This window comes from Erwinia sp. S43 (genome assembly GCF_016624745.1).
Taxonomy (GTDB): Bacteria; Pseudomonadota; Gammaproteobacteria; order Enterobacterales; family Enterobacteriaceae; genus Erwinia; species Erwinia coffeiphila.
Genome location: NZ_JACVTX010000019.1, coordinates 1 through 97,404, shown reverse-complemented (window position 1 = coordinate 97,404; position 97,404 = coordinate 1). Strand labels below are relative to the sequence as shown.

79 protein-coding genes are annotated in these 97,404 nt (G+C 56.1%); 42 read left to right on the top strand and 37 right to left on the bottom strand.

Annotation, left to right across the window (positions count from 1 at the left end; translation table 11 throughout):
- Together IBT47_RS19425 and IBT47_RS19420 are read right to left on the bottom strand one after the other, a co-directional pair.
- Positions 1-695 (bottom strand): BapA prefix-like domain-containing protein (locus IBT47_RS19425; RefSeq protein WP_200562275.1); only part of this gene is annotated, 695 nt, incomplete at its 3' end.
- A gap of 1,759 nt (positions 696-2,454) precedes the next feature.
- The gene (locus tag IBT47_RS19420) at positions 2,455-3,024 is read right to left on the bottom strand and encodes a DedA family protein (RefSeq protein WP_200562273.1); all 570 of its coding nucleotides are present in this window, start codon (positions 3,022-3,024) and stop codon (positions 2,455-2,457) included.
- A gap of 220 nt (positions 3,025-3,244) precedes the next feature.
- Between IBT47_RS19420 and IBT47_RS19415 the strand changes: the two genes are divergently transcribed.
- Both IBT47_RS19415 and pbpG read left to right on the top strand, forming a co-directional pair.
- Positions 3,245-3,832: a Yip1 family protein gene (locus IBT47_RS19415; RefSeq protein WP_200545689.1), complete on the top strand. Its 588-nt coding sequence runs from the start codon at positions 3,245-3,247 to the stop codon at positions 3,830-3,832.
- Between the two features lie 179 nt (positions 3,833-4,011).
- On the top strand, positions 4,012-4,962 hold the full coding sequence (gene pbpG, locus IBT47_RS19410; protein ID WP_200545690.1) for a D-alanyl-D-alanine endopeptidase: 951 nt from the start codon (positions 4,012-4,014) through the stop codon (positions 4,960-4,962).
- Positions 4,963-4,986: 24 nt separating this feature from the next.
- Here pbpG and IBT47_RS19405 read toward each other — a convergent pair whose 3' ends face one another.
- Complete coding sequence (locus IBT47_RS19405; RefSeq protein WP_200562271.1) at positions 4,987-5,532, bottom strand: GNAT family N-acetyltransferase; 546 nt, start codon at positions 5,530-5,532, stop codon at positions 4,987-4,989.
- A gap of 194 nt (positions 5,533-5,726) precedes the next feature.
- Between IBT47_RS19405 and IBT47_RS19400 the strand changes: the two genes are divergently transcribed.
- Entirely contained in the window at positions 5,727-8,159 is a 2,433-nt protein-coding gene (locus IBT47_RS19400) for a DUF3772 domain-containing protein (RefSeq protein ID WP_200562270.1), read from the top strand.
- A 45-nt stretch (positions 8,160-8,204) separates the two neighbouring features.
- Here the strand turns inward: IBT47_RS19400 and murF are convergent, their stop codons facing one another.
- Both murF and dld read right to left on the bottom strand, forming a co-directional pair.
- Positions 8,205-9,656 carry a UDP-N-acetylmuramoyl-tripeptide--D-alanyl-D-alanine ligase gene (murF, locus tag IBT47_RS19395; protein WP_200562268.1) on the bottom strand — a complete coding sequence of 484 codons (1,452 nt, stop codon included), beginning with the start codon at positions 9,654-9,656 and terminating at the stop codon, positions 8,205-8,207.
- A 166-nt stretch (positions 9,657-9,822) separates the two neighbouring features.
- Positions 9,823-11,544: a D-lactate dehydrogenase gene (gene dld, locus IBT47_RS19390; protein WP_200562266.1), complete on the bottom strand. Its 1,722-nt coding sequence runs from the start codon at positions 11,542-11,544 to the stop codon at positions 9,823-9,825.
- A 187-nt stretch (positions 11,545-11,731) separates the two neighbouring features.
- Here dld and bglX point away from each other — a divergent pair, with 187 nt between their 5' ends.
- The 4 genes from bglX to idi all read left to right on the top strand — a co-directional run bounded on the left by bglX (position 11,732) and on the right by idi (position 16,840).
- On the top strand, positions 11,732-14,029 hold the full coding sequence (bglX, locus tag IBT47_RS19385; RefSeq protein WP_200562264.1) for a beta-glucosidase BglX: 2,298 nt from the start codon (positions 11,732-11,734) through the stop codon (positions 14,027-14,029).
- Between the two features lie 44 nt (positions 14,030-14,073).
- Entirely contained in the window at positions 14,074-14,940 is an 867-nt protein-coding gene (locus IBT47_RS19380) for an oxygenase MpaB family protein (protein ID WP_200562262.1), read from the top strand.
- Between the two features lie 105 nt (positions 14,941-15,045).
- Complete coding sequence (locus IBT47_RS19375) at positions 15,046-16,155, top strand: suppressor of fused domain protein (RefSeq protein WP_200562260.1); 1,110 nt, start codon at positions 15,046-15,048, stop codon at positions 16,153-16,155.
- Between the two features lie 127 nt (positions 16,156-16,282).
- Entirely contained in the window at positions 16,283-16,840 is a 558-nt protein-coding gene (idi, locus tag IBT47_RS19370; RefSeq protein ID WP_105593542.1) for an isopentenyl-diphosphate Delta-isomerase, read from the top strand.
- An 83-nt stretch (positions 16,841-16,923) separates the two neighbouring features.
- Here the strand turns inward: idi and IBT47_RS19365 are convergent, their stop codons facing one another.
- From IBT47_RS19365 to IBT47_RS19355, 3 genes are all read right to left on the bottom strand, one after another.
- Positions 16,924-18,405: an MFS transporter gene (locus IBT47_RS19365; RefSeq protein WP_105593541.1), complete on the bottom strand. Its 1,482-nt coding sequence runs from the start codon at positions 18,403-18,405 to the stop codon at positions 16,924-16,926.
- A 149-nt stretch (positions 18,406-18,554) separates the two neighbouring features.
- A complete protein-coding gene (locus tag IBT47_RS19360; RefSeq protein WP_105593540.1) occupies positions 18,555-18,659 on the bottom strand; it encodes a protein YohO in 105 nt (34 codons plus the stop codon).
- 55 nt (positions 18,660-18,714) lie between these two features.
- Complete coding sequence (locus IBT47_RS19355; protein ID WP_200562258.1) at positions 18,715-19,485, bottom strand: MerR family transcriptional regulator; 771 nt, start codon at positions 19,483-19,485, stop codon at positions 18,715-18,717.
- Between the two features lie 146 nt (positions 19,486-19,631).
- Here IBT47_RS19355 and IBT47_RS19350 point away from each other — a divergent pair, with 146 nt between their 5' ends.
- The 4 genes from IBT47_RS19350 to ybiB all read left to right on the top strand — a co-directional run bounded on the left by IBT47_RS19350 (position 19,632) and on the right by ybiB (position 23,995).
- Positions 19,632-20,195, top strand: coding sequence for a helix-turn-helix domain-containing protein (locus IBT47_RS19350; protein ID WP_200562256.1), 564 nt, complete (start codon positions 19,632-19,634; stop codon positions 20,193-20,195).
- Positions 20,192-20,710 carry an N-acetyltransferase gene (locus IBT47_RS19345; RefSeq protein WP_200562254.1) on the top strand — a complete coding sequence of 173 codons (519 nt, stop codon included), beginning with the start codon at positions 20,192-20,194 and terminating at the stop codon, positions 20,708-20,710. Before IBT47_RS19350 ends, IBT47_RS19345 begins: the two co-directional genes overlap by 4 nt.
- Before the next feature lie 129 nt (positions 20,711-20,839).
- Positions 20,840-23,002, top strand: a complete 2,163-nt coding sequence (gene dinG, locus IBT47_RS19340) for an ATP-dependent DNA helicase DinG (protein ID WP_200562252.1) — start codon at positions 20,840-20,842, stop codon at positions 23,000-23,002.
- A gap of 21 nt (positions 23,003-23,023) precedes the next feature.
- Positions 23,024-23,995: a DNA-binding protein YbiB gene (gene ybiB, locus IBT47_RS19335; protein ID WP_200562250.1), complete on the top strand. Its 972-nt coding sequence runs from the start codon at positions 23,024-23,026 to the stop codon at positions 23,993-23,995.
- A gap of 243 nt (positions 23,996-24,238) precedes the next feature.
- Here ybiB and IBT47_RS19330 read toward each other — a convergent pair whose 3' ends face one another.
- Positions 24,239-24,496 carry a hypothetical protein gene (locus IBT47_RS19330; RefSeq protein ID WP_200545703.1) on the bottom strand — a complete coding sequence of 86 codons (258 nt, stop codon included), beginning with the start codon at positions 24,494-24,496 and terminating at the stop codon, positions 24,239-24,241.
- A gap of 271 nt (positions 24,497-24,767) precedes the next feature.
- Between IBT47_RS19330 and blc the strand changes: the two genes are divergently transcribed.
- A complete protein-coding gene (gene blc, locus IBT47_RS19325; protein ID WP_200562248.1) occupies positions 24,768-25,295 on the top strand; it encodes an outer membrane lipoprotein Blc in 528 nt (175 codons plus the stop codon).
- Positions 25,296-25,515: 220 nt separating this feature from the next.
- Here blc and IBT47_RS19320 read toward each other — a convergent pair whose 3' ends face one another.
- From IBT47_RS19320 to hutH, 3 genes are all read right to left on the bottom strand, one after another.
- The gene (locus tag IBT47_RS19320) at positions 25,516-26,673 is read right to left on the bottom strand and encodes a M20 aminoacylase family protein (protein WP_200562246.1); all 1,158 of its coding nucleotides are present in this window, start codon (positions 26,671-26,673) and stop codon (positions 25,516-25,518) included.
- A 113-nt stretch (positions 26,674-26,786) separates the two neighbouring features.
- Positions 26,787-28,472: a urocanate hydratase gene (gene hutU / locus IBT47_RS19315; RefSeq protein WP_105593531.1), complete on the bottom strand. Its 1,686-nt coding sequence runs from the start codon at positions 28,470-28,472 to the stop codon at positions 26,787-26,789.
- A gap of 28 nt (positions 28,473-28,500) precedes the next feature.
- Positions 28,501-30,045, bottom strand: a complete 1,545-nt coding sequence (gene hutH, locus IBT47_RS19310; RefSeq protein ID WP_105593530.1) for a histidine ammonia-lyase — start codon at positions 30,043-30,045, stop codon at positions 28,501-28,503.
- 277 nt (positions 30,046-30,322) lie between these two features.
- Between hutH and hutC the strand changes: the two genes are divergently transcribed.
- Positions 30,323-31,078 (top strand): histidine utilization repressor, encoded by a 756-nt coding sequence (gene hutC / locus IBT47_RS19305; protein ID WP_105593529.1) that lies wholly within the window; start codon positions 30,323-30,325, stop codon positions 31,076-31,078.
- Here the strand turns inward: hutC and IBT47_RS19300 are convergent.
- Entirely contained in the window at positions 31,062-31,622 is a 561-nt protein-coding gene (locus IBT47_RS19300; RefSeq protein WP_200562244.1) for a HutD family protein, read from the bottom strand. The two genes, hutC and IBT47_RS19300, sit on opposite strands and share 17 nt — an antisense overlap.
- Positions 31,619-32,974 (bottom strand): formimidoylglutamate deiminase, encoded by a 1,356-nt coding sequence (locus IBT47_RS19295; RefSeq protein WP_200562242.1) that lies wholly within the window; start codon positions 32,972-32,974, stop codon positions 31,619-31,621. Before IBT47_RS19295 ends, IBT47_RS19300 begins: the two co-directional genes overlap by 4 nt.
- 82 nt (positions 32,975-33,056) lie before the next feature.
- On the opposite strand from IBT47_RS19295, the gene hutI reads away from it, so the two are divergent.
- Positions 33,057-34,274 carry an imidazolonepropionase gene (gene hutI / locus IBT47_RS19290; protein WP_200562240.1) on the top strand — a complete coding sequence of 406 codons (1,218 nt, stop codon included), beginning with the start codon at positions 33,057-33,059 and terminating at the stop codon, positions 34,272-34,274.
- On the top strand, positions 34,271-35,059 hold the full coding sequence (hutG, locus tag IBT47_RS19285) for an N-formylglutamate deformylase (RefSeq protein WP_200545716.1): 789 nt from the start codon (positions 34,271-34,273) through the stop codon (positions 35,057-35,059). Before hutI ends, hutG begins: the two co-directional genes overlap by 4 nt.
- Before the next feature lie 171 nt (positions 35,060-35,230).
- On the opposite strand, the gene IBT47_RS19280 is transcribed toward hutG, so the two are convergent.
- Positions 35,231-35,752 (bottom strand): 5'-3'-deoxyribonucleotidase, encoded by a 522-nt coding sequence (locus tag IBT47_RS19280; protein ID WP_105593524.1) that lies wholly within the window; start codon positions 35,750-35,752, stop codon positions 35,231-35,233.
- 483 nt (positions 35,753-36,235) lie between these two features.
- Between IBT47_RS19280 and IBT47_RS19275 the strand changes: the two genes are divergently transcribed.
- Positions 36,236-38,533, top strand: coding sequence for a TonB-dependent siderophore receptor (locus IBT47_RS19275; protein WP_200562238.1), 2,298 nt, complete (start codon positions 36,236-36,238; stop codon positions 38,531-38,533).
- Positions 38,534-39,554: 1,021 nt separating this feature from the next.
- Here the strand turns inward: IBT47_RS19275 and IBT47_RS19270 are convergent.
- The 5 genes from IBT47_RS19270 to IBT47_RS19250 all read right to left on the bottom strand — a co-directional run bounded on the left by IBT47_RS19270 (position 39,555) and on the right by IBT47_RS19250 (position 46,858).
- The gene (locus IBT47_RS19270; protein ID WP_200562283.1) at positions 39,555-40,922 is read right to left on the bottom strand and encodes an efflux transporter outer membrane subunit; all 1,368 of its coding nucleotides are present in this window, start codon (positions 40,920-40,922) and stop codon (positions 39,555-39,557) included.
- Positions 40,922-44,029 (bottom strand): efflux RND transporter permease subunit, encoded by a 3,108-nt coding sequence (locus tag IBT47_RS19265; RefSeq protein WP_200562236.1) that lies wholly within the window; start codon positions 44,027-44,029, stop codon positions 40,922-40,924. The genes IBT47_RS19270 and IBT47_RS19265 overlap by 1 nt, the downstream gene beginning before the upstream one ends.
- The gene (locus IBT47_RS19260; RefSeq protein ID WP_200562234.1) at positions 44,029-45,150 is read right to left on the bottom strand and encodes an efflux RND transporter periplasmic adaptor subunit; all 1,122 of its coding nucleotides are present in this window, start codon (positions 45,148-45,150) and stop codon (positions 44,029-44,031) included. Before IBT47_RS19260 ends, IBT47_RS19265 begins: the two co-directional genes overlap by 1 nt.
- A gap of 421 nt (positions 45,151-45,571) precedes the next feature.
- Positions 45,572-46,111 carry a PadR family transcriptional regulator gene (locus tag IBT47_RS19255; RefSeq protein ID WP_234471991.1) on the bottom strand — a complete coding sequence of 180 codons (540 nt, stop codon included), beginning with the start codon at positions 46,109-46,111 and terminating at the stop codon, positions 45,572-45,574.
- A gap of 114 nt (positions 46,112-46,225) precedes the next feature.
- Positions 46,226-46,858 (bottom strand): flavin reductase family protein, encoded by a 633-nt coding sequence (locus IBT47_RS19250; protein WP_200562232.1) that lies wholly within the window; start codon positions 46,856-46,858, stop codon positions 46,226-46,228.
- Between the two features lie 92 nt (positions 46,859-46,950).
- Between IBT47_RS19250 and rlmF the strand changes: the two genes are divergently transcribed.
- Entirely contained in the window at positions 46,951-47,880 is a 930-nt protein-coding gene (rlmF, locus tag IBT47_RS19245) for a 23S rRNA (adenine(1618)-N(6))-methyltransferase RlmF (RefSeq protein ID WP_200562230.1), read from the top strand.
- Between the two features lie 120 nt (positions 47,881-48,000).
- Here rlmF and ybiO read toward each other — a convergent pair whose 3' ends face one another.
- The 6 genes from ybiO to rhtA form a co-directional block, all read right to left on the bottom strand.
- Positions 48,001-50,280 carry a mechanosensitive channel protein gene (ybiO, locus tag IBT47_RS19240; protein WP_200562228.1) on the bottom strand — a complete coding sequence of 760 codons (2,280 nt, stop codon included), beginning with the start codon at positions 50,278-50,280 and terminating at the stop codon, positions 48,001-48,003.
- A gap of 131 nt (positions 50,281-50,411) precedes the next feature.
- On the bottom strand, positions 50,412-51,134 hold the full coding sequence (gene glnQ / locus IBT47_RS19235; protein WP_105593516.1) for a glutamine ABC transporter ATP-binding protein GlnQ: 723 nt from the start codon (positions 51,132-51,134) through the stop codon (positions 50,412-50,414).
- Positions 51,131-51,790: a glutamine ABC transporter permease GlnP gene (gene glnP, locus IBT47_RS19230; protein ID WP_200562226.1), complete on the bottom strand. Its 660-nt coding sequence runs from the start codon at positions 51,788-51,790 to the stop codon at positions 51,131-51,133. Before glnP ends, glnQ begins: the two co-directional genes overlap by 4 nt.
- Positions 51,791-51,882: 92 nt before the next feature.
- Positions 51,883-52,629: a glutamine ABC transporter substrate-binding protein GlnH gene (gene glnH / locus IBT47_RS19225; protein WP_200545816.1), complete on the bottom strand. Its 747-nt coding sequence runs from the start codon at positions 52,627-52,629 to the stop codon at positions 51,883-51,885.
- Positions 52,630-53,025: 396 nt separating this feature from the next.
- Positions 53,026-53,529 (bottom strand): DNA starvation/stationary phase protection protein Dps, encoded by a 504-nt coding sequence (gene dps / locus IBT47_RS19220; RefSeq protein WP_105593513.1) that lies wholly within the window; start codon positions 53,527-53,529, stop codon positions 53,026-53,028.
- Positions 53,530-53,880: 351 nt separating this feature from the next.
- Entirely contained in the window at positions 53,881-54,777 is an 897-nt protein-coding gene (rhtA, locus tag IBT47_RS19215; RefSeq protein ID WP_200545725.1) for a threonine/homoserine exporter RhtA, read from the bottom strand.
- A gap of 371 nt (positions 54,778-55,148) precedes the next feature.
- Here rhtA and ompX point away from each other — a divergent pair, with 371 nt between their 5' ends.
- Complete coding sequence (gene ompX / locus IBT47_RS19210) at positions 55,149-55,658, top strand: outer membrane protein OmpX (protein ID WP_200562224.1); 510 nt, start codon at positions 55,149-55,151, stop codon at positions 55,656-55,658.
- Positions 55,659-55,732: 74 nt separating this feature from the next.
- Here the strand turns inward: ompX and IBT47_RS19205 are convergent, their stop codons facing one another.
- A complete protein-coding gene (locus tag IBT47_RS19205; protein WP_200562222.1) occupies positions 55,733-57,313 on the bottom strand; it encodes a phosphoethanolamine transferase in 1,581 nt (526 codons plus the stop codon).
- A gap of 517 nt (positions 57,314-57,830) precedes the next feature.
- Between IBT47_RS19205 and mntR the strand changes: the two genes are divergently transcribed.
- The 7 genes from mntR to IBT47_RS19170 all read left to right on the top strand — a co-directional run bounded on the left by mntR (position 57,831) and on the right by IBT47_RS19170 (position 67,565).
- Complete coding sequence (mntR, locus tag IBT47_RS19200; RefSeq protein ID WP_105593509.1) at positions 57,831-58,283, top strand: manganese-binding transcriptional regulator MntR; 453 nt, start codon at positions 57,831-57,833, stop codon at positions 58,281-58,283.
- Positions 58,284-58,307: 24 nt separating this feature from the next.
- A complete protein-coding gene (locus IBT47_RS19195; RefSeq protein WP_200562220.1) occupies positions 58,308-59,423 on the top strand; it encodes an SLC13 family permease in 1,116 nt (371 codons plus the stop codon).
- A 110-nt stretch (positions 59,424-59,533) separates the two neighbouring features.
- Complete coding sequence (locus IBT47_RS19190; RefSeq protein WP_105593507.1) at positions 59,534-60,673, top strand: HlyD family secretion protein; 1,140 nt, start codon at positions 59,534-59,536, stop codon at positions 60,671-60,673.
- The gene (locus tag IBT47_RS19185) at positions 60,670-62,238 is read left to right on the top strand and encodes a DHA2 family efflux MFS transporter permease subunit (protein ID WP_200562218.1); all 1,569 of its coding nucleotides are present in this window, start codon (positions 60,670-60,672) and stop codon (positions 62,236-62,238) included. The genes IBT47_RS19190 and IBT47_RS19185 overlap by 4 nt, the downstream gene beginning before the upstream one ends.
- Positions 62,239-62,278: 40 nt before the next feature.
- A complete protein-coding gene (locus tag IBT47_RS19180; protein ID WP_370569918.1) occupies positions 62,279-63,790 on the top strand; it encodes an efflux transporter outer membrane subunit in 1,512 nt (503 codons plus the stop codon).
- A gap of 556 nt (positions 63,791-64,346) precedes the next feature.
- Positions 64,347-65,837 (top strand): sugar porter family MFS transporter, encoded by a 1,491-nt coding sequence (locus tag IBT47_RS19175; RefSeq protein WP_200562214.1) that lies wholly within the window; start codon positions 64,347-64,349, stop codon positions 65,835-65,837.
- A gap of 135 nt (positions 65,838-65,972) precedes the next feature.
- The gene (locus tag IBT47_RS19170; protein WP_105593503.1) at positions 65,973-67,565 is read left to right on the top strand and encodes an ABC-F family ATPase; all 1,593 of its coding nucleotides are present in this window, start codon (positions 65,973-65,975) and stop codon (positions 67,563-67,565) included.
- Positions 67,566-67,608: 43 nt separating this feature from the next.
- On the opposite strand, the gene IBT47_RS19165 is transcribed toward IBT47_RS19170, so the two are convergent.
- From IBT47_RS19165 to moeA, 3 genes are all read right to left on the bottom strand, one after another.
- Positions 67,609-69,153, bottom strand: coding sequence for a sensor domain-containing diguanylate cyclase (locus tag IBT47_RS19165; RefSeq protein ID WP_200562212.1), 1,545 nt, complete (start codon positions 69,151-69,153; stop codon positions 67,609-67,611).
- Between the two features lie 97 nt (positions 69,154-69,250).
- The gene (gene moeB / locus IBT47_RS19160; RefSeq protein WP_200562210.1) at positions 69,251-70,015 is read right to left on the bottom strand and encodes a molybdopterin-synthase adenylyltransferase MoeB; all 765 of its coding nucleotides are present in this window, start codon (positions 70,013-70,015) and stop codon (positions 69,251-69,253) included.
- A 1-nt stretch (position 70,016) separates the two neighbouring features.
- Positions 70,017-71,252 carry a molybdopterin molybdotransferase MoeA gene (gene moeA, locus IBT47_RS19155; protein WP_200562208.1) on the bottom strand — a complete coding sequence of 412 codons (1,236 nt, stop codon included), beginning with the start codon at positions 71,250-71,252 and terminating at the stop codon, positions 70,017-70,019.
- A gap of 265 nt (positions 71,253-71,517) precedes the next feature.
- On the opposite strand from moeA, the gene IBT47_RS19150 reads away from it, so the two are divergent.
- From IBT47_RS19150 to gsiD, 5 genes are read left to right on the top strand one after another with little or no spacing between them, the layout of a single operon-like run.
- Positions 71,518-72,474, top strand: coding sequence for an isoaspartyl peptidase/L-asparaginase (locus IBT47_RS19150; protein ID WP_105593499.1), 957 nt, complete (start codon positions 71,518-71,520; stop codon positions 72,472-72,474).
- On the top strand, positions 72,474-74,324 hold the full coding sequence (gene gsiA, locus IBT47_RS19145) for a glutathione ABC transporter ATP-binding protein GsiA (protein WP_200562206.1): 1,851 nt from the start codon (positions 72,474-72,476) through the stop codon (positions 74,322-74,324). Before IBT47_RS19150 ends, gsiA begins: the two co-directional genes overlap by 1 nt.
- 36 nt (positions 74,325-74,360) lie before the next feature.
- Positions 74,361-75,899: a glutathione ABC transporter substrate-binding protein GsiB gene (gsiB, locus tag IBT47_RS19140; protein WP_200562204.1), complete on the top strand. Its 1,539-nt coding sequence runs from the start codon at positions 74,361-74,363 to the stop codon at positions 75,897-75,899.
- 47 nt (positions 75,900-75,946) lie between these two features.
- Positions 75,947-76,867, top strand: coding sequence for a glutathione ABC transporter permease GsiC (gsiC, locus tag IBT47_RS19135; protein WP_105593496.1), 921 nt, complete (start codon positions 75,947-75,949; stop codon positions 76,865-76,867).
- 9 nt (positions 76,868-76,876) lie between these two features.
- Positions 76,877-77,782, top strand: coding sequence for a glutathione ABC transporter permease GsiD (gene gsiD, locus IBT47_RS19130; RefSeq protein WP_200562202.1), 906 nt, complete (start codon positions 76,877-76,879; stop codon positions 77,780-77,782).
- Between the two features lie 202 nt (positions 77,783-77,984).
- On the opposite strand, the gene IBT47_RS19125 is transcribed toward gsiD, so the two are convergent.
- Positions 77,985-78,851, bottom strand: a complete 867-nt coding sequence (locus tag IBT47_RS19125; protein ID WP_200562200.1) for a permease — start codon at positions 78,849-78,851, stop codon at positions 77,985-77,987.
- 205 nt (positions 78,852-79,056) lie between these two features.
- Between IBT47_RS19125 and IBT47_RS19120 the strand changes: the two genes are divergently transcribed.
- Complete coding sequence (locus tag IBT47_RS19120) at positions 79,057-79,725, top strand: DUF3313 domain-containing protein (protein WP_234471990.1); 669 nt, start codon at positions 79,057-79,059, stop codon at positions 79,723-79,725.
- Positions 79,726-80,517: 792 nt separating this feature from the next.
- Positions 80,518-81,630 carry a PQQ-dependent sugar dehydrogenase gene (locus IBT47_RS19115; RefSeq protein ID WP_200562197.1) on the top strand — a complete coding sequence of 371 codons (1,113 nt, stop codon included), beginning with the start codon at positions 80,518-80,520 and terminating at the stop codon, positions 81,628-81,630.
- A 9-nt stretch (positions 81,631-81,639) separates the two neighbouring features.
- Here the strand turns inward: IBT47_RS19115 and IBT47_RS19110 are convergent, their stop codons facing one another.
- Positions 81,640-82,296 (bottom strand): HAD family phosphatase, encoded by a 657-nt coding sequence (locus tag IBT47_RS19110; RefSeq protein WP_200562195.1) that lies wholly within the window; start codon positions 82,294-82,296, stop codon positions 81,640-81,642.
- Between the two features lie 275 nt (positions 82,297-82,571).
- On the opposite strand from IBT47_RS19110, the gene IBT47_RS19105 reads away from it, so the two are divergent.
- The gene (locus IBT47_RS19105) at positions 82,572-83,762 is read left to right on the top strand and encodes a serine hydrolase (RefSeq protein WP_200545741.1); all 1,191 of its coding nucleotides are present in this window, start codon (positions 82,572-82,574) and stop codon (positions 83,760-83,762) included.
- A gap of 67 nt (positions 83,763-83,829) precedes the next feature.
- Here the strand turns inward: IBT47_RS19105 and IBT47_RS19100 are convergent, their stop codons facing one another.
- From IBT47_RS19100 to IBT47_RS19085, 4 genes are all read right to left on the bottom strand, one after another.
- Positions 83,830-85,113 (bottom strand): HAAAP family serine/threonine permease, encoded by a 1,284-nt coding sequence (locus IBT47_RS19100; RefSeq protein WP_105593490.1) that lies wholly within the window; start codon positions 85,111-85,113, stop codon positions 83,830-83,832.
- Between the two features lie 517 nt (positions 85,114-85,630).
- Positions 85,631-86,236 (bottom strand): undecaprenyl-diphosphate phosphatase, encoded by a 606-nt coding sequence (gene ybjG, locus IBT47_RS19095; protein ID WP_200545818.1) that lies wholly within the window; start codon positions 86,234-86,236, stop codon positions 85,631-85,633.
- Between the two features lie 8 nt (positions 86,237-86,244).
- Positions 86,245-86,973, bottom strand: coding sequence for a phosphatase PAP2 family protein (locus tag IBT47_RS19090; RefSeq protein ID WP_234471989.1), 729 nt, complete (start codon positions 86,971-86,973; stop codon positions 86,245-86,247).
- 235 nt (positions 86,974-87,208) lie between these two features.
- The gene (locus tag IBT47_RS19085) at positions 87,209-88,894 is read right to left on the bottom strand and encodes an aspartate:alanine antiporter (RefSeq protein ID WP_200562193.1); all 1,686 of its coding nucleotides are present in this window, start codon (positions 88,892-88,894) and stop codon (positions 87,209-87,211) included.
- 295 nt (positions 88,895-89,189) lie between these two features.
- Here IBT47_RS19085 and ybjM point away from each other — a divergent pair, with 295 nt between their 5' ends.
- Positions 89,190-89,567 (top strand): inner membrane protein YbjM, encoded by a 378-nt coding sequence (gene ybjM / locus IBT47_RS19080; RefSeq protein WP_105593487.1) that lies wholly within the window; start codon positions 89,190-89,192, stop codon positions 89,565-89,567.
- A 65-nt stretch (positions 89,568-89,632) separates the two neighbouring features.
- Here ybjM and IBT47_RS19075 read toward each other — a convergent pair whose 3' ends face one another.
- Positions 89,633-89,899, bottom strand: a complete 267-nt coding sequence (locus IBT47_RS19075) for a GrxA family glutaredoxin (protein WP_105593486.1) — start codon at positions 89,897-89,899, stop codon at positions 89,633-89,635.
- Between the two features lie 225 nt (positions 89,900-90,124).
- Here IBT47_RS19075 and IBT47_RS19070 point away from each other — a divergent pair, with 225 nt between their 5' ends.
- From IBT47_RS19070 to potI, 8 genes are all read left to right on the top strand, one after another.
- Positions 90,125-90,409, top strand: coding sequence for a YbjC family protein (locus IBT47_RS19070; RefSeq protein ID WP_200562192.1), 285 nt, complete (start codon positions 90,125-90,127; stop codon positions 90,407-90,409).
- Entirely contained in the window at positions 90,393-91,115 is a 723-nt protein-coding gene (nfsA, locus tag IBT47_RS19065) for an oxygen-insensitive NADPH nitroreductase (RefSeq protein ID WP_200562191.1), read from the top strand. Before IBT47_RS19070 ends, nfsA begins: the two co-directional genes overlap by 17 nt.
- A 24-nt stretch (positions 91,116-91,139) precedes the next feature.
- Complete coding sequence (gene rimK, locus IBT47_RS19060) at positions 91,140-92,042, top strand: 30S ribosomal protein S6--L-glutamate ligase (protein WP_105593483.1); 903 nt, start codon at positions 91,140-91,142, stop codon at positions 92,040-92,042.
- Positions 92,043-92,128: 86 nt separating this feature from the next.
- Positions 92,129-92,608 carry a YbjN domain-containing protein gene (locus IBT47_RS19055; protein ID WP_105593482.1) on the top strand — a complete coding sequence of 160 codons (480 nt, stop codon included), beginning with the start codon at positions 92,129-92,131 and terminating at the stop codon, positions 92,606-92,608.
- A 503-nt stretch (positions 92,609-93,111) separates the two neighbouring features.
- The gene (gene potF / locus IBT47_RS19050) at positions 93,112-94,221 is read left to right on the top strand and encodes a spermidine/putrescine ABC transporter substrate-binding protein PotF (RefSeq protein ID WP_105593481.1); all 1,110 of its coding nucleotides are present in this window, start codon (positions 93,112-93,114) and stop codon (positions 94,219-94,221) included.
- A gap of 119 nt (positions 94,222-94,340) precedes the next feature.
- Positions 94,341-95,474, top strand: coding sequence for a putrescine ABC transporter ATP-binding subunit PotG (gene potG / locus IBT47_RS19045; protein ID WP_200545819.1), 1,134 nt, complete (start codon positions 94,341-94,343; stop codon positions 95,472-95,474).
- A gap of 12 nt (positions 95,475-95,486) precedes the next feature.
- Positions 95,487-96,446 carry a putrescine ABC transporter permease PotH gene (potH, locus tag IBT47_RS19040; protein WP_105593479.1) on the top strand — a complete coding sequence of 320 codons (960 nt, stop codon included), beginning with the start codon at positions 95,487-95,489 and terminating at the stop codon, positions 96,444-96,446.
- Positions 96,443-97,288: a putrescine ABC transporter permease PotI gene (gene potI, locus IBT47_RS19035; protein WP_200562189.1), complete on the top strand. Its 846-nt coding sequence runs from the start codon at positions 96,443-96,445 to the stop codon at positions 97,286-97,288. Before potH ends, potI begins: the two co-directional genes overlap by 4 nt.
- The last annotated feature ends 116 nt before the right edge of the window (positions 97,289-97,404 follow it).

Sequence of the window (97,404 nt, the reverse complement as noted above, 5' to 3'; positions counted from 1 at the left end):
TCAGCATCAGCATCAGCATCAGCATCAGCATCAGCATCAGCATCAGCATCGGCATCGGCATCGGCATCAGCATCCGCGTCAGCATCGGAGTCGCTGTCGGAATCAGAGTCACTGTCGGAATCGGAGTCACTGTCGGAATCAGAGTCACTGTCGGAATCAGAGTCACTGTCGGAATCGGAGTCACTGTCGGAATCGGAGTCACTGTCGGAATCAGAGTCGCTGTCGGAATCAGAGTCACTGTCGGAATCTGAATCGCTGTCGTCGCTATTGTTCTTATCGTCGTCGCTTTCGCCCAGGAACATTGCTCCTAAGCCAAGCAGGCCGGCGCCAGCAAATGCCAGCCCGGCCGCATAGTTAGATTCCGCACCGCCCAGCAGTAAGCCGTCGATATCGGCAATAGATTCAAAATGGAAACCGGTGGCGGGATCTTGCACCCACCACAGAGCACCATGACTATCTTCCAGGACTAAATCACTGGTGTGGCCCTGTGCATCAGCCACAAAGAAATTCTGGAGTACGACTTTTTCGCCAGAATGGAGCGTAACGATCAAATCATTCCCGGAGCGTGTTGTTGCAGCGATTTCGCTGCGCTCCAGTTGTAGCTTTACTACGCTAGGCGCGGTCAGATTAACCTGCTCAGCTGATACGCTGGAGGTTGCTCCGCCGTCCTTTACGGTTACAGCTATGTTATTCATAAACTTGCACTCCCATGAGGATTGAGCATTTGGCAGGCCCCAGAGCCTTGCCAAATCGTTTACTAATTTGATACGTACTAAATAGAAGTTATAGCAAGCACCTTTGGAGCTTATTCCCTTCTTATTTCAACTGCTTACTGCTTCTGGCGCGGAAGTTTTATGCGGACCTTACTGGAAATACATTTTCAGCGGGGCAGGCCTGATACCTAACTATCGAATTGTTTTTCTTGTTCTTGTGCTTTACGCATTTAATTAGCCATAAAACCACTAATAAACAATGATTAATCCGATAAACGGGCAAGGCGATGCCCCCCCGAATAAGGGGCATAAAAATAGTTTTATTATCCAGTCGATTACCCTGGATTATTATTTTCAGAGGTGACTTTCTGATAGTGATATATTTCATATCATTATCAGCTGAGTACCTCATGATGGCAGGGTGGAGATCTCCCCCCTACAAAACTGGATTGCCCGATTCATTCAAGAAACGCAGCCCTTATTATTCAGCGGGTATTCATTAACCCATATTCAAATTAGGGGAGTGGAAAATAGTTTGCGGAAGCTCACATAATTTCCGGGTGTCCTGAAATACATATTGCCGGACTTCACATATTTACTAACCGTAGTGCTGGACGCTGCTAACCAACAATATCCGATGCGTAAGAAGAACCTGAGATGATGAATGCTAAGCAGAACCTGTGATGCAGATTCAATACATTCGATCTGGCAAATACGCTTTACAGATTGAAAGGGTAAGCAAACCGTCAGTGTGGTGCTCTGCGCGGAAGAGAGAGGACAGTTTTGATCGACAGGATCGATCCCTGAGCCAATGAAGGAGGGTGAAATAAGAGTATCTGCTGAGCTTTTACGGGTAAGTAGTGAACCTGCCATAGCATGAGTGAGGCCAGGGACTAACCGATAGTCAACACGATGTACTTTCATACTGCAGTCCTTTAACACCATCAATAGGTTAAAGCTCTTCATCATTAGCTGCGAGTTACTCAATTTGAAATCATCTCCGCGACCTGAGAACACCGATCTCTAACTGAATTGGAGCTTAGTGTGTTAATTCAGTTAATTGAAATTGGTTTGAATACACGACGGAGTGACTTTCGATAGGTTTTTTCTATTAAATGGTTTCACATGGTAACAACTGACTATCTAAAATTAAGATAAGTCTCACTTAATGGCATTACCAGTGACGGAGTATTGTCACATTTTGATAACATCATGAATTGAAATGATTTTTTTTGATTAAGAAAATTTATGCGTTTCAGGGTCAGGAAGTCGGGACTACGAAAATTCCTGGTCTGAAGGTTATTGATAAGGGTTTCTGTTGTTTTAAAATGTAATTATTGATTTCTTTTTATACTTCGAGGCCATAAAAAGTGTGATTTATTCGTAAAATCATTAAAAAACTTATCGTTTTTTTTATTTGAAAGTGTGATCTGCATCACAATAAATTACCATTTATTGTAAAATTGCTGAAAAATCAACGCTAATTTGGCGGATTACAGTTATTACCCATTAGTTTGCATAGACTATCTTTGTAAAAGTTAAGAAATATTTTTTCATTATTTCTATGCTTTTTTATGTGGCTGATTCTACGAGATTGCAAATGGTCATCAGATAACGTTAACAATGAGCGGTAGTAGTTTTATCAATGAGATAGAAGGTGTGGGGCAGCCAGATGTCACGGGCTGCCTGTCACTAATGGGTAAGGTAGGTAAGGGGAGCGGGTTAAATCATCCCGGGGATATCATTTGCTGTGTTTATAACGGCGGAAGGCAAAGCGGGCACCCCAGACTAAGGCGATCGCCAGCACCAGCCAGAACAGCTGTTTAATATGATGGTCCACCGCGTGCAGCCATGGCGCAATCACCTGGCCTCCCAGATAGCCCAGTGAGACAAACAGCGTCGCCCACAGCAGTGCGCCAATCACGTTAAGCATCAGAAAAGTGGCAGGACGCAGGCGGCTGGCACCGATGATGATCGGCCCGACAATGCGCAGGCCATACATAAAACGTACGCCGATAACAAAAAGCACGGGTCGTTTGCGGATCAGCTGATTCGCTGAGGTTATTTTGTCCTCATGCTTTTTAAAGCGTTTCAGAATGCTGGTGCCGTAGTATCGGCCCAGGAAAAATAGCGCGGTATCGCCCAGAATGCCGCCGCAGGCCGTAACCAGCAGTACCCAGCCGTAGTGCAAAAGTCCTTCATGAGCGGCAACGCCGCCCAGCAGAGTGAAGGTTTCTCCTTCCGCCAGGCAGCCTATAAACAGTGCCCAATAGCCGTATTCCGTAATCAGCGCATTCACATCAGCAGGCAAAATAGATCTCCTTAAAGTGTTTCCTCCTTATTAGTCTAGCGTTTTGTGATCGATCCCGCAGCCTGCAGAAAATCCGCGCATTTATTTTTGAAGTAAAAATAGGGCGTTAGCCGATCGGCGTTGCCGGGTGAAAAGCAAACAATTCAGTGGCGCATATACTGATAGTGTTGCCGCTCCAGACAGAAACCACGGGCGGCCAGACGTTGTGAGGAGTGAAGATATGAACCACGTATGGGGACTTCTTGCGCATCCTGACCGTGAGATGCGGGATATCAAACGGGAGAACGAAACGCTCTCTCATCATTACACTCATCATGTTTTACTGATGGCGTTGATCCCGGTGGTCTGCGCCTTTATTGGTACCACTCAAATTGGCTGGGATATCGGCGTGGGTCAGACCATTCCGCTGTCGTTGTTCAGTGCCTTCGCGCTGGCGATTGTGTTTTATGCCGTGATCCTTGGCGGGGTAGCGGTGATGGGGCGGGTAATCTGGTGGATGGCGCGTGATTATCCGCAGCGGCCACAGTTGAACAGCTGTATGGTTTTCGCCGGCTATATCGCCACGCCGCTGTTCCTTAGCGGGCTGGTTGCGCTTTACCCGCTGGTCTGGCTGTGCGTACTGGTTGGCGCTCTGGCACTGGTCTATACCGGCTATCTGCTTTACGTCGGCATTCCCCTGTTCTTGAACATTGATCGCGAAGAGAGCCTGCGAATTTCGGGTTCTACGCTGGCGATTGGTATCCTGGTACTGGAAGTGTTGCTGGCGATCACGGTCCTGATGTGGGGCTATGGTTATCGCCTGTTTTAAGTGCCTTCGCCACCGGGAAACCGGTGGCGATCTGGAAACGCCTGGAAACGAATAATCGGTAGGAAAATACCCGGTTTACAGCGTATTATGCGCGAGCCAGCCCTCGCATATTCTCCGTTTCAGCGGGTGGCGGCGTGTGGTTACCACACCTGAATCACTAGCCGTTAAGTTCTGAACTGATGCCTGCAAAAATCCGTTTATCTCTTTTGAGTTTGGCCCTGCTGTTTTCCGGCCCGCTACTCGTTACTCAGGCCAATGCCCGTACTCCACAATCTGAAACCACGCGTGCGGCGCAGCCGGAAATTGCCTCCGGCAGTGCGATGATTGTCGATATGGATACGAATAAAGTTATCTACGCTAATCACCCTGACCTGGTGCGCCCGATTGCCTCAATCACCAAACTGATGACGGTGATGGTGGTGCTGGATGCGCATCTGCCGATGGATGAGATCCTCAGCGTGGATATCAGTCAGACTCCGGAAATGCGCGGGATCTATTCGCGCGTGCGGCTCAACAGCGAAATCAGCCGTAAGAATATGATGCTGCTGGCGCTGATGTCCTCGGAAAACCGCGCGGCGGCAAGCCTGGCGCATCATTATCCGGGCGGTTACGATGCCTTCATTCGGGCGATGAACGCCAAGGCGCGCTCGCTGGGGATGACGAATACCCGCTACGTTGAACCAACCGGGCTATCTATTCATAACGTATCAACCGCCCGCGATCTGACCAAACTGCTGATCGCCAGTAAGCGCTACCCGCTGCTGGGCGAGTTGAGTACCACCCGCGAAGATATGGCCACTTTTAGCCATCCGAATTACACGCTGCCGTTCCGCAACACCAACCATCTGGTGTATCGCCCGGACTGGAATATTCAGTTGACCAAAACCGGTTTCACCAATCAGGCCGGGCACTGCCTGGTCATGCGTACGGTGATCAATAAGCGCCCGGTGTCGCTGGTCGTGCTGGATGCCTTCGGGAAGTACACGCATTTCGCCGATGCCAACCGCCTGCGCAGCTGGATTGAAACCGGTAAGATCTCCCCGGTTCCTGCCGCCGCGCTCAGCTATAAAAAGCAGAAGGCCGCTCAGGTCGCCAGTAACGGTGTTGCCGACGACAGCGCGGTAGAGTAACCCGCTTACAGCGTGCCGGAGGGGCTAACTTTCCGGCACTTCTGGCGCGTCCGGCTGTAGTGCCAGCTGCATCAGCAGCGTATCCCGCCATTCACCGTGCTTAAATCCCACGTTGCGGAAATTGCCCACCGTTTCGAAGCCCATTTTTTTATGCAGGTTCAGCGAACCGGCATTGCGTGCGCCGTTGCCGACAATCGCCAGCATTTGCCGCCACTCTCCCTGCTGGCAGCGGGCGATCAGCGCCGCCATCAGCACGCTGCCAATGCCTTTGCCGCCCGCATCGGGTGCCAGATAAATGGAGTCTTCAATGGTGTAACGGTAGGCGGGGCGAGGGCGATACTGCGTGGCGTAGCAGTAGCCGACCACTTCATTATTAATCAGCGCAACCAGCCAGGGCAGGCCAAAGGAGCGAACTTTGCGGAAACGCTCGGTCATTTCATGCACATCCGGTGGTGTTTCTTCGAATGAGCCACAGCCGTGCAGGACATGCCAGCCATAGATGCGGGTGATGATATCGAAATCGGCTTCTTCTGCGTCGCGGATGCAGACGGCAGATGCAGGGTTAACCATGACGAGTCCTTGTGTTTTTTCTTTCTAATTTGCCACGCAGCTCACGATGAAACACCATAGATTCTTCTTATGGCTGAGACTTTTTTTTTCTATCGCAAATCTTATAGTGCGGCCCACGGCAAAGGCATAAACTATGCCGCGATATTCATCCGGCACCGACCGGTGCCCTCTCTTTTTTATCAGGAACTTCGTTCATGTCAGGCATGTTAACTTTTCTTCGGGTGTGTCTGCTGGCACTGGTGGCGCTGTCGCCGCAGTGGGTGCAGGCGGCAGACAGCGACAGCGCTCAGCAAAATGGTGATGCGCCGATCAAGGTCAATGCTGCCGTTGAGCTGCCTAAGATGCAGAAGGTGCTCGACAAAATAAAGCAGCAGGTATCCGGCGAAACCAACGATACCCGCCTGAATGCGCTTAATGACCTTGCGCTGGAGCTGTCCGGTGATGCCGATGCCCTGATTCAGGGGCTGGTTCCGCAGCGCGCGCAGCTGCAGGCGCAGCTGGCGGTACTTGGCCCTGCGCCAGCGGCGGACAGCGGAGTAAAGGAAACCAGCGAAGTCACGACCAAACGCAGCAAGCTGGAAAGCCAGAAAAGTAAAACCGACGACCAAATCAAGCAGGCCGAGACAATCAAAGCCAGTTCGATCAATCTTTCTGCCCAGATTGTTAATCTACGCCGCGATGCGTTGAAAACCCAGCTGGCGCTGAACGCAGGCAGTATTTTCGGTCCGCGCTTCTGGGCACCGCTGACCAACAACCAGAGCGACGACAGTGAAAAGATCGGTGACTTTATTGATGAGTTGAAAACCGCCGCGTCGCTCTCTTTTGAACCGGGCTGGGTGTTTGGCACGATAAGCTGGATCCTGGCTGCCGGTCTGGTGGCAACGCTGGGCCGCCGCTACCTGGAACAGTTCCTCGCCTGGGTGGGGATCAACCATTTGCCGGAAGGGCGCCTGCGCCGCAGCTTCCTTGCCGCCGCCACGGCGTTAACCACGCTCGGCGCGGTGGTGCTGGCGTTTAACTTCCTCGATCTGGCGTTTACCCGTCATGATGAGGTTGTGGATGACGTTCGCGTCTTCGCCGATAAACTGGTCGGGCTGAGTATTTTCTGCGGTCTGATCGCCGGCCTGGGGCGTGCTTTCCTCTCCACTCGCCGCCCATCATGGCGCCTGCCGCAAATCTCCAATGAAGTGGCGATGTCCCTGAAGCCGTATCCGCCGCTGACCGCCGCGCTGGTGTTTATTTTTCAGACGGTTGAAAACTTTAACAGCAGCGCGAATACCAGCGTGGCGACGACGATTTTTGCCAACGGTATGACCGCGTTACTGATTGGGGCAACCGCGCTATCGATCAGCATTCGTACCAACCGCGTACGTCGCAGAATGATTCAGGAAGGCCATCAGCCGGAAGCGCGGTCAACGCTGGTCGGGCTGATTCAGATGGCGCTGACGCTGATCGGTTTTGCCATCATGGTTGCGCTGGTCATTGGTTACATTACCCTGGCGCGATTCCTTGCTTATGAGCTGATCTGGATGGGCATTGTGTTTGGCCTGTTCTACATCTTCAGCCAGCTGGTGACCGATGCCAGCGAGAGCCTGTTCTCCACTAATAATGCCTCGGGCAAGCGCATCCAGGCCTCGTTAAACATCGACGCGCGCCATCTTGGTCAGGTTGCGGCCCTGCTGGGTGCGATTGGTAAAACGCTGCTGCTGCTGGCGGCGGCGATGGCATTACTGAACGGCACTTTCGGCAGCGCAACGCCGATAGAACTGGTGCAGAAAGCCATTGAGTTCTGGGGCGGTAAAGGCCTGGAGTCGATGAATATCGTTCCGGCGCATGTGGTGAACGCGCTGGCGTGCCTGGCGGTGGGTATCTGGGTACTGCGCTCGGTGAAACGCTGGCTGGAAAACGAATTCCTGCCTAAAACCACCATGGATAAGGGGATGCGCGTTTCGCTGATCACCCTGTTCAGCAACATCGGCTTTGTGCTGGTGATCCTGATGACACTGTCGATTATGGGCGTGCAGTGGAACAAGCTGGCCTGGATCGTCAGCGCCCTGTCGGTTGGTATCGGTTTCGGTTTACAGGAGATTGTGAAGAACTTTATCTCCGGTCTGATCCTGTTAACCGAGCGTCCGGTAAAAGTCGGTGACCTGGTCAGTATCAGCGGTATTGAAGGCGATATCCGTCGCATTAACGTGCGTGCCACTGAGATCCAGCTCAGCGATAAGTCCACGGTCATTGTGCCGAACTCGCAGCTAATTTCGCAGAACGTGCGTAACGCCACCATGGGTAATGCGCAGGGGGTAGCGACTATTACGCTGACCTTCCCGCTGGATATCGATCCGCAGCAGGTGCGCCAGCTGCTGCTGGATGTCTATAACGATAATGAACGTATTCTGGAAACCCCGGAGCCGTCGGTGTCGTTTAAAGATCTCACCTCGACCGGTATTGTACTGGCCGTTACCGGCAACGTTGCCAGCCCGCGCCAGGTGAGCGGAGCGAAAAGCGATCTGCTGTTCGATATTCTGACCCGACTGCGCAAGGAAGGCGTGGCGCTGTCTGCACCGCAGACGATGATTATTGAGCGTAAAGATGGGAAGGTAGTTTTACAGGATGCCGCGGAGTAAACGCGTAATGGCCGCCGGTGGCAACCCCACCGGCAGCCTGATGGCTTAGCCTGCTTTATCCTGCATCTGGTCTATCCAACTCACCAACTGATGAACTTTGGTGCTGTTTGAGCCCTTCAACAGCACCGTATCATTGGTCTGTAGCGCCTCCAGCAGCAGCGGTTTCAGGTCGTCCGGCGCATCGACCCACGCCCCTTTTTTCCCTTCATCCAGCTGTTCCCAGCAGTGTTTATAGCTCGATCCTGCCAGGAAGATCTGGTCGATCTGGCTGGCGTTCAGCAGCGGTGCCAGTTCGGTATGATAGCTTTCCGAGCCGGGACCCAGCTCGGCCATTTCACCCAGTACGGCAATTCGGCGCCCGCTACAGCTCTGGCCGCTCAGGCGCTCAATGGCTGCCTGCATCGAGCCTGGATTGGCGTTATAGGCATCATCGATCAGGGTCAGCGGCAGGCCGTTAACGGTGACCTGTTTTTCCTCACCGCGCCCGGCCAGAGCGGCAAATTGCGCGATCTTCTCAATGGCCGGTTCCAGCGGATAGCCCAGCGCTTCCACTGCGGCCAGCGTCGCCAGGCTGTTCAGTGCCATATGCTTTCCGCCCGCCGCCAGCGTGTAGTGCAGGGTGCGGTCGCCAATCTGCGCGGTAACCTGCTGCTTCTGCGCGTCATATTCAACCAGACGGTACTGACAGTCGGGATGCGTACCGTAGTTAACAATATTCTGCTGCTTCGCTTCGGCCGCCTGGCTGACCGTTTCCCACTCCAGCATATCGCGGTTTAAAATCGCCACACCGCCGGGAGCCATGCCGACAAATATGGCGCTTTTGGTCAGGGCAACATCGTGGACGGTGGTGTTTTCACCGAGGTGTGCGGGCTGAATATTAGTAAAAATTGCGACTTCCGGGCGTACCATACGCGAGCTGACCGCCATTCTGCCAATGGCCATTTCCAGCACGATATGGGCGCTGTCCCACGGCATGGAGGCGATATTCCACGCCACGCCGCGCGGCAGGTTAGCGTTATTATTACTCTTGCAGGTTGGCCCCCAGGCGGAAAGCGCATCGGCGACCATGGCCACACAGGTGGTTTTACCGGCGCTGCCGGTGATGCCCAGCACCCGGCCCTTCATCTTATCGCGGGCGTAGCGGCCCATAGCAAGGACAGCATCGGTATTATCAGCAACCTTAAGCAATGGGATACTGTCCGACAGAATTTTTTCCGGTTCGGTGGTGATCAGGCAGGAGGGCGGAGGAGAAAGTCGTAAAGCCACGCTGGCCAACAGGCCGGTTTTATCATCTTCGGTGCGGATAATTGCCATATTTCCGGGCTGCAAAGCGGGAGCGAAAATAGAGACGCCGGTTGCGGTCCAGCCTTCTGCCGGGGGAATAACCCAGCTGCCCTTCGTGGCTTTTTCTACATCTTGCACGGTCCAGTAATTTTTATTGCTGGTAAGGCTATTATTATTTGAAGCAGTAATGTTTTCTTCTGCTACTACGCCCATATTTCCTCCGCCAGTCAGTTGGCATGATTACAGTTATCACAGGATACAATTGACTATTAGCGCAAAAGTGGAAAAAAACAATGTTTCGGGGCGTATCGGGAAGGGTAAATAACATTAATATGAGCGAGCGCACCGGGGCGAAATAATTCCGCCCCGGAAACGCGGGTTATTTCTGACAGTCGCAGCTGCCCCAGTGTTTTTCTCTCGTTGTTTTACCGATACCCGGGTTGAAGGTATTGGTCGGATCGAGCTGCTGATAAAACGCTTTCAGCTGGGGTTTCGCTTTATAAAGATGGCCTACGTTATGCTCTGCCGGATATTCCGCGCCGCGCTCGGCCAGCAGTGCCAGCATTTTTTCCTTCAGCGCGTGGGTATCCACTCCTTTTTTCACAATATAGTCCTGATGGAACACATGGCAAAGGAAGTGGCCGTAGTAGAGACGGTGAGTCAGCGCATCGTCAAATTCGGCAGGCAGCCGTTCAAACCACTCACGGTCGTTGCGGCGCAGCGCGATATCCAGCGCCAGAATATCTTCCACCTCATCGTGATGCACGGCGTGATAGCGCACGGCGGCACCGGCAGCGGCAAAGCGATGCAGAAACGCGTGTGCACCCTCTTTGCCTTCACATTCGAAGAATGCACCTTCAGCCTGGTGGAAAAATTCCTGCAGGTAAGCGCGGGCTTCTGCCACCCCGTCGCCGGACATTTTCAGCATCAGATGATGCTCATAGCGTTCGCGATACTGCTTCATACGGGCAGGCAAATGGGAGGGCAGCAGGGCGGTCAGCTTCTGTAATACGCGGTCGGTAAAGTGGGGCTTAAACCACTTGATGCGCGACAGCCAGGCATCAACGCGGCCTTTCATCGTAAAGAACATCGGCATTTTATCTGTGCCGAGTTTGTCGATCATCACAAAGGTGTCTTTACCGTACACTTCAGCAATATCGAAAATGTCGCGGTGCATATATTCACCGGCAACCGGCAGATTGCTGAAGTTGGCCAGCATATGGCGGCGCAGCTGGTCCAGCACGTCGGTATTATTGGTGCCGATATAGAACACCTGCTGGGCAGTTTCGCTGGCAAAGGTATCCAGACGGACGGCAAACAGCGCCAGCTTGCCCGCACAGCCGGAAGCTTCGAACAGGCGACGTGCGTCGGCATTAAAGCGCGAAGGGGTGTCGGCTTCCACGTCGCGGACTCGTTCGGCGTATTCGTGATCCGAGGCGTGGCGCTGATCGTGCAGGACGTCGCCCTGCTGCCAGGTATCATCATCCAGACGGGTGAGGATCTGCTCCGGCGTGGTGCCGAGGTTAATGCCGAGGTGGTTAACCAGGCGCAGCACGCCGTCGGCATCAATCTGCGCGTACAGCGCCATTTCGGTATAGGCCGGGCCGCGTTTCACCAGCGAACCGCCGGAGTTATTACAAATCCCCCCCAGCACCGACGCGCCAATACAGGAGGAACCAATCACCGAGTGGGGTTCGCGCCCCAGCGGCTTTAATTCTTTTTCCAGCTGATACAGCGTACTGCCGGGGAACGCCAGTACCTGTTTTCCCTCGTCCAGCAGGCGGATTTTGTCCATACGCAGCGTGCTGATAATCACGATATCGCGGGGATAATCGTTGCCGTTGGGGGTGGAGCCTTCGGTCAGGCCGGTATTGGCCGCCTGCATCAGAATAATGGCATCTGCCGCCACGCAGGCCTGCAGTATCCGCCACTGTTCAAGCAGCGAACCCGGGAAGACCACCGCCAGCGCCTCGCCTTCGCCGGAGCGAAAGCCTTTACGGTAGCGCTCGGTTTGCGCGGGATCGGTAAGAAGATGGTTGCGGCCGACGATGCGACCCAGTTCAGAAATCAGTTTTTGTCCTGCCGGAAGAGAAGTGTGCATGTCATATCCTTGTCAGAATCACCCCCCTACTTTAGCACCGCTGCGGATGCAATAAAGCTGTTGTTATCACGCGACATTCGTCGATACCTCACTAGCTGCTATCCTCAAGGTATGACAAACTGAATCAACTTGTTACCTGTCCGTCATGAAACTCATACGCCTTAGTCACTTGAGAGATGATCATCTGATGAAATGGATTTGTTCCGTCAGCTTTGCTGCCGCTCTGGCGATTCAGCCAGCCCTTGCCGATGACCTGTTTGGTCCACATGAACTGACACCTGCCGCGCGCGATGCGTTCGTCACCGATCTACTGAAAAAGATGACCCTTGACGAAAAAATCGGCCAGCTGCGCCTGATAAGCGTAGGGCCGGATAACCCGAAAGAAGCGATCCGCGACATGATCCAGCACGGGCAGGTGGGGGCGATTTTCAATACCGTAACCCGGCATGATATCCGCCAGATGCAGGATCAGGTGATGCAGCTCAGCCGTCTGAAGATCCCGCTGTTTTTCGCCTATGACGTGATCCACGGCCAGCGGACTCAGTTCCCGATCCCACTGGCGTTGGCTTCCAGCTGGGATACTGACGCAGTGGCGAAGGTGGGGCGAATTTCTGCTTATGAAGCCGCCGATGACGGTCTGAATATGACCTGGGCTCCGATGGTGGATGTGACCCGCGAACCTCGCTGGGGGCGCGGCTCGGAAGGCTTCGGTGAAGATACGTATCTGACAGCGGAAATGGGCCGCGTGCTGGTCACCGCCATGCAGGGTAAAAGCCCGGCGGACCGCTACTCGGTGATGACCAGCGTCAAGCACTTTGCCGCCTACGGCGCGGTTGAAGGCGGCCGTGACTACAATACCGTGGATATGAGTCCGCAGCGGCTGTTCCAGGACTACCTGCCGCCGTATAAAGCGGCGCTGGATGCCGGCAGCGGCGGGGTGATGGTGGCGCTCAACTCATTGAACGGCGTACCGGCCAGCGCCGATAGCTGGCTGTTGAAAGACGTGCTGCGCGATGAGTGGAAGTTTAAAGGCATCACCATCAGCGATCACGGGGCGATCAAAGAGCTGATCAAACATGGCGTGGCAAGCGATCCACAGGATGCGGTGCGCGTGGCGATCAAATCCGGCGTGAACATGAGCATGAGCGATGAGTACTACAGCAAATACCTGCCGGGGCTGGTCAAAAGCGGTGCGGTCACCGAGCAGGAAATTGATGATGCCACGCGCCACGTGCTGAATGTGAAATACGATATGGGGCTGTTTAACGATCCGTACAGCCACTTAGGCCCGGCCGACCAGGACCCGGCGGATACGAATGCCGAAAGCCGCCTGCATCGCAGCGATGCCCGCGATGTGGCGCGCAAAAGCATGGTACTGCTGAAAAACCGCCTGGATACGCTGCCGCTTAAAAACAGCGGTAATATCGCGCTGATTGGGCCGCTGGCAGACAGCCAGATCGATATTATGGGCAGCTGGTCCGCCGCGGGCGTGGCGAAGCAGTCGGTTACGCTGCTGCAGGGGATGAAAAATGCCACTGCCGGTAAGGCCAATCTGCTGTATGCCAAAGGGGCGAACGTCACCGATAATAAAGGCATTCAGGACTTCCTCAATCTTTACGAACCTGCGATGACGGTGGACAGCCGTTCACCGCAGCAGATGCTGGATGAAGCGGTGGAAACCGCGAAGAAAGCCGATGTCGTGGTGCTGGCGATTGGTGAAGCGCGCGGGATGGCACATGAGGCTTCCAGCCGCAGCGATCTGACGCTGCCGGAGAGCCAGCGTAAACTGATTGATGCGGTCAAAGCGACCGGTAAACCGCTGGTAATGGTGCTGATGAACGGCCGTGCGCTGGCGCTGGTGAAAGAAAGCCAGCAGGCGGATGCACTGTTGGAGAGCTGGTACAGCGGCACGGAAGGCGGTAACGCCATTGCCGATGTGCTGTTCGGCGACTATAACCCGTCCGGCAAGCTGCCGATGTCCTTCCCACGCTCAGTGGGACAGCTGCCGATTTATTACAATCATCTGAACACCGGGCGGCCGTATAACTTTGAGAAGCCGAATAAATACACCTCGCACTACTATGATGAAGCCAACGGCCCGCTGTATCCGTTTGGCTACGGGTTAAGCTACACCACCTTTAGTCTGTCGCCGGTGAAGCTCTCTTCTTCTTCGATGCCGCGCGATGGCAAGATTAACGCCAGCGTGACGGTAACCAACAGCGGCAAGCGTGACGGTGCGACGGTCGTGCAGCTCTATCTGCATGATGAGGTAGCCAGCATCAGCCGGCCGGTGAAAGAGCTGAAGGGCTTTAAGCGCATTATGCTGAAAGCCGGTGAGTCGCAGACCGTGACCTTCCCGATCGACGTTAGTGCGCTGAAATTCTGGAATGCGAAAATGCAGCACGTTGCCGAGCCGGGTAAATTCAGCGTAATGATCGGGCTGGATTCCGCCCGTACGGAAAACGCCGAGTTCGATTACCGTTGAGGATTGGGGGCAGGATTGCCTGCCCCGTTTCAGGCAGGAGCAGAATGCCAGGGTTAAGAGACAGAATTCAGCAGCAGGTTTTTCGCCTTAACGGCCTGTCGCTGAATGAATTTGATATTACGCAGCCGCCGGGCGATCCCGGTATTTACGGACCGGACAGCGTTATCTGGCGGGTCCACGGTGATTTTTCATCGATGCTGTGCGGCGGCATCTCGGCGCTGCTGCTACAGATGCTGCATCCGCTGGCGCTGGCGGGCGTCTGGGATCACTCCACTTTCCGTCAGGATATGATGGGCAGACTGCGGCGAACCAGTCAGTTTATCGCCGTTACCACCTTCGGCAACTCTCGCGATGCGCATATTCTGATTGAGCGGGTAAAGCGCATTCACCTGCATATTACCGGCACGGATGCCTACGGCGTTCCCTATGCCGCCAGCGATCCGGCGCTGCTGACCTGGGTCCACGTTGCCGAGACCCGCTGTTTTCTTGCCGCCCATCTTCGCTATAAAAATCCGCAGCTCAGCCTGTCGGAGCAGGATCGCTACTACGCTGAAGCGGCGCGGGTTGCGGAAGCGCTGGGAGCTGAGCAAGTGCCGAAAAGCGTGGCGGAAGTTGAAGCCTATCTTGAGCGGATGCGGCCACAGCTGCGCTGCGACGAGCGTACCCGCGAAGTGCTGTCGCTGCTGATGAACGCTCCGGCACCCAGCTGGCAGGCGCGTCCGGCGATGCGGGCCATGCTGCAGGCAGGTATTGCTCTGCTGCCCGACTGGGCGCTGCAAGACTTTGGTTTGCACTACTCGCCATTACGGCACCGCACGATCAACGGGCGGATTTATCTTATCGCCGGACTGCTGCGCTGGGCGATACGCCAGGGCGCGTATCAGCGTGCTATGGCGCGCATGGGGCGCTGACCCGCATGGCTTTTGAGACAAATACCCTTGTTCTGACATAGCGCAACCCGTCATCCTGCTCTACTCTCCGGGAAGAAGGATTCCTCCAGACAACGTCGAGGCGTTATGACAGAGCCCTATCAGATTGCTGAAGTGACCAATCAACAGCAGACGCTGATTGCATTGGTTGAACAGGATGAACGCACAGCCTATTTCTACATCTGGCCGGCGGAAGCGTTTCGCAGCCAGTTCGCCGTGCGCGGCTGCTGGCTGCGTAATCTGCTGCCCGCTCCGGCGCAGGAAGATATGGCCGCCATGGAGCAGGGCAGAGCGCCGCTGCTGAGCGCTGAATTCTGCCGCACGTTGCAGGCCGAGCCGATGCTCGATCCCGCCGGTTTGCAGATTATCTGGGAACCCAGCGACGACGGCGCGGCCCTGTGGTATCAGGGACAGCTGCTGGCGGTGATCCCCGGCTGGAGCCTGTATCAGGAAAAGCAGGTGAGCTATTCCGCTGGCTGCATCAAAGCTAACCGACTGACCGCGCCGCTCGGTTCGGCTTCCACCAACCAGCATTATGCCCGCGCGCAGCAGCACCGGCAGTTCTGGCGCGACTGGCAGGAAGGGCAGCGCTGGGAGCCGTTCCAGCAAAAAATGCTGGCGTGCTACAGCGAACAGTTTGGCGAGTCGATGAAGTATTACGCCATCGATCGCGGCAGCTGGCCGCCGATGGCGATCTCTCAGCATTATCATGAAGGAAGCTGGTATTTTCTCACCCTCGGCATGAGCATTCGTCCGATGCCGTGGGTGGATCATCTGTATGAGGATCTGGCTCCGCAGTACCGCCGAACCGAGCTGGCGCTGGCAATTGATGCTGAGGTGATGACCGAGGACAATGCCGTGCAGATGGCGAGCGCGCTGGCCGGTTTTGCGCATTTGCCCTGGGATCGCCTTAGCTGGCTGGGCGAAGGGCACACGCTGTCGTCCTCTATGGCACCGGTAGGATTTGAAGGCTTTATCCTCTCCGGTGCGCTGGGTCGCGAAGCCGGGCAGTTTCCGCTGCCGAACTTTGACGGCGAGAAGGTGAATCTGCTGTGGGCAGCCCCGGTCACGCAACTGGAGCGCGAATTTGCTCAGGCGGAAGAAAACGGCGGCTATCAGCTGGTTGCGCGGCTGCTGCAATATGGCGCAGGGCATATTTTCCGTGCCCGACAGCAGGTGGTTGAAGCCGGCGAGTGATCTTTTCTACGCTAAAAGCGACAAACGGTGGCGGTTGTGCTGAAATTTAGGCTGTGCGCACTATTCTGTACAGTATAATGCCGCCCGGATATGCCAGAATAGCTGGGAAATGACCTGAGGAGTTTGCATGGCAGCTATTGAAGTTATCCTTGTCGATCGTGACGATCGCGCCACCGGTAAGATGGAAAAGCTCGAGGTGCACGAAAAGGGACTACTACACCGCGCGGTAACCGTTTATGTCTTTAACTCAGCGCATCAGCTGATGTTGCAGCAGCGCGCCAGTGGGAAATATCACTGCGGCGGCCTGTGGAGCAATACCACCTGTGGTCATCCGTATCCGCAGGAATCTACCCGCCACGCCGCGGAGCGCCGGTTGTTTGAAGAGATGGGCATGCAGTTGACGCTAGAGCCGGTTTTTGAGCTGAGCTATAACCTGCCGCTGAGCAACGGCCTGACCGAGCATGAGTACGGCCATGTCTACTTCACCATCAGTGACCAACAGCCGCAGCTGAATCCCGAAGAAGCCGATGCGTGGCGCTATGCTTCTCTGGCCGACATTCAGGCCGAAATTCAGCAGGAACCCGAGCGCTTTACCCCCTGGTTCCTGCATACCTTTGCCCGTATCCCGGATGAGTTTACGCGCTTTATGGACAAGGCGAATACGGTACACTCCGTCGACGCGTGAGGGGTAGCCACCTCTTCGCTCAGAAAGGTCAGTCCGGGTGTTACGCGGATGCGGAGTGCCAAAAATCGCACCCCGCAGCGCATTTATTTGCCGTTCAGCGCGAAATCTTCTGCATCAACATCGTAACCTGACGGTTCCCAGCGGATCGCCAGCAACGCCAGCAGACCAACAATCGGTGCCAGAGCAATCACCCAGAACACGTTGGTACTCAGCGCCGCTGCCAGCACCGGGAACAGGAACAGTGAGGCGGTCGAGCTGGCGCGCACCATCATCTGATTAAAGCCCACGCCCACGCCGCGCAGCGAGGTTGGATAGCTCAGGGATGCGTAGGTCATGGTGTGCGCGCCCGGGCCAAAGCCCTGGCCGAGCAGGAACAGTGCCAGCATTGCCACTGAAATTGCCGCCTGATGCCCGTCTTCCGGGCGGCCAACCAGCGCCAGGCCCAGCAGGGCGGTAATCTGGCAGATATAGCCCAGCGTCATCATCTTCCATGCGCCAAAGCGAGGCACCAGCCGTACGGCAAGAATGCCGCCGGTAAAGGCAAACAGCAGGTTCAGCGCCAGCGACAGCAGAATGGTGGTCAGCATCGACTGCGCAAGGAAGCTGGAAATAATCACCGGCAGGCCGAAGGCCACGGCGTTATAGGCAAACGGGGAAACGATAGACGTGACGGTCGCCAGCGTGGTGCGCTTCAGATAAACGCCTTTAAACAGCGCAGCGTAGTTGCCCCAGCTGGCGCGGCGCACCGGACGTGCTGGCGTCAGATCGGCATCCTTCGCCACGTGGGCATTAATGCCGTAGGAATTTCGCAGGATAGCGGCGGCACCGTGCAGATCGCCCTGATTCGCGGCCCAGATGGGTGATTCGCTCATATATTTGCTGCGAATGGCGATAATAATCAGCGCCGGAATGGCACCAAATCCGAGAATAATACGCCACATCCAGTCGCTATGGCTCTCCGGCAGCACCGACCAGAAGAACAGCACCAGCAGGTAAGAAACCGAGATCGCCGCGTACCAGGTCGGGCACCACATGGCGATACTCGCCGCCTTGTTACCGCGCCCTTTTAGTTTTGAAAATTCCGCCAGGAACGCCATCGCCACCGGTAAATCGATACCGATGCCCATTCCCATAACAAATCTTGCCCCGGCAAGCACATACTCGTTGGGGGCAAACGCGCAGGCCAGTGCGGCAAATACGAAGAAGAACATATCCGCCATAAACACGCGATAGCGGCCAATCTTGTCGGTCAGGTAGCCGCCAATCAGTGCGCCAACGATTGCGCCGAGGGTAATAGCTGAGGCAATCATCCCCGCGCCGGAAGGCGAAAGGCCAAACTCGCGCGTCACATCCTTCATACCGAAGGCCAGCGCACCAAGATCGTAAGCATCCAGGAATACGCCGCCGAGCGCGATGCCGATAACAATGCGGGCATTGCTGCGTGAGCTGTCGCTGTTGTTAACCAGTTGAGAGACATCCGCCGCGCGGCGAATGGTGACTGCTGCGCCGGTGGGCGCATTCCCTGCCTGCGCAACGTGCGCTGAAGAGGTGATGATATCGGTCATGATGTTTTATAGGTCTTTTTGGAATAAACCCAGAGCATAACCAGCCCGGCTGGCGGAGTTAAATTCCAGCTGGTTATAAGATAAAACGAAAAGTTACAAACGAGGGGAGAGCGGCAGAGCATGCCGCCAGATGAGCAAAAAAGGCGTAATTACGAATGCAGGATCAGGGTATAGCCGGTCAGCATAACGCCGCCAATTCCACCTAAAGCCATCAGCAGAAAGATAATGACCACACTAATTTTTTGCCAGTTCATAACGTAACCCGTTTTCTCAAAGGAAGGCGGATTATAGCGCCTTCGCTTGAGATTATTAAACCAAAGAGTGGTTTTTCTTCTCTTCGGTCGCCGGGTCGCTGCCGTGTGCGGTTACGGTGAACCCCTGCTCCTGCCAGTGTGCCAGTTGTTCCTGCTGGCGTCGGGTCAGTGCTTTGCCGGTATAAACGAAAATTTTCTGGCCGGGAAACAGCTCCGGGCGCGGCTGATCCAGCGGTTCGGCCAGCACGTCTATTCTCCATCCCTGCTGCGAAAGCCGCCAGGCCTCCAGCCACAGGCGGGTGCGATCCTCACTGCCCCAGCCGATCAGCAGGGCGTCTTTGCCGGCTTTTTTTCGCGATCCGGTCAGGCAGAAGGCAACATAGTCAATCAGTGCACCGTCCAACAGGCTGCACATCGCGCGGGCGGTATTCTGGTCCAGATTCAGCCGCTGACGGATCGGCAGAAAAACGTGGTCGATCAGCGCCTCAGCCGGGTTTTCGCGGCCAACTGTGGCAATTTTTGCTCTCAGCTTTGACGGGCGCACGTGGCGCAGCACGGTCATCATCTCTTCCTGCAGCGTAACCCAGCCGTCGTGGATCTCGATGTTTTCGCCTTCCAACAGCGCCTTCACTTTTCCCACCGGCACACCGGTGCTCATCCAGCGTTTGATCTCTTCAATGCGCTGAATATCGTCTTCATCAAACAGGCGGTGGCCGCCTTCGGTTCTTTGCGGTTTTAGCAGGCCATAGCGGCGTTGCCAGGCGCGCAGTGTTACCGGATTAATCCCGCAGCGCTCAGCAACATCACCGATGCTGTACAACGTCATTTCTCACCTCATTCACTCTCAGGCCTTATCGGCCCGCACTTAATATTAGCATGCTGTACAGATAAATTGTGGATGTACAACTTGATCTGAGCGCTGGCTTGCGGTAGATCTCATATATGAGATTATTTCCCTTAAATGAGATGGCTATGGATCAGAAGCAAACAGAGCAACGCCTGGCGCAGCGGCTGGCCGATCTGCGGGTTGAGCAGGGGTGGTCGCTGGAGACACTGGCGGAGATGACCGGCATCAGCCGCGCTTCGCTGTCACGCATTGAGCGCGGGGAAAACAGCCCGACCGCCGCACTGCTTAACCGGCTGTGCAGCGCCTATGGGCTGACCATGTCGCGGCTGCTCAGCGAAGTGGAGCAGAGCGGCCCGCAGCACCTGCGGCCAGCGCAGCAGAACGTCTGGCGCGATGCCAGCAGCGGTTATCTGCGGCGCAGCGTATCACCGCCCGCTCAGGCGTTCCACGCCGAGCTGGTGGAGGCGCAGCTGGAGCAGGGCGCGCTGATTGAGTATGACCTGCCGCCGCTGGCCGGGCTGGAGCAGCATATCTGGATGCTGGACGGCGTGCTGATATTCCGCATGAATGAGCAACAGTGGCGGCTGGAAAAGGGCGACTGCCTGCGTTTTCATCTGTTTGGCCGCACGTCGTTCAGCGCGCCGGAAACCGGAGGCGCTCACTATGCGCTGGTGGTGGCACGCCCATGACCCAGATTGAATATGAGTGGCTGGACGCGCAGCAGGCGCGTGAGGAGCTTCCGGCGTTGTGCCGCGTACTGAAGGGATGCGTCGCGCAGGGTGCCAGCGTGGGTTTTGTGGACTGTGACCCGCAGACCTTCACCCGCTTCTGGCAGGATGTCGTATTGAGCCTGGCCTGCGGTGATAAAACGCTGTTAGTCGCCAGACTGGCTGACCGCATCGTGGCAACGGTTATGGTGGTGCTGGCTATGCCGCCAAACGGTGCGCACCGCGCCGAGGTGATCAAACTGCTGGTTCACCCCGATGCGCGTCGGTGTGGGATAGCCCGTGAACTGATGCTGAGGGCGGAAGAGCGTGCTAAGCAGGCAGGTCGCACGCTGCTGGTGCTGGATACCCGCAGTGGCGACGTGGCGGAATCGCTCTACCGCTCGCTGGGCTGGCAGGTGGCCGGAGAAATTCCCTTTTATGCCTGTTCCACCGAAGGGGTTCTGGATGCCACCACGCTGATGTATAAAACTCTCTGAGAAACAGGGCATGGTGCCGCCGGAGAAATGCGGAGCGGTTCGACTTTCCTGGTGCGATCCGCATCCGCAGGCTGACGCCAGCGCGATACTGTGTAAAAATACAGCCCTGATTTTTTGCAAAGGGTTGTCATGGCGTTAACTGCGGCGTTAAAAGCGCAAATTGCCGGGTGGTATAAAGCCCTGCAACAGCAAGTCCCCGATTTTATTTCGCGCGCACCGCAGCGGCAGATGATTGCTGAAGTGGCGAAAACGCTGTCGGGCGAAGAGGGGCGCCATCTGGCTATTGAAGCACCGACCGGCGTAGGGAAAACCCTCTCCTATCTGATCCCCGGTATTGCCGTCAGCCGCGCTGAGGAAAAACCGCTGGTGGTCAGCACCGCCAACGTGGCATTACAGGACCAGATCTACAGTAAAGATCTGCCGCTGCTGAAGAAAATCATTCCCGAACTGACCTTTACCGCCGCCTTTGGCCGCGGGCGCTACGTGTGCCCGCGCAATTTGTCTGCGCTGGCGACCGACGAAGAAAAGCAGGGCGATCTGCTGCTGTTCCTCGATGATGATATGACCGCCAGCAAGGCTGAGCGGGCGATCTGCTGTGAGCTGGAAAAGGCGCTGAACCGCTACGAATGGGACGGCCTGCGCGATCACTGCAAGGACAATATCGAAGATTCACTGTGGCAGCGTATCAGTACCGACAAAGCCAACTGCCTCGGCAGCAACTGCCACTGGTTCCGTGAATGCCCGTTCTACGTGGCGCGGCGCGAGATCGAAAACGCCGACGTTGTGGTCGCTAACCATGCGCTGGTGATGGCGGCGCTGGAAACGGAATCCGTACTGCCGCCGCCAAAAAACCTGCTGCTGGTGCTGGACGAAGGGCATCATTTACCGGACGTGGCGCGCGACGCGCTGGAAATGAGCGGTGAAATTACTCCTGGCTGGAATACGCTCCAGCTGGATCTGTTTGCCCGGCTGGTTGAGCAGTGTATGGCGCAGTTCAGGCCCAAACGCCCGCCGCCGCTGGCGAACCCGGATCGCCTGAAAGAGCACTGCGAAGAGGTGCGTGAACAGTTGCAAATGCTGTCGCAGATCCTCGGCCTTTATCTGCCGCCGGAAGGGCAGGAAGGGGAGTACCGTTTCGAGATGGGGCTGCTGCCGGAAGAGATCATGGCGATCTGCGGCAGGCTGTTCAAACTCAGCGATGCGCTGCGCGGGCTGGCCGAAGGGCTGGTCAACGATCTCAGTGAAAAAAGCGGCCAGTATGACGTGGTGCGCCTGCACCGCACGCTACTGCAGATGAACCGCGCGCTGGGCTGGTTTGAAGCCAGCAGCAAGCTGTGGCGGCTGGCGGCGCTGGAGCAGACATCCGGCGCACCGGTGTCAAAGTGGGTGACCCGCGAACTGCGCGAGGGCAACGCGCATCTGATGCTGCACTGTGCCGGTATCCGCGTCAGCGATCAGCTGGAAAAGCTGCTGTGGCGTAAAATTCCCCATGTGGTGCTGACCTCCGCCACTCTGCGTTCGCTAAACAGCTTCCAGCGGCTACAGGAGATGTCCGGCCTCAGTGAAAAAGCGGATGATCGTTTTGTTGCGCTGGACTCGCCGTTTAATCATGTCGAGCAGGGCAAGCTGGTTATTCCTCAGATGAAGCACGAGCCGCTGCTGGCTAATGAAGTGGCGCATCTGGCCGAAATGGCCCATTTTTTCCGCCACCAGATAAAGCTGGCGAAACATAAAGGGCTGCTGGTGCTGTTCGCCAGCAACCGGGCGATGCAGCAGTTTATTGCCTACCTGCCCGAGCTGCGTTTAATGATGCTGGTTCAGGGCGACAAACCGCGTCCGGCGCTGGTGGCGCTGCATCGCCAGCGTGTAGAGCGTGGGGAAACCAGCGTGCTGGTGGGTTTGCAGTCCTTTGCCGAGGGGCTGGATCTGAAAGGGGAGCTGCTTTCCCAGGTTCATATTCATAAAATCGCTTTCCCCCCGGTGGACAGTCCGGTTATTTTGACCGAGGGCGAGTGGCTGAAAAGCCTGAAGCGTTATCCTTTTGAGGTGCAAAGTCTGCCCAGCGCCTCGTTTAATCTTATCCAGCAGGTGGGGCGACTGATCCGCAGCCACGACTGCTTCGGTGAGATTGTGATTTACGACCGTCGGCTGTTGAGCAAAAGCTACGGCGCACGTTTGCTGGGGGCACTGCCGGTGTTTCCTATTGAACAGCCGCCGATGCCGGAAGGCGAGCTGCCAAAGGCGGCAGCCCCGACCGCGAAAAAAAGAGTGCCGCCGCGCCGCAGGCGTTAACCTGATTTAGTGAGCAAACGCATGGAACTTAACAAGATTATAAAAGAGATCGGACGCGGTAAAAATCATGCCCGCGATATTGATATAGACAGCGCGCGCGATCTGTACCGCCGTATGCTGGCGGGCGACGTGCCGGACCTTGAACTAGGTGCGATCCTGATTGCGCTGCGCATTAAGGGGGAAGGCGAAGAGGAGATGCTGGGCTTTTATCAGGCGATGCAGGAGCAGATGCCGCGCCTGACGCCTCCTGCTCATTTGCCGATGCCGATCGTTATCCCCAGCTATAACGGCGCGCGGCGGCAGGGGAATCTGACCCCGCTGCTGGCGCTGCTGCTGAGCCGCCTCGGCTTCCCGGTGCTGGTCCACGGCGTCAGCGATGACCCGACGCGCATCACCAGCGAAGCGGTGTTTCAGGCGCTGGGTGTGCCCGCTGTACTGACGGCGGCGGAGGCGCAGAACAGGCTTAACGCGGGTGAACTGGTGTTTATCACCATCGGCCAGCTGTGCGAACCGACGGAGCGGCAGCTGGCGATGCGCTGGCGCATGGGCGTGCGCAACAGTGCGCACACACTGGCCAAGCTGGCAACGCCGTTTGCCGAAGACGCTGCGCTGCGCCTGGCCAGCGTGTCGCACCCGGAATATATCCCGAAGGTGGGAAAATTCTTCAGCGACATCGGCGGCCGTGGCCTGCTGTTAAACGGCACCGAGGGGGAGGTCTACGCCAGTCCGCAGCGCTGCCCGTCAATCAGCCTGATCCACGGCGCAGAACCCCAGGTGCTGCTGGCACGTCAGGAGGAGGTGGCATTTGCGGCGGGCGAGCTGCCCGAGGCGAAAGATGCGGCTACCACCGCCGCCTGGATCACCCGCTGTCTGAATCGTGAAGTGGCAGTACCGCAGTCTTTGCGGTTGCAAATTGCCTGCTGCTATGTGGCAACGGGCAGGGCGCAGACGCTGGAAGCGGCGCTGGGTGAGATTAAGCTAGCGGGATACTGAAGCAGGCGGTAAGAGGCTGATAGGACTGTTGGCGTAGTGCGCTGACGGTGAATCCACAGCGGCCTTGAACGGATGCAGGTCAGTCAGGATTAAATCAGGGGCGATTGATTAAGGGATGAATTAAGATAGCGCCAGTGAAATAGTATTACCGACAATGCTGCATTCTGATCCTCAAGTTAAAAATGCGCCAAATGGCGCATTTTTTATAAATTAAACGGGTATTTCAACGCGAGGAATTAAGCGCTAAGCGGCGGACTTATTCACCAAAATTTCAATATCGGCGATAGACGCTTCCACTTCGTCATGCAGCTTGCCCTGGGCATTCAGCAGTGTATCGATTTTACCCGCCAGCTCTTTATCTTTAAACTCGCCGGAGTCGAATGCAAGCCACTGTGCGGAAAGGGTTTCCGTATTGTTTTTAGCGTAGTGGCGAATCTCTTTAAGCTGAGAAAGCACGTCATTAATATAGTCATCTTTCGTTTTGGTTTCGATGTCAGCCATGATGAGATGTTTCCTTCTTCTGGGTTAGAAATTCAATTTAAGCCTGGTTGATAACGGATAAATTATCTCTAAGAATAATCGCAATGTGTCCTGCGGGTAAATTATGGTGCTGAATCATTCTTTTGGGTTAAATAGCGGCGTGTGGATAGTGATGTTTGAAAATAATATCCCTGCCAGCTGAGTCAATTGATGTTCGCCACCTGTCGGTGGCCTGATAACCGGTTTGTACTACACTCTGTCTGGCTGATAATGATATGACTGAGGAGCAAGCATGAAGCTGTGGCCCGTTCTTACCGGAGTGGTACTGTCACTGGGGCTGGTCGCCTGTAAATCCCCGACGCCGCCGAAAGGAGTCACGCCGATAAGCGGATTTGACGCCGGTCGCTATCTGGGAAAATGGTATGAGGTTGCCAGGCTGGAAAACCGCTTCGAGCGCGGCCTGGAACAGGTTACTGCGACGTATGGCAAACGTAGCGATGGCGGAATATCGGTGCTTAACCGTGGCTACGACCCGGCGAAAGCGCGCTGGAGGGAGAGTGAAGGCCGGGCTTACTTCACCGGTGCACCGTCCACTGCGGCGCTTAAAGTGTCATTCTTCGGTCCGTTCTACGGCGGCTATAACGTTATCGCGCTGGATGAGGACTATCGCTATGCGCTGGTCAGCGGGCCAAACCGTGACTACCTGTGGATACTGTCGCGCACGCCGCAGATCCCCGAGAGCGTAAAGCAAAACTACCTGGCTATTGCCCAGGGGCTGAACTTCCCGGTAGATAAACTTGTTTGGGTGAATCAGGGATAATACTTCCCTGGTTTTTTTCCGTGCTGGGGCTATTTCCCAGGGCAGGGAAATATGGCACCAGAACGCCCCCAGGGAGAAATTCCTGCCTATTCAACTAATAATATTCGCTGATGAGGTCGTCAGGATCGTTAATGCAGTATTTCAGAATGGGAAATTGTACAAGGTAGTTGGCCCCGCGAGGGGCCATAGTAAGCGATGGCAGCGGCCAGGTGAATATCAATCAGCTGCCCGGCAGCAGCTGCTCAACCAGCGCGGTCCACAGTGCGATACCGGGTTCAATCAGCCCATCGTTAAAATCGTAGTTGGCGTTATGCAGCGGCCGTGACGGCGTGTCACCGTCAGCACCGATCCAGAAGTAGGCTCCCGGACAGTGCTCCAGCATGCAGGCAAAATCTTCCGAGGCCATCGACGGGCTGACGTTCCAGTGCACTTTTTCAGCGGGCATGAGCGTCAGCGCGCAGTCGCGCACCAGCGCGGCTTCAGCGGCGTGATTCATGGTCACCGGATAGTCGCCCTGATACTCAATGCTGCCCTCAATGCCCAGCGGCGCGGTGAAGGAAGTCACGAATTCATCGATCATCTGTTTTACCCGGCTGCGCACATCCGCCTGCAGGCAGCGCAGCGTGCCGCGCAGCACCACGTTTTCCGGGATGACGTTAATGGCTTCACCGCCGTTGATTTGCGTGATGCTGACCACCGCAGAGGCCAGCGGCGACAGGCGGCGGGCCGGAATGGTTTGCAGCGCCATAATCAGCTGCGCGGCGGCTACAATCGGGTCCGCGCCGTTTTCCGGCATGGCTGCGTGGCAGCTGCGGCCGCGCAGCGTGATTTCGAAGGAGTCCAGCGAGGCCATCATTGCACCCGCATTAACCGCAACCTCACCGGCGGGCAGCCCCGGCCAGTTGTGCATGCCGTAGATGGCATCCATCGGGAACAGGGTAAACAGCCCGTCTTCCACCATGCGGCGCGCGCCGCCGAGGTTTTCCTCTGCGGGCTGGAAGACAAAATGCAGCGTGCCACTAAAGCGACGGGTGGTACTCAGGTGCTTTGCCACCGCCAGCAGGATCGCCGTGTGGCCGTCGTGTCCGCAGGCGTGCATCACCCCCGGATTGGTGGAGCGGTGCGGCGGATTGCTCAGTTCAGTGATCGGCAGGGCGTCCATGTCCGCGCGTAACCCGATAACCGGTCCAGGGCCATTTTCCAGCGTGCCGACCACGCCGGTGCCTGCCAGACCACGATGAACCTGCAAACCAAAGGCTTCCAGCTGCTCGGCGATCAGCTGTGAAGTGTGATGCTCCTGATATCCCAGTTCGGGGCGGGCGTGCAGGGCTCTGCGCCAGCCGGTGGCTTCTTCAATCAGCGAAACGGGAACTGTCATTCAATACTTCTCCTGTGCAGGGTAACGCGCAGAAACAAGGTAGCATAAATCGGGGGAGGAAGAAGCGGGTAGCGGGGAAGAAAACAGGCCGGTGATACCGGCCTGAATAACGCTTAGTCGATCATCGGCAGATTCAGCTCGTGCTTCGCGGCACAGGCTTTCGCCACCTCGTAGCCGGCATCGGCGTGGCGCATGACGCCGGTCGCCGGATCGTTCCACAACACGCGGCCCAGGCGTTTATCGGCCTCGGCGCTGCCGTCGGCAACGATCACCACGCCAGCATGCTGCGAGAAGCCCATGCCCACACCGCCGCCGTGATGCAGGCTGACCCAGGTGGCACCGCCTGCGGTGTTCAGCAGAGCGTTGAGCAGCGGCCAGTCTGATACTGCATCCGAGCCGTCGCGCATCGCTTCGGTTTCACGGTTCGGCGAGGCTACCGAGCCGCAGTCAAGGTGATCGCGGCCGATCACCACCGGCGCTTTCAGCTCGCCGTTGCGCACCATTTCGTTAAACGCCAGTCCGGCCAGATGGCGCTCGCCCAGTCCCAGCCAGCAGATACGCGCGGGCAGGCCCTGGAATGCGATCCGCTCCTGCGCCATATCCAGCCAGCGGTGCAGGTTGGTATGGTCCGGGAACAGCTCTTTCAATTTGGCATCGGTTCGGTAGATGTCCTCCGGATCGCCGGACAGGGCGACCCAGCGGAACGGACCTTTGCCTTCACAGAACAGTGGACGGATATAGGCCGGTACAAAGCCCGGGAAGTCGAACGCGTTGGTCACGCCTTCTTCCAGCGCCACCTGGCGGATATTGTTGCCGTAATCCACGGTAGGAATGCCCATATGGCAGAAGTCGAGCATCGCCTGCACGTGCACCGCCATCGAGGCACGGGCGGCTTTCTCCACGGACTTCGGATCGCTGCGGCGGGCTTCTTCCCACTGTGCAACGGACCAGCCCTGCGGCAGATAGCCATTGATCGGGTCGTGCGCAGAGGTCTGGTCGGTCACGATATCCGGCTTCATGCCGCCTGCTTTCGCCCGTTTTACCAGTTCCGGCAGGATATCTGCCGCATTGCCGAGCAGCCCGACGGAAATCGCGCGTTTCTCTTTATTCGCCTGGTCAATGATCGCCAGTGCTTCGTCAAGATTCTCGGCGCGGTAGTCTACGTAGCGGGTACGCAGGCGGAAATCAATGCGTGAAGACTGGCACTCAATCGCCAGCACGGAGGCACCCGCCAGCACGCCAGCCAGCGGTTGTGCGCCGCCCATGCCGCCCAGCCCGGCGGTGAGTATCCATTTACCGCTCAGATCGCCGTTATAGTGCTGGCGACCGGCTTCGGCGAAGGTTTCAAAGGTGCCCTGCACAATCCCCTGCGCACCGATGTAGATCCAGGAGCCGGCGGTCATCTGGCCGTACATCATCAGCCCGGCTTTATCGAGCTTGTTAAAGTGGTCCCAGTTGGCCCAGTGCGGCACCAGGTTAGAGTTGGCAATCAGCACGCGCGGCGCATCGGCGTGGGTGCGGAACACGCCAACCGGTTTGCCGGACTGAACCAGCAGCGTTTCTTCCGGTTGCAGCGCCTGCAGCGAACGCAGGATCTGCTCGAAGCACTCCCAGTTACGGGCGGCTTTACCTATACCACCGTACACCACCAAATCTTCCGGGCGTTCGGCAACATCGGGGTCCAGGTTGTTCTGGATCATGCGGTAAGCGGCTTCAATCAGCCAGTTGGCGCAGTGCAGCGTGTCACCGTGGGGAGCGCGAATGGTACGGGCAACGGCCTTGCTTACGGACTCAGTCATGGTTGTTTTCCTTATCGGTATTCATCGCTTAGTGGGCGCGTGCAGGCAGCAGCGCAGCAATCATTTCCGGCCAGCTGTCGCCAGCGGCCCATAAACGCATCTGTTCGATATCCGGCGCCATCAGGCGATCTTTGTCGAGATAAGCGACTTTCTGGCGGATAGTGCTCAGCACTTCCTCCAGCTGCGGTGAGCTTTGCAGCGGGCGGTGGAAGTCGATCCCCTGCGCGGCGGCCATTGCCTCAATACCCACTACCGCAGCGGTGTTAAAGCACATGGCTCCCAGGCGGCGGGCGGCATAGGTGGCCATTGAGACGTGATCCTCCTGGTTGGCGGAAGTTGGCAGGCTGTCGACGCTGCCCGGATGCGCCAGCGATTTGTTTTCCGACGCCAGCGCGGCGGCGGTGACCTGGGCGATCATAAATCCGGAGTTCACTCCACCGTCGTTGACCAGGAACGGCGGCAGGCCCGAAAGGCCGGTATCCAGCAGCAGCGCCAGTCGACGCTCGGAGATGGCCCCAATTTCCGCTACGGCCAGCGCAATAATATCGGCGGCGAACGCCACCGGTTCGGCGTGGAAGTTACCGCCGGAGATCACCTCGCCGGTATCGGTAAACACCAGGGGGTTATCGGATGCGGCGTTGGCTTCGATTTGCAGCACGCGGGCGGCATGGTTGAGATTATCCAGGCAGGCACCCATCACCTGCGGCACGCAGCGGATGGAGTAGGGGTCCTGTACGCGTCCACAGTTAGCGTGAGAGTTAAGAATAACGCTGCCTTCCAGCAGGCCAGATACGGCGGCGGCTACTGAGATTTGGCCCTGCTGACCGCGGGCTTCATGGATGCGGTGATCGAACGGTTTTACCGAGCCTTTAATCGCTTCCAGCGACAGCGCACCGGCTACCAGCCCGGCGGCAAAAACGTTTTCGCCTTCAAACAGGCCACGCAGTGCCAGCGCGGTAGAAACCTGAGTGCCGTTCAGCAGCGCCAGGCCCTCTTTCGGCCCCAGTTCGATCGGCTCCATGCCAGCCAGCGCCAGGCCGTCGCGAGCGGGCATCAGCTCGCCTTTCACCCGCACGTCACCTTCACCCAGCAGCATCAGGGAGAGATGCGCCAGCGGAGCTAAATCGCCGGACGCCCCCACGGAGCCTTTCTCCGGAATGCATGGCATTACACCGGCATTGAACAGAGCGATCAGCGCATCAACCAGTTCAATTCTGATCCCGGAATGGCCGCGTGCCAGGCTGATAATTTTGGTCGCCATCACCAGGCGCACCACGTCATCAGGCAGTAGTTCACCCAGGCCTACACTGTGGGACAGGACCAGGTTACGCTGCAGTTCGGCCAGCCGGTCCGCCGGAATGGAGGTCTGAGCCAGTTTGCCAAAGCCGGTATTAATGCCGTAGGTCACTTTGCCTTCGCTGACAATGGCTTCAACCGTATCACGGGCCTGTTGGATGCGGCTGCGCGCCTGTTCGTCCAGCGCCAGGGTTACGCCGCCGCGATAAATTGTTTTCAGCGTGGCGAGATCGACCTTACCCGGCGTCAGTAAGCAGAGGGGCTGAGTCAGTGACATAGTATACTCCTGTATAGACAACTGGGTGAGCATCAAACCTGTATTACGGGCATCGGCCCGACAGGTTGTTAATGCGAGTTAAACTTCGGTCTGAATTGAGTGAATCACAAACGTATATTCTTGTCTATACAACCAAGCTAACTTGTATTGCTGCGATCACAAAAAAAGTTGATAAAGCTGTTGAAATAAACGGCAGTCTCGGCGGAAAAGTTAACATGTATATACATTTAGGATATTAGCCAGTAAACTGATTTTCCCACTGTTATAAGGATTCGGTATGGTAAGGCAGACTGCTATTTCTCAACTTTCCGCTGCAATGAGCGATCAGCCTGCACCGATTTATCAGCGGGTGAAGCAGGCAATTATCAGCCAGATCAGCGAAGGCGTCTGGCAGCCAAATCAGCGCGTGCCTTCAGAGAGCGAGCTGGTTAACGAGCTTGGCGTCAGCCGGATGACCATCAATCGTGCGCTGCGCGAGCTGACCAGCGAAGGTTACCTGATGCGAATGCAGGGCGTGGGAACGTTCGTTGCGGAAGCCAAGGGCTATACCGCGATGATGGAAGTGCACAATATCGCAGAAGAGATTGCCCAGCGCGGCCACCGCCACAGTAGTAAAATTCTGGCACTGGGCGAGAGCAAAGCCGACGCTGAGCAGGCAGCGCTGCTCGGTTTAACCAGCGGTCAGAAACTGTTTCATTCGCTGATGATCCATTATGAGAACGATCAGCCGGTGCAGCTGGAAGATCGCCTGGTGAACCCGCAGATGGCACCGGATTATCTGCAGCAGGACTACACTGAGCAAACCCCCTATACCTACCTGATGCGCGTGGCACCGCTCACCGCCGGTGAGCATGTAGTGGAAGCGGTTCTGCCCGACGCGCGGCAGTGCCGACATCTGGCGATTGACGCACAGGAACCCTGCCTGCTGATCCGTCGCCAGACCTGGAGTGATAATAAGATCGTCACCTACGCGCGGCTGCTGTATCCCGGTTCACGCTACAAGCTGATGGGGCGCTTCAAAGGCCATGGTTAAAGCTCGGTAGCAGCGTTCCCCACAGCAGCAGGGCATCATTAGACAGCGGAACGAAGTGGCCGCCCTGATTTTCCCACCAGGCGCCCTGATCCGCTGCCAGCAGCGTTTGCCCATGCTGCCACTGACCGCTAATCACCATCACGACACCCGCGGCCTCTACCGGCGGTGAAAATGCCGACTTAGTGGTTCCCGCCGCAGGCACATAGCTCCCCCGTCGGGCCATAATGTTGAAGTCGTGGCTTGCCCCGGCGGGCAGCCGGGCGCTGATACGATCCTCTCCGGGAAACGAGTAGGGCTGATTTACCGTCAAACGCTGGCGCAGCCGATCGTTGCAGTACAGTTCTACTTCCCCATCCAGCAGGGTAATAATGCGGTCGACGCCGGGGAACGCCGAAAAGTCCCCGTCGGTGGCGATAGTGGCAATACTGATGCGCCAGTCAAATTCGGTTTCGCCGGGCGGGTAGCTGATAATTTCCCGCGTTTCGCCGCCGCCGTTGCGCCAGGGGGTGACCGGCAGGCTGGCGCTGTTAAATAAGTGGATCATCGCAGCGCCTCCAGCACCTGACGAAACTCAGCGTCAATCGACTCCTGCTGCGCGTGCTGGCCGTGACGGATACGCTGCACGCCCGCCACGAACACATCCTGGATCTGACCGCGATGCCCGGCAAACAGCCAGCGGTTGAGCAGGGCCTCATCGCCGGTTGCCCCCAATAGCGCATCGTCACTCAGCACCAGCCAGTCTGCGCGGTAGCCGGTTTGCAGGCTGCCCGTTTTTACGCCGCAGGCCTGAGCGCCTCCCGCCAGCGCCTGCCGGTAAAGCAGATCGCCCACCGACGGCTGATTGGCAGTAACAATACGGTTGCGCCGGCGATCGCGCAGCCGCTGGGCATATTCCAGCCAGCGCAATTCTTCTACGACGTCCAGCGAGACGTGGCTGTCGGAGCCTATCCCCCAGCGGCCACCCCGGGCGATAAACTCGGTGGCAGGGAAAATTCCGTCGCCGAGGTTGGCTTCGGTGGTCGGGCAGAGACCGGCTACCGCCTGGCTTGCCGCAAGGCGCGAAATCTCGCTGTCGTCAAGATGGGTGGCGTGGATCAGGCACCAGCGCGCGTCCACCTGGAAGCGATCCAGCAGCCAGCTAACCGGCCGCTCGCCGCTCCAGGCCAGCGAATCGTTGACCTCTTTTTCCTGTTCGGCAACGTGAAGATGCACGGGCAGATGCGCGGGGCTGGCCGCCAGTACCTCATGCATCTGCGCTTCGCTGACCGCCCGCAGAGAGTGGAAACAGAGACCGTGGTTAATCAGCGGTTTGCCGTCAATCAGCTTCACCAGACGCTGCTGCTGAGCGAGATAGGCGGCGGTATCCTGAATAAAGCGCTTCTGGCCCGGCTGCGCGGGCTGGCTGCCAAATCCGGCGTAGCTGTAGAGCACCGGCAGCAAGGTCTGGCCGATACCGCTGCGTTCGGCGGCGGCTATCAGCTCGGTCAGCATCTCATCCTGCGGATAAGGCTGGCCGTCCGGCTGGTGGTGCAGATAGTGAAACTCCGCCACCTGGCAATATCCGCCTTTAAGCATCTCAACGTACAGTGCTGCTGCAACGGCACCGACCTGCTGCGGCGACAGGCGCTGCACCATGCGATACATCAGATCGCGCCAGGTCCAGAAACTGTCCTGCGGGTCGCCTGCGACTTCGGCCAGCCCGGCCATCGCGCGTTGAAATGCATGCGAGTGCAAATTTGCCATAGCCGGTATGACAATACCGTCCAGGCGCTGCGCATCCTGCGGCTGGCTGTTGGCAGTCAGAGAGGCAATCTTGCCGTGGCTGTCGACGTCAATCAGTACATTATGCTGCCAGCCATCTTCAAGCAGGGCGCGGGGCGCAAAATAGCGAGTCATCGGTTGCTTCCTGTGCGTTGAGGTTGTATATACATATACATACTTATAGGTGAGCAGTAAAGCACACAACGTGGGAGAGGTGATGAACCAGCAACGTAACTGTGAGCATTTGTGGTACGGCGCAGATATTGTCACCATGCGCGACGGCCAGTACAACATCATCAAAGACGGTGCGATTGCCGTGGACGGGCAGCAGATCGTCTGGATCGGGCCCTACCAGGAGGCCGGGCAGTTTACTCCGCAGCGGTCCACCGATTTCGGCGGCGGCATCGTGACCCCGGGGCTGGTGGACTGCCACACGCATCTGGTGTTTGGCGGCGATCGCAGCCACGAGTTTGAGCAGCGCCTGAACGGCGTCAGCTACAGTGAGATTGCCGCTGCGGGCGGCGGTATCCTCTCAACGGTCCGCGCTACGCGGGAGTCGTCGCTGGCACAGCTGGTCAGCAGCGCCCGGCATCGCCTTGACGTGCTGCTGGCAGAAGGGGTGACTACCGTAGAAATTAAATCCGGCTACGGGCTGGAGATCGCCAGCGAACTGCGCATGCTGCAGGCGATCCGCCAGCTCGGGCAGCAGGTTCCGGCGCAAATCAAGGCGACCTGCCTTGCCGCACACGCGGTGCCGCCGGAGTATAAGCAGACGCCGGATGAGTGGGTTGACGTCATCTGCCGCGAGCTGCTGCCGCAGGTGGCTGCCGGACAGCTGGCGGATGCGGTGGATGCGTTCTGCGAGTATCTGGCGTTCACCCCCGCGCAGGTTGAGAAAGTCTTCCTTGCCGCACAGCAGCTGGGCCTGCCGGTCAAACTGCATGCTGAACAGCTCTCGTCCCTGGGCGGCGGTGCGCTGGCCGCGCGGTTTAACGCGCTGTCTGCGGACCATCTGGAATACGCCACCGAGAGTGATATTGCGGCGATGGCGCAGAGCGGCACGGTGGCGGTATTGCTACCGGGCGCATTCTATCTGCTGCGGGAAACTCAGCGTCCGCCGGTCGCGCTGTTCCGCCAATACGGCGTGCCGATGGCGCTGGCCAGCGATGCGAACCCGGGTACTTCACCTGCACTCTCCCTGAGGCTGATGCTCAATATGGGCTGTACGCTGTTTGGCATGACGCCGGAAGAAGCGCTGGCCGGGGTTACGCTTCGCGGCGCGCAGGCGCTGGGCCTTGCAGCCTCTCTGGGGTCGCTGGAGCCGGGCAAGCTGGCTGATTTTGTCCACTGGCCGCTGGAACGCCCGGCGGAGCTGGTTTACTGGCTGGGTGGGCAATTGCCCTGCCGGGTTATTTTCCGAGGAGAAGAACGATGAACGCTTTTGAATTTAGCGCCGGTAAGCTGCCGCTGCTGCTGAGCATTCCCCATGCCGGTACGGCGCTGACGCCGGAAGTTGAGGCCGGGCTGAGCGATGCCGCCAAAGGGCTGCCGGACACCGACTGGCATATTCCGCAGCTGTATGAGTTTGCCCGCGAAATGGGTGCCAGCGTGCTGGTCGGCAACTATTCGCGCTTTGTAATTGACCTGAACCGTCCGCCGGATAATCAGGCGCTGTACACCACCGCAACCACCGGCCTGTATCCGGAAACGCTGTTTGACGGTACGCCGACCTTTAAGCCGGGTATGACGCCAACGGCGGCACAGCGGGCGGGCTATCTGCAAAACATCTGGCAGCCTTACCACGACCAGATCCGTCTGGAGCTGGAGCGTATCCGTCGCCAGTTTGGCTATGCGCTGTTGTTTGATGCGCATTCGATCGCATCAAGGGTGCCACGACTGTTTGAAGGGCAGCTGCCGGACCTCAACCTGGGCACCAATGATGGAGCGAGCTGTAGCCCGGAGATCGCGGGGCATCTTACGGCTGTCTGTGATGACCAGTCTCGCTTCAGCTGGGTGATCAACGGCCGTTTCAAAGGCGGCTACATTACTCGCGCCTACGGTAAACCGGCGGAGAATCAGCATGCGGTTCAGCTGGAACTGGCACAGTGTAACTATATGGATGAGCAGCCGCCGTTTGCCTGGCGAGGTGATAAGGCCCGGCATTTGCAGGTGGTGCTGAAGCAGATTGTGGATACGCTATTGCGTGAAGGTAAACAGTAATCCCGCCCAATAGACCGGTATGCAGAAGATTTCTGAAGGGGGATTTTTCAGCAGGTCGGTTCGAAAATACCGCCGCATAAACATGTGGCGGTTCACTCTTATTCTGACGTGGTTGCTGCCTGGATTCTTTAACGCCTGAACCTTGTTAGCGACAGAAATGTCTGCCTTTGACTACAGCAGCAGTGCTTCAACGTCGCGCCAGCTGTCCACGCGCCGGTAGCCGGTGACGTGCCGGTTGTGCGGGGCCGTGTAAAGAATGCCTTCTCCGCAGAAGTCGACAAAGTTAATCGCATTATCATCAATCATGTAGTCGGCGTTAATAATGCTTTTATTACCGCAGAACACGATATGGCTCGGCTTGATGGCGGGAAAATGGGTGTTCAGCCAGCGGAATTTTGCATTAAATGAGGCCGGGACCTGCATGGCTGCGGTGGTAATAAATATCTCATAATGTTTGCTCAGGCTGGCAATAACGCGCTGGCTGTCGGGGATCACCGCCAGATCGGCAAAAAAATCCGGATGCCCGGCCAGTTCAAAGATCTCTTCCAGCTTTTCCGGATCGTCCTGATGCAGGTCAAAGAGGTTGAGTTCTTCAGTGGTCAGCTCCTGCGAAAAATGGCGGTTCCAGGTGTGCAGGATTTTAGAATGAAAGTCAGCGATAACCTCATCCATATCAATAGCAATGCGTTTCATAATCACTCCATGATGGGGTCTGAAGGCATAGCATATCAAAAAAAAGCCAGAAGCAGGGCTTCTGGCTAAAAAAGACTCAGGCACGGTCAGGAGGGTAATTTCGCAGTGTTCCTGCCGTGACGACATCATACGCGGGCGGTGAAAAGAGAAAACCGCATAAGCTTGATGAAGACCTTCAAAAAATATGATGGATTTCGCCGATTTACCCTCATTTCAATTGTGGACAACCCCGATTTCGACTTGACCAATATCAAGTGTATTTCGCGGGCATTGTCATCCAATTGAAACATTTGCACACATCTATTTCCCTTTTTTTACTCAATCTCCACGAGATTTGATCCCTGAAATTTGCTGCAATACTTAGTCGTAAGTGATAATCATTATTATTGTCTTTCTCTTTTCGTTTGTTGGCAATAAAAATGAATTTTTACTTATAAAACAATAAGTAATTTTAAAAAGAAATCAGGGCATTAAGGGATGAGTATGGAATTCAATAGTAAAAAATTGAGCCTTATCAGTGTCGCTGTCGGACTGGCGCTGCTGCCGTTAAAGGGCTTCTCCGCAGAAGCCGTGGCCGCAGATGCGCAGCAAACCAGCGATAGCGCTGAGGCAAAAACCAGCAAAAAAACCGAAAAAGATGCGGCTTCCGGCGACCAGACGATGGTCGTTTCCGCCCGACTACAGACCTTACAGGCACCGGGTGTTTCCACTATCAACGCGGAAGAAATTAAAAAACACCCACCGGAGCGCGATGTTTCTGAACTGATTCGCACCATGCCTGGCGTGAACCTGACCGGCAACTCCACCAGTGGTCAGCGCGGTAACAATCGCCAGGTCGATATTCGTGGTATGGGCCCGGAAAATACCATGATCCTGATCGACGGGATGCCGGTATCAAGCAAGAATTCGGTGCGCTACGGCTGGCGCGGCGAACGTGATTCCCGCGGCGATACTGCCTGGGTGCCACCGGAAATGATTGAACGCATTGATGTCCTGCGCGGTCCGGCGGCGGCGCTGTACGGCAGCGGTGCAGCGGGCGGGGTGATCAATATCATCACTAAACCGGCAACCAAAGACTGGCACGGTAGTTTTAATACTTACTACAACGTACCGGAGCATAAGGCTGAAGGTGCCACGCGCCGCTTTAACGGCAGCCTGACCGGTGAGCTGTTGGATAATCTGACCTTCAAACTGTACGGCGGCTGGGCCAAAACTCAGGCCGATGCGCAGTACATTAACTCTGGTCATGAAGCTCAGCGCACTGGCGCTTATATCGGCAGCGTGCCTGCTGGCCGTGAAGGATTGAAAAACGAAGATATTAACGGCTCTCTGCGCTGGGAATTTATTCCGGGCCAGGCGCTGGAATTGGGGGCTGGTTTCAGCCGCCAGGGCAATATCTACGCCGGAGATACGCAGAACACCAACACCAACACGCTGGTACAGAAGTACTACGGCAAAGAAACCAACATCCTGTATCGCCAGAATGTCAGCCTGAAGCATACCGGCTCGTGGGATAACGGCGTCACCACCACCAACTACATTCAGTACGAGCGCACGCGCAATACCCGTCTTAAGGAAGGTCTGGCAGGAGGAACGGAGGGGATCTTTAATACCACTGATGAAGGTTTCTCAACGATTAATCTTGCCGATACCAATGCGCATACTGAAGTAAACCTGCCGCTGGATCTGTTATTCCAGCAGACGGTAACCCTTGGCGCTGAGTGGAATCATCAGCAGATGAAAGATCCGACCTCGAATACGCAGAATGCCGCTACGGCAGGCAGCGTGTCGGGTGTGTCTGCAACCGATCGCAGCATTTATACTTCAGCCGATCTTTACTCAGTATTTGCTGACGACAATATTGAGCTGACCGACACCACGATGCTGACGCCGGGCCTTCGCTTTAACTACCACTCGATTACCGGTAGCAACTTCAGCCCGTCGCTGAACCTGTCTCAGGAACTGGGTAGTGATTTTACGCTGAAAATGGGCATCGCCCGTGCCTACAAGGCGCCGAACCTGTATCAGACCAACCCGAACTATATCCTGTACAGCAACGGCCAGGGTTGTTACGCCAGTACTGCAGCCTGTTATTTGCAGGGTAATGACGATCTGAAGGCGGAAACCAGCATCAATAAAGAGATCGGGCTTGAGTTCCATCACGACGATTATCAGGCGGGCCTGACCTACTTCCATAATGATTACCGCAATAAGATTGAAGCGGGTTACGCGCCGGAGTACAGCGTCGGTACGACCGATGTGTACAAGTGGGAGAACGTGCCGCGCGCGCTGATCCAGGGTCTGGAAGGTACGCTGAACTTCCCGATTACTGACAGCGTCTCAATGAAGAATAACTTCACCTACATCATTGAGAACAAGAACAAGAAAACTGGCGACTATCTGTCGATTATCCCAGAGTACACCATCAACTCGACGCTGGAATGGCAGGCGATGAACGATTTGTCCCTGCGCGGCACCATGGCCTGGTACGGCGTACAGAAGCCGAAGAAGTACAACTACAAGGGCGTGGCGGCAACGGGTAGCGAAACCAATGAGTTAAGCCCGTATGCACTCTTTGGTCTGAGCGCGACTTATACCGTGAATAAGTATGTGGATGTGACGGCGGGGATTGATAACCTGCTGGATAAACGCCACTACCGTGCGGGTAATGCATCGACTACTGGTAATGCGACGACCGGCGCGTATCTGTATGGTGCGGGTGCTGAGACGTACAATGAGTCGGGCAGAACGTACTTTATGTCGTTGAATACGCACTTCTGATAACAGTGGTGGGCGAGGGTTTCTCGTTCGCTGGCTGTGTGTGTTAAGGCCGCTATCCGTTTGGATGGCGGTTTTTTTCGCCCAGCCTCTGCGGTTGTCGGATGGTCCTTGCACCTGATGGCGTTTGCAGCAGTGGTGCTCTTCGCTGGCTGGCTGTTCCCCCGCCCGGACGGTCCTCACGCCGCTTCGCGGTCCCTTCTCTTTGTTCGTCAGCCGATCGGACCGGCTCAGACGGCACATCCGTGTGCCGACCGAGCCTTGCGCCCGCGTCCTGCGGGCTTATCCTGGCTTCCTCTCTCCGTTCAGCGCTGCGGATTATCCGGGCGGCGGAATAGTCAGCCTGCTGTATATCTTCTGTGTAATATGCAAAAAAAAGCAGCCGCAGAGGCAGGGCGACCTCCAACGATAGCACTCATTGTTTTTGAATCATCGAATATTATGAAGAAGCCGATTTAGACAAGAGATCGTTAAGCAGTTTTTTTAGACAGGTAACTCAATGATTAACACACAAACTGGTGGCTTCCCCGATTGTGAAATCCACCGAGCGGAGTGAAGGAAGGGAGTCAATATTTAATGGCAATACAGGGTTAGTGTGACTTACCACAATTGGAGTTCAAAGCAGCTGCACGAAAAAACGATCGATTGAAGAAAGGTTTTGAACAGGCAACACAATGATTAACCAGCAGACTGGCGGCTTCCCCGAGCGAGCAATCCACAGCGCTGAACGAAGAGAGGAAAGCCAGGATTCTCCAGCAGGGAAGCTGGAGAAAGGTCCAGCCGGGCCATGGAGGGCCCGTCTGCACCGGTCCGACGGGCTGACGATTGTAGTGAGGGAACCACGCGGCGCGTGGCGCGAGGACCGCCCGAGCTGGGAAGCCGCCAGTCAGCGCAATCACCGCACTGACAGCAATCCCGGCAATCACCGCACTGACAGCAGCCCAAGCAGTCCCGGCAATCGCTCACCCCACAGAGCATCCCCAGCCAGCTTTACATCAGAAACTGAATACCGGCCAGGGTGCGATCAGCTCCCGCCGCCCAGCGACTGCCACAACGTAATCCGGTTATCGTAATCCGTTTGCTGAAGCGCAATCAGCTCCAGCTGCGCCGACCACAGCGTACGCTGATTAGTTAACACGGTCAGATAATCCCCGCTGCCGGCCTGATAACCGTGCAGTGACAAATCCAGACTGCGCTGCGCTGCCGCCACGTACTCGCGCTGGGCATCCATCTGTTCGTTGAGCGTGGCACGGCGCGCCAGCGCATCGGCAACGTCTTTAAACCCGCTCTGAATCGCCTTTTCATACGCCGCAATCAGCCCCTGCTTCTCCGCCTCGGCATACTTCAGCGCCGCCACGTTGGTACCACCGGCAAACAGCGGCAGCGACAGGCTCGGTGCAAATGACCAGACGTTGGCACCGTGACTGAACAGGCTGGAAAGCGACCCGCTGGCCACCCCCGCGCTTGACGTCAGCGACAGGGTCGGGAAGAAGTTGGCGCGCGCGGCACCGATATCCGCATTGGCGCTCTTCAGGCTGTGCTCGGCTTCCTGTACGTCCGGGCGGCGCAGCAGCAGCGAAGAGGACACGCCCGCAGGCACCAGCGCAATGGCATTATCGTTCAGCTTATCCAGCGGACCGGGCAGCAACGAATCCGGCAGGCTTTCACCCGCCAGCAGCGTCAGGGCGTTGCGATCCTGAGCAACCAGCGTCTGATAGCTGGCCACGCTGGCGCGCGCCGACTGATAAACGGTCATCGCTTCGTTCATATCCGTGCCGTCCGCCACGCCGGCAGCCTGGCGGCGTTTAGTGATCTCCAGCGTTTTACCGGCACTGGCCATCGTCTCCTGCGCGAGCTGCAAGTTGCTGTTATCCGCTGCCAGCGTCACCCAGGCGGTGGCGGTTTCGGCAATCAGCGTCAGGCGGGTGTTCTGCGCGGTAAATTCACTGGCCAGCCAGGTTTCCTTCGCCGCGCGGCTCAGGCTGCGGTTATGGCCAAACAGATCGATCTCGAAGCTGCTGACGCTGCCGCTGGCCTCCGCGCTGCCGGTTACACCCGCATCGGTGGTCCGGCTGCGGGTGCTGGTCAGCCCGGCATTCAGCGTCGGGAACAGGCTGGCGCGCTCTTCGCCGTACAGCGCCTTCGCCTGCTCGATATCGCTGATCGCTTTGCGCAGATCGCGGTTGCTGGCTAAGGCGCGTGCCACCACGGTTTTCAGTCGGCTGTCGCCCATGACCTGCTGCCAGTTGCTGAGCACGGCCGGTGCGCTGCCGTCCGCATTCTGCCCCGGCCAGGTGGCCGGAACCGGCGCGGCGGGGCGCTGATAATCGGGATCGAGAGACAGACAGCCCGCCAGCATCATCGACAGGGCTATCACGCTAATTCGGTACATCATTGTTTACTCCCGTGGCGTGAGGTGAACAGATGCTTCACCAGCACGAAGAACAGCGGTACAAAGAAAATCGCCAGAATGGTCGCGGCCAGCGTTCCGCCGATAATCCCGGTACCAATCGCAATACGGCTGTTGGCTCCGGCTCCGGTTGCCACCGCCAGCGGCAGCACCCCGGCAATAAAGGCCAGCGAGGTCATCACAATGGGCCGCAGGCGGATACGGGCGGCAGAAATCGCCGCTGCGCTCAGCGAGCTTCCCTGTTTTAGCGCCGCCTCGGCGAATTCCACGATAAGGATGGCGTTCTTCGCCGACAGCCCGATGGTGGTCAGCAGGGCAACCTGGAAGTAGATATCGTTGCTCAGCCCGCGCAGGCTGGCGGCCAGCGCGGCACCGAAGATACCCAGTGGGATCACCAGCAGCACCGAGAACGGCACAGACCAGCTCTCGTACAGCGCCGCCAGGCAGAGGAATACCACCAGAATCGAGATGGCGTACAGGCTCATGGCCTGGCCGCTGGCGAGTTTTTCCTGCAGTGACAGGCCGCTCCATGCCCAGCTGGAACCCGGTGCCAGCTGATTAGCCAGCTCTTCCATTTTGTCCATCGCCGCACCCGAGCTGTAGCCCGCGCTGTTTTCACCGGCAATTTCAAAGGCGGCCGAGCCGTTATAGCGTGACAGGCTTTCCGGGCCGTAGATCCAGTGCGTGGTGGCGAAGGCGGAGAACGGCGTCATGCTGCTGTCGCTGCCGCGCACAAACCATTTCGCCAGGTCCTCCGGCTTCGAGCGGAACTGGCTGTCGCCTTCGATATACACCTCTTTCACCCTGCCGCGATCGATAAAATCGTTCACGTAGGTGCCACCCCAGGCGCTGCTCAGCGTGTCGGTTACATCGGACAGTGACAGGCCGAGTGCCACCGCTTTGTTATTGTCGATATCCACCTGTAGCTGCGGCATTTGCGGCAGATCGCTGGCGCGCACCGATTGCAGCTCGGGGCTGCTGTTCGCCGCTTTCAGCAGGTCGCTGCGCAGCTTCAGCAGGGTGTTACGGTCGGTTGCGCCGCTGGCCAGCAGTTCAAAGGTAAAGCCGTTGCTCTGCCCCAGCCCCTGCACCGACGGCGGGGTCATGGCGAAGACTTTCGCGTCGCGGATATCACCCAGCGCCGCCATGGCTTCACGGGCGATGCCCTGCGCGCTGTTTTTCTCTCCGGAGCGCAGGCTCCAGTCTTTCAGTGAAACGAAGGCCATACCGGCATTCTGGCCGCTGCCGCTGAAGTTAAAGCCGTTAACGGTAAAGATAACGTTGGTATTGTCCTTCTGCTGGTTAAGGAACCAGTCGGTGACGCGCTTGTTGACCGCATCGGTACGGCTGATGGTGGCACCGGCGGGCAGGGTGTACTGCACCATGATTTCGCCCTGGTCTTCTTCCGGCAGGAAGCTGCCCGGCAGACGCCACAGCAGCAGCGCCATCAGTCCGGCAAACACGGCGTAAACCAGCATCAGTCGCACCGGACGGCCAAGGAGCCACAGTACGCGCTTGCGATAGCGCTTCTCACCGTTCTGATACAGGCGGTTAAAGCGGGCGAAGAAGCCGCGCTGCGGAGGCTGGGTATGCTTCAGCAGCATGCCGCACAGCGCCGGGGTCAGCGTCAGGGCGACCACCACCGATAGCATCATGGCGGCGATAATCGTCACCGAGAACTGACGGTAAATCACCCCGGTGGAGCCGCCGAAGAAGGCCATGGGCAGGAATACCGCCGACAGCACCAGCGCAATGGCCACCAGCGCACCGGCGATTTCACCCATTGATTTCTCGGTGGCTTCACGGGCGTTCAGCCCTTCGTTGCGCATGATGCGCTCGACGTTTTCCACCACCACGATGGCGTCATCCACCAGCAGCCCGATGGCCAGCACCATGGCAAACAGGGTCAGGGTATTAATGGAGTAGCCGAACAGCGCCAGCACGCCAAAAGTACCGAGCAGCACCACCGGCACCGCCAGCGCGGGGATCAGCGTGGCGCGCAGGTTTTGCAGGAACAGCATCATCACCGTCACCACCAGAACAATGGCGATCAGCAGGGTTTCGATCACATCCTGTACCGAGATTTTAATAAATTCGGTGCTGTCTTTCGGGTAGGCGATTTCATAACCCGCAGGCATATTGTGATGATATTCTTCGATTTTCGCTTTCACCAGGCTGGCGGTATCCAGCGCGTTGGCTCCGGGAGCCAGCATCACCGCCACACCGGCCGCCGGGTGGCCGTTCAGTTTCGAGCTGGCGCTGTAGTCTTCGCTGCCCATTTCCACTCGCGCGACGTCGCCGATGCGCACCACGGCACCGCCGGTGGCGCTTTTAATGATGATATTACGGAACTGATCGACGGTTTGCAGACGCGACTGCGCGCGCACCGTAGCCGTCAGCTGCTGGTTGCTGGCGGCGGGAAGGGCACCGAGTTTACCGGCGGTCACCTGTACGTTCTGCGCTTCAATCGCGCTCTGTACGTCCGACGGCATCAGGCTGTAGGAAGCGAGTTTGGCGGGATCGAGCCAGATGCGCATGGCGTATTCGGCACCGAAAACCTGCAGGCTGCCGACGCCGCTGACGCGGGCCAGCGGGTCCTGCAGGTTGCTCACCAGCCAGTCGGCGATATCGGAGCTGCTGGCGCGGTCGTTTTTATCGTACAGCGCCATAATCAGCAGGAAGTTGGACTGCGTTTTGGTGACGGTAATCCCGGCGCTTTGCACTTCGCTCGGCAGGCGGGATTCGGCCTGCTGCACCTTGTTCTGCACCTGCACCTGCGCGGTATCCGGGTCGGTGCCCTGCTGGAAGGTGACGTTGATATCCACCGAACCGTCCGAGCTGCTGGACGAGGTGAAGTAGAGCAGATTATCCAGACCGGTCATCTGCTGTTCGATCACCTGGGTGACGCTGTTTTCCAGTGTCTCCGCCGAGGCACCGGTATAGGTGGCTTTGATCTTGATCGACGGTGGAGCAACGTCGGGGTACTGGGCTACCGGCAGGGTGCGGATAGCCATAATCCCCGCCAGCATAATGAGTATCGCAATAACCCAGGCAAATACCGGGCGGCGAACAAAGAAACGCGAAAACATCAGTTCGCTCCCTCGCTGCGGGTCACTTCTTCCGGCTTCACGCTGTCCCCGGCGGCGACTTTATCGCTGCCTTCCACCAGCAGACGATCGCCCGCCTGCAGGCCTTTGGTTATCAGCCAGTTGGTTCCGGTGGCATCGGCGGTCACCACTTCGCGCTGTTCCACTTTGTTCTCTGCATTGACGACCAGTGCGGTGGCGTTGCCTTTGGCATCGCGCGTAATTCCCTGTTGCGGAGCGAGAATCGCGTTTTCCACCACGCCTTCATCCACCAGGGCATGAACGAACATGCCCGGCAGCAGCACGTGCTGTGGATTTGGGAACACGGCGCGCAGCGTGACCGATCCGGTGGCTTCATCCACCGCCACTTCGGTCAGTTCCAGGCGACCCTTTTCCGGGTAGGTGGTGCCGTCTTCCAGCGTCAGGGTGACGTTCAGCGTGTTGTTATCGCTGGCCAGCGCGCGCTTGCGCAGGTTGAGCAGCTCCACGCTGGAGCGGGTTAGATCAACGTACATACTATCGAGGCTGCGGATGGTAGCCAGTACGGTGTCCTGCCCGGCGGTCACCAATGCACCGGGCGTAACGGCGGAGATGCCGATGCGGCCCGAAATCGGGGCGGTGACGGTGGTCCAGTCAAGGTTGACGCGCGCGCTGTCCAGCGCCGCCTGTTTTTCCGCTACGCTGGCGCGGTCCTGGTCGCAGGTGGATTTCGCATCGTCGGCGTCCTGCTGTGAAACGCCCTGATACTGCACCAGTCCGGCATAGCGTTTGGCTTTCTGGCAGTCGCCGATCACCAGCGCCTGAGCACTTTTCAGCGCGGCGGCAGCCTGTTGCCAGGTCGCTTTATAGCTGGCGGCATCAAGCTGATACAGCGGCTGTCCGGCTTTTACTTCGGCCCCTTCGGTGAACAGGCGTTTCTGGATAAGCCCACCCACCTGCGGCCTGACTTCTGCCGTCTGGGTAGCGGTGGTGCGGCCGGTAAGATCGCTGGTCAGCGTAAAGCTGCTGGCTTTCAGCGTGACGACGCCAACTTCGGTCAGACCGGGGGCCGGGGCGCTGGAGGTGACGTTATCGCAGCCGGCCAGGCAAAAAAGGGTCAGCAGCGAGACTATGCGTAATTGCATATGGCTATTCCACTCAAATAAAAAAAGAAAATGGCACATCGGTGAGCCATCATTATTTAGCAATGGCTCAGGATACGTTTAATAAAATTTAGGTACTGCTGTTAATCGGTAAAGTAATTGCAATGAAATCGTTTTGATGATTGCGAAGCATGTTGCGATCTTCACTGTATCGTCATGTTTTAAAACCAGACGGTTCATTGTTATTCTTTTTTTTCAGGCATGTATGCCCTGGCTTTCTCCATCAGCCCTTGTGCGGTAAGGCGCTTAGCTGAATTGGTGTAAAGTTTTGTCTTCCTGTTCGCATTAAATTGAAAGAAACTTATCGATTAATGACTATTCGGTTTTACGCCGAAGTGAATTAATTGCCATAACGAATTTTTTATTAAGCCATCATGGAACCGAGCTAATTTGTCCATGGTTTTTAAATTCGGCGTATTTTTTCGCTGGCTTCAATAATAGCGTCGACAATAGCCGCACGTTCTTCAATGTTAATGGTTCTGTTTGTCGTCAGCCTGCGCAGGCTGAATTTCAGCTTCTCAAACGCCTCTTCGATCAGCGGATCTTTCTGCGTCTGGCTGACCACCATCTTTTTCATTTTTATCAGCGTATCGCGCAGCGCCTCATGATGCTGAGCGAGATAGGCTTCGCCCGCCGCCGTCAGCGAGTACTGCTTTTTACCGCCGCCGCTTTCAATGGTCGTGGCGTACTTCTCTTCTTCTATCGAGGTCAGAATCGGATAGATCACGCCGGGGCTGGGGCGGTATACGCCCTGCGAATAGTCCCTGATTGAGGTGATGACTTCATATCCGTGTGTCGGATTCAGCCGTATCAGATGCAGCACCAGCAGGACCAGTTCGGTGCGGTTAAAGGCTTTGCCGCGGCGAACCTGATTTTTGCCGGAGTCGCTCCCTTTTTTTGACTCATCGGCAGGTGATTCAGTGGGATGAAGCATCTCTTTCATGGTGACATTGCAGGTTAATGGCTGACCAAAATAAGATATATCTTGAGCAATAAACGCATCAAGATATATCTTGAGAGGATTCCGCCAGCAAAGAGTAAAAGTTTCGTTAAGACCCTATTTTATGCGCGCATCCGGGCGAACAAGGTCAAAACGCTGGGCTTCGCTGATGCCGTAATAGGCGCTGGGGCCACCGGCGCGCAGGATCGGTTCCGCACGGGCGGTCTGATAGACGCCGTTGTCCAGCAGATCGCTGTCGATATGAATGGCGATGGCTTCTCCCAGCACCAGCCAGCTGTCCAGCAGCCCGCCCTGTGCATTCTGCAACTGGATGCACTGGGTGAGCCTGCACTCGAAGTTGACCGGGCTTTCCGCCACCATACTGACGTTGACCAGGCTGGCGGGCAGGGCGGTCAGTCCGGCGTGGATAAATTCATCCTCGCCGCGCGGCAGCGAAGCCGAGCTTTCATTCATCGCTTCCGCCAGCGATCGCGTGGCCAGATTCCAGACGAATTCGCCGGTTTCAACGATGTTTGCCACACTGTCCTTCCAGCCGCTGCTGGCAAAGCCGATAATCGGCGGGCGATAGCTGAAGCAGTTAAAGAAGCTGTAGGGCGCAAGGTTGCGCTGCCCGGCGGCATTCTGTGAGCTGATCCAGCCGATCGGGCGCGGGCCGATAATGGCGTTGAGCGGATCGTGGGGCAGACCGTGCCCCTCTTCCGGCCGGTAGGAATGGCGTGTTCGCGACATAAATCGTCCTTATCTGAGTAAAGTCAGCGGGAAATGTTTACCATTAATAGCACAGAGGGTATCTTACGCCGCTGCTGACAAGAGAGTTACTGATGAAAACCCCTGCCGAGAAAAATGTTCTCCACCCGCGTAACCGCCATCGCGGACGCTATGATTTCGCCGCGCTGATCGCCTGTCATCCGGCGCTGGCGCAGTTTGTTGCCGTGAATAACTGGGGCAGCGAGTCGATTGATTTCGCCAATCCGGAAGCGGTGAAAACCCTGAACCAGGCGCTGTTGCACCATTTCTACGGGCTGGCTCACTGGGATATCCCGGAAGGCTTCCTCTGCCCGCCGGTGCCTGGCCGCGCTGACTATGTTCACCATCTGGCCGATCTGCTGGCGGAAGATAACAGCCGCGTCGTGCCGCGCGAGATCAACGTGCTGGATATCGGCTGCGGTGCCAACCTGATCTATCCCATTATCGGCCACAGCGAGTACCAGTGGCGCTTTACCGGCACCGAGGTGAACCCGCAGGCGATGACCGCCGCCAACGGCATTATCGCCGCGAATCCGGGCCTGAATCGTGCTATTCGCCTGCGTCGCCAGAAGGACAGCTCGGCGATCTTCAGCGGTATTATCCATAAAAATGACGTGTATCACGCCACGATGTGTAACCCGCCGTTCCACGCCTCTGCCGCCGATGCGCATGAAGGCAGCCAGCGTAAGCTGCGGAATCTGGGGCTGGATCGCAATGCGCCGCTGAACTTCGGCGGGCAGCAGGACGAGCTGTGGTGTGAGGGCGGTGAAAAAGCGTTTATCGGCCGGATGATTACGGAAAGCGCTAATTTCGCCCGCCAGTGCATCTGGTTCACCTCGCTGGTTTCCCGCCGTGAGAACCTGCCGGAGCTGTGGCGCGCCCTGGAAGAGGCCGACGTGGCCGCCGTGCGCACCATCGATATGGCCCAGGGGCAAAAGCAAAGCCGCTTTATCGCCTGGACCTTTATGGAACAGCCGCAGCGTACGCGCCTGCTGGGCAAGTAAGCTGACTGTGGCTGCGCAGGCGTCATCAGCGCCCTGAGCTCACGGGCCAGGGCAATCGTGGGGCAGGGCGCGCTGCACTCAATCCCCGCTTTTCGGTGCAGAGTTGCGGGTAAGGTGGCTTCAAATGGCCTGGTCTGGAGCAGGCAGCGCAGCCTGCACCCCGGCGGCTCCGGCCACATCGTTGCCGCTCTGCATCACCTGCACCGTCTGGTAAGGCACTTTGATCCCTGCGGCATCAAAGTGCTTTTTCACCATACCGTCCAGAGCGAATCGCACCGTCCACTGCTTCAGCGGCTGGGTGGTGAACGACACGCGTACGGTGAACGCCTGATTGGTTAAGCCGACCAGCCCGGCAAACGACGGTTCGCCGATCACCATGCCCCGAATGGTTTTATCCTCCAGAAGCTCCCTGACCGCCGCCTGTAGCGTGGCATTGACTCGATCGGTATCTTCGCGTCGATCGACGTCGTAGTTCGCCACAAACGAGCCGATACCGCGCACGAAGTTGGCAAAGGTGGTGATCGAGGACCACGGAATGATGTGGTAAGCCCCGGTATCCTGACGTACCCCAACTGAACGAATCGACATCCGCTCCACCGTGCCGGTAATCGGCCCGATGGTCACCAGATCGCCGGTGTTCATGCCATTTTCAAACTGGATAAACACGCCGGTAATAATATCTTTCACCAGCGTCTGCGAACCAAACGACACCGCCAGCCCCAACGCCCCGGCACCGGCCAGCAGCGGAGCGATATTCACGCCGATCTCGGAAAGTACGATCATAATGGTGATGGTGCTGATCACCACTGCCAGCGCGTTGCGGAACAGCGTCAGCAGGGTGCGGGTGCGCGCACTGGGCATGGGTCTGCCGTGCGAATCCGAAGCCAGGCGGCTCTCAATAAGGCTGGCCAGCAGCGTCCAGCCCACCGCCGAGAAGAACAGGATCACCACGATGCGGATCAGAATATCCACCAGCTTTTCGCCTGCGCCGACGGTGAGCCAGTGCCAGAGGTCAAACAGGTGCCAGGCATTCAGCAGCATCAGGGTGACGGCAAACACGCTGATCACCCGTGCCAGCTTAAGCATCGCCGACAGCCAGCCGTTTACCCGCTGCTGAAGCTCAGGGTAGTTACGGCGCAGTTCCGGGGAGAGCACGATGGTTTTATTAATCCAGCGGGTCAGCATGCCGGACACCAGCGCGCCGATGGCAACGATCGCCAGCGATCGCACGCTGGCGGACATCATGAACTTCAGGCTGTTGCCGGGATCGAACAGCGAAAACAGGAACAGGGCGATAAAATAGGCGCTGGCCAGCCAGTGCCACACCAGCGCAAAGGCGCGGATAAACAGCGCGAAAAACGCCAGCGAGCGGTCCGCCAGCCGCGTCAGCTCCTGCTGAATATTGCGGCGGTTGTGGAAAATCAGATACAGCGCCCACACCGTGACCAGACCCATCACCAGCATGTTGATGACTGCCCCGACCTGCACATTCACCTGATTGGAGACGATCGGCACGATCACCAGCAGGCCGTAACCGATCAGCCCACTCAGCCAGCTGATACGCGTACTCCAGTAGGCGGCGCGGTCGTCGCTGAGGTGAAAGAAGCGCAGCTGCGGATAGCGCGGGCAAAACATCAGCCGCAGTATCGCTTTGAAAAACTCAATCAGCGCAAACGCGTTAAGGAACAGCCCCTGCTGATAGGCGATGGTACGGCTGCCGCCATTCATGTTGTCGCTGAGTATCTGCCCGACAAAGAGCGCCAGCGCCAGCAGCAACAGGTCGATAACAAAGGCACCGGCAATCATCGCGGGCAGGTGCAGCCAGCTGGTGCGATCGCTGTTTTTCCGCCGCCCCCAGGCACCCATCCGGCGATAGACTGGAGAGACTGCCCAGCGAACCAGCCAGTAAAAGGCGAACAGCGCGGCCGCCAGCATAACAAAGTGGCTCAGGGCGTTAAAAAAGGTCTGCTGATTAAACGGTTTGTGCGGGGCATCGACGATGTTGCGCTGCAGGGTTTGCAGCCTGGAGGCGAACTCGCCGCCGAACTGACGGCTGACGTCGGTGACGCTTTGCAGGACGGTTTTATCTTCCTCTTCTTCCGGCGGTGTCAGAACCGGATCTGCTGGCGCCGCCGGGGGTTCTGAGGCTTTACGCAGCTGCTCAATCAGCTGCTGACGCGACTGGTCGTTATCCAGAATGTTGGCCAGTGCGGCCCACGCGGCGCGCTTTTCATCGGCATCGGGCGGTGTGGTATCAGCGGCGGCTGTCGTCTGCTGAGACTGGGCGGCAACGGCCGCAGCGGGTAAGGTCACTGCCTGAGCGGTGGAAAGAAATGTGCTGCACAGCATCAGCAGCAAAGCCTGTAACAGATAGCGCAGTGGGGAAGTGAGTCCGGGCATCCTGTTCTCCTGTTGTGACGCCAGCGTCAGCGGCAACAGAAAAGTATAGACGCCTGCTCAGGGCCGGCGGGTCACAGAGGGGATTTTAGGAATCAGACGAAAGCGGGGCGGCGGATGCCGCCCCGGCAGGATTACGATACGTGCTGCAGGAATTCGCGCAGACGGGCGCTCGGCGGGTTGGTGATCAACTCGTCCGGGTTGCCGTCTTCGGCGATGCGGCCTTTATCGATAAAGATCAGACGCGAAGCCACTTTCTGGGCGAAACCCACTTCGTGGGTGACGATGACCATGGTCATTCCCTCTTCCGCCAGGTCCTGCATCACTTTCAGGACTTCGTGGCGTAGTTCCGGGTCAAGGGCTGAGGTTGGCTCATCAAACAGCATCATTTTCGGCTTCACCGCCAGCGCGCGGGCAATGGCCACACGCTGCTGCTGGCCACCGGACAGCTCGGAAGGGAAGTGATTCGCGCGCTCGGCGAGGCCCACTTTGCCCAGCAGCTCTTTTGCCAGCCGCTGTGCATCTTCCTTCTTCGCGCCACGAACGCGGATCGGGCCAAAGGCGACGTTGTCCAGCGCGCTCATCTGCGGGAACAGATGGAACTGCTGGAACACCATGCCGGCTTCCTGGCGGATCAGGCGGTCATCAACTTTTGGATCGTTAACCTTCAGGCCGTCAACGATCAGCTCGCCGCTGGTGATCTCTTCCAGCTTGTTGATGCAGCGCAGCAGGGTGGATTTACCGGAACCCGATGGGCCGATAATCACGACCACTTCGCCTTTTTCGATTTTCAGGTCGATATCGTGCAGGACCTGAGTGGCACCGAAGTGCTTGGAAACGTTCTTAAATTCAATCACAGGATTTTCATCCTTTTCTCAATGCGACGCAGAACAAAGCTCAGCACCAGCGTAATAATCAGATAGATAACGGCAACGGCGCTCCAGATTTCCAGCGCGCGGAAGTTACCGGCAATAATTTCCTGCCCCTGACGGGTCAGTTCGGCTACGCCGATAACGATGAACAGGGAGGTGTCCTTGATGCTGACAATCCACTGGTTACCCAACGGTGGCAGCATGCGGCGCAGGGCCAGTGGCATAATCACGTAGCGCAGCGTCTCGCGGCTGGACAGGCCCAGTGCCAGACCGGCTTCACGGAAGCCACGGTTAATGGACAGCACCGCACCACGGGTGATTTCAGCAATGTAGGCACCGGAGTTGATCATGATAGTGACCACGGCCGCGCTGAACGGGTCGATCCGCAGATCGTTAAATGCCATGGGCAGTGCAAAATAGATGAACATCACCTGCACCACGATTGGGGTGCCGCGAATCAGTTCGATAAATACCAGCGCGATGTTGCGTGACAGCCAGCCGCCGTAGGCGCGGGCAAAACCGGCAACCAGGCCGATAATCACACCGCCAATCAGACCGAGGACCGAAATCCACAGGGTCAGTTTGGCACCTTCAAGCAGGATTGGAATAGCAGGCCAGATGGCGCTCCAGTCAAACTGCATGTTTATTCTCCGGATCTAAAACCATTTTTGTTGATGTGGAAAAATGCGGGAACGCATCGGCTCCCGCATTAAGTACAGCCGTTCGACTCTTATTATTTAGGTTCGCTGCCGAACCATTTTTTGTACAGCGTGTTGTAAGTACCGTTCTCTTTCAGCGTTTTCAGCGCGCCGTTGACTTTCTCACGCAGGTCGTCGCTGCCTTTCGGGAAGGCAATACCGTACTGCTGAGCTTCAACCGGTTCGCCTACTGCTTTGAACTGGCCTTTGCCCGCGGTATGGATGAAGTACAGGATGTTTGGCGTGTCGTGCAGCACGGCGTCAGCACGGTTGGTGCCGAGCTCCATGTAGGCGTTATCGATGTTCGGGAACTGGCGCAGATCTTTAGTTTTGATGTGCTCTTTCGCATAGTCCACGGAACCGGTACCGCTCTTCACTGCCACAACTTTGCCGTTCAGGTCTTCAATACCCTTCACGCTGTCGTTGTTCGCTTTCACCATCACCTGCAGGCCGCTTTTGTAGTAGCCGTCAGAGAATTCGATCGCTTTCTTACGCTCGTCGGTAATGGTGATACCGGCCAGTGCCAGGTCAACGTTACGCGTTTGCAGCGCAGGGATGATACCGGCGAAATCCATCGGTTTCAGGGTGTATTCAAGATTCAGCTGTTTTGCAATTGCATCCCACAGGTCGATGTCGAAGCCGACATATTTATCACCCTGTTTAAATTCGAAAGGAACAAAAGCGGTATCTGTTGCTACGATCAGTTTCTTATCTGCAGCTGTGGAAGACACGGCGAACGCCATGGTCAGCGCAGCCAGAGTGACCTTAAAAATTGACTTCATCATTTTATCCTTATCGCTTCCCGGACGTCCCGGGTAAATGCCAGCAGCCCTATGAAAGAATCATGCCAGGTTTGCAATGATATGGAAAACAGCAGGTTAATGCGAGTTTTCCGAAAGGTGCTGACACGATACAGTGTGTTGCACTTGTTTGGGGCGTCATTTTGGTGCATCTCGTCCGGTGTGGTGCAATGGGCCGCCCCGCTTGCATTAGCAGTTGTAGCAAATTGCCGGATAAAAACAACAGATAGTGTCGTAGGGGATTAATTAATTGCCAGTGGGCTCTGATTTTTTGTGGGATTAGCGTCAGGTGTGCGCCGATGTGCGGGATAAAAAAAGAGCAGACGGCGGGGCCATCTGCTCTTGTCGGTGGAAGGTATCAACGACGGTGTTTCAGGTTTATTCGATATTGGATTCGATAAACCACAGGAATTTATCCAGATCGCGGGACGCGGCGGTGAAGATATCGGCGCTGTCTTCATCAGACACTTCGCTGATGGCTTTACGCACATCGTTAGCCACTACCGCATAGCGGTCAGCCAGCGCTTTAAGGTGCTCTTGTACGCTGTGAATGTTAAGCGGGTAGCTTTTCAGCGGGGTTCTGTCGTGAACAATCTGCGTGGTGCCAAGGGCAACGCCGCCCAGCTGAACCACGCGTTCGGCGATAGTATCCTGGTGATCGGTAATCGCGGTGCGGAATCCATCCAGCATTTCGTGAACGGCGATAAAGTTGGCGCCGCGCATGTTCCAGTGTGCCTGCTTGGTGATCAGGGACAGGTCGATGAATTCGGTAACCAGACGATTAAGCACCTCAATGGTGGCTTTTTTCTCGTCGTCGGCCACATCGTTACGGGTGTAAATCAGATCAGAAGATTTTGCTTTAACCAGTTTAGCGGTACTCATCATTAATATCCTCTTAATAGTCAGGTTGTCCTGTTAATTGACGGGAATAAGTATAGCACCGTTTTTTAAAGCTGCATTAAAGGTGGTTCCTATCGCTTTAATAGTGCGTGATGAGTTGATTTGGCGGGTGTTTATTTGTTTTTTTCAGGGCGGATAATATTAACAAGAATTATTTTTATTTTCTTTTTTTATGCAGGTCATTGAATTACAGGCTGTTTTTGTTTTTCATCTAAATGGTCATTCTTTGTAATTAATAATTAACGATTATTTTTATGTTAATTTATTGTTACTTTACAAAATAATATATCGATGAATTTCCCGCTTCGTTCTGGCAAAGCGGGAACATGTTCATTATTCGCGGTTCTCATTGACCGGCACGATTTTCGCCTTTGCCGGACGCAGAGTCATGGTCGAACCTGCCGATGCCACGATGATCGCCAGCAGCGCCAGCCACTGTACCAGGCTCAGTACTTCCCCCAGGAAAAGAATGCCGGAGATCGCTGCCATTGCCGGTTCCAGACTCATCAGAGTGCCAAACGTGCGTGCAGGCATGCGGGTCAGCGCCACCATCTCAAGCGAGTAGGGCAGCGCGCTGGAAAGGACGGCAATCGCCAGGCCAATCGGGATCAGCGACAGCGCCCAGCCGCCGCTGTTGGCAAAGGTAATGCCTAGCGGAACAAACACCAGTGCGCCGATCAGCGAACCCATAGCGGCGGTAGCCGGCCCGTGCTGGCTGCCCGCACGCTTGCCGGTAATGATATATACCGCCCACAGCGCACCTGCGCCGAGGGCAAGCAGCGCGCCGACGGGATCGACGCTGCTGACGTTTTCACCCAGCGGCAGCAGGAAAACCAGTCCCAGCAGCGCCAGTACCACCCAAAGGAAATCCAGCGGGCGGCGCGAGCTGGCCAGCGCCAGTGCCAGCGGCCCGGTAAACTCCAGCGCCACCGCAATGCCCAGCGGGACCGTGCGGATCGATAAGTAAAACAGATAGTTCATGCCGCCCAGTGACAAACCGTAAATAATCAGCGGCAGGATCTGGCTGCGCTGGAAGCGCAGACGCCAGGGTTTAAATACGATGCAGAGGATTAACGTACCCAGCCCGAGGCGAAGTGCGGTAATACCCGGTGCGCCAACCAGCGGGAAAAGTGATTTTGCCAGTGCTGCCCCACCCTGAATTGACGTCATTGCGATCAGTAAAAGCAGGACCGGAAGCCAGATGGAATTTTTTAACTGTTGAGGGGACATCCTTAATCTCAGTCCTTATGTTCCGTTGTTAGTTGTTAACAGATGTAGAACGACAGTTTACTTGAATGACGACGATAATCTCAGCTTGCCGCGCTAAAAAATAAACGGAAGCTAAAGAAAACAAAAGAGTTAGGTAAAGAACTGTCAGGTTTCAATTAGGATTACTCTCAATGAACCTTTTTTTACAGGGGATAAAATAGCGAGCTGTGTCGCATAAATATAAGAAAAATGAATAACATATAAACTTTCATTAACTTTCTGTTACACCAAATATTCCGTTAGACAATGAAAATAGGGCGGAGTTTCTCACTATATTTTGTTATATTTTTAGCGTTGTCAGGATAGAAGTACTTTTTACATTTGAGGTGGTTATGAAAAAAATTGCATGTCTTTCCGCACTGGCTTGCGTTCTGGCAGTATCTGCTGGTTCAGCAATGGCACAAAGCACCGTTACCGCTGGTTATGCACAGAGCGACTACCAGGGAATTGCTAACAAAGCGAACGGTTTCAACCTGAAATACCGCTACGAAAACGGCAGCGATCCGCTGGGTTGGATTGGTTCTTTCACTTACACCGAGAAAGACCGTACTGAAGCGGGCGATTACATCAAAGGCCAGTACTACGGCTTCACCGGTGGCCCGGCTTACCGTCTGAACGACTGGGCAAGCATCTATGGCGTTGTAGGTATCGGCTACGGTAAATACCAGTACAACGAACCAAACCGCGAAAAATATGATTCAAGCGACGTAGGCTTCTCCTACGGTGCAGGCCTGCAGTTCAACCCAATCCAGAACGTTGCTCTGGACGTGGGCTACGAGCAGAGCCGTATCCGCAGCGTTGACGTGGGTACCTGGACTGCTGGCGTAGGCTACAGCTTCTAAGTTGCCTTTGCCCGATTTGCTTCGGCGAATCTGCGCTGATAAATCCGCCCTTCGGGGCGGATTTTTTTTGGCTGCTATTTGGCGAAAGGGTCCTGCTTCAGCTGGCTGAACGGCAGACGCTTGAGGGCAAAGTTGGTGACCTGAATCGCCGGGCCCTTATCGTTGGAAATAAACCGATAGGTGGGGGTTATCTCTTTGGCACTGATGCCGGTCCACTGCGAAAACAGCAGTAAAAAGTCATTCGCCGAACGCGGCTGGCTGATGACCTGGTGGCGGCTGTCGTTGCTGGAGCTGATAAACATCGGCACCTCAAAATTCTGCCGGTACTTGTCATCGTGCGTCAGATACTCGTTGCGCGTGCCTTTTTCCTTAAACGCCAGACCGTGGTCGGAGAAATACATCAGCGAGAAACTCAGCCCGCTGCCGTGCAGCTGTTGCCACAGCTGGCTGAGAAAACCGTCGGTCTGCGTGATGCTGTACAGGTAGCAGGAGGTTTCACTGGAGTGCAGATGCTCCACGAAGCGCCCGCGAGTGCGATCGCAGGCTTTCGGGTGCGATCCCACCAGGTGATACACCAGCAGGCGCGGTTTTTCCACCGGCCTGGCCAGCGCCGCGGCGGTAAAGCCCAGCAGATCTTCATCCCGCGTATTTTTATCCGCTTCAAAATCGCCCTGCTTGAGGAAATGCACCGTCTTCGCGCGGCGGGCTATACTGGCAATCGGCGTATCAAACTGCCCAATCTGCCCCTGATTCGACAGCCACCAGGTATCAAAGCCCGCACGGTTCGCCAGGCTGATAATATTGTTCTGGTACTGCGGCTGGCCGTTGACGACCTGATTCAGCGTTAGCCCCAGCGATTTCTGCGTGGAGGAGGCTGCGGATGTGTACTGGCTGAAAAACTGGCCGTTAAGCTGGCTGGCAAAAGGGGTGTTATCCCAGCGACCACCAAAAGCGCCCATCGCATCACGACGCGCACTTTCACCGATCACAATAACGTAAATTTGCCGATCGGGTTTGACCCCCAGCAGATGCCAGTCATCCTGCAGCGTGGCAAGCTGATTCATGCGGTCGATCTCTTTATCCACCGACACTTTGCTTTCAATCGTATCTTTCACGAAGCGCACCAGCGGATAGCCGGCATCTTTCAGATTGAATACGCCACCGGTGAGCTGATTCAGCACCGGCTGGGTGAGCCAGGCCACCACGACGAAAGCCAGACAGGCGCTCTCACGATGCCCCCACCTGGCCTTTGGCTCGGGTTTGCGCTTCAGCGACAGTAAACCGGCGGCGATAATCGCCAGGCCAATCGCATAATCGTGCAGCGGGAAAATCATCAGCACCTCGCTGGCTTCTTCCGCATTGGTGGCGTGCAGGGCGAGCAGGGTGTTGAAATTGGGTGGGCCATAAACCTGACCAAACGGATAATAGAAGCCGGCAACCAGCGTTGTGAGCACCAGTAGGATCTTTTGCCCACGAGGCAGTACGCGGGCAAGCAGCATCAACAGCGCGGTAAAGGCAAAAAGATAAAGCCACTGCAAAACGTAGCCAAATGCCTGGTTAATCATAAAGGAAAGCAGAAAATACAGCCCGGTATACGGGCTCAGTAAGCCACGGTAGCGGCTTAACGAAGCGGTTCTCAGCAGGGTCAGATTCATACTCAATTCTTATAGAAAACGCTATAGCTCACCGCTTCAGTTTGACTGAAGGGGCAGACCGCCTGATACAGATCGTCAGAAATGGGGGGCAGGTGAAGGGAGGTACCCGATCGGCCGGCACTCTTTACGAAAGGCTGGGAAGATAGTCGTTGTTTTAGCTGAAGGCAACCAGCAATATGAATAAGTTATGTGAAGCAGTATACAAAATGAATACGGACGGGGAAGGGATCAAGAGGCCGGGGTTGCCGGCCTGTTATTCAGCAGCATGTCCAGCAGCATCAGCCGCAGGGTGAACGGTGAACGACTTAGTAGTTTCAACAGTAGCGGTACTCTCATTTTAAGCCCCTCCCAAACGTCAGGGTATGAACGAATTATCAACAGATATAGCACAGGCTATATCCCATAGCCAGAGCTAATACGCTAAATTTTGTGCTTCTTTGAGCTTCGTTTACAATGTCAGACGAACAGACCGCTGCACGCTGGTAAAAAGCAGCGGTGGATAATAAGAGGAAGCTGAATGAGTCGTCGCGCAAAAGTAGCAGTGCCCGCGCCACTGAAAGATATTGAAGAGCATGTCGAAGGCTTCCGCCAGGTACGTGAAGCCCATCGCCGTGAATTAATCGATGACTATGTTGAGCTGATTTCCGATCTGATCCGCGAGTTCGGAGAGGCCCGGCAGGTGGATATGGCTGCCCGTCTTGGGGTTTCACAGCCAACGGTGGCAAAAATGTTGAAACGGCTGGCAACCGCTGGTCTGGTGGAGCAGGTCCCCTATCGTGGCGTCTTCCTGACCCCGGAAGGTGAAAAGCTGGCGGAAGAGAGCCGCGAACGTCACCATATCGTTGAGACATTCCTGCTGGCGTTAGGTATCAGCCCGGATACCGCCCGCCGCGATGCCGAAGGGATTGAGCATCACGTCAGCGACGAGACGTTAGCTATTTTCCAGAAGTTTAGCGAAAGCCGTAAGTAATCTACTTCAACTCTGCGAGCCAGCATGACAACCCTGCTCAGGCCTTTTTTGCACGATCGTTTTCTGCATCTGTTAGTGGTTCTGGGCCTGTTGCTGGCCTGCTTTGTTCCTTTCTCCCTGGCCGAACTGCCCCGAGCAGTTGACTGGCCGACGATGATCACCCTCTGTGGTCTGTTAATGCTGACCAAAGGCATTGAGGCCAGCGGCTATTTCGATGCATTAGGACGACGTCTGGTGCAGGGCTTTCACCATCAGCGCCAGCTGGCGCTGTTTCTGGTGGCCGCCGCCGCGCTACTCTCGACTTTTCTCACCAACGATGTCGCGCTGTTTATTCTCGTTCCCCTGACGCTTTCGCTGCGGAAATATTCGGCGCTGCCTATCGCACGACTGATTATTTTTGAAGCGCTGGCGGTGAATGCGGGATCGCTGCTGACGCCGATCGGTAATCCGCAAAATATTTTGCTGTGGCGTCATGGCGATCTGGGTTTCGGCGGATTTATCTGGCAGATGCTGCCGCTGGCGGCGTTGCTGCTGTTGAGTTTGCTGCTGCTAACCGTTTTTTGCTTCCCGGCCAGGCGGATTGAACGCCATCCGCATGAAGACGAGGCTCGCTGGCAGCGTCCTTTGCTGCTCGCCAGCGCGCTGCTTTATGCGGTGTTTATTGCAGCCCTGGAACTGGATCTGGCGGTCTGGGGATTAGGGCTGGTGTTTGCTGTCTTCCTGCTGATGGCGCGGCGTATTCTGCTGACCATCGACTGGAGCCTGCTGGTGGTGTTTATCGCCATGTTTATCGATGTATTTTTACTGACCCGGCTGCCGGTGTTGCAGTCGTCGCTGCACGCCGTGGGTCAGCTGCCGCAGCTGGGGCAGTTTCTGCTGGCGGCGGGATTGTCTCAGGTGATTAGCAACGTTCCCACCACCATTCTGCTGCTGAGCAGCCTGCCACCTTCGGTGCTGCTGGCCTGGGCAGTGAATATCGGCGGCTTTGGATTATTACCGGGATCGCTGGCTAACCTGATCGCACTGCGCATGGCGAAAGATCGCCGCATCTGGTGGCATTTCCATCTTTATTCTATTCCGATGCTGCTGTGGGCGCTGGTCAGCGGCTGGATTCTTCTTTTGATTATTCGTGCTGCCTGAACCCGGGATAGTCTGGTTTCGTCAAGAAAGCCTGGTAATTGTCAATTTACGCTTTATGTTTAGATCAGACTGACTCATTGCGACTTAATTTTGAGTGCGCCTTCTGATCGATGGGAACTATGGCTAATCAAACGACACCAGGCTCGACGGATGAGACACCTCATCAGCATGACCAGCAATCCCCGAACCACGATGACAATGAAGCTCCCCGCAAACGGCCCGGTAAAAAACCACTGATTATCCTCGCGATAGTGGTGGTGGTGATGCTGGTTGTCGCGCTGTGGTTCTGGCTGACTACCCGTAATATTGAAACCACCGATGACGCCTTTACCGAGGCGGACGCCGTGACCATCTCGCCGAAAACCTCGGGCTACGTCACCGAACTCCGGGTGAAAGATAACCAGCGGGTGAAGAAGGGCGATCTGCTGGTGGTGATCGACCCGCGCGATACCACCGCACAGCAGGCGCAGGCGCAGGCCCAGCTCAGTCTGGCGCAGGCACAGCTGCATCAGGCACAGGCGCAGCTCAGCCTGGCGAAGGTGCAGTATCCGGCGCAAAAAGATCAGGCGCTGGCACAGCAGGCGCGCGCCGAAGCCAACTATGCGAATGCATTGGCTGATGATAAGCGCCAGCGCAACGTCGATCCACGTGCAACCTCGCAGCGGAATATTGATTCTGCCAGCGCCCAGCTGCGCTCCGCAAAAGCGGAACTGGAAAATGCTAAAGCGCAGGTAGAAGTGGCCTCGCAGGTTGCTCTGCAAATTCGCCAGCAGGAAACCAACGTCGAAGCACGCCAGAGCCAGGTTGAACAGGCGCAGGCGCAGCTTAACGTGGCGAATCTGAACCTCTCTTACACCGAAGTGCGCGCGCCTTATGACGGCTTTGTCACCAAACGTAATGTGCAGGTGGGTACGCTGGTGCAGGCGGGATCGTCACTGTTCTCGCTGGTTTCGCCGGATGTGTGGATCGTCGCTAACTTTAAAGAGTCGCAGCTGCGTCGCATGAAGCCGGGCGATAAGGTGGAGATCGGCGTGGATGCTTGGCCGGATCTGAAGCTGGAAGGGCACGTTGACAGTGTGCAGATGGGCTCGGGTTCGCGTTTCTCGGCCTTCCCGTCGGAGAATGCCACCGGTAACTACGTAAAAATCGTACAGCGCGTTCCGGTGAAAATCGTTATCGACAAGGGGCTGGACCCGAATCAGCCGCTGCCGATTGGCCTTTCGGTTGAGCCGAAGGTGACGGTGGAATGACCCCCGGCCAGAGCTGGAAGCCGTCCAGCAACCCCTGGCTGGTAGCCATGACGGTCACGCTGGCGGTATTTATGGAGATCCTGGATACCACCATCGTCAACGTGGCCCTGCCGCACGTAGCCGGTTCGCTCTCTGCCAGCTATGACGAATCCACCTGGGTGCTGACCTCGTACCTTGTAGCCAACGGCATCGTGCTGCCGATTTCCGCCTTCCTCAGCCGCCTGCTGGGGCGCAAGCAGTTCTTCTTGATCTGCATTGTGATGTTCACCGTCTGCTCGTTTCTTTGCGGCATTGCCACCGAGCTGTGGCAGATCATTCTGTTCCGCGTGATGCAGGGCTTCTTTGGCGGTGGCCTGCAGCCGGTGCAGCAGTCGGTGCTGCTGGACTATTTTAAGCCGGAAGATCGCGGCAAAGCGTTTGGCCTTTCTTCGATTGCGGTCATCGTCGCCCCGGTTATGGGCCCGACGCTGGGTGGCTGGATCACCGACAACTACAGCTGGCGCTGGGTGTTCTTCATTAACATCCCGGTAGGGATACTCAGCGTGCTGGCAATTTATCAGCTGCTGGAAGATCCGCCGTGGGAGCGGAAGTGGGCGAAGGGCAAGCTGCGGGTAGATTATATCGGTATCAGCCTGATCACCCTCGGACTGGGCTGCCTGCAGGTGATGATGGATCGCGGTGAAGATGAAGACTGGTTTAATTCCAGCTTTATTGTCACCTTTGGCCTGCTGGCGCTGACCGGCATTGTCGGAGCGATCTACTGGCTGATTTATGCCAAAAAACCGGTAGTCGATCTGCACGTGCTCAAGGATCGCAACTTCGCGGTGGCGGGGCTGCTGATGGCGGGGATGGCCGCGATACTTTACGGCAGTTCGGTGGTGATCCCACAGCTCGCACAGCAGGATCTGGGCTATACGGCCACGCTTTCCGGGCTGGTGCTATCGCCGGGAGCGGTGCTAATCGTGTTGTCGATCCCGCTGGTGCTGAAGCTGATGCCGTTGATACAAACCCGGCTGATTATCGCCTTTGGCTTCACGCTGCTGATGCTGTCGTTTATCTATTCGGCCACGCTGACCCCGGATATCGACTTCACGACGCTGGTGATGATGCGCAGCGCGCAAACTATCGGTCTGGGCTTCCTGTTTGTGCCGCTGACCACGATTGCCTTTGTCACTATCCCGCAGCGGCTTAACGCCGACGCCTCGGCGCTGTTTACCATGTTCCGTAACGTGGCCGGTTCGATCGGCATTTCGCTGTCAACGGCGATGATAACCGAGCGAACCCAAGCGCGCAGCGCGGAAATGGTGCATAACATGACGCCGCTTAACGAGCCGTTTAACCTTGCCGTAGAGCGCTGGGCGCAGGGCGTGCGTGACTTTGTCCATATGGCGGGCGATCCGATCGCCATCGCCACCGGGCAGCTCTACCAGCAGATGATCGTGCAGGCGAGGTTCCTCGCCTATATTGACGTCTTTATGGGCCTGAGCATTGTGGCCCTGATCCTGATTCCATTTTGTCTATTGCTGTCGCCAATTAAGAGCGAAGGCAGTGCGGGAGCACACTGACATGCACGTTTATTTCCCTCTGGCCCGTTCGCGAACGGCAATGCTGGTGGCTGCCGTGCTGGCGCTGAGCGCCTGTGCCGTTGGCCCGGATTACCAGGCACCCAAACCCGCCACGCCGGGCAGCTTTAACAGCATGCAGTCGGGCAGCGCATCGCGCCCGCAGGCAACGGCGGTCAACGCCAGCTGGTGGAAATCCTTTAACGATCCGCAGCTGGACAGCCTGATTGAGCGGGCGATTGCCGGGAACCTGTCGCTACAGCAGGCGGTACTGCGCATTGCCGGTGCGCGTCAGCAGCTGAGCCAGGCACGCGGAGCCTGGGCTCCCTCCGTGAACGGCAACGGCAGATTTAACCGCCAGCAGTTGGGCATCAAAGGCGAGCTGGAGTCCGAAGGGGTTTATGATCGCGTTGATCAAATTGATACCGATACCGACTTAAAACCGGTGCTGGACAGTCTGTCTAAACCGGTCGGCCTGTACCAGGGCAGCTTTGATGCCTCCTGGGAGCTGGATATGTGGGGCAAAGTCCGTCGTCAGGTTGAGATGGCCGGTGCGCAGCAGCAGCAGTCGATAGAAAGCCGCAACGACGCGCTGGTGTCGCTGGAGGCCGAAGTGGCCCGGGCCTATCTGCAACTGCGCGGCGCGCAGGCGATCACCGCCACGCTCCAGACGCAAATCGCCGTTGCGCAGCAGACGCTGGAGCTGACTCAGAGCCAGCAGCGTAACGGGCTGGCACCGCAAACCAACGTGGAGAACGCCCGCGCCCAGTACAACCTGCTGCGTTCTCAGCTGCCGCAGTACGAAGCGCAGATCCATCAGGCGATGAACGGACTGGCGGTGCTAACCGGTCGCGTACCCGGCGCGCTGGATGGCGAACTGGCGGCCAGCAAAGCGTTCCCATCGCTGCCGCAGGTGGTGCCGGTCGGCATCCCTGCCACGCTGGCCCGCCGTCGCCCCGATGTGCGCGAGGCGGAAGCCAGCCTGCATGCCGCCACGGCGAATATCGGCGTGTCGGTGGCCGAGCTGTTCCCCAGCGTGTCGCTGACCGGGCAGTTTGGTATGCGCAACAGCGATGCGGGCTATCTGGATAACTGGAGCAGCCACTTCTACAGCTACGGTCCGTCCGTCTCCATCCCGATATTTCAGGGGGGGCGTCTGGTATCGAGCGTTAAAGTGGCACGTGCACAGCAGGCCAGCGCCGCGCTGGGCTACCGGCAAACTGTGTTGACCGCGTTGCAGGATGTGGAAAACGCGCTGGTCAGCTACCGCAGCGATCAGCAGCAGGTGGTCGGTCTGGATGAAACGGTAAAAGCACAGCAGTCGGCGTTCAATCTGGCCAGCGACAGTTACCGCCAGGGGATCTCTTCGTTTATTGAGGCGCTCGACGCCCAGCGTCAGCTGGCGCAGGCGCAGCAGCAGGCCGAGCAGGCGAGGGTGCAGACCGGTCTGGATCTGGTTGCACTGTATAAAGCGCTGGGCGGCGGCTGGGAAAATTACCAGAACGTCAGCCTGCCGGAATATTCCGTATTTGGCCCGGCGGAAACCCCACAGTAATATTGCCTTCCCCACAGCCCCCTTTTCGGGGGCTAATCACTTTCCGTGTTAATCCCTTCCTGTCGCTGCCGGACAGTTCTTATATCCGCACAGGTTTAATCCCTGTTTTAATTCCGGTTATCTCCCATAACCCTCACTCCACAAGATAAAAGTGATAGCGATGATGATGAAATGATAAATAAACCATCACCTGCATAACTAATTGATTTTTAATTGATTTAAATATATTTTTGGTTGATTTTTATTGAGAGGATGAATGATAGATAGCTATCACCTCTATTTTATAATGAAATTTATATTCTCTTTTGTTGTGATGTGAAATGAAATTGCAGGCATATTATCGGGCCAGTTCAAACTTAAAAGCGGATTAATGAGCGATGCGTCACAAATTAAAGGCAGTAATGGGATCGGTTTCTCAAAATTTAATTTTCATTGTTAATTAAAATGAAAAAAATGATCTAAATTGGTTATGCAGACGGTTGTTGTTAAAACAAGGTTGAGTTTTACCGCTCTGTCCCCTTACCAACCAGGTCGTTAAGAGGTCATTGAAGTCGCTATGGCAAAAGAACAATATATAACCGCTAACCGTGCGTCAGGTCCCAACAGCAACACCAAAACAGAACCCCTTGTTAAAGTGATTGCCGCAATCGCTACTTTAGGTGGCCTGCTGTTTGGCTATGACACCGGCGTTATTTCCGGAGCCCTGCTGTTTATGGGTGACGAGTTACACCTTACCCCCTTCACTACCGGACTGGTTACCAGTTCACTGCTGTTTGGTGCGGCATTTGGCGCACTGTTCTCCGGTCATTTTGCCGCCGCCGTAGGCCGCAGAAAGATCATTATTACCCTGGCGATTATTTTCGCGATGGGATCGATAGGCACCGCGCTGGCCCCTGACGTGGAGTGGATGATCTTCTTCCGCGTGGTTTTAGGCGTTGCCGTCGGCGGCGCGTCGGCCACGGTGCCGGTGTATATCGCGGAAATTGCACCCGCCAACAAGCGCGGGCAGCTGGTGACGATTCAGGAGCTGATGATCGTTTCCGGTCAGATGCTGGCCTATATCTCCAACGCCGGGTTTAACGCGGCCTGGGGCGGGCATGATACCTGGCGCTGGATGCTGTTCGTTGCCACGGTTCCCGCCGTACTGTTGTGGTTCGGCATGATGTTTATGCCGGATACGCCACGCTGGTACGCGATGAAAGGGCGGCTGGCCGAAGCGCGCAAGGTGCTGGAGCGGACGCGAGCGAAGGAAGACGTTGAATGGGAGCTGGAGGAAATAACCGAGACGCTGGAAGAGGAAGACCGCCAGCAGACGCGTTCCAGCGTTCGGGAACTGAGAAAGCCCTGGCTGTTTAAACTGTTCCTGATCGGCGTGGGCATTGCGGTCATTCAGCAAACCTCGGGCGTGAACACCATCATGTACTACGCGCCAACGATGCTGAAAGCGGTAGGCATGAGCACCGATGCGGCACTGTTCGCCACCATTGCCAACGGCGCAATCTCCGTCATCATGACCTTTGTCGGCATCTGGCTGCTGGGTCGCATTGGCCGCCGTACGCTGGTGAAGATCGGCCAGTTTGGCTGTACCGCCTGCCTGTTCTTTATCGGCGCGGTGAGCTACTTCATGCCGGAAACCATCAACGGCGAGGTGGATGTTCTGCGCAGCTATATGGTGCTGCTGGGCATGTTGATGTTTTTAAGCTTCCAGCAGGGTGCGCTGTCTCCGGTCACCTGGCTACTGCTTTCGGAGATCTTCCCAACCCGCCTGCGCGGCGTTTTTATGGGCGGCGCGGTGTTCGCGATGTGGATTGCCAACTTCCTTATTTCTCTGGCCTTCCCGCTTCTGCTCGCCAGCATGGGCCTCTCCGGTGCTTTCTTTATCTTCGGTCTGATAGGCGTTTGCGGCGCGCTGTTCGTGATCAAGTGCGTGCCGGAAACCCGTAACCGCAGCCTGGAGCAGATTGAACACTATCTGCATGACTGGTTGAGTAACGATGAAGATGCCGCAACGCTGGCTCCATCGAAGCATAAAGCGGAAAGCCACTAATCCTATGGCCGGGTACTCACCCGGCCTTTTTACCTCCGCGCCCGCCTGCCGCACCAGTACACTGTATTCGCCGCGCCGTTTTTGGCATAATGCGCGCTGACTCACATCCTCATTACGTAAAATAAAGGCAATCCTGTGCTAGTTTCCAGCAACGTCACCATGCAGTTTGGCAGTAAGCCGCTGTTCGAAAACATTTCTGTCAAATTTGGCGGTGGCAACCGCTACGGTCTGATCGGTGCCAACGGCAGCGGTAAGTCCACCTTTATGAAAATTCTGGGTGGCGATCTGGTGCCTTCTGCCGGTAACGTCTCCATCGATCCTAACGAGCGTATTGGTAAGCTGCGTCAGGACCAGTTCGCCTTCGAACAGTATTCGGTGCTGGATACGGTCATCATGGGCCACGTAGAACTGTGGGCGGTGAAGGAAGAGCGCGACCGTATTTATGCGCTGCCGGAAATGAGCGAAGAAGATGGCTATAAAGTTGCCGATCTTGAAGAAAAATACGGCGAAATGGACGGTTATACCGCTGAAGCACGCGCCGGTGAACTGCTGCTGGGCGTGGGTATTCCGCTGGAGCAGCACTACGGTCCGATGAGCGAAGTCGCCCCCGGCTGGAAACTGCGTGTGCTGCTGGCGCAGGCGCTGTTCTCTAACCCGGAAATTCTGCTGCTTGACGAACCAACGAACAACCTGGACATCGATACCATTCGCTGGCTGGAGCAGGTGCTGAACGAGCGTAACAGCACCATGATCATTATTTCGCACGACCGTCACTTCCTGAATATGGTCTGCACGCATATGGCTGACCTGGACTACGGTGAACTGCGTGTTTATCCGGGTAACTATGACGAATACATGACGGCCGCCACTCAGGCGCGTGAACGTCTGCTGTCTGATAACGCCAAGAAGAAGGCGCAGATCAACGAACTGCAGTCCTTCGTCAGCCGCTTCAGCGCCAACGCCTCGAAATCCCGTCAGGCAACCTCTCGCGCCAAGCAGATTGATAAGATCAAGCTGGAAGAGGTCAAAGCCTCCAGCCGTCAGAACCCGTTTATCCGCTTTGAACAGGATAAAAAGCTGTTCCGTAATGCGCTGACGCTTGAAGCGGTCACCAAAGGCTTTGATAACGGTCCGCTGTTTAAAAACCTGAATATGCTGCTGGAAGTGGGTGAAAAGCTGGCGATCCTCGGCCCGAACGGTATTGGTAAAACCACCCTGCTGAAAACGCTGGTGGGTGAACTGGCTGCGGATAGCGGCACCGTGAAATGGTCTGAAAATGCGCAGGTTGGCTACTACGCGCAGGACCACGCCCATGACTTCAGCGACGATCTTACCGTGTTCGACTGGATGAGCCAGTGGAAGCAGGAAGGGGACGACGAGCAGGCGGTTCGCAGCATTCTCGGTCGCCTGTTGTTTAGTCAGGACGATATCAAGAAGCCTGCTAAAGTGCTTTCGGGTGGGGAAAAAGGGCGCATGCTGTTTGGCAAGCTGATGATGCAGAAGCCAAATATCCTGATTATGGATGAACCGACCAACCACCTGGATATGGAATCTATCGAAGCGCTGAATATGGCGCTGGAGATGTACGAAGGAACGCTGATCTTCGTTTCTCACGACCGTGAGTTCGTCAGCTCGCTGGCGACCCGCGTCATTGAAATGGCTCCGGGCAAGATCACTGACTTCACCGGCAACTACGAAGACTACCTGCGCAGCCAGGGTATCGTCTAAATTGCCGTTCGTGGGCCAGGTTCTTCTGGCCCACGCTTAATCATTATTCCGCTACCTGATTCTTCCCCGCGTTTTTTGCTACGTACAGCGCCCGATCCGCCCCGGCAATCAACGCCTGCGGCGACAGTATCTGATTTTCCTGGGTCATGACATGTAGTCCGACACTAACGGAGACCCTCTGCTGGCCGCAGCTATTGTGCTGATGGGGAATATTCAGTGCGCTAATCGCTTCGACCACCTGTTGCGCCAGGCGACTCGCCACCTCACGATCGCCACCGGGCAAAATAATTGCAAACTCTTCTCCGCCGTAACGGGCCACAAGATTGTCCGGGCGGTGAGGCAGGTGGGCCAGCGCATCGGCAATGCGTTTCAGGCAGTCGTCTCCTGCCGGATGGCCGTAGCTGTCGTTAAACGCTTTAAACGAGTCGACGTCAATCATCAGCAGCGCCAGCGGGATCTGTAACTTATGTGCCCGATCGACACTGTGCTGCAAATAGAGATCGAACTGACGACGGTTTGCCAGCCCGGTCAGACCGTCAACCAGCGCCAGCGTCTGTAACGTCCGGTTCATCGCGGTGAGCCGGTCGCGCACGGCGGTCAGCTCCAGCTGGTTTTTCTGGTTCAGGCTGATATGCCGTAACACCAGCATCCCCAACAGGAAAATGACCAGCAGCAGAATGGTACAAAGCGCGATGTAGACGCTCAGCGTAGAGAACCAGCCGCGCATCAGCTGCCCTTTATCGTATCCGGCGGCCGTGACCAGCGAATAGCGCTGCAGGGCCGAATAGCCGAAGACGCGCTCTTTGCCGTCCAGTGCGGATTTATAAACGGCGGTGCCGCTGGAGGCGTTTTTCAGCAGGGTAGTGAACAGCGGGCTGTCAGAGATATTGCGGTTAATGGCGCTCTCAACATAGGGACGCACATACAGGATCGTACCGTCACTGAGCATCAACGCCAGTACGTTATGGCGACCCAGGTTGTAGTAGCCGTAAACCGTTTTGAAAAAACTAAGGTTGACAGACGCGAGTAGAATTCCGCGGAAGGAACCATCGCTGTTATTCAGGCGTAATGAAACCGGGATCACCAAATCACCCGTTGCGCGGCTGCGGATCACCTTGCCGATATGGACCCTGCTGTCGGCATGGGTGAGGTGATAACGGAAATATTCCCGATCGCTGTTATTGATCTGTTTTGGAATGTTCCCCCTGGAGGTGACTAACCAGTTACCCTGCGCATCATAGATCGCCATACCGTTAAGCTGCGGCAGTGAGCTGGTGCGCGAGCTGAGCAGCTCGCGCAGATAGCCGTGCTGTGCCTGATTTAACCCGATGAGCGAGATGCGGTCGCTGACGTCCTGTAACGTTAGATCGACCTGTAAGAACGTGTCCTCCGCCTGACGGGAGAGCGACTGCGAGAGATTATGCGCATCATTCTGCGCCGAGGCGATGGTCCGCTGCCAGGAGTTCCAGATCAGCCAGCCGTTTATCAGAATCACCACACTCACGATTGCCAGTAAAAAAATGATCATCATCTGGCGCAATGAAAGCTTACTGGAGTGGGTGGTCACGGCGTGCTGGTCTGCAATCATCTACGTCATCCTTCCTGCCACCGGGGCGGTCATACTTTATTATAGGTTCTGCCAGTCGAAACGCTTGTTTTTACTCCGTAAAAATTACGAAAAGCGTTTATTCCGATGCGCTGTCCGAGCAAACTTCACAGTGAGGGTCGCGGGCCACTTTCATCGTACGGAACTGTAAGGTCATGGCATCGTACAGCAGCAGTTGACCGGCAACCGGGCTACCGTAGTCGGTGAGTGTGCGAATTGCCTCCATCGCCTGCAGAGAACCGATCACCCCGACCAGCGGTGCCATCACACCCGCTTCCACGCAGCTGAGCGTTGCGGCGCCAAACAGCCGGCTGATGCAGCGATAGCACGGTTCGTTATCGCCCCAGCGAAATACGCTGATTTGCCCTTCCATACGAATCGCCGCGCCGGAAACCAGCGGCGTTTTGCTGCTAAAGCACAGGCGGTTGAGTTGTTCACGCGTGGCGACGTTATCGCAGCAGTCGACCACCAGATGATGATCGGCAATCAGCTGCGCCAGTTCGCCATCGTCAAGCTGCGCATTTATCGTGCTGTAGCGGATCTGCGAGTTGATGGCTGTTAAACGCGCACGCGCTGACTCGACTTTCGCCATACCCAGCTGCGCTTCGCCGTGCAGCACCTGCCGCTGCAGGTTCGACAGTGAAACGCTGTCGAAGTCGAGCAGGGTCAGATGACCGACGCCCGCAGCGGCAAGATACTGGCTGGCGGCACAGCCCAGCCCGCCCAGCCCGACCACCAGCACGCTTGCCGCTTTCAGCTGTTCCTGGCCTTCAAAATCAAAGCCGCGCAGCACAATCTGGCGGTTGTAGCGCAGCATCTCTTCATCGCTGAGTTCGGGATGCATATCAGCCTTCCAGCAGTGCGTTAAACGGTTCAATTTCTACCCACTCACCGGGCTGTACAGTGCCGCGTTCGCGCTCAAGAACGATAAAGCAGTTTGCCTGATGCCATGAGCTGAAGACGTGAGAACCCTGATGGCCGGTGGATTTCACTTCCAGTTCTCCCTGCGCGTTACGCAGCAGGAGCCCGCGCTGGAAGTCGAGGCGGCCCGGCGATTTTTTTAGCACATCGGCGCTGCGTACCCGCTGGCGCGGCGGCAGGGCAGGTCCGCTTTGACCGGTAAGTTTAGCCAGCAGCGGCTGCACCAGCTGATAGAACGTGAGCATGGCCGAGACAGGATTGCCGGGCAGGCCGCAGAACCAGCTGTTTTGCAGTCGACCAAAGGCGAACGGTTTGCCCGGTTTGATCGCCAGCTTCCAGAAGGTGACTTCACCCAGTTCTTCCAGCATCTGCTTGGTGTAATCGGCCTCGCCAACGGAGACACCGCCGCTGCTGATCACCACGTCAGCACGGGCATCGGCTTCATGAAAAGCGGCACGCAGCGCATCGCGATCGTCACGAATAATGCCCAGATCGATCACTTCACAGCCCAGCTTATTCAGCATCAGATGCACGGCAAAGCGGTTAGTGTCGTAGATCTGCCCGGCGGCCAGCGGCTGGCCCGGTGATTGCAGTTCATCACCCGTGGAGAAAATTGCCACGCGTAACGGGCGCAGTACCTGCACGCTGGCAATGCCCAGCGAGGCCAGCAGCGGCAGTTCGGCGGCACCGAGCCTGACACCGGCGGTCAGTACTTCGCTTCCCTGGCGGATATCTTCGCCAGCGCGGCGGATGTTTTGCCCGGCGCTGACTTCGGCGGTAATCACCACCGCGTCACCCTGCTGCTCGGTCTGTTCCTGCATCACCACGGCTTCACATCCCGCAGGTATCGGCGCGCCGGTCATAATGCGGATACAGCTGCCGGCCGGCCAGTCACCGTTAAAAGGCGAACCGGCAAAGGCTTTCCCCGCGACGGTCAGCGGCGTGCCGGATTGGACATCGGCCATGCGGACGGCATAGCCATCCATCGCAGAATTATCAAAAGGGGGAACCGCCATCGGCGATATTACCGGCGACGCATTGATGCGTCCTGCCGCCTGCGGCAGCGGTAAAAGCTCACTTTCATCAATAGGGGTAATGCGGCTCAGCATATTGCTCAGGGCATCGTCGAGGGAGATCAATCCCGATGTAAACGCTTCCATAACTTCTCCTCGGTTCGCGCCGCAGGGCGGGCGAAATGCTTTTGGCAGTATTATGGCGCGATTCGACAGCAGGGTCACGCATGCTGAAAACGGCGGTGCGAAAGGAAGAAACGCAGCTAAGTTAGAACCATTGGTTATTATCAGGGTGCGAACTTTCCGCTTTACAACCTCAGGTATGCTACCTATAGTCAAAACGGTATTTTTTCAAAAAATACCAGCTAACCCGGTGTTTTTCATGCTGATTTAACAGACAGGATAAATAATCATGGTCAGAGCGACGATTGCCATCCACGGTGGTGCAGGCACGATAACTCGTACCAGTATGGATGCAAAAGCCGAGCAACGCTATCGTCAGGCGCTGATGCAGATTGTGGCCAGCGCCCAGGCGATGCTGGCCAGCGGTGCGAGCGCGCTGGATGCGGTGACCGAAGCGGTCCGTCTGTTGGAAGAGTGCCCGATGTTTAATGCCGGAGTGGGATCGGTATTTACCCATCAGGCGACCCATGAACTTGATGCCTGCGTGATGGATGGCCGTACGCTTGAAGCTGGTGCCGTCGCGGGCGTATCCCATATTCGCAATCCGGTGCTGGCAGCGCGCGCGGTGCTGGAACACAGTCCCCACGTGCTGTTCACTGGCGCCGGTGCGGAATCGTTTGCGGCTGCCCAGGGGCTGGAAATGGTTGCCGCTGACTTTTTCTCTACGCCGGGGCGTCGCAAACAGCTGGAACGCGCGCAGAACCAGCAGAAAGTGGTGCTGGATCACGACGAAGCCCGTTCGGGCGAGCCGCTCGACCCGGATCGTAAAATGGGCACCGTCGGTGCCGTCGCGCTGGATTCCGCAGGAAATCTTGCTGCCGCCACCTCCACCGGTGGCATGACCAATAAACAAGTTGGCCGGGTGGGTGACTCCCCGCTGCCGGGTGCGGGTTGCTATGCCAGCGATACGGTGGCGGTATCCTGTACCGGTACCGGCGAAGTCTTTATTCGTACTCTTGCGGCCTATGATGTTGCCGCGCTGATGAACTACGGCGGCCTGTCGCTTCAGCAGGCAACCGAACGGGTCGTTATGGAAAAAATCCCTCAGCTCGGCGGCAGCGGTGGGCTGATCGCCATCGATCGCCAGGGAAATGTGCTGTTGCCGTTTAACAGTGAAGGGATGTATCGCGGTTACGGCGTGGTCGGCGAAGCGCCGGTGGCGGCTATTTTTCGCGAGGAGTATTGATGAGCGCGCTTCACCAGCACAATGAACTGGTGCTGACGGTCAACGACCTCAGCGTGAGTTTTCAGCAGGAAGGTCAGCGCATTCAGGCGGTAAATAATCTCTCGTTAACGGTTCGCGAAGGCGAAACGCTGGCGATTGTCGGCGAGTCCGGTTCCGGTAAGTCGGTGACTTCACTGGCACTGATGCGGCTGGTAGAGCAGGGCGGCGGCAGCATTGATAGCGGCAGTATTCTGCTGCGTCGCCGCAACCAGCAGCGGGTCGATCTGGCGACGCTCTCCTCCCGGAAACTGCGTGAGATACGCGGGGCGGATATCGCGATGATCTTCCAGGAGCCGATGACTTCTCTGAACCCGGTGTTTCCGGTCGGTGAGCAAATCGCCGAGTCTATTCGCCTGCATCAGGGTAAAGATCACCAGCAGGCGCTGGAGGAAGCGAAGCGCATGCTGGATCTGGTCCGCATTCCGGAAGCTAAAAATATTATGTCCCGCTATCCGCATCAGCTCTCCGGCGGCATGCGTCAGCGGGTGATGATCGCCATGGCGCTCTCCTGTCGCCCGGCGTTGCTGATTGCCGACGAGCCGACCACCGCGCTGGATGTGACCATTCAGGCGCAGATCCTGCAGCTGATCCGCGTACTGCAAAAGGAAATGCAGATGGGGGTGATATTTATCACGCACGATATGGGCGTGGTGGCGGAAATGGCCGATCGGGTACAGGTGATGTATCGCGGTAACGTGGTGGAAACCGGCGAAGTAGAAACGCTGTTTTCCGCACCGAAAGAGCCTTACACCCGTGCGCTGCTGGCGGCGGTGCCAAAACTCGGTGCAATGACCGGTCGCCCCTTTCCGCAGAAGTTTCCACTGGTGGGTGACGAGGTTGCAGCGAACGAGCCGCCGCAGGATACCGTGCGTAAAGACGGCCCGCCGCTGTTGCAGGTTCGCGATCTGGTGACACGTTTTGATATTCGCAGCGGTATCTTTAACCGAGTTACACGGCGAGTGCACGCGGTGGAAAAAGTCAGCTTCGATCTTCATCACGGCGAAACGCTGGCGCTGGTCGGTGAATCCGGCTGTGGCAAATCCACCACCGGGCGATCGCTGCTGCGGTTGGTAGAGAGCCAGGGCGGCTCGATTACCTTTGACGGTAAGCGCATCGATCTGCTCAAGGGCAGTGCGCTGTCGCATCTGCGCCGCGATATTCAGTTTATTTTTCAGGATCCTTACGCCTCTCTCGATCCGCGTCTGACGGTGGGCTACTCGATTATGGAGCCGCTGCTGGTCCACGGCATCGCCCGCGGGCAGGAGGCCGAGCAGCGAGTGGCCAGCCTGCTGGAGCGGGTCGGGCTGCTGCCGGAACATGCGCAGCGCTATCCGCACGAATTTTCCGGCGGCCAGCGGCAGCGTATCTGTATCGCCCGGGCGCTGGCGCTGAATCCCAAGGTAGTCATTGCCGATGAATCGGTGTCTGCGCTGGACGTGTCGATTCAGGCACAGATTATTAACCTGATGCTTGACCTCCAGCGCGACTACGGCATTGCGTTTCTGTTTATTTCCCATGATATGGCGGTGGTTGAGCGCATCAGCCACCGGGTGGCGGTGATGTATCTGGGGCAGATCGTAGAGATCGGCCCGCGCCAGGCCGTCTTTGAAAATCCGCAGCATCCGTATACCCGCAAGCTGATGGCGGCCGTACCGGTCGCCCAGCCCGGCCATCGCCGCCGCGAGCGAGCGCTGCTTGTTGATGAAATTCCCAGCCCGATCCGTGCCCTTGGCGATGAGCCGCTGGTGGCCCCGCTGGTTGAGGTCAGTGCCGGGCATTATGTTGCCCGACATGTGATTAACCGCGCCTGATTATTTGATAATGAAAATAAGAGACAGGAGATTGAGATGATGGTTCTGAAAACGCGTAAGCTGTTGTTAACCGCCGGGCTGCTGGGCACTATTGCCGCTCTGCCTGCCTGGGCGGCGAAGGATGTCACTATCGCCGTGGCCTCCAACTTCACCACCCTCGACCCGTATGATGCCAACGATACGCTGTCGCAGGCGGTGGCAAAATCCTTCTATCAGGGCCTGTTTGGTTTTGATAAGGATATGAAACTGCAGAACGTGCTGGCCGAGAGCTATCAGGTCAGCCCCGACGGTCTGAACTACACCATTAAGCTGCGCAGCGGCGTGAAGTTCCAGGACGGTACGGAGTTCAACGCGGCGGCGGTGAAGGCCAACCTCGATCGTGCCAGCAATCCTGACAATCACCTCAAGCGCTTTAACCTGTTTAAAGTGGTATCCGGCACTGAAGTTATCGACCCGACCACGGTGAAAATTACGCTTTCGCAGCCGTTCTCCGCCTTTATCAATACCCTGGCCAGTCCGGTGGCGGCGATGATCTCCCCGGACGCGCTGAAGAAATACGGCAAGGATATCGGCTTCCACCCGGTGGGAACCGGTCCGTATGAATTTGTCACCTGGAACCAGACCGACTTCGTTAAAGTGAAGAAGTTTGACGGCTACTGGAAGCCGGGCTATCCGAAGCTGGACTCCATTACCTGGCGCCCGGTGGTCGACAACAATACCCGTTCAGCAATGCTGCAAACCGGTGAGGCGAACTTCGCTTTCCCTATCCCCTTCGAGCAGGCAAAACTGCTGGAGAAAAACAGCAAGCTCGATCTGGTCACCTCGCCATCGATTATGCAGCGCTACATCAGTCTGAATGTCACCCAGAAGCCGTTTGATAACCCGAAAGTGCGCGAGGCGATTAACTACGCGATTAATCGTGATGCGTTGGCGAAAGTGGCCTTTGCCGGTTACGCCACCCCGGCTACCGGTATTGTTCCGCCGTCTATTCAGTACGCGCAGAGCTATCCGGCACCGGAGTACAACCCGGCGAAGGCGCGCGAGCTGCTGAAAGAGGCGGGCTATCCTGACGGTTTCAGCACCACGCTGTGGTCCTCCCATAACCACAGCACCGCACAGAAGGTGCTGCAGTTTACCCAGCAGCAGCTGGCACAGGTGGGGATCAAGGTACAGCTGACGGCAATGGATGCCGGCCAGCGTGCGGCGCAGGTTGAAGATAAAGGCCAGAAAGAGAGCGGCGTGCGGATGTTCTACACCGGCTGGTCGGCATCAACCGGTGAAGCCAACTGGGCGCTGACGCCGCTGTTTGCCACTCAGTCCTGGCCGCCAACTATCTTTAATACCGCCTTCTACAGCAACCCGCAGGTGGATAAAGATCTGACCGACGCGCTGAATACCACCGACAGTGAGAAGAAATCCGCCCTGTATAAAGATGCCCAGGATCGCATCTGGAAAGATCAGCCGTGGGTGCCGCTGGTGGTAGAGAAGCTGGTTTCCGCCAACACTAAAAACCTGACCGGTTTCTACGTGATGCCGGATACCTCGTTCAGCTTCGACGATGCTGACCTGAAGTAACGCCCGACAGCAAAAACGCCCCCTGTTAAGGGGGCGTAGGAACATTGATGCTTAACTATTTTATTAAACGCCTGCTGGGCCTGATCCCGACGCTGCTGATTGTGGCGGTGCTGGTGTTTCTGTTTGTTCATCTTTTACCGGGAGACCCGGCGCGATTGATTGCCGGCCGCGAAGCGGATGCCGAAGTGGTGGCGATGGTACGCGAACAGCTGGGGCTGGATTTGCCGCTGCCGCAGCAGTTCTGGCGCTATATCACCAATGCGTTGCAGGGGGATTTTGGCCTGTCGATGGTATCAAAACGCCCGGTGTCTGAAGAGATTGCGCTGCGCTTTATGCCCACTTTCTGGCTGACGCTGAGCAGCATGGCGTGGTCGGTTGTTTTCGGCATGGCGATTGGCATTGTTTCCGCCGTGTGGCGCAACCGCTGGCCCGACCGTCTGGGGATGACGCTGGCGGTGTCCGGCATTTCCTTCCCGGCTTTTGCCCTGGGTATCCTGCTGATGCAGGTTTTTTCCGTTGAGCTGGGCTGGTTACCGACCGTTGGCGCCGACAGCTGGCAGCACTATATTTTACCCTCGATTACCCTTGGTGCCGCCGTAGCGGCAGTGATGGCTCGCTTTACCCGCGCATCGTTTGTCGAGGTGATGCAGGAAGATTACATGCGTACCGCACGGGCCAAAGGCGTACGTGAATCGCTGGTGGTGGTCAAACACGGCCTGCGCAATGCGATGATTCCGGTGGTCACCATGATGGGGCTACAGTTTGGCTTCCTGCTCGGCGGATCGATAGTCGTGGAGGTGGTGTTCAACTGGCCTGGACTGGGACGGCTGCTCGTTGATTCCGTTGAGATGCGTGATTATCCGGTGATTCAGGCCGAAGTGCTGCTGTTCTCATTGGAGTTTATCCTGATTAATTTGATGGTCGATATGCTCTACGCGGCGATCAATCCGGCAATTCGCTACAAATAAGGATGGTTGATGCTTAACTGGCGACGCAAAGCTGCGCTATCCGCACTGCCGACAATCAGCCCCGATCGTCTGCGTACCCCGTGGCGTGAGTTCTGGCGGCGTTTTCGTCGTCAGCATCTGGCGATGGCGGCAGCCATATTTATCGTGCTGCTGGTCGTGGTGGCTGCATTTGCCCCCCTGCTGGCACCGTTTGATGCGGAAAACTATTTTGACTACGACAGGCTTAATGAAGGGCCGTCGATGCTGCACTGGTTCGGCGTGGATGCGCTGGGCCGCGATATCTTCAGCCGAGTACTGCTCGGTGCGCGTTTGTCGCTGGTTGCCGGGGTCTTTTCGGTGGCGGTGGGGGCCGCTATCGGCACGCTGCTGGGTTTGCTGGCCGGCTATTACGAAGGCTGGTGGGACCGCATTATTATGCGCATCTGCGACGTGCTGTTCGCCTTTCCCGGTATCCTGCTGGCGATAGCGGTGGTGGCGGTGCTTGGTAACGGCATGTCCAACGTGATCCTCGCGGTGGCGATTTTCAGCATTCCAGCCTTTGCCCGGCTGGTGCGCGGTAATACCCTGGTATTGAAGCACCTGACCTATATTGAATCCGCTCGCAGCATCGGTGCGCCGGACTGGGTGATTATTCTGCGCCATATTCTGCCGGGAACGCTCTCTTCCATCGTGGTGTATTTCACGATGCGTATCGGCACCTCAATTATCTCTGCCGCCAGCCTGTCGTTTCTGGGGCTGGGTGCTCAGCCGCCAACCCCGGAGTGGGGCGCAATGCTCAATGCGGCGCAGGCGGATATGGTGATGGCGCCGCACGTGGCGATCTTTCCGAGTCTGGCCATTTTCCTGACGGTGCTGGCCTTCAATCTGCTGGGGGATGGTCTGCGCGATGCGCTGGACCCTAAACTGAAGCACTGATAGCACTTTGAGCGCGCAGGGAGAGCTGTGCGCTCAAACCATCCGGTTGACATTACCCAACGCCCACCGCGCGGTTCACATTATCCAGCTCAGAGCCTTTAACTTACATCGTCCTTCTCACGCTGCATCATCCAACTTACATCGTCCTTCTCACGCTGCATCATCCAACTTACATCATCCTTCTCACGCCACATCATCCAGCTTACATCATGTGGCTGAGCACGATCGCGGCAGCGTAAATTGCGATGGCAACAATGCTGATGCAGGTTCCGCAGGAAATCGCCTTCGCCGAGCGGCCGGTGCCGAGGTAGTGGGTTTCCAGCACGATAATATTCGCTGCGGGCGGCAGCAGGCAGAACAGATACAGCGCGGCCGCGTTATCGGTCAGTATCTGAATGCCATAAAGATGCCCACATAACAACAAGGTGCTGACCAGCAGGAAAATGGCCCCGCCGCGCAGTAGAAAAGGGCGCAGCTCGTTACGGAAATCCGCTGCCGTCACCCGGACTTTCGCCAGCCAGATTCCCAGAATAGCCATCCCAAGGAAGCTCATCAGAAATTTGGCGGCATCGTAAAGTCCTTCCCCGAATTGGGTAATCTGCTCGCCGAAAGGGATCAGCGCGATACCCGCACCCAGCGCCAGCACCGGCGGTGTTTTTAGCAGACCTTTCAGATCCAGGCCTGCGCCGGAGAGCATACCTGCGCCAATCGCATTGCCAAAAATAGAGCTGCCGACGTACGCGGCGATAAAGATCACTACCGCCTGAGCGGAGAACAGAGCGCTGACGATGGGCAGACCCAGCCAGCCGATATTCAGATAGAAAAAGCAAAGATGCTGCACCGGATCGCGGCTAACAAGGCGGCCAACGCTCAGTAAAATCAGCATTAACAGCGCGGTGACCAGAATAATACCGCTCATGGCATGAAAGTGGCTGGAGACGTTATAGATGATGACCAGCGGAATGATGAGTCGGGTTAACAGCAGGGAAGCCAGCGCTTTGAAATCCCAGCGGCTGTGCCCCATAGCGTAACCCGCCAGCAGATAAATCAGCGGTAGGAAAATGGTCATCGGCGTTCCTTAGCGTTTTTTCCGGCTGAATGATATAGCACTTTTGTTAATGAATTGTCATTGACTAATAGGCTGGCAGGAAAAAATTGCGTGGCATCTCACTGCCATAAAAGATTTTTTCGGCTGCCGTAGAGGAAATCAACATCCCTGCATATGATGAAAAAGACATCAATTCACGCTGTTTTCCACAACAAGGAACTTCTCCATGATAACGATGCATTTGAAGTGGTCTGCCGGGCTGGTCATGCTGAGTTTAATACTGGCGGGCTGTTCCTCTAAAGTGGCTGAGCCGACGCAATTTTCAGGATTTCTCTCCGATTACTCGCAGCTAAAACCAACCAGTTCTCCGAGCGGTCATCAGACCCTACGCTGGATTTCGCCAACCTTTAAGTCAGCGGATTATAGCGGAATTTATTATACGCCGGTGGTGTACTATCCTGCCGCCCGGCCGACGGCACGTATCAGCCAGCAGACTTTAGACCAGGTGCGTGGCTATGTGGACACTCAGCTTCAGCAGGCCGCAGCTCGGCATAAGCCGCTGGTGAGTAAACCGGGGCCGGGGACGCTAATTTTGAAAACCGCAATTACTGCGGTGAGTGCGGAAAATCAGGATATGAAATTCTATGAGGTGGTGCCGGTTGCAGCGGTCGTTGCCAGCACAATGGCGGCTTCAGGCCACCGTACGCAGAACAGCGTTCTGTTCCTTGAGCTGGAGCTGCTGGATGCGCGTACCGGTGAGCCGGTGGTGAAGGTGGTCCGTAAGGCGTACGGTAAATCCGTTGCCAATAACAGCGCACCGATTACCTTCGACGAGTTGCGCAGCGGTATTGATGAGATGGTACAGGATGCGGCGGCGTTTCCGGCGCTGCAATAGCGGGGCGGGTGATGTTTGAGGAAACGACGCTAACTGGCAGTACCCATGTCCTGCCTCTAAGTTGTTTGCATCGCTTGGAGTTGGCGCTGGCTGGCCGTGCCCCCGTTCGGGCGGTCCTCGCGCCGCGTTGCGGTTCCTTCACTTCGTTCGTCAGCCTCACGGACCGGCCCAGACGCGCGTCCTGCGCGGCTGGGCCTTTCGCCTGCGTCCATGCAGGCGAATCCTGGCTTCCTCTCTGCATTCAGCGCTGCGGATTGCCCGAACGGGGGCACGGCCAGCCTGCTTTCTGACTTTTGTGTTGCCTGAAAAATGAATCCTGGTTTTCTCTCTGTGTTTAGTGCTGTGGATTGTCTATCAGGGGACAGCCAATCCGCTCTCTGAATTCTGAGTTATCTGATAATTAAATGACTTTGTAGGTTCATGCTTACATCCGATGCAAAAGCGACGTTCATGCAGCGATGAAATGCTCAAAGGGGAAAGCCTCTGCTGCTGCGTAAGGGCATCCACAGCGCTGAGGTGGAGGCATTACGCCAGGAGAAGGCAGCAGGGATGCTGCCATCAGGCCGAGTTTGAACAGGGATGTTCAATCCTGGCCGATCCGTCGGCGAAATGGCGTAACCGAAGGCACCGCAACGCGGCGTGAGGACCGCCCTGAAGCAGCAGCAGAGGCTGCCCCCTGGCATCCATTCCTCAGCGCCATCTTTATTACTCATTAAGGTTTTGTAAAAAGCCCGCCGCTTTAGCCCCGATTCGCTACGGTTATCTGATACATCCCGTTACGGAGAGAAAACAATGTTCAAACCTCTGGCCACTGTTAGCCTGCTTGCACTGCTGTTTAGTCCGACGGCGATGGCGGAAAACGTAACGGTTGAAGAGCTTCAGGATGGCCTTAATCATCCCTGGGCACTGGCGTTCTTACCTGATAATCAGGGGGTGTTAATCACTGAACGATCCGGCGAGCTTCGGCGTTGGCAGGCCGGAAAAGGGCTATCTGCACCGCTTAAAGGCGTACCGGAAGTCTGGACCCGCAGCCAGGGAGGCCTGCTTGACGTGGTGCTGGCCCCCGACTTTGCCGAGAGCCGCCGCGTCTGGCTGAGCTATACGCGGGGCGAGCCGGATGGACGCGGTGGGGCTGCCGTAGGCTATGGCAGGTTGAGCGAGGATTATCAGCAGCTCAGCGATTTCCGCGAAGTCATCCGCCAGCAGCCGGGCCTTTCCGGCGGGGCTAATCTGGGTACCCGCATGGCGTTCGACGGCAGTGGCAATCTGTTTATCGCTTTCGGGGATAACTTTCAGGCTGAAAAAGCGCAGGATCTGAATGCACTACAGGGAAAAATTGTGCGGCTGAAGGAGGATGGTTCAATACCACCGGATAATCCGCTAGTGGGTAAAGCAGGGGCGCGCCCGGAAATCTGGATGTGGGGAATGCGCAACCCGCAGGGGCTGGCGCTCAATCCCTGGACCCGGCAGATGTGGGAGAGCGAACACGGTCCGCGCGGTGGTGATGAAGTGAATGTTTTACGTAAAGGGGCCAACTACGGCTGGCCACTGGCGACCTGGGGTATCGATTACAGCGGCGCGAAAGTTCCCGGCTCAAAAGGCGGCGAGGTTGAGGGAACGCTGCAGCCGATCTGGTACTGGAAGGTTTCACCCGCTATCAGCGGTATGGCATTTTATAACAGCGACCGTTTTTCGCAGTGGAAAAACTCGCTTTTTATCGGCGCGCTGAAGGAAAAGAATCTGATTCGGCTCAGTCTGAACGGCGAGCGGGTAGTCGATCAGCAGCGCCTGCTTGAGGATCGCGGCGAGCGCATTCGCGATGTCCGCGTGGGGCCGGACGGCTGGCTGTATCTGCTCACCGATGAGTCCGACGGCAAGCTGCTGCGGGTGGGACTGGCTCCCTGAAATAGCGCTCTAGCGTACCCAATTACACACTTCCCAGCCGCGCTGCTGCGCCAGGGAGAGCAGTGTATCGGCGGGATTCACCACGTGCGGGCGATCGGCATTTTCCAGCATCGGCAGATCGTTTATTGAGTCGCTGTAGGCCCAGGTTTTCTCAAACTGACGGGCGCTGCTCTGTGACAGCCAGCGATTAACGCACTCCACCTTGCCTTCTTTATAGGTCAGCGGTCCGAAGATTTTGCCGCTGTAGCGGCTGTCGACCACCTCGACGCCAATGGCCAGTGCGCAATCGGCACCCAGTCGTTGCGCAATGGGGGCCACCAGATGCTCGCCGCTGGCGGAAATCACCATTACCGTATCGCCGCGCTGCTGATGCCAGCGCATACGATCGCGTGCCGCCGGATAGACGCGCGGCACAATGTCACGCTGGATAAATCGACGTATCCAGCCGCTAACCGTCGAGGTCGCCAGGCCCGCCAGCGGTGCAAGCGTAGTATCCATATATTCTTCCATTGAAAGGGTACCCTGATAGTACCGATCCATCAGCGCCTGCTCCTGTTGAAGGATCGCGGGAGGGGCGAAGCCCTGAGAAACCAGCCAGTGTAGCCATAATCCTGTGCTGTCTTCACAAATAATAGTTTCATCCAGGTCAAACAGTGCGAGATCCATGGTCACTCCTCCTCAGCAGATTGCTCTCAGAGTAGCGAATTATTGTGACAGGCTTAACCGTTTAACCCTAATTCAGAATTTGTCCTGGTGTAATCGTGTCGGGGTTGGTGATTATTTACCCATCATGACAGGCAAGGTTAAGATTTATCTAATAAACTCTAAGAAACTTTACGGTTCGAAGGTTCTTTTAAGTGATGTAACGTCTTAGTGTAGGGTGGCTCTGTACCCGATTGCGCTTCGAATACACGTCTTTCAAATGGATATCCGGTCACGCCATGAAGAAAAAACTCCTTTCTGCCAGCGTTTTTACGCTGGTCACTGCCACAACGGTGTTATTAACACTGCCAGCGGCCTACGCTGAACAGGCTCCTGCTGCGCCTCAGATTGATGCCAAAGCCTGGATATTGATGGATTACAACAGCGGTAAAGTGCTGACGGAATACAAGGCGGACGACCGCCTCGATCCGGCCAGCCTGACCAAAATGATGGCCAGCTATGTGATTGGTCAGGCGTTGAAATCCGGCAAGATTAACAAAGATGATATGGTCACCGTGGGTAAAGATGCCTGGGCGACCGGCAATCCAGTATTGCAGGGGTCATCGCTGATGTTCCTGAAGCCGGGGGATCGCATCCCGGTTTCAGAGCTGAACAAGGGCATTATCATTCAGTCCGGCAATGACGCCAGTATTGCCCTGGCGGATTATGTTGCGGGCAGTCAGGATTCTTTCGTTGGCCTGATGAACAACTACGTGAAGGCGCTGGGTTTACAGAATACCCATTTTAAGACGGTACACGGGCTGGATTCCGACGGGCAGTACAGTACCGCTCGTGATATGGCGCTGATTGGTCAGGCCCTAATCCGTGATGTGCCCGATGAGTATGCGATTCACAAAGAGAAAGAGTTTACTTTCAATAAAATCCGCCAGTACAACCGCAATCGCCTGCTGTGGAGCACCAATTTGCAGGTGGACGGCATTAAGACCGGCCATACTTCCGGCGCGGGAAATAACCTTGTCGCATCGGCGGTTGACGGCGATCAGCGGCTGATTTCCGTGGTTCTCGGTACGGCGACCGATGCGATTCGCATGCGTGAAAGCGAGAAGCTGTTGACCTGGGGGTTCCGCTTTTATGAAACGGTGACCCCGATAAAGGCCGGTAAACCGTTTGCCACGCAGCGCGTCTGGTACGGTGAGCAAAGCGAGGTCAATCTTGGTGTTGCTAAGGATGCGGCAATCACCGTGCCGAAGGGACAGATGAAGAATCTGAAAGCCAGCTTTACGCTGACTCAGCCGCAGCTTACTGCGCCGCTGGCAAAAAATCAGGTGGTTGGCACCATTGATTTCCAACTGGATGGCAAATCCATCGATCAGCGTCCGCTGGTGGTATTGGATGAAGTGAAAGAGGCGGGATTCTTTGGCCGTATCTGGGACTTTATCGTGATGAAAATCACCGGGCTGTTTAGCTAACGCTAATTGTTGCTGACTTGCGCTCGTGAAGCAGGGGCGGACCGATCGGTCCGCCCGCTGAGGAACATCAGATTAAATCGTAAACCACGGCGGAAATCGCCACCAGGCCTACCAGCACCACAAACACGTTGCTCAGCTTGCCGCTGTACTTGCGCATTGCCGGAACTTTGTTAATGGCATACATCGGCATCAGGAACAGCAGCACGGCGATAATCGGGCCGCCCAGGCTTTCGATCAGGCCGAGAATGCTCGGGTTCAGCGTGGCAACAATCCAGGTCGTTACCAGCATAAACAGCGCGGTAAAGCGGTTCAGTTTATTTTCAGCAATGGTTTTACCGCGGCTGCGCAGCATCTTATTCACCGTACCGTTGAAGCCTTCACGCGCGCCAAGATAGTGGCCGAGGAAAGATTTGGTGATCGCCACGATGGCAATCATCGGTGCCAGCCACGCCATCAGCGGAGTGCTGAAGTGGTTTGCCAGGTAGGACAGGATGGAAATGTTCTGCGCTTTGGCTTCCGCCAGGTTTTCCGGTGACAGGCTCAGCACGCAGCTGAACACAAAGAACATTACTGTAATCACCATCATGATATGGCTGCGGGCCAGGATGCGGGAGCATTTATTCTCGGCCATTTCGCCGTACTCACCGCGTTTGGCTACGGCAAAGGCGGAAATAATCGGTGAATGGTTGAAGGAGAAGACCATTACCGGGATCGCCAGCCACAGTGTCATGAGCAGGCCACTGCCGCTGCCGCTCAGGCTGACGTTGTTGAAAATCGAGCTGTTCCAGTGTGGGATCAGATAGAGCGCCAGCGCCATTAGTACCAGAACAAACGGATACACCAGCATGCTCATGGTTCGGACGATAATGTCTTTACCAAAACGCACGATGGTCATCAGACCGACGATCAGAATCAGCGACAGCAGCGCGCGCGGCGGTGCCTGCATTTGCAGCTGATGAGTCATAAAGCTTTCGACGGTGTTGGTAATCGCTACGCTGTAAACCAGCAGGATAGGGTAGATGGCGAAGAAATAGAGCAGGGTGATCAGCTTACCTGCACCTACTCCAAAGTGCTCTTCCACCACTTCGGTAATATCGCCGTCAGGTTTGCTGCCTGAAAGCACGAAGCGGCACAGTCCACGGTGGGCAAAGAACGTCATCGGGAAGGCCAGCAGCGCCATAATGATCAGTGGGATCAGGCCACCGATTCCGGCGTTAATCGGCAGGAACAGCACACCTGCGCCAATGGCCGTGCCGTACAGGCCCAGCATCCACATGGTGTCGGTTTTACGCCACGTACTGGCATCCTGAGGGGCTACGGGATTGAGCACCGCTGTTTGGGATGAGTCCATCACTTTCTCCAGTGTTTAAAAACAATTAATTAAATCGCTTAACATCCGCTCAGCAATTTTTAATTACCGATAACGGATTTAATTAATCACGCTGATTTTTATGGCGCACACTCTACCATCAGAAAAAATAGATGAAAGCACTGGATGATCTATTACCGGTGATCGCAGTCACAATTCCATTACCTTTTTTGGTGTGAACCTCTGTCGACGGAGGTTTTGCAGGGATTATCTACCAGGTAACTGCTTTCTTGACAGGCATTTAAACTGAATTTAAGGTTTTTTAAATGGTTAAATAGTAGTCTTGTTGGCTGTTTTTTGTTAGTGCCTGTTTTTATATTTTATTAAAAACAATGAGTTATTTTAAATTTATGGATTGAAGTGTTGCTGGTTTAATCAATTGCGCAACGGTAGTGGGCAGGCAGCATTTAATTCGGACTTATTGCGCAATAAGAAAAGCGGAGAGAGGAAGAGGTTTATCCTGGCGTTGCGGGCCGGAGGATTCCGGCCCGTCAAATAATTAGTGGCGTACCCAGCCTTTACTGATTGGAAAAGCAAATACCGTGCGATAAAGAGAAGAGAGCAGCGGTAACAGGCGACTACCGAACATCAGCCAGAAAATTTGTGCAAACAGGCAGGACAATACGCCGACCAGCAGCCCGCCCAGCATATCCATTGGCCAGTGGACGCCAAGGTAGATGCGCGACCAGGCGATAGCTGCACCGGTAGCCAGCAGAACGGCGCCGGACCAGATGCGATGCCAGGCAATAAACGCCAGTGCAAAGGTAAAGATCACCGTGCCGTGATCGCTGGGGTAGGAGTCATCAGGGGCATGGGCAAGATACTGGTGGCCAAGCCCGATTGCGAAGGGGCGAGGATGCGGGAAAAGATGGCCGAGGCTCCAGGATATTGCCAGCGCATACAGCAGCGCCACACCGGTTTTCACCACCAGCACGCGCTGTGAGGTCAGCTGGCTGCGTGGCCCCCACAGCCACAGTACGACGATCATCAGCGGGACGATGGCAATCACGTCGCGGGCTATAAACGTTGCCAGTGCGATCAGCCACCCCGGCGAGTCACCGTTGGCGTTGATCCAGAGAAACAGCGAGCGGTTAATCTCTTCCATCATTGTATTTATTTCCTCTTCATTTTAAACAGATGCGTCACGCACCCGAAAATTACACACTGCGTCAGCCAGACCCACCACGCGGCCCAGAGGTTGTGGGACATGAAGTGTGCGCCTCGCATAATCTGACCAAAGCCCATGGCCGTCCCCAGTACCAGCGCCGCCCACCAGCAGCACCAGGCGAGGCGCGGGCGACGAGGCCAGAACAGGAAAAACAGCGCCATCGCACTGAATCCGCTGGAGGCATGCCCCCCCGGGAAGCAGCGGCCCGGCCCGCTATTTTCGGGAATAGATCCGAATAGCGGATAGGAAACGGCATGACCACCAAACTGCACCAGGTCCCACGGGCAGGAATGCGCACTGCTGCTTTTCAGCACACCAACCACCAGCGGTCCGATACCCATCAGCAGTGCCACCAGTACCCAACGCCACTGACGGCGTACGATCCCGGCAATCAGCAGCAGTACACCGCCGCCGATGACCAGGTCTTTTAAAAGGCGGTGGTTAATCACATCCAGCCAGACGTTATCTTTCCATGGAAACCGCTGAGTCAACGGGTCATACCACATCTGGCTAATGGCCATGTCCCAGCTTTCACTGCGCGACAGCCAAATCAGAAACATCGCGCTCAGCACTAACAGCACGGATTGCTTAAAATAAAAGTCAGCCGGAAGAGGGTAAAGAGCTTCCCTCCTAATTACGCGCTTCGTTTCGGGTTTGTTGAGAATTGATGACATTTTTATGACGCTTTGACGATAAGTACAGGGAGTCTACAATGCCTGAAAGCGCTTAAGGCAACATTAAGAGCGGAAGGAAAGGAGGCTGTGGAAGTTACGGAGCAGAAAAGAAAAAAACCCGCTAAACATAATGTTTAACGGGCTCCTCAATTTGGGGATTTCAAAGAAAAGCAGTGGCATTAATTCAGACTGCACCCCGCCATAAAAGTTCTCTGAAGTCCCTAAATATTTTTTGTCAGCCGAAAATCGGCCAGATTACCACGATCAGCGTACCGGCGAGCGTAAGCAAAACGTTAGCAATCGCATAAGTTCCTGCATATCCCAGTGCCGGGATGTTGCTGCGTGCGGTATCGCTGATAATCTCCATCGCCGGGGCGCAGGTACGTGCCCCCATAATGGCACCAAACAGCAGGGCGCGGTTCATCTTGAGTATCAGCGCGCCAAACAGGAAGCAGATCACTACCGGCAGCAGGCTGACAATCAGGCCGGCAGCCAGCATCAGCAGACCGGTTTCACCCAGCCCCTGATTAATTCCGCTGCCTGCGCTAAGCCCGACGCCGGCCATAAACACCATCAGGCCAAACTCTTTCACCATCGTGAGTGCACCCTGCGGGATATAACCAAACGTTGGGTGGTTAGCCCGCAGGAAACCGAGCATGATCCCGGAAAACAGCAGCCCGGCGGCATTACCAATGCCAAAGTTGAAGCTGCTGAACTGGAAGTTAATCATGCCGATCATCAGACCGATGATAAAGAAGGAGCAGAAGGCCAGCAGGTCGGTTACCTGGCTGTGGATCGAAATAAAGCCAATGCGGTCAGCAACGGACTTCACGCGCTTTGCTTCACCGCTGATGTGCAGCACATCACCTTTATTCAGGATGATGCTGTCGTCGATCGGCATTTCAATCTGGCTGCGGATAACCCGGTTGAGGAAGCAGCCGTGATCGGTCAGCTTGAGCTGGCTGAGCCGCTTGTTAACCGCATTGTTATTTTTCACCACGATTTCTTCATTAACGATGCGCATGTCCAGCAGATCGCGGTCGAACACCTCTTTGCCGTTACGGAAGCTGGGATCGAGGCGCGAATGGGCATCCGGGTAACCCACCAGTGAAATCTCGTCGCCGGGCTGGAGTACCGCATCGCCATCGGGATTTGCCAAAATACCATTGCGGCGAATACGTTCGATATAGCAGCCGGTCTGCCGGTAAATGCCCAGTTCGCGCAGATTTTTGCCGTCGCTCCATGCGACTAATTCGGGGCCAACGCGATAGGCGCGGATCACCGGAAGGTAGACTTTCCGCTTGCTGTCCGGGTCGAGGCCGCGTTCGCGGGCGATTTGCTGAGCGCTGGTCGGCAGATCCTGGTGCTGCAGTTTGGGAAGATAGCGGGCGGCGACAATCAGGCTGACGAGGCCAATCAGATAGGTCAGGGCATAGCCGAGGCTGAGATGATCCTGCGCCTGGCTGAGGCTACCGCTTTCGGTCATTGTTTGCCGCAGGGTATCACCCGCACCCACCAGCACCGGCGTAGAGGTCATTGAACCGGCCAGCATCCCGGCAGTCAAACCGATGTCCCAGCCGAAAAGTTTGCCCAATCCCAATGCAAGAATCATTGCGCTGGTGACCATGACCACCGCCAGCATCAGATAATTTTTTCCATCCCGGAAAAATATAGAAAAAAAGTTCGGGCCCGCTTCAACTCCGACACAAAAAATAAATAACATAAAGCCTAAATTCAGGGCTTCGGTATTAATAGAAAAATGCTGTTGACCGAGCAGCAAAGAAACCACTAAAACGCCAATGGAATTACCCAGTTGTACCGAGCCGAGTCGTAATTTTCCTAAACACAGGCCCAGTGATAAAACAACAAACAATAACAGTATGTAATTTCTACTTAACAAGTCTGCGACGTTTATATTCACGGTTTAACTTCTTGTTTACCATTAACCTATTGATGAAAGGGCATTTATGCGCTAAATTTTACCCGCCAGGCCCCGTTGCAGTTCAGCCACAGCATGAGAGCTGCGGGCTAATTTTTAGCAATGATGTTTACGGATAAAGCGACGACTATTTTAATCGTTATACTGCCTTACAGCCAGCATCCGCCTGGTTTATTTTTAGCAATATCAAGATAATTAAATTTGTTGTTGTATAACAATCACACGCTCATTCTTTTTGAATTGATGTTGGGTTAAAAATAACCTGGAGAAGATTCTGATGTGGGTTAAAGCCTTCAGCTGGTCTGGTGTTATTGCCTGCAGCTCTCTTTATGGGTTGCTCTTTCTTGCCGTGCGTTATCTGATCGCTATCGGTGGGGCTAACCACGTCCAGTTTGGCCTGCTGCTGTTTATGATCCCCGGCGCGCTGGCGGCGCTGATGTCGAAAGAGGCTCCGTTTACCGTTTTACTGCTGGCGGTGCTGTTGGCGTCGCCGCCCTGCCTGGCGCTAATGCAGCTAAGCACTTTCCATAGCGTGGGGCTGGGTCAGGAGATCGCGATTATCACCAGCGCGGTTTTCTGGTGTGGCTCAGGGGCATTGGCGGTGATGCTTTGCCGAACGCTGGTGGAGATTCATCAGCGGCAGAGCAGAGGGTAAGGGGAGCGAAGAGGGAAGTACAGCATCAGGGGGTGCGATATCGCCTCCCCTGAGGAACAAAGCCGTTAAGACTGGAACAGTCCCAGATTAGCTTTAGCGTAGGCTTCAAAATCAGTGCAGCCACCGATGTGAGTCTGATCAAGGAAGATCTGCGGCACGGTTTCAACAGGTTTACCCACGGTCTTCTCCAGATCTGCTTTGGTGATCCCTTCCGCATGAATGTCCACATAGCGGAAGTTAAAATCATCACGCTCTTCAGTCAGTTTCTCAGCCAGTTCTTTAGCACGTACGCAGTAAGGGCAGCCCGGGCGTCCGAAAATCACAGCAAACATAGATGTCTCCTCAAGGGTTGGATTCTTTTATGTGACTTAAGTCACAACTTATTGCTCAATGCCGCCTATGATGCCCGCAACCCCTGTTGAATGAAAGAAGGAATTACCTGTTGGTATGATTCGTACAGGCTATACCCCTTGCGTTTTTCTGCTCTTTTAAGGCAGAGTGTGGCGGCGCGAGGCCGGGACTTTTGGGTTGATTAACAGAGCGTAAGGAGAGTCAAAATGCGTGCTTTTACTCAGTTACCGCGACCGGTTCTTATTCTCGAAGCCCTGGGTGGAATCGTGTTGCTTATTGCCCTGCTGACGCTGCATGACGTGCTTCCTTTGCCACCCCCTTTCACCGGTAAACTGGCCGTAACCGGCATGATTTTCGCCGGGATTGTCCTGATGCTGCCCGCCGCCATCGTGATGATGTGGCGCACCGCTAAAGCTATGGCCCCGGACTTATTTAACACGCGCCGTTCGCATACCAGGAAAAAAGGAGATTCTCATGACGCCGACCATTGATTTGCTCTGCGCCCATCGTTCCATTCGCGCTTTTACCGAGCGGAAGATGACCGGGGAGCAGCGCGCTGCCATTCTTGCCGCTGCGCAGTCGGCTTCCAGCTCCAGTTTTTTACAGTGCACTTCAATAGTACGCATCAGCGATCCCGCACTGCGTGAGGCACTGGTCACCCTGAGCGGTGGGCAAAAATATGTTGCCCAGGCCGCCGAGTTCTGGGTGTTTTGCGCCGATTTTAATCGCCTGCAGCAGATTTGTCCGGATGCGCAGCTGGGGCTGGCAGAGCAGCTGCTGCTGGGCTGTGTTGATACCGCATTGATGGCGCAGAACGCAATGACCGCTGCGGAATCGCTGGGTTTTGGCGGCGTGTTTATCGGCGGTATTCGCAATAATATCGCCGAGGTGACCCAACAGCTTAAGCTGCCGAAATATGTGCTGCCGCTGTTTGGGTTGTGCCTGGGGGAACCCGCGCAGAACCCGGTTTTCAAGCCGCGCATGCCTGCAACAATGCTGGTGCATGAAAACCAGTATCGGGCTCTGGAACCGGCCGAGCTGGAAGAGTATGACCGCCAGCTGGAAAATTACTACCTGAGCCGTGACAGCAATCGCCGCGTTGAAAGTTGGAGTGACCATATTCGTAAAACGCTGGTGAAAGAAAGCCGACCGTTTATGCTTGATTACCTGCACCAGCAGGGCTGGGCTACGCGCTGATCTTCCCGCTTCCGGAGGTAACTGTTGAAAATTGCCGTGCTTTCTCGCGATGGTTCGCTTTATTCCTGTAAACGTCTGATGGAGGCTGCGCGCGCGCGTGGCCACAGTGTAGAGATCATCGATCCGCTCTCCTGCTATATGAATATCAACCCTGGCTCGTCGGCGATTCATTATCGAGGTCGGCAGCTGGAACATTTTGATGCCGTGATCCCGCGTATTGGTCCTTCTACCACTTTCTATGGAACGGCGGTGCTGCGCCAGTTCGAGATGTGCGGAAGCTATCCTCTTAATGAGTCGCTGGCGATTGCTCGTGCGCGCGATAAGCTGCGCTCGCTACAGCTGCTGGCCCGCGCCGGGATTGCCATGCCAATTACCGGTTTTGCGCACTCGCCGGACGATACCAGCGACCTGATTAAAATGGTTGGCGGCGCGCCGCTGGTGGTGAAGCTGCTGGAAGGAACCCAGGGTATTGGCGTGGTGCTGGCGGAAACACGGCAGGCGGCGGAAAGCGTGATCGACGCCTTTCGCGGGCTGAATGCGCATATTCTGGTTCAGGAGTTTATTAAAGAAGCGCAGGGGCGGGATATTCGCTGCCTGGTGATCGGTGGCGAAGTCGTTGCCGCTATTGAACGGGTGGCGAAAGAGGGGGAATTCCGATCCAATCTGCATCGTGGCGGCAGCGCCCGACGCGTGGTTATTGACGATCGCGAGCGGGAAATTGCGGTTCGTGCGGCCGCAACGCTCGGTCTGGATGTGGCCGGGGTTGATATTCTCCGTGCTGAACGCGGCCCGCTGGTTATGGAGGTCAACGCCTCTCCCGGACTGGAAGGCATTGAAAAAACGACCGGTCTTAATATTGCTGCAATGATGATCGGCTGGATCGAAGAACAGGCTCGTCCAGGTTTCTGCCTCAAAACCGGTGGCTGATGTCTTATTTCTGTCGTAAACGTGGTTTTTATTAACGATTTTCCGTAAGCTAGTGCGCAATTTTATGGCGGCAAGAGATAAAGCATATGGATTCACTCATCGTCCCGGATCTCGACGTATTACGGCGTTGGCTGGATCAGCAAAGCATCACCTGGTTTGAGTGTGATTCCTGCCAGGCCCTTCATCTGCCGCATATGCAGAATTTTGATGGTGTGTTTGATGCCAAACTGGATCTGGTTGATAACGTGATCCTGTTTTCGGCGCTGGCCGAAGTGAAGCCTACTGCGCTGATTCCGCTGGTCGGAGATTTGTCGCAAATTAACGCCAGTTCACTGACGGTGAAGGCGTTCCTCGATATTCAGGATGATAATCTGCCAAAACTGATTGTCTGCCAGTCGCTCAGCGTGAGTGCCGGTGTGACTTACGCGCAGTTCGTTCACTTTATGAAGCAGAGTGAAGAGCAGATTTCGATGATTGTGATGGAAGCTTTTGCCAATCATCTACTGATGATCGGTGAAGACGAAGAGCGGGCACCGGTCATTACCGGGCACTCTATGCTGCACTGATTCTATTCTCTCCTCCCCGGGCAGTAAATCATACTGCCCGACAGCCCGACAGCCCGACAGCCCGACAGCCCGACAGCCCGACAGCCAATATCCCGGTTTCCGACTTTTCAGCATTCTGCTTAATTATTTGCGCGAGCTGTATTTTTCCTGCCTCTTACCGTCCGAACGCCACCACTTTTTATTCTGCATTTTGCCCTTAATTGCCAGATATCTATCGCTGTTTATGCCGCGAATGGCATATCACGTAGAGGAAACATGCATAGAAAATCGATAAAAGGCGTTTTTTACGCTAAGGTCTGGTCTGGACCAGTGAGTGGGGCTATTCTTGCGTTGCCGTATTCATGCGTGCAACGTCGCTACAAATATAGGTTTTTTCTATTAACGGCGCAGTGAATAATGATTCATTGTGGACCTGTATTTTGCGGCAAGCGCTCACCGGTTCGCTTGCTGAGAAATGTACCTCTGGGTACTGCTGTGATTATCCCTGTTCAGGAGAATGGAAGATGTTCAACCAACGCAAAAAATGGTTGTCAGGTGTGGTTGCGGGTGCGCTGATGGCGATCTCCGCTGGCTCTCTGGCGGAAGATAAAACGCTGCACGTTTATAACTGGTCTGATTATATTGCGCCAAACACCGTAGCCGATTTTGAAAAGCAAACCGGCATCAAAGTCGTTTATGACGTGTTTGACTCTAATGAAGTACTGGAAGGCAAACTGATGGCGGGCAGCACCGGCTATGACGTGGTGGTGCCATCTTCCAGCTTCCTGGCGCGTCAGCTGCAGTCCGGTGTGTTTCAGCCGCTGGATCGCAGCAAGCTGCCAAACTATAAAAACCTCGATCCGGATCTGATGAAAAAGCTGGAACAGCACGATCCGGGCAACAAATATGCTATTCCTTACCTGTGGGCTACCACCGGCATCGGCTATAACGTTGATAAAGTGAAGGCCGCGCTGGGTAAAGATGCGCCGGTTGACAGCTGGGATCTGGTACTGAAACCGGAAAACCTCGAAAAACTGAAAAGCTGTGGCGTGTCGTTCCTGGATGCCCCGGAAGAAATCTTTGCAACCGTGCTGAACTACCTGGGTAAAGATCCGAACAGTAGTGATGCAAAAGATTACTCGGGTGCGGCAACCGATCTGCTGTTGAAACTGCGTCCAAGCATTCGTTACTTCCACTCTTCTCAGTACATTAACGACCTGGCGAACGGTAACACCTGTGTGGCGATTGGCTGGGCGGGTGACGTTCTGCAGGCGAAGAAACGTGCGGAAGATGCGAAAAACGGCGTCAACATTGCCTACAGCATTCCTAAAGAGGGTGCCTTGGCGTTCTTCGATATGCTGGCGATCCCTAAAGATGCGAAAAATACCGATGCGGCCTATCAGTTCATCAACTATCTGATGGAACCGAAAGTGATGGCGCAGATCTCTAATACCGTCTTCTATGCCAGCGGCGTGAAAGCATCGATTCCGTTTGTTGATGAAGCTATCCGCAACAACCCGGGTATCTACCCAACTCCAGAAACCATGGCAAAACTGTTTACGCTTAAGTTGCAGGACCCGAAACTTGATCGTGTGCGCACCCGTGCATGGACTAAAGTTAAAAGTGGTAAATAACTGAGTAGTGAGTCTGACTCACTCTTGCTAAGCAGCAGAGGCCGGTTATCGGCCTCTGTTTGTTATTTTTGGGCCTGTCCCACAGCGGGAAGGCTCTTTAGCGCCGGAGAGTAATGGTAGTGAACGACGCGATCCCCCGTCCTCAAAGCAAGGCTGGCAGGGCGTTAACGCCGCTGCTGGAAATCCGTAATCTGACGAAATCGTTTGATGGTCAGCACGCGGTAGATGATGTCAACCTTACCATCTACAAAGGCGAAATCTTCGCCCTGCTGGGTGCATCTGGCTGCGGTAAGTCTACGCTGCTGCGTATGCTGGCCGGGTTTGAAAGCCCGACGCAGGGGCAAATCCTGCTGGATGGCCAGGACCTCTCCCACGTGCCGCCCTATCAGCGCCCAATCAACATGATGTTTCAGTCCTATGCGCTGTTCCCCCATATGACGGTGGAGCAGAATATCGCCTTCGGACTCAAGCAGGACCGCCTGCCCAAAGCGGAAATCGCCAGCCGCGTGGCCGAAATGCTGACCCTGGTACACATGCAGGAATATGCTAAACGTAAACCGCACCAGCTTTCCGGCGGTCAGCGTCAGCGTGTGGCACTGGCACGTAGCCTGGCGAAGCGACCTAAACTGCTGCTGCTGGATGAGCCAATGGGCGCACTGGATAAAAAGCTGCGCGACCGTATGCAGCTGGAAGTCGTCGATATTCTTGAGCGTGTCGGGGCTACCTGCGTGATGGTGACGCACGATCAGGAAGAAGCGATGACCATGGCGGGCCGTATTGCCATTATGAACCGCGGCAAGTTTGTGCAGATCGGCGAGCCGGAGGAGATTTACGAGCATCCGACAACCCGTTTCAGCGCTGAGTTTATTGGATCGGTTAACGTCTTCGAAGGCCTGCTGCGCGAACGCCAGGAAGACGGGCTGATTATTGACAGCCCGGGACTGGTACATCCGCTGAAAGTGGCGAGCGATGTGTCGGTGCTGGACGGCGTGCCGGTGTACGTGGCGCTGCGCCCTGAAAAAGTGCTGCTGTGCGACGATGTTCCGGCCGACGGCTTCAATTTTGCCGTGGGTGAGGTGGTACATATTGCTTATCTGGGCGACCTGTCTATCTATCACGTGCGCCTGCGTAGCGGACAGATGATCAGCGCTCAGTTGCAAAACGGCCAGCGTTTCCGCAACGGTACGCCGACATGGGGTGATGAAGTTCGCCTGTGTTGGGATGCCGATAGCTGTGTGGTTCTGACGGTATAAGCGGGGGGAATAATGAGCCAATTTTCTGAACGTACCACCAAACCACCGAGCGTGCGGCGCATCGGCGTTTCGCTGCTGACCCGGCTGCAGATGGCCCACGGCCGCAAGCTGGTGATAGCACTGCCTTACATCTGGCTGTCGCTGCTGTTTTTACTGCCCTTCCTTATCGTACTGAAAATCAGCTTTGCTGAGGTGGCGCGCGCGATCCCGCCCTACACCGAACTGCTGACCTGGGCTGACGATCAGTTGAGTATGGTGTTGAATCTCGGCAACTACTTTACTCTGACCGACGATCCGCTTTATATCGATGCCTATCTGCATTCGCTTCAGGTTGCGGCCATTTCAACGGGCATCTGCCTGCTGATCGGCTATCCGCTGGCCTGGGCGGTGGCGCATGCCTCACCCTCAACGCGCAATATCCTGCTGCTGCTGGTGATCCTGCCATCCTGGACCTCTTTCCTGGTCAGGGTATATGCGTGGATGGGTATTCTGAACGATAACGGTATTTTAAACCGCTTCCTGATGTGGACTGGCGTGATCGATCACCCGATCGCCATTCTGTACACCAATATGGCGGTGTATATCGGTATTGTTTACTGCTATCTGCCGTTTATGGTGCTGCCAATCTATACCGCACTGACCCGCATCGATTATTCGCTGGTGGAAGCGTCTCTCGACCTCGGCGCGCGTCCGCTGAAGACCTTCTTCAGCGTGATTGTGCCGCTGACGAAAGGCGGCATCATTGCCGGTTCAATGCTGGTATTTATCCCGGCAGTGGGCGAGTACGTGATCCCGGAACTGCTGGGCGGACCGGACAGTATTATGATTGGCCGCGTGCTGTGGCAGGAGTTCTTCAACAACCGAGACTGGCCTGTGGCTTCTGCGCTGGCGGTGATTATTCTGCTGATCCTGATCATGCCGATCGTCTGGTTCCACAAGCATCAGAACAAAGAAATGGGGGATAAGGCATGAACAGTTTGCCGACCATTCGCTCGAAGTGGCGTACGGCGATCCTCGCTGTTTGTTTCTTCTTCCTCTATGCGCCGATGCTGCTGCTGGTGATCTATTCGTTTAACTCGTCGCAGCTGGCCGCGTGGGAAAGCTTCTCGTTCCACTGGTATAACGTGCTGTTCCACGACGATGCGATGATTAGCGCCGTCACGCTCAGCCTGTCGATTGCCGCACTGTCGGCAACGGCGGCGGTGATCCTCGGCGCCATTGCCGCCGTGATCATTGTGCGCTTTGGTCGCTTCAAGGGATCGACCGGTTTTGCTTTTATGCTGACGGCACCGTTGGTCATGCCCGACGTGATTACCGGTCTTTCGCTGCTGCTGCTGTTTGTGGCGATGGCGAACGCCTTTGGCTGGCCTGCCGATCGCGGGATGTTGACCATCTGGCTGGCGCACGTGACCTTCTGTACCGCGTATGTGGCGGTAGTGATCAACTCGCGCCTGCGGGAGCTGGATCGGTCAATCGAAGAAGCGGCAATGGATCTGGGGGCAACACCGCTGAAGGTGTTCTTTGTGATCACCGTGCCGATGATCGCGCCGGCCATCGTCACCGGCTGGCTGCTGGCCTTTACGCTGTCTCTGGATGATTTAGTGATTTCCAGCTTTGTTACCGGACCGGGGGCTACAACGCTGCCGATGCAGATCTTTGCCACCGTTCGTCGCGGTGTGAATCCGGAAATCAACGCGCTGGCTTCGTTAATTCTGTTTGTGGTTGGGCTGGTGGGCTTTATCGCCTGGCGTCTGATGGCACACGAAGAGAAACAGCGAATCAAGGATATTCAGAAGGCCCGTTCCGGGCATTGAGTTGTCAGGCGGGTGCGTTCGTCTTCAGCATCCGGTCGACGAACCACCAGGGCGCGGGCTTCCTGCCCGCGCCCCCCCTGATGGCCCCAACCCGGGAGTTGAGAACGGGGCCGGGG

Bases quoted from the DNA above. Each gene is read 5' to 3' on its own strand.
- IBT47_RS19415 (WP_200545689.1), top strand. From the start codon at position 3,245: ATGAACCACGTATGGGGACTTCTTGCGCATCCTGACCGTGAGATGCGG.
- pbpG (WP_200545690.1), top strand. From the start codon at position 4,012: ATGCCTGCAAAAATCCGTTTATCTCTTTTGAGTTTGGCCCTGCTGTTT.
- IBT47_RS19405 (WP_200562271.1), bottom strand. From the start codon at position 5,532: ATGGTTAACCCTGCATCTGCCGTCTGCATCCGCGACGCAGAAGAAGCC.
- IBT47_RS19400 (WP_200562270.1), top strand. From the start codon at position 5,727: ATGTCAGGCATGTTAACTTTTCTTCGGGTGTGTCTGCTGGCACTGGTG.
- murF (WP_200562268.1), bottom strand. From the start codon at position 9,656: ATGGGCGTAGTAGCAGAAGAAAACATTACTGCTTCAAATAATAATAGC.
- dld (WP_200562266.1), bottom strand. From the start codon at position 11,544: ATGCACACTTCTCTTCCGGCAGGACAAAAACTGATTTCTGAACTGGGT.
- bglX (WP_200562264.1), top strand. From the start codon at position 11,732: ATGAAATGGATTTGTTCCGTCAGCTTTGCTGCCGCTCTGGCGATTCAG.
- IBT47_RS19380 (WP_200562262.1), top strand. From the start codon at position 14,074: ATGCCAGGGTTAAGAGACAGAATTCAGCAGCAGGTTTTTCGCCTTAAC.
- IBT47_RS19375 (WP_200562260.1), top strand. From the start codon at position 15,046: ATGACAGAGCCCTATCAGATTGCTGAAGTGACCAATCAACAGCAGACG.
- idi (WP_105593542.1), top strand. From the start codon at position 16,283: ATGGCAGCTATTGAAGTTATCCTTGTCGATCGTGACGATCGCGCCACC.
- IBT47_RS19365 (WP_105593541.1), bottom strand. From the start codon at position 18,405: ATGACCGATATCATCACCTCTTCAGCGCACGTTGCGCAGGCAGGGAAT.
- IBT47_RS19360 (WP_105593540.1), bottom strand. From the start codon at position 18,659: ATGAACTGGCAAAAAATTAGTGTGGTCATTATCTTTCTGCTGATGGCT.
- IBT47_RS19355 (WP_200562258.1), bottom strand. From the start codon at position 19,485: ATGACGTTGTACAGCATCGGTGATGTTGCTGAGCGCTGCGGGATTAAT.
- IBT47_RS19350 (WP_200562256.1), top strand. From the start codon at position 19,632: ATGGATCAGAAGCAAACAGAGCAACGCCTGGCGCAGCGGCTGGCCGAT.
- IBT47_RS19345 (WP_200562254.1), top strand. From the start codon at position 20,192: ATGACCCAGATTGAATATGAGTGGCTGGACGCGCAGCAGGCGCGTGAG.
- dinG (WP_200562252.1), top strand. From the start codon at position 20,840: ATGGCGTTAACTGCGGCGTTAAAAGCGCAAATTGCCGGGTGGTATAAA.
- ybiB (WP_200562250.1), top strand. From the start codon at position 23,024: ATGGAACTTAACAAGATTATAAAAGAGATCGGACGCGGTAAAAATCAT.
- IBT47_RS19330 (WP_200545703.1), bottom strand. From the start codon at position 24,496: ATGGCTGACATCGAAACCAAAACGAAAGATGACTATATTAATGACGTG.
- blc (WP_200562248.1), top strand. From the start codon at position 24,768: ATGAAGCTGTGGCCCGTTCTTACCGGAGTGGTACTGTCACTGGGGCTG.
- IBT47_RS19320 (WP_200562246.1), bottom strand. From the start codon at position 26,673: ATGACAGTTCCCGTTTCGCTGATTGAAGAAGCCACCGGCTGGCGCAGA.
- hutU (WP_105593531.1), bottom strand. From the start codon at position 28,472: ATGACTGAGTCCGTAAGCAAGGCCGTTGCCCGTACCATTCGCGCTCCC.
- hutH (WP_105593530.1), bottom strand. From the start codon at position 30,045: ATGTCACTGACTCAGCCCCTCTGCTTACTGACGCCGGGTAAGGTCGAT.
- hutC (WP_105593529.1), top strand. From the start codon at position 30,323: ATGGTAAGGCAGACTGCTATTTCTCAACTTTCCGCTGCAATGAGCGAT.
- IBT47_RS19300 (WP_200562244.1), bottom strand. From the start codon at position 31,622: ATGATCCACTTATTTAACAGCGCCAGCCTGCCGGTCACCCCCTGGCGC.
- IBT47_RS19295 (WP_200562242.1), bottom strand. From the start codon at position 32,974: ATGACTCGCTATTTTGCGCCCCGCGCCCTGCTTGAAGATGGCTGGCAG.
- hutI (WP_200562240.1), top strand. From the start codon at position 33,057: ATGAACCAGCAACGTAACTGTGAGCATTTGTGGTACGGCGCAGATATT.
- hutG (WP_200545716.1), top strand. From the start codon at position 34,271: ATGAACGCTTTTGAATTTAGCGCCGGTAAGCTGCCGCTGCTGCTGAGC.
- IBT47_RS19280 (WP_105593524.1), bottom strand. From the start codon at position 35,752: ATGAAACGCATTGCTATTGATATGGATGAGGTTATCGCTGACTTTCAT.
- IBT47_RS19275 (WP_200562238.1), top strand. From the start codon at position 36,236: ATGGAATTCAATAGTAAAAAATTGAGCCTTATCAGTGTCGCTGTCGGA.
- IBT47_RS19270 (WP_200562283.1), bottom strand. From the start codon at position 40,922: ATGTACCGAATTAGCGTGATAGCCCTGTCGATGATGCTGGCGGGCTGT.
- IBT47_RS19265 (WP_200562236.1), bottom strand. From the start codon at position 44,029: ATGTTTTCGCGTTTCTTTGTTCGCCGCCCGGTATTTGCCTGGGTTATT.
- IBT47_RS19260 (WP_200562234.1), bottom strand. From the start codon at position 45,150: ATGCAATTACGCATAGTCTCGCTGCTGACCCTTTTTTGCCTGGCCGGC.
- IBT47_RS19255 (WP_234471991.1), bottom strand. From the start codon at position 46,111: ATGAAAGAGATGCTTCATCCCACTGAATCACCTGCCGATGAGTCAAAA.
- IBT47_RS19250 (WP_200562232.1), bottom strand. From the start codon at position 46,858: ATGTCGCGAACACGCCATTCCTACCGGCCGGAAGAGGGGCACGGTCTG.
- rlmF (WP_200562230.1), top strand. From the start codon at position 46,951: ATGAAAACCCCTGCCGAGAAAAATGTTCTCCACCCGCGTAACCGCCAT.
- ybiO (WP_200562228.1), bottom strand. From the start codon at position 50,280: ATGCCCGGACTCACTTCCCCACTGCGCTATCTGTTACAGGCTTTGCTG.
- glnP (WP_200562226.1), bottom strand. From the start codon at position 51,790: ATGCAGTTTGACTGGAGCGCCATCTGGCCTGCTATTCCAATCCTGCTT.
- glnH (WP_200545816.1), bottom strand. From the start codon at position 52,629: ATGAAGTCAATTTTTAAGGTCACTCTGGCTGCGCTGACCATGGCGTTC.
- dps (WP_105593513.1), bottom strand. From the start codon at position 53,529: ATGAGTACCGCTAAACTGGTTAAAGCAAAATCTTCTGATCTGATTTAC.
- rhtA (WP_200545725.1), bottom strand. From the start codon at position 54,777: ATGTCCCCTCAACAGTTAAAAAATTCCATCTGGCTTCCGGTCCTGCTT.
- ompX (WP_200562224.1), top strand. From the start codon at position 55,149: ATGAAAAAAATTGCATGTCTTTCCGCACTGGCTTGCGTTCTGGCAGTA.
- IBT47_RS19205 (WP_200562222.1), bottom strand. From the start codon at position 57,313: ATGAATCTGACCCTGCTGAGAACCGCTTCGTTAAGCCGCTACCGTGGC.
- mntR (WP_105593509.1), top strand. From the start codon at position 57,831: ATGAGTCGTCGCGCAAAAGTAGCAGTGCCCGCGCCACTGAAAGATATT.
- IBT47_RS19195 (WP_200562220.1), top strand. From the start codon at position 58,308: ATGACAACCCTGCTCAGGCCTTTTTTGCACGATCGTTTTCTGCATCTG.
- IBT47_RS19190 (WP_105593507.1), top strand. From the start codon at position 59,534: ATGGGAACTATGGCTAATCAAACGACACCAGGCTCGACGGATGAGACA.
- IBT47_RS19185 (WP_200562218.1), top strand. From the start codon at position 60,670: ATGACCCCCGGCCAGAGCTGGAAGCCGTCCAGCAACCCCTGGCTGGTA.
- IBT47_RS19180 (WP_370569918.1), top strand. From the start codon at position 62,279: ATGCTGGTGGCTGCCGTGCTGGCGCTGAGCGCCTGTGCCGTTGGCCCG.
- IBT47_RS19175 (WP_200562214.1), top strand. From the start codon at position 64,347: ATGGCAAAAGAACAATATATAACCGCTAACCGTGCGTCAGGTCCCAAC.
- IBT47_RS19165 (WP_200562212.1), bottom strand. From the start codon at position 69,153: ATGATTGCAGACCAGCACGCCGTGACCACCCACTCCAGTAAGCTTTCA.
- moeB (WP_200562210.1), bottom strand. From the start codon at position 70,015: ATGCATCCCGAACTCAGCGATGAAGAGATGCTGCGCTACAACCGCCAG.
- moeA (WP_200562208.1), bottom strand. From the start codon at position 71,252: ATGGAAGCGTTTACATCGGGATTGATCTCCCTCGACGATGCCCTGAGC.
- IBT47_RS19150 (WP_105593499.1), top strand. From the start codon at position 71,518: ATGGTCAGAGCGACGATTGCCATCCACGGTGGTGCAGGCACGATAACT.
- gsiA (WP_200562206.1), top strand. From the start codon at position 72,474: ATGAGCGCGCTTCACCAGCACAATGAACTGGTGCTGACGGTCAACGAC.
- gsiB (WP_200562204.1), top strand. From the start codon at position 74,361: ATGATGGTTCTGAAAACGCGTAAGCTGTTGTTAACCGCCGGGCTGCTG.
- gsiC (WP_105593496.1), top strand. From the start codon at position 75,947: ATGCTTAACTATTTTATTAAACGCCTGCTGGGCCTGATCCCGACGCTG.
- gsiD (WP_200562202.1), top strand. From the start codon at position 76,877: ATGCTTAACTGGCGACGCAAAGCTGCGCTATCCGCACTGCCGACAATC.
- IBT47_RS19125 (WP_200562200.1), bottom strand. From the start codon at position 78,851: ATGACCATTTTCCTACCGCTGATTTATCTGCTGGCGGGTTACGCTATG.
- IBT47_RS19120 (WP_234471990.1), top strand. From the start codon at position 79,057: ATGATAACGATGCATTTGAAGTGGTCTGCCGGGCTGGTCATGCTGAGT.
- IBT47_RS19115 (WP_200562197.1), top strand. From the start codon at position 80,518: ATGTTCAAACCTCTGGCCACTGTTAGCCTGCTTGCACTGCTGTTTAGT.
- IBT47_RS19110 (WP_200562195.1), bottom strand. From the start codon at position 82,296: ATGGATCTCGCACTGTTTGACCTGGATGAAACTATTATTTGTGAAGAC.
- IBT47_RS19105 (WP_200545741.1), top strand. From the start codon at position 82,572: ATGAAGAAAAAACTCCTTTCTGCCAGCGTTTTTACGCTGGTCACTGCC.
- IBT47_RS19100 (WP_105593490.1), bottom strand. From the start codon at position 85,113: ATGGACTCATCCCAAACAGCGGTGCTCAATCCCGTAGCCCCTCAGGAT.
- ybjG (WP_200545818.1), bottom strand. From the start codon at position 86,236: ATGGAAGAGATTAACCGCTCGCTGTTTCTCTGGATCAACGCCAACGGT.
- IBT47_RS19090 (WP_234471989.1), bottom strand. From the start codon at position 86,973: ATGTCATCAATTCTCAACAAACCCGAAACGAAGCGCGTAATTAGGAGG.
- ybjM (WP_105593487.1), top strand. From the start codon at position 89,190: ATGTGGGTTAAAGCCTTCAGCTGGTCTGGTGTTATTGCCTGCAGCTCT.
- IBT47_RS19075 (WP_105593486.1), bottom strand. From the start codon at position 89,899: ATGTTTGCTGTGATTTTCGGACGCCCGGGCTGCCCTTACTGCGTACGT.
- IBT47_RS19070 (WP_200562192.1), top strand. From the start codon at position 90,125: ATGCGTGCTTTTACTCAGTTACCGCGACCGGTTCTTATTCTCGAAGCC.
- nfsA (WP_200562191.1), top strand. From the start codon at position 90,393: ATGACGCCGACCATTGATTTGCTCTGCGCCCATCGTTCCATTCGCGCT.
- IBT47_RS19055 (WP_105593482.1), top strand. From the start codon at position 92,129: ATGGATTCACTCATCGTCCCGGATCTCGACGTATTACGGCGTTGGCTG.
- potF (WP_105593481.1), top strand. From the start codon at position 93,112: ATGTTCAACCAACGCAAAAAATGGTTGTCAGGTGTGGTTGCGGGTGCG.
- potH (WP_105593479.1), top strand. From the start codon at position 95,487: ATGAGCCAATTTTCTGAACGTACCACCAAACCACCGAGCGTGCGGCGC.
- potI (WP_200562189.1), top strand. From the start codon at position 96,443: ATGAACAGTTTGCCGACCATTCGCTCGAAGTGGCGTACGGCGATCCTC.